Source organism: Brevundimonas aurifodinae (genome assembly GCF_040195595.1).
Classification (GTDB): Bacteria; Pseudomonadota; Alphaproteobacteria; order Caulobacterales; family Caulobacteraceae; genus Brevundimonas; species Brevundimonas aurifodinae.
In genome coordinates, this window is record NZ_JBEGDD010000002.1 from 56395 (window position 1) to 170171 (window position 113777).

Sequence of the window (113777 nt, forward strand, 5' to 3'; positions counted from 1 at the left end):
GGTCGTTGAAGACTGTGGCCTGGGCGGGCGTCAGCACCGATCGCATCTCGAACACATGGGCGATCGTTTCCTTCTGCAGAGCGCCCATGGCGACGTGGAAATGATCGACCGCGGCCTGGACCTGGGGTCCATCGCCATCGCTCTGCTCGATCGCTCTCGCAAGTTCTCGGTTGGCGGCGCGCACCTCGGCTTCAAGGCCCGGCCGGACGGCGGCGAACCTGTCTTCGATGACCTCGATCCGGGCGTGCTGGTCGGCCGTGAGCTCCAGTTCGTCGTGCACGATGTCGTGCAGGGACGGAGGCTCTCTGCGGCTCATGACCCAACTGGCCCCGATCCAGGTGCCCGCTGCGCTCGCGACCGCGGCCAAAACTGCGGTCAGTACGATCGCGCGCCAGCCGTTCCTCACGAGCGAACATCCATCCTCAGGAGCGGAGACAGCCCCGCTTCGACTGTGAAGATCGACAGCTCTCCGGACGGCCTGGGCGCCGTCAAGACGCCGACCCCGCCCACCGTCAGACCCATCACCAACGCCACGGCGATGGCTCCGGTTCGCACCTGGCCCATCACGCGCTCGGTCCGCAGCGCATCGACGCGCGCCCAGACGTTGGACTCCAGGGCATCCATCGCCGGATCGACGGGCAGGACGGCCAGGCGTCCAAGGAGATCGTCGAGATCACGCGTCATCATCACTCTCCACAAAGCCCACATATCCACTACGCAGCGCGCCGCCCGTTCCCTCAGGCGACGGGGCCGTGACTGCGGCGCGTACCTAACACTATAGGCCTCCTGGGCAGGACCAGGGGCAAACCGAGGGGGAATAGATGACGTTTCGAATGATATTCGCGGGCGTGGCTGCGGCCGCCGTCCTCGCCTCGGCCGTCCAGGCCCAGAGTATCGAAGCGCAGCAGGTTGGCGCAGTCGTTGCGGCCTACCGGGACGCGATCGAGCGCATGGACGTGTCTGAAACCCCCGCCCTGTTCTGGCCCGACTCGGCGATCTTCGAGAACGGCGGGGTGGAGGGGACCTTTGCCTATTATCTGGAGCATCACCTCGGCCCCGAGTTCGACGATCTGGCCGGGTTCGACTTTCGAGACCATGAGACGAAGATCGAGATCGATGGCGACACCGCCTTCGTCAGCGAGACCTATACCTATCACATCACTTTCAAGGATGAGGCGCGTGAGGCGATCGAGCGCCGCGGCGTTGCGACCAGCGTGCTGCGCGAGCGAGGCGAAGAATGGCGGTTCGTCCTCTATCATTCTTCCGCCCGGCCCCTGCGCCGACCATCGTGATTCCGCCCACCCCGGGCACGCAGGCTTACTGCAGGAGGTCTTCGATGCAGCCAGAAACCTTGTCGCGCCGCGTTCTTCTTGGTGCCGCTCTCGGCACCGCCGCCACAACCGCCTGCGCCCAGGTCCCGCGACCGGCTCCCGAACTGGTCGTCTACAAGACCCCCACCTGCGGCTGCTGCACCGCCTGGGTCGATCGCATGCGCGCCGCCGGCTTCAGCGCACGGATCATCGAACAACCCGACCTGGCACCGATCCGCAAGGCACAAGGCGTTATGGACACGTTGGCCGCCTGTCACACCGCCCTGATCAACGGATATGCACTAGAAGGCCATGTCCCCGCTGAGGATGTCCGACGGCTTCTCGTGGATCGCCCTGTGGCGATCGGACTGGCCGTGCCCGCCATGCCGCTGGGGTCACCCGGCATGGAGATGCCGGACGGTCGAAGACAGCCGTTCGAAACCTTGCTGATGCTGCGGGGCGGTGCCACGCGCGTGTTCGCGCGGCACGGTTGATGGCGCGAGACCAGCCCTCGGGCTCGTCACGTTCCGATCCTACAGTCCCATGTCCATCGCCGAGACCGGTGCAAGGGTACCCATCACCGCCACGACGGCCAACAGGGCGAGGGCGACGAGGGTCTCGATCGCCAGACTGCACTTGAGCCGGGAGACGGCGACGCGCAGGTCGTCCGGATCATCCAGGGCGCTGGCCATGCCCGGTGTCAGATGAAAGCGGTTCGACGCCGCGAGCGCCAGCATCATGCCGAAGAGGCCCAGCTTGGCGATCAGCAGCCATCCATAGAGCGTCGTCACCAGCCCGCCGATCTGGTCGACTCCGACCATGAACCAGCTGTTCACAAGGCCGCTGAGGATGAGGACTGCTGCGGCGAGCGTGCCGACGCCGGAAAATCCGTGCAAGGCCTGATGCAGAACCCGGTCGGACACGGGATCGCCCGGACGGTGGCGCGAGGCCATCGTCAGAAGCGCGGCGAGGGCTCCGAGCCAGAGCGCGGCGGACCAGCTGTGCAGGATCGCGCCCACGAGATGAGGATAATGGCCAGGGCCCTCTGTCGCCGCGCCGTGGCCCGTCCAGGCGAAGCTCGCGCTCACGACCAGACCGGCGACGACGAGAACCATCCATTGACGTCGGGACGGCTGAGACAGCAGCACGAGTGCGAGCGCCGCCAGGGCGATCCCGGCACGCAGAAGAAAGGCGGGGCCTAGTGTCGTGCCCGTGATCATGAAGCCGAGGGACGCTGGCTTCAGGCCTTCGATGATCGAGCCTGCCATGACAGAGGTCTGGGCGACAAGGCCAGCGGCCGACGCCACCGCCACGACGGCGCAGGTCGCGACCAGCAGAGGCCTCGGCCAAGTCTGAGCCAGGGCGTCTGTGGCGCGCAGTCCGTACAGCAGGAACAGGGGCGTTCCCAGCAGGATGACGGCGGCACCGTACTGGGCGAGCCGCAGCCCGATGACCAGGAGATCGAGCACGTGAACTTAGCGGACGGTGAAGACGAAATTCCCTGTCATGCGATGGCCATCGGTCGAGGCTACGCGCCAGTTCACCGTATAGGCACCAGGCGTGAGGGCACGGGCGGTGCGGCCAGAGATCGTCTTGCCGTCTTCCGATACTGTAGAGGTCACGGCGACCTGGGTACCGGCCGCATTGATGACGTCCAGACTCGAAAAGGCCGGGGCGACCCGGTCGCTGAAGGTCACGGTGATCGCTCGGGTTGAGGCGACCGTGGCGCTGCCCGCCGGGGTAGAGGCGATGACACGGGCGTGCGCGTTGGCCTGGCCCGCGACTAGAAGCAGGGCTCCGGCCGCACCGATCAGGGACAGCAGTTTGCGAGAAGACATGATGGAACCTCCGAATAACCACAAGGGCTCATAGGGTTATACGGGCATCGCCGCCCGATCCCTCATCCCAGACCAAAATCGATGCTGTCAGTCTGTGAAACGCCGGTGCCATTTCGCGAAATGTCGCTTAGGCGGAAAGCGGGCAGGGAACATCCGTTTCTGACTTAGAATGTCGCAAAACTCTGATGCAACGGCCCAAAAATCGCCGTCACGTGCAAGTTGAAAAGGCTCACCCTGCATCCTGTCCGGGGTGTGGGCGATTTGGCGAAAGCCGGTCACTGACGGACGCGTGTTGTGAGCTTGGGTTTGAAGCTTGCGGCCGGCAGTCTGGGCGTTCTCGCCGGGCTACAGGCCGCGACGCAATACATCGCCTGGACCTTTCAATGGGCCAGCGTCCTTGGGGCTGGCTGGCGGTTGGGCCCCGATTGGGTCTTGTATCAGCCCTGGTCGATCCTCGAGTGGCGTGCGCGGTTCGGTGCTGAAGAACCCCAGGCGTTCGCGGCGAGCACCGCACTCATGCTCCTGGGCGCATCGGCGGGCCTGGGCCTTGGTGTTCTGTTCGATGGCGACGCGCGAAATTCTCGTGTGCGGGGATGGGGTGGGGTAGCAGAGGCCAGACGTGCGTCGCTTCTGATCTCCACCGGTGCGATGATTGGACTTCTGCGCGGACGGATGCTGGCGACGGTCGATCTCAGACCGACGCTGGTGACCGGAGGCACTCGATCTGGAAAGGGTAGGGGCCATGTCGTCCCCACCCTGCTGTCATGGACGGGCAGCGTTCTTGCCCATGACCCCAAAGGTGAGTTGTTCGCGCTGTCGGCGGGTTGGCGAGCGACCTTCTCTCATGCGCTGTCCATCAATCCCCGCAATCCAGCATCCGCCCGCTGGAACCCGCTCACCGAAATCTCCCCCGGCCCGGGCGAACTGGCCCGGGTCCAGCGTCTGGTCGCCATTCTGTCCGACCCCGGCGGCGCCCGCGACGACGAAGCCATCTGGGACAAGGCCGCCTCGGAAATCCTCGAGGCCTTGATCCTTCATGTCCTCTACACAGCCGAGGACGCCGACAAGACGCTATTGAAAGTCCGCGAACTCCTCGCCGACCTCGACGCTGTCGCCGACGTGATGGTCAAGACGCTGCACCGTCCCGGCCCCAACGGCGAGCCCGAGACCCACTCCTTCATCAAGACGGCGGTCAAGGGCTACGCCGCGATGCACGACCGCTTCCGCACCTCGGTGCAGGGGACGGTGCGGTCCTACCTCAAATGGCTGGCCGGCCAGGACGTCGAGCGCTGCCTGTCCGCCTCGGACTTCCGCATGGGCGACCTGATGTGCGCCGAAGCGCCTGTGTCGCTCTACGTCCAGGTCGCACCGGCCGATGCCGCCGCGCTCCGTCCCCTGGTTCGGCTTCTCTTCTACGCTGCCGCCCAATCCCTCACGGCCCACGAGACGACGGACGCCACCGGCCGACCCAAACGCCACAAGCTCCTGATGCTGATGGATGAGTTCCCGCTGCTGGGACGTCTCGCCTTCTTCGAGAAGTCGCTGCGGTTGATGAGCGGCTACGGCATCAAGACTATGTTCGTCGCTCAATCGCTCAACGACATCGTCGAGACCTACGGACCGCACAATACCATCCTCGACAACTGTTATGTCTACACCGCCTTCGCCGCGCTGGACCCGCTGACCCAGGACAAGGTCTCCAAGCTCACCGGCACGGTGACCGAGACGCGAACCAGCCGGAGCGGTCCAGCCGGCCTGGGTGCCGGTCGCAGTTCAGTTTCGCGTTCCGAGGTCGAGCGCCCGCTGCTGGAGCCGGGCGAAATCCGCGCCCTGCCGGACGACGACCAGCTCGTCTTCGTCGCCGGCTTCAAGCCGCTGCGCACCAGGAAGCTCAAATACGACCGCCGCGAGCCGTTCCGCTCGCGCGCCAAGCTCCCGCCACCGGATCAGGCCGCCCGAATCGACACCCCCGGTCGCGCGCCCCATCCGTGGGCGGGCCGCCGCGCGCTCGGAGAAGACCCCGAGGCGACCCTGCCGCTGTTCAAGGAGGTTGCCGCAGCGATCGACGACAAGAAGGCGGCCGCCAAGGTCGCGGAAATTTACGAACGGATCGCGGGGGAGATGGCCGCTCAGCAGGCGGCGCTGGATCAGTTGCAAGGCCAGAGTCAGGCGCGAAGTCAGTTGTAGGAGTATCCCATGCCCAAGACGGTCGCTGCCCGCACACGGGTGCAGGTCTATCTCACCGACGCCCGGGTCGTCGCCGGCCTCAACCGGGAAGCCAAGGCGTCCAGGGCCACCCTCAGTCAGGCGGCGGGCAGGGCGATCGCACGAGGGCTGGCCAAGGCGCCCCAGGCCGATCCCGAGGACCGTCTGCTGCAGATGGAGCGATCGCTCCGGGATCATATGCGGTCGAACTCGCGCGACATGCAGATCGTTCAGGAAGTCCTGATCGAGGTGGCCAAGGCGATGTTCCTGCGCCTTCCTGATGCCGTCGCCGATCAGGATCCCACCGTCCAGGCGACGGTGGACCGGCGCATCGACCGGCTGCTGGACGCGGCGGCGTCCCGCATCGTCCAGGGCCGCGATCCCCGGCCGGAGTCGGAATCGAGGCTCGATGCGGAGCCCCGATCCTTCGGGGCGGCCAACTGAGGTGCGCGCTCATCCCATCGTTGCCGAGCGCAAGCTCGAGGCCCTGCGGCACGCACTCGGCGATACCGTGCTGGCGGCCATGGTCGAGCCGACCGTGGTCGAGATTCTGGCCAATCCCGACGGACGCATCGTGCTCGACGTGCTGGGGTTCGGTCGACGGGATACGGGCGAGCGGCTGTCGGCCGAGGCCCGCGACCGGACGATCAAGCTGATCGCCGACTATGTCGGCGAACCCGTGACGCGCGACGATCCGCGGCTATCGGGCGTCCTACCCGAAACCGGCGAGCGGTTTCAGGGGGTTCTGCCGCCGGTGTCGTCGGCCCCGGCCTTTTCGATCCGCAAACGCCCGGCGGTGATCTGGCGTCTGGATGACTATGTCCGCGACGGCGTGATGAGCGAGGCGCAGGCGGAGGCGCTCCGGTCCGCTGCCATGGAGCGCCGCAACATCCTGATCTCCGGCGGCACCGGGTCGGGCAAGACCACCCTGGCCAATGCCGTCTTGGCGGAGCCGGCCTTCGCCGACGACCGTGTCTTCCTGGTCGAGGATACGCCGGAACTGCAATGCTCGGCCTGGGACGTGGTCTCGGTGCTCACGCGCCGATATCCCAAGGTCATCGGCGTGGTCGATCTGGTCCGCGATGCGCTGCGGATGCGGCCCGATCGGATCGTGGTCGGCGAGATGCGCGAAGGGGCGGCGGCCCTGGAGACGCTCAAGAGTTGGAACACAGGCCATCCGGGCGGCCTCTCGACCCTGCACGCCAACTCCGCCGAAGAGGCCCTGCGCCGATTGGAGGATCTGATCGCCGAGGTCTCCAGCACCGTCCCTAGACGTGCGATCGGCCAGGCTGTGGACCGGATCGTGCACATCCGGCGCACACACGAAGGTCGTCGGGTGGAAACCGTACTCTCGGTCGATGGCGTTGAAGATGACGAATATCGCTTACGCACCTTGGCGTGATCCTCTGAACAAACGGAGATCGAACAGAGGCGCTGTCTGGTAAATCTCCGTCGCCGCTGAATAGGACGCAAGTCACGGCAAGTCGCAGACTGACTTACGGCAAGTCACCTATGAGGGTCAGATTGAGTTTGTGATGTGAGTTCACCTAAGTCACCTCTAACTCGGATTTGAGTCGTGTAAAAATACTTTTCATCACTGTTGACAACATGTGGATGAGTTTGTTTGTCTTGATTCGCGGCGCCGGCTGACGCGCCAACAAACAGGAAGCAACCGATGCGTAGAATACTTCTACGCGGCCTTTCGGCCGCGACGGCGACCTGCGGCCTGCTGATGGCGGGCCAGGTCCTGGCGGGCGGGTCGGGGATGCCCTGGGAAGGGCCGCTCCAGCAGGTGGTGGAGTCCATCACCGGTCCCGTGGTCCAGGCCGCGGCCGTGGTGGCCGTGGTCCTGTTCGGAGCCGGCATCGCCATGAGCGAGAACGGCTCGTCGATGCGGCGGGGCCTGGGGATCATGTTCGGCCTGTCGATCGCCTTCGCCGCCTCGACCTTCTTCCTCGATTTCTTTGGCTTCGCCGGCGGCGTGGAGATCGGGTGATGGCCCCGTCGCTCGACCGGCGACCGGACGGCTATGAGCTGCCGGTCGCCCAGGCCCTTGCCGAACCGGTGCTGATGGCCGGGATGCCGCGCGACTACGCCATCCTCATGGGCACCATCGCCCTGATGCTGGGCTTGGCGCTCCGCATCTGGTGGCTGGGTCTGCTGTGGTGGGCCATCGCCCATGCGATCGGCCTGTATGCCGCCCGCACCGACCGGCGCTTCTTCGATGTCCTGAGGCGTCACCTGGCGCTGCCCGGCCATCTGGACGGGTGAGGCGGTCGTGCGGTTCCTCGATGAGCATCGCCGTCGACCGGCGGCCCTGGCGGACCATCTGCCCTGGGCGGCGCTGGTCGCCCCCGGCGTGGTGTTGAACAAGGACGGCTCCTTCACCTCGGGCTTCCGCTTCCGGGGGCCGGACCTGGAATCCTCGACCGAGGACGAGCTGATGGCGGTGAGGGCCCGGCTCAACAATGCCTTGAAGCGGCTCGGCACCGGCTGGTGCCTGCATGTTGAGGCCAGCCGGCGACCGGCCGCCACCTATCCCGGCGGCGAGATCCCGGTCGAGGCGGCCTGGCTGGTTGATGCCGAGCGCCGCGCCCTGTTCGAGGGCGCGGACCCCGCCTTCGAGACCGATTTCCGCGCCGCCCTGACCTGGCTGCCGCCGATGGACGACGCCCGGCGCATGGAGCGCTGGCTGTTCGATGGCCTGGACAAGGGCGGGCGGGATTGGCGCACGGCGCTCGACACCTTCCGCCGCGAAGCCGGCGGGGTGCTGGACCTCCTGACCGACGCATTGCCGGAAGTGGAGGCGTTAGACGATCAGGCCCTCCTGACCTGGCTGCACGACTGCGTCTCGCCCAAGGCTTTCGCCGTCCGGCCGCCCGAGACGCCGATGTTCCTCGACGCCTGGCTGACGGACGCCGGCCTCACCGGCGGCGTGGCTCCGAAGCTCGGGGACCGCTGGCTCAAGGTGGTGTCGGTGCGGGGCCTGCCGTCGACGACCCGGCCCGGTCTGCTGGACGCCCTGGGATCTCTGCCCTTCGCCTATCGCTGGAGCGCGCGGTGGATCGGCCTCGACAAGGCCGAGGCCGAGCGGGAGATCGTCAAGCTGAGGAAGCGCTGGTTCGCCAAGCGCAAAGGCGTCGGCACCCTGCTGCGTGAAGCCATCACCAAGGAGGAGGTGCCGCTTCTCGACACCGATGCCGCCTCCAAGACCGAGGAATGCGACGGAGCGCTGGAAGCCCTGGGGGCCGAGGCCTGCGCCTTCGGCTACCTAACCCTGACCGTCACGGTGATGGACGCGAACGAAGCGGTCGCCGCCGAAAAGGCTCGTGCCATCGAGGCCGCCCTGAACGCCCAAGGATTGGTCGCCCGGATCGAGGATCTGAACGCCGTCGAGGCCTGGCTCGGTTCTCTGCCGGGCGAACCCTATGCCGATGTGCGGAGACCCTTGGTCTCGACCCTGAACCTGGCCGATCTGCTGCCGGTCTCGGCGGTCTGGGCGGGGCCGGCGATGGACGCCAACCTGGACGGCCCGCCGCTGGCCGTGGCGCGGACGACAGGCTCCACGCCGTTCCGCCTGGTCCTCCATGTCGGCGATGTCGGTCATGCGATGGTCGTGGGCCCCACCGGCTCCGGCAAGTCGGCGCTTCTGTCGTTCCTGGCGCTTCAGTGGTTTCGCTATCCCGGCGCGCGGGTGGTGTTTTTCGACAAGGGCCGATCGGCCCGGGCCGCGACGCTCGCGGCCGGGGGTCGCTGGCGGGCGCTGGAGGCGGGCACGCCCTTCGCCCTGCAACCCCTCGCGCGGGTCGATCAGGAGCCGGAGCGGGCCTGGGCGGCCGAATGGCTGGCCGAGACCTGCAAACTGGCCGGCCTCGATCCGAGCCCGCGCCTGCGTGAAGAGATCTGGATCGCCCTGGCTGCGCTGGCGGACGCGCCGGTGTCGCAGCGGACGCTGACGGTGTTCTGTGCCCTCGTGCAGGACCGGGCCGTGGCCTCCGCGCTGGAGCCCCTGACCCTGAAGGGTCCGCATGGCGCCCTGCTGGATGGGGCGTTCGAGGCTCTGGAGCCGACCCGGTTCGATACCTTCGAACTCGAAAGCCTGATGGCGACGCCTTCGGCCGTGGCGCCGGTGCTGTCGGCTCTGTTCCATCATCTGGAGCGAGACTTCGATGGCCGCCCGACGATGCTGATCCTGGACGAGGCCTGGCTGTTCCTCGGCGAGACGGCCTTCGCCGCCAAGATCCGCGAATGGCTGAAGACGCTGAGGAAGAAGCGGGTCGCCGTGGTGTTCGCCACCCAGTCGCTGGACGACATCGCCGCCTCGCCGATCGCGTCCAGCCTGATCGAGAGCTGCCCGACCCAGGTGTTCCTGCCCAATCCCTGGGCCCTGGAGCCGTCCTTGGCGGACCTCTATCGCGGCTTCGGCCTCAACCGGCGCCAGCTGGAGCTGATCGCCTTCGCCACCCCCAAGCGCGCCTACTACTGGCGTCAGCCCCGGGGGCGTCGGCTGTTCGACCTCAAGCTGTCGGGGGTCGGTTTGGCGCTGTGCGGCGCGTCCTCGCCCGAGGACCAGACCCTCATCGACGACGTGCTGGAGCGGCTCGGCGACACCCACGCCGATCCGTCGGCCTTCGCCCGCGAATTCCTCAAAGCCAAGGGAGTGACCCATGTGGACGCCATCTTCGATTCAATGGGCTTGGACGCTTTCGACCTGCCCATCGCGGCGGAGTAGGGGGCTCCTGCTCGCTGGGCTCGCCGTCGCCCTGGCGGCCTGTTCCGAGCCAGAGCCGGCCAAGGCCAATCCGCCGCCTACTCCGCCGCCGGCCCCACCTCAGGCCGTGGTGTTCGACCCGCGCAATCACATCGAGAACGCGCTCCAGGCCTCGCGCCAGCTCGACAGCCTTGCCAACGAGGCGCGGATGCTGGCCAACCAGGCCCGCGAGCTGGCCGCCTCGCCCTACAGCCATCTGGGCGAGACCACCTCGACCCTGCGCGACATCGGCGAGCTGGCCCGGAACGTCCGGGGCGTCGCGTCGACGGTGACCCAGCTCGAAGACCAGTTCACCGACCTCTATCCGACCGCCGTCGAGGGCCTCGACCCGGCCAACGCTTTGCAACAAAGCGAGCGGCGGACGACGGCGGCCCGCGAGACGGCGCAGGACCTGGCCCGCACCGCCGCCGAACTGGAGCGGCTGAGCCAGGGACGTGACCGGCGTCTTCAGGGCGCCTTGTCGGCGAGCGAACGGGCCGAGGGCCAGACCGCCGCCATCCAGTCCTCGACCCAGATTCTCGCCGTCCTGGCCGAAGACCTGAGCTCGATGCGCACCATCATGCTCGCCCAGTCGCGGCTGATGGCCGAGGAGACCGCCCGTACGGCGGCCGAGCGCGCCGCCGGGGCGGAGGCCCGTCGGCAGTTCTGGGGCCGCGACAGCGCGACGCCGGCGGCGCCGAGCTTCAACCCGCTGCCGAACGCGCGGAACTGAGGGCGCGACGATCATGGCGGTCAGCCCGGAGACAACCAATGAGCTGATGGTGGTGTTCTCCAACACCGTCTCGGCCGGGTTCAACGCCCTGCAAGGCGCAGTCAACGGCGTGTTCGGGCTGATGATCGTCCTCGTCGTGGCCTTGACCGCGATCCAGTGGCTGCTGTCACCCAATCGCGAGATTCTGGCGTCCGGCTTCGGCAAGATCCTGCTGATCGGGTTCTTCGCCTACGTCATCAACGACTGGCACGCCCTCTCCGAAACGCTCTACGCTGGCTTCATCGAACTGGGGCTCACGGCCGGCGGCGGTTCGCTGTCCCAAGGCGAGTTCCTCAATCCCGGCGCTATTCTCCAGCAGGGCTGGGAGATCGTGAAGGCGCTGGGCGAGACGCCAGCGCCAGTAAACAACCCGCTCGACGTCGCGGGCAATCTGACCGACGCCCTGATCCTGGGCCTGGCCATGATCGGCATCATGCTGGCGTTCGGCGTCCTGGCGCTGCAGATCATCGTCACCCTGCTGGAGTTCAAGATCGTCACCTTGGGCGGCTTCGTGCTCCTGCCGTTCGGGATCTGGTCCAAGTCCGCCTTCCTGGCCGAACGGCCGCTCGGCTATGTCGTCTCCTCGGGCCTGAAGGTCCTGGCCCTGGCGATCGTGGTCTCGGGCGCCCGGACCGTGTTCGACCAGCTCCAGCCGTCGGCCAACCCCGATCTGTACGAGGCCCTGACCATCCTGGTGGCCTCGATGCTGCTGGCCATGCTCGCCATCTTCATCCCCAACCTGGCCTCGGCCCTGGTCACCGGCGGCCCGGCGCTCGGCGCCGGCTCCGCCGTCACCGGCGCTCTGGCCGTCGGCGGAGCGGGGCTTCTTGCTGGAGCCGGCATCGCCGGCGCAGGCGCGGCCGCCGGTGGCGCCGCGTCCCGGGTCACGGGATCGGCGCGCGCCGCCGCCGGCGCGGGGGCAGGGCGACCGCCGACCCCGCCCTCAACCCCGCCGCGCCCGTCCAACGACAATCCCTCGCCGACCGGGCCGCGTTCGCCCACGTCAGGTTCCGCATCCAATCCCTGGGCCGCGACGCGATCCGCCTCAGGCCCCTCCGGCGTCGCCGAGCCGGCGACCGCCTGGACTGGCGCGCCCCAAAAGGACAGCGCGCCATCCCCCACCGAGGGCGATCCCGGCCAGGCGGCTCCCACCCGCCCCGCCGCGCAGATCAACTCGGAAGCCGAGGCCGCACGCCGCGCCTTCCACAAAGCGGCGGGCGCCACCGCAACCTCAGGTCAAACGGCGGCGGCCCCTGGCCGCGCGGCGGCGATGCAGGCGTTTTTTGTGGCCAACCATGGGCGAGGACTATTGCCCGCCGGCGAGACCAGCGGGGCGGTGTCGCCCAGCCTTAGATCGGAGGAGTCCTGATCATGCATCCCTTCTTCAAACCCAAGCGCGCCCTGGCCTCCGCGCCGGAAAGCACGCCCTATCAGCGGGCCGGCCAGGTCTGGGACGACCGCATGGGGTTGTCGCTCGCTCATGCGCGCAACTGGCGGCGGATCGCCCTGGCCAATCTGGTGCTGGCGGGCTTTCTCGGCGCCGGCTGGTGGGTCCAGGCCGACCGGGCCGTGGTCAAACCCTTCGTGGTCGAGGTCTCGGATCTCGGCCAGACCCAGCGCATCACCGCCATAGGCGGTCGCTACGAGCCGACCGAGGCCCAGACCGCGAGGGCGCTGGCGGACTGGATCCGCGACGTGCGGTCCAAGTCGATCGATCCCATCGTCATCCGACAGAACTGGCTGCGCGCCTATGACCTGGTCACACCGAAGGCTGCGTCCTTCCTGAACAGCTGGGCCCAGGCGCATGACCCGTTCGCCGAGGTCGGGCGAGAGGCGGTCAATGTCGAGGTGCTCAACGTCGTGCGCCGCACCGAGCGGACCTATGACCTGCAATGGCGCGAGACCCGGTTCATCAACGGCCAGGCGGCCGGGACCGAACGCTGGCGCGCCCTGATCACCACCACCCTTCAGCCGCCCCGCACCGAGGCGGAGCTGATGAAAAACCCCCTGGGACTGAAAATCGAGGACGTGTCATGGACCCCCGACGCCTCTTGAGCCTGGCCGCCTGCGGCCTCCTCCTCTCCGCCTGCGCCGGCGTGGCGCCGTTGCCGGACGTTCCGCGGATTGCGGTGGCGACCCTCCCCACGCCTGAGGTCCGGGACTGGCATCGCAGTCCCACCGAGCGGCCCTACCTTGATGTGATCGCGGGCGCTGACGTCGGCGTCGATGTCGTGGCCGAGGGCGATGCCGTCGAGGATGAGGCGGTGACGGCCGACGCTGTCGTTCCGCGTGAGGCAGCGCCAACCGATCAGCTGCCTGAACCGGCCCCTCGGCCGCAACCCGTCGTCGGCCCGACCGCCATCGCGGCAGCCAACGCCGAAGCCCGCGCCGCCTCGAGTTCGGACAGTTTCGTCGGCGGCGTGCAGGTGTTCTCTTACGACCCGGGCCGGGTCTATGAGATCTGGACCGCGCCGCTGCGGGTCACGACCCTGACCCTGGCCCCCGGCGAGACTGTCACGTCGAAGGCGGCGGGCGACACGGTGCGCTGGCAGATCGGCGAGGCCAGTTCCGGCTCGGGCCCCAACCAGCGCGCCCATGTGCTGCTGAAGCCTCTCGAACGGGGCCTGGAGACCAACCTCGTCCTGACCACCTCGCAGCGAGTGTATTTCCTGCAGCTGAAGAGCGGCTCGCCGGACGGGTTCAACGCCGCTGTTGCCTGGGACATCGGCGCGGTGATCCCGCCGGGCGGGGCAGGGGCCTTTGGCGGCGTCGAGGAGCGGGTCGCCGATTCCGTGGCCGTCCCGACAGGACCCTTGGATGCCCGCTACCGGATCGATCCGCGCGGGCGCGCTCCGCGCTGGACGCCGACCGCCGTGTTCAACGACGGCACGCGGACCTTCATCACCTTCTCGGCCGATCTGCAGGTCGATGAGGCACCCGCCCTGTTCGTCATCGCCCCCGACGGCGACGCGCAGATGGTCAACTATCGCCAGCAGGGCGGTCTGTTCGTGGTCGATCGGGTGTTCGACCGGGCCGAGCTGCGGCTCGGTGACCGTCGGCCGCAGATCGTCCGGCTCCAACGCCTCGGCAGCGCCGATCGCATCGGTCGCACCGACCGCGTCGCGGGAGGCCGCTCATGACCGATCCGATCCATCCCGATGCGCCCCTGCCAAAGGCGCCGCCGCCCGGCCTGTCGACGCGGGCCCCGCGACCGACGGCCGTGCGCCTGCGCAAATCCGTGGTGCAGGTCGTGGTGATCGGCGCCGCCGCGCTTCTCTCCGGCTCCCTGGCCTGGGCCTTCGTGGTCCAGCCCGAGCTTCGGGCCAATGCGCGGGAGCGCGTGGAGGAAGGCCGTCTCGACGAGGCCCGCGGCACGGTCCGTCCCGCCGACGTGGTGACGGGTCAACCGTCCAGCTACGACCGCCTGACCCCGGGCGACCAACTGCCCGAGCCCCGCACGCGGTCGGATGAGCCCGAGTCGGCCGTCGCCGCTACCCGCGCGACGGACCGGGTGCGCTCGCCGGACTACGGTTACGCTGCCGCCGCCGCGCCTTCCGCGCCTCGCGGCCGCAGTGTGGCCCAGGAGGCGGCGGGATCAGGCCTGTTCTTCGGCGGCGGGTCCGGCGCACAGGCATCGGGCGGGGCCACGCCTGCCGGTGGCGCGTCGTCGGCCGGTCCGGGTCGGGACTACGGGGCCGTCTACAACGGCCACACCCTGATGAATCCTCTGTCGCCCTTCGAACTGAAGGCCGGCGACATCGTGCCAGCGGCGCTCCTGACCGGGATCGACACATCGCGCTCCGGACCGGTCGTGGCCACCGTGACCCAAAATGTGTTCGACTCCGTCAGCGGCCGGCACCTGCTCCTACCACAAGGCACTCGGCTGATCGGTCGCCACGATGGCGAGAGCAGCTACGGCGATCGTCGGGCCTTTCTGACCTGGGAGCGGCTGATCCTTCCGAACGGCAAGAGCCTGATCCTGACCGAGGAGCCCGGGGTCGACGCCCAAGGCGCCGTCGGCGTCCAGGGTCGGGTCGATCGGAGGCTCTACCCCCTCGCGGTCGCCACCCTGTTCGCCGGGGCCATCACCACCCTCGGCCAGATCGCCCGCGACGACGATGACGACAGCGGCGGCCTTCTCGGCGATGTGGGCGACGCCACGGCGATCGAGGGCGCGCGGGTCGGCGGCAGTCTGATCGATCGCGAGCTCCAGGTGCGGCCGTCCATCCGTTTGCGCGCCGGCGCCCCGGTGCGGGTGCTGATCACCCGCGACCTCATCCTGGAGCCCTATCGGCCATGATGCTCTTCTTGCAGTACCGACAATGGGCCGCCTGGACGCTCATCCCGGTCGCCGGATTGGCCGTGATGGCGGCGTCCGCCAACCGCTCTCCCGACCTTGCGCTGATCAATGAGAGCCCGAGCCTGCCTGAGGGGCTCTACGTCCGGCAGGCCGACGCCCGGATCGCGCCCGGCAGCGTGGTCGCCATCGCCCAGCCGTCCAGCATCCGGCCGTATCTGGCCAGGCTCGGGATGCCGGCCGAGGTCAAGCTGATCAAACGAGTCGCGGCCGTCGGCGGAGACCGCGTCTGCGCAGAAGAAGGTGCGGTGCGGACGCCATCTCACGTCTCGCCCGTCCTGGCGCGCGACCGGCGCGGCATCGCGCTGCCCGTCTGGCGCGGCTGCCGGACGCTCGCCCCCGATGAACTGTTCCTGCTCGGCGACACACCGGGAAGTTTCGACAGCCGCTACTTCGGCCCGGTTCTTCGGAGCCAGGTGGACGGTGTCTACAAGGAGACCCTGACATGGTGAGACGAACCCTCATCACCCTCGCGGCCCTGCTCAGTGCCAGCACGGCCTCGGCCCAGACGGCCGACTGGCGCGCGGCGGGCGGCGATCTGTTTGCGGCCGTCGACACGGGCGAACCCGTCGCCGAGCTGTCGGCGGAGGAACCGCTGGACACGCCGCGTCTGGCTCCGCTCAGCCAGCCGTTCATGGCCGCGATCGCCACGGCGGCGGAGCGGCACGGTCTGGATCCCAAGCTCCTGCATGCCCTGGTCGTGGTCGAAAGCGCCTATCGCAACGAGGCCTGTTCCCCGGTCGGAGCCTGCGGCCTCGCCCAGTTGATGCCCGGCACCGCCGCCGAGCTCGGTGTTCGCGACCGCTTCGATCCGGCCGAGAATCTGTTCGGCGGCGCGGCCTATCTGGCAAGGCAGATGCTTCGGTTTGGCGATCTTCGTTTGGCCTTGGCCGCGTATAACGCCGGACCCGGTCGTGTCGCCCGCCTGGGCCGCATTCCGGATATCCGCGAGACCCAGGAGTATGTCGTCAGCGTGGTGGATTGCTATCTCGCCCTGACCGCCGGCCGTGGGGTGCGCAGTTCACGAGAATGCCGGGCGGGAGGCGCACGATGACCCCCGATCAGCATGATGCGGGAAGTGCCGTCGAGCGGGATGACGACCTGCTCACCCGCAATCAAGCCTCCGAGTTCCTCCAGCGGTTCGGCATCCGCATGAAGCCGACGACCCTGGCGCGGGCCTGGTCGGTCGGCAACGGACCCCCCTGCCGCCACATACGCGGCAAGCCCCTCTACCCACGCGGCGTGCTGCGCGACTGGGCCGAGGCCCAGGATTCGGGCCTGCGCCGTGCGTCGTGGGAGAGGCCGGCAGACGAAAGGCGTGCGCCATGACGCGTCTTACTTCTTCATCTCGCCCCCGGCGAGAGTCGTCTGGGCGTCCGACGCCGGAGGACTTGATGGCGGATCCGTCCATGAGTTTTTCGCTGAAGCCCGTGCTCCTTTCGTGGGCTGGGCGGGATCCGGTCGATGCGGCTCGGGATACTGAGGTATTGGCGGCCGCTTTTGAGCGGCGCGCGGACGACCTTCTTGCCGAGGGCATCGCCGATCAGCACGCGGGAGTCGGATCGTGACGACCTCTGTGGACAGCGAGCGGACACCACCGCCTGGCGATCGCTTCCTTGGATGGAAGACCGTCAAGAGCTTGACCGGCTTCAGTCGAACGACGGCCTGGCGACGGCAGAAGGCGGGAGACTTCCCGACACCGAGACAGATTTCGCCGGGTCGCGTGGGCTGGTTGGAGAGCGAGGTCAACGCCTGGCAGGCGTCCAGAGCGCCGCGTTCGGAATCCGAGCTTCCCGCCTTTCGAGTCTCCGAGCGTGAGGAGGAGGCGAAGGCGCTCGCTGCCTCAACGCCACAGAGGCGAGGGTCGCCGAACGCGGCCTCGCGGCCCAAGCCCGCCGATCCGATCCCGCGGGCGAAGCCTAAGCGGCGGGCGGTCGATGAGGCTCAGCGAGCCTTTGAGTTCTGAGGCCTTCCGCTGAGCCCGTCGGCATGCCCACCAAAATCAAACGGTGTTCATCTTGTCTCCATCCAACCGTCGTCGGGGGCCCAGCGCCGGACAAAGGGCTCATTTCTGGCGCGAGCCAATACCGGCGGCAGGACGAAGGTCGCGATCAGCGCCTGGGTCTCGGGTAGGGATTTGGACGCCATCGCAATGTCGGTCCGATCGAGAAAGGCCGTCCATTCTCTCTGCTTTCGTTCGGCGAAGGCGGGCGTGAACGCCAATGGATCGCTTGTAGGGAGTGCCGTATCGCGACGATCGAAGGTGCGGGCGAGCGCTTCCGCCAAAGTCTCGCCGTCGAACTCAAAGGTGTTGGCGATCGCCCACAGATCGAAGAAGTCCTTCAACCGCGTGTTGGCCATCCCCAGTTCGACCATGGCCTGGAACTTCTCGGCGACGACGGTCTCCCGCGGATAGGCCAGCAGCTTGGCCCTCGGCTGATCCAGGAGCGATGGATATTCGATCTGCACGGCCGCCGGCGTGATGGCGTCTCCGTAGCCGATGTCGATGTGGACCTTGAGCTTCGCGCCGTTGATCTCCGCGCTGACGTCCACCGACACGCCGCTGTATTCCGCATCGGGCCGCGCGATTTCGGCGACGACAGTGTCGGGCAGGAAGAGAACACCGTCATCTTCGACGGGGATCGCCACAACCTCGCGAAAGATGTCTCGCACGACATCAGGGGTGCTGTCGCCGAGACCCAGGAGATCGAGGTCGCCGCTCGGTCGGTGCGGCGTCGGCGCCCATTGGGCGAACAGCATCGCGCCTTTCAGGATGAAGCGGTAGTGGTGGTTGGAGACGCTCAATCGATAGAGAAGACGTTCGATCGCGTAGCGCAGGAAGACGAGTTGCACGTCCTCGCGGCGCAGCCGTGCCCTTGCGGTCAGCCGATCGCGGACCGAGGCGGCGACATTACGGACCGGTCGGCGGGTCAACTGAGTGCTTCAAGATAAGGGCGGATCACGGTTTGGACCCGGTCGATCTCGGCATATCTCCAGAGCGCGTCGCGCTGGCGACGGCGAGCGCTGTCCTTCATGAAATCCCGAAGCGCCTCCAGGGCGACGTCGAGCCCGACCCTCCGCCGGTATTTGAAACAGTCGACCACGGTCTTGGCGGGGGATGTGATGGGCACGGTGACGCCGTCGATGTCGTGTGTCTCCACGCCCTCCGTCAGCGAGGGGCCGCTGGCTCGAACGATCTTCAGCCGCATGGGCGGATTTACAGGAGTCCACGCCCGCGTGCCGATGAGAAGCCAGACGGCATGAGGGGCCTGGGTGGTCAGTCCGTGAAATCGAAGGGCCGACAGAAGCGCGATCACCCCGTTCGGTACCACGCGCGCCGCTTCGGCCAGGCTGGAGGTCGTGGGCAGAGAAACGTCGTTAGGTCTGTAAAGGCCACGGCCGACCTGGCTCAGTCGACCATCCTCGACCAGTCGCTTGAGATAGACGCGGGGGACGCCAGCGGTGACGAAATCGCGGGTGCGCGCGACGCCTTGGGCCTGGGCGACGGCGAGGGCGCGTTCGATATGGGTCATGGTCGCCATCGCGATGTTACATTTCCTATATCTATACGCCCAAAGTGCAAGGATATGTTACTTGCCACAGTCTGAGGCGAGCGTCCACGCTCCCGGCGGGCTGACCTGAATTGAGGCGGGGTGGAGAGGCCGCGAGAACAGGATCCATCACGAAAGCCACAGCCTCCCTTGTCGAAAGATGTTAAAAACGGCGGGCTGCCCCAACGCGGCATGATCCCTTCGACGACGCCCGTATGTGGGGTCGACGAACAATCTTACCACAACATCTTGACGTGGCATTCGACACAGGGCACGAATCGCATCAGAGTGAAGACGCGTCAACGTTCCCTTTGCGTCGCCTGCGACTCGCCTTAACGAGTCCCTGAGCATTGGGCGTTGGCTGTTCCGATGCCCTCAGAATTCAAACGACGACGCGGCCGTCACGCGCGACGGTCTGGTCGGCATCAGACGACGGGGCTGTCCAGTGATCTGAGCGTGAACAAGGTGGGGAGAGGCCGGCCAACTTCGACTTGGCCGTCACTCAGGAGGCCGATCTCTCCCCGATACCGACTCATCCGAGCCAGCGGCGCGATCTTATGCATCGCCGTCGCGCCCACACAACCGTGGCCGCGACACAGCCCTCTCGGATTCTTCCTCCCCGAACCGAAGGACTGAACCATGAATTCAGGAATCGCCTACCGCTGCCCTCTGCCCGACGTCCAGTTCGAGACCGCGTGGGCTGCCATCAAGATCGATCAGGGCGTCAAGGATCGCCTTCTCGCCCAATCGATGCTGGCCTTGACCGTCCGGCGGTCCGTCCCGTTCGACGCCGCGCCGCTCCATGGTTTGATCGTGTTGGCCGGTATTCCCGGAACCGGCAAGACGACGCTGGCCCGGGGCCTCGCCACCAAGGTGGCGTCTATGCTTACGGGCCAGAAGGTGACCTTCCTGCAGATCGACCCGCACGGTCTGGCGAGCGCCTCGCTCGGCAAGAGCCAGCAGCAGGTCACCACCCTGTTCACCCAAACCATTCCGGAAGCCGGCATGGGCGGCGTCGCCGTCGTACTGCTGGATGAAGTGGAGACCTTGGCGGCCGATCGGCGCCGGATGAGCCTGGAAGCCAATCCCGTCGATGTGCACCGGGCGACCGACGCCGTGCTCGCCGGACTCGATCTGCTGACGCGGACCCACAAGAATATCCTGCTGATCGCCACGACCAACTATCCGCAGGCGGTCGACGCCGCCTTCCTGTCCCGCGCGGACCTGATCGAAACCATCCCGCCGCCGAACGCCGAGGCCCGGGCCGAGATCATCCGCGACACCTTGGACGCCCTGGCACGCCAATGGCCCAAGGTCGCCGGCCTCGGGCGCGACATGGCCCTGTTCGTGACCGCGTCCAACGGCATGGATGGGCGGCGCCTGCGCAAGGCGGTCGTCGGCGCCCTCGCCGGGTCGCTGGCGACGGCGCGCGATCCCAACCTCGTCACGAGCCAGCAACTGCTGGCCGCGATCAAGGCCGCCACCCAGGCGGGCAAGGAGATCGGCCGTGAAGCTGCGTAGGGATATCGCGGCCGTCCCGGCCCGGTCGGGGGCCGAAACCTGGGCGGCGGTCATCGATCTGATCACCCAGTCGGATTCCATCGACACGGCTCAGCTGACGGCGGCGACCACGGTGATGGCGAGCCTGCTCGCCGAGGAGCATTACGCCGATCATCCTCTGACGCTGAAGGGCGATGGCCACCGCCTGGTGCTCTATTTCACTTACGGTGCCGATGCGGTCAGTCTGGGACTCGACGTCGCGGCGCTCGACTGGAACCCGACGGCGAAAGACTGGACGCTGTATGTGCCCTGCGATCCTGTCGATATCGACTGGGTGACGGAGACCTTGGCGAAGCGGGCGCCGCGTCTGGTCGTTCACGACTTCAACGACACCCCTGGCGCGCTGGCGGAACAGGCGTCCAACGCGCAACCCGCCGCGGCATCGGCGCTCACGATCGACTGGGGAGCCGCGCACTGATGGCCGTCTCAACCTTCACCTATACCCGCACCCACACCGCAGCCTTCGTTGCGGATCACATGCGCAATCAGCTGACCCGGATCGTCCAGGCGGCCGGTCTGTCGCCCGAGAAACTCGTCGACGACTGGGCCATCGTGGGCAATGCCGCGCGAACCTGGCTTGAAAGCGGCTGGCTGACCACGGTGACGATCGAGTTCCACAAGCCTGGGTCACGCGATCTTCAGCTCCGCTGGGACTTTCCCATCACCTATGCCGGCAGCGGCGTCGACGATGACATGTGGGTCGATCGCCAGCATCTCCAGCGGACCATCGACAAGGTCGGACGTCCGCCCAGCGGGTGCACCTACACGATCATCCTGACGACGCGCCCCGGCCGACCCGACGTGCTTGGGATGTCGAGCTGCACCAAGCGTTCGACCGCCGGACTCGTCAGCCGCGCGACCGGCACCGCCATCGCCACGCACGATATCACTGCGGGCCTCAACTATTGGAGACCGTCATGAGCAAGGTCAGCGACGCTTTCGCCACCTTCAAATCCCGCCTGGAGCTGACGAAGACGGAACAGGACGACGCCAGTCGGCGGCAGAAAGACGTTCGGGCCACGGTCCAGGCGTCTTTCGACGTCGATCATGATTTCTTGGCAGGATCCTACGGCCGGCACACCAAGACCAAGCCGCTCAAGGACATCGACATCTTCGTCGTTCTGGGCACGAAGGAGTCGGAGCGCCGAAAGGCGCACCCGAAAGCCGTGCTCGACGACCTGGAGGCCTGTCTGGTCGACGCCTATGGCCGCGATCAGGTCGTCCGTGATCGACGGTGCGTGACCGTCTGGTTCGAGAAGCGCAACCAGACCCAGCATGAAGACGGCAAGGTCGTCAGCCTGGACGTGGTGCCCGCTTTCGCCTCCGGCTCGGACTACGAGATTCCGGATGAACAGCTCGGAACCTGGATCAAGACCAATCCGGCGACGCACAACGATCTGACCACGGCCAAGAACCGGGATCTCTCGGGCAACTGGGTCCCGCTGGTGAAGATGCTCAAGAGCTGGAACCGAGCGAACGGTCGGCCCATCGAGCCCTCGTTCCTGGTTGAGGTGATGGCGTTGGATCTCATCGACGGGCCGTTCAACACCTTCCCGGATGAGGCGCGACGCTTCTTCGCGGCGGCGGCTGCGAGCGTTCACGAGGACTGGGCCGATCCTGCCCATCTGGGGCCGCCGGTGTCTGATGAGATGACGTCCGCGCTTTGCTCGGCCGCCCGTCTCAAGCTGGAGGCCGCGGAGATGGCCGCGACGCGGGCCTACCGCGCCGAGGCCCAGGGCCGAGAAGGGGAGGCGGTCAGGATCTGGCGAGAGGTCTTCGGCGAGTTCTTCCCCGCGTCCTGACAGAGCGCATCTAGGATTTGGGGTCGCGGACATGTTCCGCGGCCCCGGCCTTCATCTGACGTTCCAGGCCCGGGCGGGCGAGTTGGTACAGCCCCGGGATGATCATGGGGCTGGCCGCGCGTCTGGCGTACAGGGCGTTCTGGACGTCGCGAGCGGCCTGCTGGGCCTCGGGCTCACTCAGTTCTCCACGCTTGATGGCCGACAGATAGGCCTCAGCCTCGCCCTTGGTCTGCTCTTGCGCCTCGGCCGTGTCCTTCTGCCTGAAATGCTCGCGGATGGCCCAGACCATGACGGGGGCAGCTGGCGTCAGGACGATGGCGATCTCGCGAAACGGCAGGTTGAGCCACCAGCACGCCAACAACAGAGCGATCGGCAATGCCCAGGCCAGGAGGAGAGCAAGAGACCCATTCAATCGCCGGAGCCGGCCATCGTACCAAAGGTTGGTCCGTTGGCAGATCAGGCGGCCGAGCGAGAGTGAGGCTTGGCCGACCTCGTTCGGATACCAGTCGATCAGCCCCTTGTTCTGGCGGCGTCGTTCCCATGACGTCGCGGCTTCCTCGACGGCCTCGTCGTCCAAGGGCTTTCCCGCCGCCAGGGTGTTCCAGGGCAGCTGGAGCACGCTGCAGTCGAACGCCTCGGCCGCCTTGGCACCGTTGCGGACGAACCGACGCTGCGCCCGGTCGAGCAGCGCCGCATCCACGACGGTCATGACCAGGCTCAACAGAGCGATGGTCGCGCGTTGGTCCTCGTGAACCAGGCCCCAGATGGCCCCTGAGACTGGCAGCAGCACCGTCAGCAGAAGCTGCGCGATGAAAACCAGCTTGGCCCGATGAAACATCTCCTGTCGCGCCCGCAACAGCCGAAGATTGGCCTCCTGGTTCTGCCGGAGCGGAATATCGTTCATGCCTCGCTTATCGACCAAAGCGGCCCGGTTTCAATAGGTCATGGCCTACCACCGACAGGCTGGGGCCCGACGGTCATGACCGACAGAGCCATCGGTTTCGGCGGTCATGGGTCGGCCAAAGAGTGCCTTCCGGCGATAGGGAGCAAGGGCGAAAACCATATCAGGGCCTTCAGGCCGCCTGCCGCTTGGCACTGACACGCACTGGGTCATTGAAGGCGAAGAGGGAAAGCGGGGCCGTGTCCCGCTTTGCCTGGGTCAATCGCTCCAGCTTCTCGGCCCAGAGGTTGAGCGCTTCCGAGGCTTCGCGGTCGTAGGCATAACGCTTGTAACGCTTGGTGATGCTTTTTGAATCACCCTCTGCATGGTTCAGAATCCGCGAGATTGTCTGGCTATCGACCTCCTCCATGTCGAGGTGGGTCGCGCAGGTCGCCCGCAGATCGTGGATATGCCAGTCCGCCAGCCGATGTCGTGCGGCATCGAAATCCTCGCCCGCTTCCTCGGCGATCAGTCGCCCGATCGCCTCGTCCAGCGCTCGCTTGAACTTCGAACAACCCGAGGGGGCCTGGTCCCTATGGCCCGCCGTGGCGAAGACGTGGTCCGTCACCTCGCCTTGCTCATTCTTCAGTTCGGGAACGCCAGCGATGATGGCTTGAGCCAAGGGCGAAAGGGGAACGGCATGATCGCGCCGACGCTTCGTTCGGCCTGCAGGCAGCAACCAGGCTTTGACCGAGCTTGCCTTTCCCTCGCGATCCTTGAACCGAAACTCGCCGAGTTCTGAACGCCGCAGTCCGCCGACCTCGCCCCGGCGTTGGCCTGTGACCAGGCAGAGCTGGAAGAGCCGTCCGGCCGGCTCGGGGATGGTGTCGGCCGCCTTCCAGAACAGCCGGATCTCGTCATCCTCGAGATAGCGCATCCGTTCGGCTTCGGCGCCGGGTTTCTTCACCCCGAGCGCGGGATTATCGTCGATGATGTCCTGATCCTCGGCCCAGGCAAAAACACGCTTGATGAAGGACAGAAGCCGGTTGGCTGAGGTTTCCGACGCCTTGGCCTTGGTTCTGGCCAGCGTCTTGATCTCGGCTCGCGTGATTTCGGCAATCGGCCGCTTATGCCAGCTCTTCAATTCCTTCTCGAGCTTGCGCTTGAGTTCGGACTGGGACGCGAGCCTGCCGCCGCCACCGGGGAGTTTGTCGGCAAGGTATTCGTCCGCGACGGACCTGAAGGTGACGGACTGCGCCCGCTCGGCCTCCAGTTCCGCTTTGCGGGCCGCCGCCGCTTCAGCGCGCCTGGCCTGTTCCCGGCGCTCGCTCGCTTGTTCTGGCAGGATGCCTCTTCGCGCATCATCGATCGCGGCTCTGGCCTGAAGTCGCGCGTCCTTGAGGTCCAGTTGATCGACGTCGCCCAACCGAACGACCAACTGACCGGGACGGTCTTTGACCCTCAGTTTCACCGCATAAGTGCGCTTGGTCTTCCCGATCAGGATGTCCAGGCCGGGCGTAAGACTGTCGCGGATACGACGAACGCCTGGCGGCACCTTCATATGAATGGTGCCGCGAGGGCCTGCGGTCAGAAGGATCTTGGTGACCGACGCGGACGGGTCAAGGCTGGTCATACACAAACTCGCTGGTACTGAAAGCCGCCGATTTGGTCACAGATTTGGTCACAAAAATCGGAGGGTCATGACGAAACCGGCTGGATCAGTATGTAGCAGTTTCACGCGTATTTTCAATGGCTTTCCAGCCGGTTTTGTTGTTTCACCGCGTTTCAGAAAAGCCCAAAAATGGTCACTGGGGGTCAAGGGCATGGTCCAGGTCGGGCAGGGCGAAGTGCCTCTGGCCGTCCAGACCAAGGCCATCATGCCGTTCCGGGACTTCCAGGTCGTCTACGCCAAGGTCGGCAATACCTATGAGGTGCGGATGCTCGACCTGGGTCGCCGCACCGACGAATGGACCGAGGTGCTGGGCGGGCTCGAACCCGGCACCGAATACGTCGTCGACGGCGCCTTCCTCATTCGCGCGGACATCGACAAGTCCGGCGCGAGCCATGACCACTAGGGGGCGCGCACACCATGCTTGAACGCATCATCGCGCTGTCGATCCGCTTCCGCTGGGGGGTTATGGCGTTGGTCCTGCTGGCCTGCGCGGTCGGTGTCTGGAGTTTCCAGCGCCTGCCGATCGACGCCACGCCGGACATCACCAACGTCCAGATTCAGATCAACACCGAAGCCCCTGGCTATTCGCCGCTCGAGGCCGAACAACGCATCACCTTCCCGGTCGAGACGGCCGTGGCTGGGGTGCCGGGTCTGCAGTATACACGCTCCGTTTCCCGCTATGGGCTGAGCCAGGTCACCGTCATCTTCGAGGACGGGACCGACATCTATTTCGCGCGCCAGCTGGTCAATGAGCGCCTGCAAGGTGCGTTGGGCCAGCTGCCGCCTGGGATTTCCCCGGAGATGGGCCCGATCGCCACGGGTCTCGGCGAAATCTTCATGTACACGATCGAGGCCGAGCCCGGTGCCCGACGCCCGGACGGCCAGCCCTATACGACCGAAGACTTGCGCACGCTCCAGGACTGGGTGATCCGACCCCAGCTGCGCAACACCAAGGGCGTTACCGAAGTCAACACCATCGGGGGCTATGAGCGACAGTATCACGTCACCCCGAACCCCGACCGACTCGCCGCCTATGGCGTGACCATGGCCGAGGTGGTCGACGCCCTTGGCAACAACAACGCCAATGTCGGCGCCGGCTATGTCGAACGCTATGGCGAACAGTATCTGATCCGCGTGCCGGGCCAGGCCTCGACCACCGAGGACCTGGGCAATGTCGTCATCGCCACGCGCGGCGGCGTGCCGATCCGCATCGCTGATGTCGCCGATGTCGGCATGGGCGAGGAATTGCGGACCGGCGCGGCGACCGAGGACGGCAAGGAGACCGTTCTGGCCACCGTGCTGATGCTGGCCGGCGAGAACAGCCGCGTCGTCGCCCAGGCGGCAGCCGTGAGCCTGGAGGAAGCCGCGCGCGCCCTGCCCAACGGCGTGACCGCCTCGCCGGTCTATGACCGGACGGACCTGGTGGAACGCGCCATCCATACGGTCGAGAAGAACCTGCTGGAAGGGGCGCTGCTGGTCATTGTCGTGCTGTTCCTGCTGCTGGGCAATATCCGCGCGGCCTTGATCACGGCGGCGGTCATTCCGGTCACCATGCTGATGACCATCACAGGCATGGTGCGGACCGGTACCTCGGGCAATCTGATGAGTCTCGGCGCGCTCGACTTCGGCCTGATCGTCGACGGAGCCGTCATCATCGTCGAGAACTGTCTGCGTCGTTTCGGCGAGGCCCAGCACCGTCTGGGGCGTGTCCTGACGAGGGAAGAACGCTTCGAACTGGCGGCCACGGCCTCCAGCGAGGTGATCCGGCCGTCGCTGTTCGGGGTGATGATCATCACCCTGGTCTATGTGCCGATTTTTGCCCTGACCGGGGTTGAGGGAAAGACCTTCCACCCGATGGCGATCACCGTCGTCATCGCCCTGACGGCAGCGCTGGTCCTGTCCTTGACCTTCGTGCCGGCGGCGGTGGCCATGTTCGTCACCGGCAAGGTCGAGGAAAAGGACAGTTTCCTGATGCGCTGGGCGCGTGTCGGCTATCAGCCCGCGCTGGATTTCGCGCTGAAGACAAGGGTCCTGATGATCGGCATGGGGGTCTTCCTCGTCGCGCTCGCGGGCTTCGGGGCGTCGCGGATGGGGTCGGAGTTCATCCCGAACCTGGACGAGGGCGACATCGCCATGCACGCCCTGCGCATCCCTGGCACCAGCCTCACCCAGGCCATCCAGATGCAGACCGCCGTGGAAGCCCGCATCGCTGAGTTCCCCGAGGTCGAGCGGGTCGTGGCCAAGATCGGCACCGCCGAGGTGGCCACCGATCCGGTGCCACCTTCGGTGGCCGACACCTTCATCATGCTGAAGGATCGCAAGGACTGGCCTGATCCCCGCAAATCCCGCGGCCAGTTGGTCGAGGAGATGGAAGCGGCGGTGAACGAGGTTCCCGGCAGCAAATACGAGTTCACCCAGCCCATCCAGATGCGGTTCAACGAACTGCTCTCAGGCGTGCGCGCCGACGTCGCCATCAAGATCTTCGGCGACGACCTGGATGAACTGCTGAGACTCGGCGCCGAGATCGAGACCATCGTGGCCAGCGTCGAAGGCTCGGCCGATCCCCAGACCGAACAGGTCACGGGTCTTCCGGTGCTGCAGATCACGCCGGACAGGACGGCCATGGCGCGGCTGGGTTTGAGCGTGAACGACGTCCAGTCGGTGATCTCGACCTCGATGGGCGGCACGACGGCGGGCCAGATCTTCGAGGGCGACCGGCGGTTCGATGTCGTCGTCCGTCTGCCCGAGGACATCCGTTCCAACACCGACGCGATTGGTCGCCTGCAGGTGCCGCTGCCGGCGAACGAAGGCCAGCCGCGTCAGTTCGTGCCCCTGGCCGAGGTCGCCACCATCGCCCTCACGGTCGGTCCCAACCAGATCAGCCGCGAGGACGGCAAGCGGCGGATCGTGGTCACCTCCAACGTCCGCGACCGCGACCTGGGCTCCTTCATCGGCGAGGTCCAGGACCGGATCGAAACCGAAGTCGAGATACCAGCAGGATACTGGGTAACCTATGGCGGCACGTTCGAACAGCTGATCTCGGCGGCGAAGCGGCTGCAGGTCGTCGTGCCGGCCGTGCTGCTGCTGATCTTCGGCCTGCTGTACGCCTTGTTCCGCTCCTGGAAGGACTCGGCCATCGTGTTCTCCGGCGTGCCCCTGGCGCTGACCGGGGGGGTGGCGGCCCTGATGATGCGGGATCTCCCACTGTCGATCTCGGCCGGCGTCGGCTTCATCGCCCTGTCCGGCGTCGCGGTGCTGAACGGCGTCGTGATGGTGACCTTCATCCGCAGCCTGATCGAGGAGGGCAAGCCCGTCGCCGAAGCCATCCGCGAGGGGGCCCTGACCCGGCTTCGACCCGTGCTGATGACCGCTCTGGTCGCCAGTCTGGGATTCGTGCCGATGGCGCTCAATGTCGGCGCCGGGGCCGAGGTCCAGCGCCCGCTGGCCACGGTCGTGATCGGCGGGATCCTCTCCTCGACGATACTGACCCTCTTGGTCCTGCCCGCGCTCTACAGCCTCGTGCATGGCCGTGATCGGTCCAGCGACCAACCGCGTCCGGCCTGGCTGGATCATCTTCCGTTCCGACCCAAGCGGGGGGCCCGATGACCCGGTCCCCCTCATCCCGTCCTGCAGACCCAACCCCTGAAAAGGTTCCCATGACAGTGGCTTACCGCCCCGACCCCTGGTCGTGGCTCAAATCTCCCGCAACGGCGCTGCTCGCCGTTCTGTTGTTCTTCCTGATTGACGGCGTCACAGCCCAGGCGCTGGCCCATGGCGTCGCGGACGGCGACAAGGGCTATATCCAGGAGACATCCGGCATCGTGTTCTGGCCGTTCGTCTATCTGGGGGCCAAGCATATGGTCACCGGCTACGACCACCTGCTGTTCCTTTTCGGGGTGATTTTCTTCCTCTACCGGATGAAGGACATCTCGATCTATGTGACGATGTTCGCCATTGGCCATTCAACCACGCTCCTGCTGGGCGTGTTGATGGATGTCAGCGTGTCCAGCTATCTGGTCGATGCCATCATCGGACTGTCTGTGGTCTACAAGGCCTTGGACAATCTCGGGGCCTTCCAGCGGTGGTTCGGCGTCCAGCCGAACACCAAGGTCGCGACTCTGGTATTCGGCCTATTTCACGGTTTTGGCCTGGCGACCAAGCTGCAGGACTTCAACATGGCCCCCGACGGCCTGTTCGTGAATCTGGTGGCCTTCAACATCGGCGTCGAGATGGGCCAGCTTCTGGCGCTCGGGGCCATCCTGATCGCCATGGGGTTCTGGCGGAAGACCGGCAGCTTCTGGAAGCACGCCTATGTCGCCAACGTCGTCCTGATGACCCTCGGTTTCGTTCTGACGGGCTATCAGCTCGTCGGCTATTTCGTCCTCTGATCGGAGACTGACCCATGTACAACGCCAACAAGCCCATCGCCTCCGAACTGCCCTCGACGGGCAAGCTCCTGAAGTCCACCGGCGTCGCCGCCGCGATCGCCGCCGGCCTCTTGGTCACGATCGTCATGCCCGCCGAATACGGGGTCGATCCGACCCGCGTGGGGTCGGTGTTCGGCCTGACCGAGATGGGCCGGATCAAGGTTCAGCTCGCCGCCGAGGCCGAGGCCGAGAAGGCGGCGGAAGCGGGTGCGGCAACCTCGGCTGCCGGCCCGGCGCCCGCGCTGGAGTCGACCCCGATCACCCTACCGACGAGCGCCACCGCCCCGGCTGTGGCCGCCACCGGCGCGGCTCCTGCGGTTCCCGCGGCCCAGGCCGGGACGCGTTCGGACCGGACCGTCCTGACCCTGGCGCCCGATCAGGGGGCTGAGATCAAGCTGGTGATGCAGGAGGGGGCCACGGTCCGCTACAGCTGGTCCAGCAGCGGCGGCCGGGTCAACTACGACACCCATGCCGATCGGCCGGGAACCTCCTACCACGGCTATGACAAGGGCTCAGAGCAGCGGGTCGAGGACACTTTGACGGCGGCATTCACCGGTAGTCATGGATGGTTCTGGCGCAACCGCACGGGCCAGCCCGTGACCATCACTCTCGTCACCGAGGGCGCCTACAGCGAAGTCAAACGGGTTGTCTGATCGTTCTTCGATCCCATCGTCGCGGTCGGTCGAACCGATGGCGGCGATGGGGTTTCGTCACGGAGGCTCGGCCTCGGAAGGATGATCGATGTTCTCGCCGCTTCGCCATGCCGCCTACCGGAACCTGTTCACCGCCCAGGTCGCGGCGCTGCTCGGCACCGGCATGGCCACGGTCGCGCTGGGGCTGCTCGCGTTCGATCTGGCCGGAGCGAACGCGGGCCAGGTGCTGGGGGCGGCGCTCGCGATCAAGATGGTCGCCTATATCGGCGTGGCCCCCTTCGCCAGCGCGCTTGCGGCACGGCTGCCACGCAAGGCTCTTCTAGTCTCTCTCGATGGGGTCCGGGCGGGGGTCGCCGTCGCCCTGCCGTTCGTGAGCGAGCCCTGGCAGGTCTATGGCCTGATGACCGTGCTCTATATCGCGTCGGCGGCCTTCACGCCGGCGTTCCAGGCCATGATTCCCGACCTGCTGCCGGATGAGGCCGACTATACCAAGGCCCTGTCCCTGTCGCGGCTCGCCGCCGATCTGGAGAGCGTGGCCAGCCCTGTGCTGGCGGCGGTGCTGCTGGCCTTCATCAGCTACAACAATCTGTTCGTCGGCACGGCTCTGGGCTTTGTCGTCTCGGCCCTGTTCGTGGTCGGGGCCAGCCTGCCGATGTTGACCAAGATCCAGCCCAAACCCTTCATCCAGCGCCTGACGGGTGGCCTGCGCCTGTTCGCCCTCACTCCCCGGCTGCGTGGACTGCTGGCCATCAGCCTGGCCACGGCCGCGGGCGGCGCCATGGTCTTCGTCAACACCGTGGTGCTGGTCCAGTCCCAGTTCGGCTTGTCGGAACAGGCCAGCGCCTGGGCGTTGGCGGCGTTCGGCGGCGGATCGATGACAGCGGCGGTATTCCTTCCGCGGCTGCTGGGTCGCATGACGGACCGGAGGGCCATGGTCCTGGGAGCGGGTGTGATGACCGCCGTCCTGCTCGCGGGGGCTTGGGTCGCGGTCAGTTATCCGGTCCTGATCGGGCTGTGGGTGATCATGGGGTTCGGCTATTCCCTGACCATCACCCCTGCGGGTCGCGCCCTGCGGCGATCGTCGACGGCACAGGACCGACCGGCTCTGTTCGCTGCCCAATTCGCCCTCTCGCACGCCTGCTGGCTGATCGCTTATCCGGTGGCGGGGCTGGTCAGTGCCGAGGCGGATCCAGGAGCGGCCTTCCTGGTCCTGGCGGCGCTTTGCGCGACGGGTGCGGTCCTCGGTCTGCTGATCTGGCCGGCTCGGGATCCCGAGATCCTGGCCCATGATCATCCCGAGCTGGAACCCGACGATCCGCATCTGGCCGACAAGACGGCGAGTGTCCCCGCCGCCGCCCATGCGCATCCCTTCGTGATCGACGAGCGTCATGATCGCTGGCCCACTTCCGGGAAATGATCCCCAACGCCAGGGGCTATTCATTCTGGCCGGGCTGGTCCCCCTGGCCAACCAGCAGAGGGATGAAATTGCGATCGTTCGTCGAGCGCCTGTTGAACCGATCATGCGCGATGAGGGATCTGTTGCACGGCCCCGTCGGCCGATCTGCGGCGACGTCCGCGCGGTTTCTGTGACTGCTGGGGTGCTTTGCCTAGCCCGCTACATCAGAACATCAGCCAGCGCGTGGGATCAGACTGTCAACTGAGACGATCCCGCACCCGGAACGGACGGCCCCGGGCAATCAGCTCGCAAAAACGCGCTGCTGGGCTAGAAGGTCTCGGGAAGGCGCAGCCTGATGCCGCGTTCGTCGGCCTCAGCCGGATCCAAGAAGGCGTTGCAGCCTTCCAGCACCCTCTGCGTCGCGCCGAGATCGACCCAGGGGACGGCAGCCACCCATTTCTGCGCGAAATCCAGGCTTCGGATCAGGGTGTTCGGATTGTCGCTGTTCGAGAGCACCTTCAGTCCCGCCAGGTAGTTGCTGCGGAAGATGGTCGGGATGATGACCCGTTCTTCGCCGGCGGCGACGAGTTCGGCGTTCATCATGATACGGCCGATACGGCCGTTGCCGTCGGTGAAGGGGTGAACTTCCGACACGAGGAACATCATGTAGACCGCCTTGGCGAAGGGCGTTTCCAGGCTGTTATAGAGCTCGAGCCCGCGCGTCAGCGTGCCTTCGACGTGGGCCGGGTCGACGAAGGTCGTCTGGCCGGCCCGGTTGGCCTCCTGCTTGAACGCTCCCGGGTTCTTGTCGGGCCGGGCGGCCATGAGAGCGGCATGTCGGCGTTTCAGGAGGTCGAAGAACTCCGGGGCGTCCCGAGGTGTCTTCGCCATTTCAACGGGATCAGAAACCAGCCTCCAGGTGCCGAGGACGTCATGCGCGTCCGAAGGACGATCACGGGGGATGACGTTCCGAAACACGATGTCGGCCGCCTCGCTGACCTCGAACTCCGTGCCTTCGATGAAGTTGGAGAAATAGGCTTCGAAGAAGGCCAGGCTCGAACGGCCTTGCGGGGTGCGTTCGGCGGTGGGGCGGATGACGGGCGCCGTGGAGCGCAGTTCCCGATGCAGGCGTTCGAAGCGGGCCAGCCGTTCGGGATCGAAGGGGAAGCCAGACCGCCGCGCCCGGGCCTGGTCGGTGACGAGGGGCTCGTCGCGCGTGCCGAGGAGGGCTCCAATCACTCTCTCCAGGGATTCGCATTCCTCCTCTCGTCCGATCATGGGCGCGATCCGGCGGGCTTCGTCCCTTAGCCTGTTGGCTGCTTCATCGCCGCCTCGGCGAATGAGGGTGTCGAGATGGGTCTCGATCTCGCCTCGCGTCAGGGTGCGTGTGACATCGCCGTAGCGCCGACGGGACGGGGCCATGTTGTCGAGGTAGGCACGGGCGGTCGAGGAGAGGAATAGATTGCCCACGAACGGCAGGTCCGTAGGCTGGGAGGGCGCGCCTCGGCGCGTTCGGATCGTTACGCCGGGCAATGCGATATCGCGCTTGCGATCGGACACCACGAAGACCGAACCGTCAGTCGCCGGCTTGTTTTCGATCGCGGTTCGGTCGGCGATCAGCGCGCCTGGGATATAGGCTCCAATGAGGGTCCAGAGATGGCGACCGACGATTTGCTCGGGCGGATCCACCAGATTGCGGGTATAGAGCTTGGATCCGATCTGTCGGAGCTCATTTTGGCTGACCGCGCGTGACACAGCCGTCGCCGTTTCGCTCGTCGAGACGAAGACTTCCGGAAAGGCTTGCACCGGGGATTTGGGCATTAAACGGCTCCTTCTTCTCTGTTTATCAAGAAAGTGGGACTTAGGCGCATAATTTTGAAAGTTTTTGGGGTTTAAGGATGGCTTGCCGCGAGAAGCGCGCCTCGATGGGTGGCGCGCTTCTCAGGCGATCGACGGGCTGCGCACATTGACGCGTTTGTAAGATCGGCCCGCACGTCATCCTTGTGGTGAAGGATTCCGATCTGCTGTGGAGGCGCGGTCACATACGACATCCTCACAGGTGCCAAGGACTGAAGACCGCGACTCTACGAGGCGGACCCCTCCCAGCCATGAAGGCGGTGCCAGTTGACGGCATGGTTGAAACGGAGGGGTGACCATCACTCTGGGTTCATCAAGACGATGGCGTCCATAGCCCCGGAAGACGCGCACATCCGTCAAGACGGCATCGCGGCAGCGATCACACGCGGGATCAGAGGAATGCCCTCTGTCTTATGAATGGAATCCCGGTCGAAACCCACGTCGCTGAAGCGATCCGCCACCGTGGACTCACAGCTCTGAACGACGGAGACGACCCGAACCGGGGCGGTTAAGGATGAATAGAGTATGAACGCCGTGGGTTCATCTCGTTCAGGCCGTAAAGCGCCAACTGATCGTCGACGTCGGCGCTTTGCCCAGATGATTGAACCAAGGACACATCGATAATGAAGATTTTCAGATCATTTGCCATCGGCGGTCTGGCGATGGCGATGCTGGCCGCGACACCCGTCGCCGCTCAGAGTTCCTACTATGGACGTGACCACCACGACAACGGTCGCAACGTTGTCATTGGGGCCGCGGTCGGAGCGCTCGCCGGCGCGGCTATCGCGTCCAGTTCAAACCGTAATCGGTCCTATGGCTCCCAAGCCGGCTACTACGGGAATCAGAGCGGCTACTATGGCAACAATGGTTATTACGGAAACAGCGGGTATTACGACCGGTCGAGAGGGTATGTCTACGGCAACGGCGGCGGTTACTACGACCGGGGCGATTACCGTCAAGACCGGCGGGCGCATCGACAGCACGACCGTCAGCACCGCCGCGAGGACCGTCGGCACGAGCGCCAGCACGATCGCCGGTGGTAGATAACCCCTCTTAGGAGGGTGCCACGCTTTCTCTTTCATGCCGTGTTCGACCGCAGGCGCGCCTGCGGTCGAACGTCGTCTGTGCGGACCGCGAGGCCGACGGGATAGGTTCGCCGGCCTTGGCCCACGAGTTCCTTTTGACATCACCGTCGCCGGGGTGGACGTCCGCCGTGCCGAAGCTTCTTCTGGGTCGATACCTTCTTCGGGGTCGATGACCGGGAGATTGGTTTAGGCCTTCCGGTCTCGGCGCGGCGCTTGAGGGCCTGAAGCGTGCCGAGCATCGGTTGCGGCAGCAGATTCGGAAAATGTTTCGGAAAGATACGCGGGACCAGCCCGCTCACTTCGGCGGTGAACAGGACGTGCGTCCCGGCGCCACGAGGGGTGAGCGCGTAGGACATGGCCAGGAAAACGAAACCCGGAAGGCCGAGCCGCCACGACAGACGTTCGGGCGAACGGCGGATCAGCAGGCGTCCGTTCAGGGTCCAGGGCAGTTCCTTGCCGTTGGGCCGCACGGCCGTCAGTCCGTAGGTGATCAGGTCCGGGGTCTTTGGATCCAGAACGATCCGGGTCGATCGGTTCCACTCCGGGTAGGAGGGGATGTCGGCGAGGATCCCCCAAACGCGTTCGGGGGCCGCCTCGACGACGATTTCGTGGGTGATGCGCTTCACGGGCAGGCTCTCTGTCGGGGGCGTCGGCCTTCCAGGAGGCCTGATCACGTTTACACTCCATGCCGCGCTAAGCGAAAACGTTTGCGCAGGCTGCGTTGCGGCCCGTCGCAATAAATTGCCGGAAGGCGGCTGCATCGGCCGGCCCCATCAGACCCGCAAGCGCTGGGGACGAACATGTTTAGAGTCCGCAGGTCGGCCTCCTTTCCAATGCTTGGCGGAACATCGCCCGGAACACCCCGTTGATCCGGGACGCAATCACGAAAGGAACAAAACCATGCATATCGCGTCGATGATCGGCAGCCATCCCCACGTCCAGGGCGAGACCAACGAGGCGCTTATCCGAGCGATCGAGGAGGCCTACGCCTGCGCCGCGACCTGTCGCATCTGCGCGGACGCCTGTCTGGGCGAAAGCATGGTGTCCGACATGGTCCAGTGCATCCGGCTCGACCTGGATTGCGCCGACATATGCGCGGCGACCGGCGCCGTCGGTGCCCGCCGCACCGGCAGCAACGAAGCCGTGATCAAATGGATGTTGAAGGTCTGCGCCGAAGCTTGCGCCGCCTGCGCCACCGAGTGCGAGAAGCACGCGGGCATGCACGAACACTGCCGGATCTGCGCCGAAGCCTGTCGCCGATGCGAGGACGCCTGTCGCAAGGCGGCCGATACGATCACGCCCTCCAGGGCGTGATGGGCGTGAGCCGAGACTAGGGCTGACAACGACCGGCGTCACCAGATAGGGTCAAGGTTCACACAACGATCTGGAGCCGCCATGTCCCGAGCCCTCTTCGCCGCCGCCGCGACCGCCCTGCTGATGTCGGCGACCCCTGTGTTCGCACTGCAAACAGTCGAGGCAGCCCAAGTCTTGGAGGTCGCGCCCGAAGCCGCGGAGGCCGCGAGCGTCGTGGACGCCTTTCACGCAGCGCTGGAGGCGGGCGACACCGCCTCGGCCCTGACTTTCATGGCCGAGGACGTGATGATCTTCGAGGAAGGTGGAGCCGAACGCTCCCGAGACGAATACGCGTCGCACCATCTGCAGGCCGACGCGTCCTATGCGGCGGCCTCTGAGTCCACGATGACGCGTCGCGCGGGATGGGTCGATGGCGACGTGGCCTGGATCACGAGCGAAGGGAGCACGACCGGCCAGGCGGGCAATAGCGCCACCACGCGACTGACGGTCGAGACCATGGTTCTGAAGCGCGGGCAGGAAGGCTGGCGTATCCAGCACATCCATTGGTCCTCGCGCGCCGCGCCGGCCGCGTAACAGGGGGGGCTTGGCTCAAGACCAAGCCCACGCCTGAGGGTCAAGGATCGCTCGACGGCTGACGCGGGGCGTCGCCCGGGCGAGACCTGCGCGATCATGGACGCGTCTCAGCCCCGCAGTCGGTCGAACGTCTGGAGGCGAACGTCGGGCTGGGCTCGGGCGACTGCGGCTTGATGGCCGCTCGCCTCGTCGCCGGGATCACGACGATGACCCGCTGCGCCGACCGGTCCGCTTTGCTCCGGACCTTCACCGGATCAGCGTCGCCTGCGAGGCTGGAAACAGAACCTCGTGCCGTTCGCAGACCGTGGCCCAGAGACCGGAGGCCGCCGGCAGTACGATCCCGAACTCGGTCTCCAGCGCCCGGGTGAACGCTTCTGCCGATTGTAGAAACGTCACTTCAGGCGTTTCCGAGCGAAGGCTGCAAAGCACGCGCCCCAGGAGAACGCTCACGCCATGGGCCGTGTGCCGTTGGCAGACGAGATTTTGCACATAGGGAGAGTTGGCCGCCATCTGCAAACGCGCCGAGTCGTTCGCGATGATCTGCGGGTCGGCGGGCGCGACCGAGAAGGTGAAACTTCGAACGCTGCTCGAGGGATGGTTGATGAAGCGCCAGACACCCTGGCCCAGCGCCTCAAGCCCAAATTGCCTCTCGCCCTGCCGGTGGATGCCCTCCCGGATGGGAATCGGGCCGAGGAGGCCGTCACCGAACCCCACATCCAGCAGGTAAGGTTGTCCGATATCCACCACGAGCGCGAGGTGAGAGAGCTGTACGGACGCGGCGCCCTGTTCAATCGACGCATGAACCAGGGTCACATCGAAGCCCAACGCCGTGAGCGCCGCGCCGAACAGGCCGTTCATCTCGTAACACCAGCCGCCCCGGCGGTCCGTGACCAGCTTGCGAAAGGCGAGGTCGGGGTCGGTCGGGACGAACCGCCCCAGCTGGATATCGAGGTTTTCGTAGGGGATCGTCCGCAGATGACGCTGATGCAGGATCCTCAATGTCGGAAGATCGATGCGGGGATCTTCGGTGAATCCGATCCGATCCAGGTAGGCGCAAACATCCATGTCGGATCCCGTGGCCTCCCTATGATCCTGGGTCGTCACTCGGCGATCGCGACGACTTTCTTGTCGCGGCGCTCGAAGGCCGAGCGGATCCATGACCGACCAGGCTTCTCCACCAGGAGATGCAGGGCAACCGAGGTAAGGGCGGTGACGATGAACAGACCGGCCAGTTCGACAGGCGACATGATGAACCCGCTGTCGATCCCCCTGAGCTCGGCCGCCAAGCCCTTGTAAGCGACGACGATGGGCATATGGACCAGATACAGGGCGAACGAGACCTCGCCCGCGAAGACGAGCGGGGGCGACGCCAGAACGCCCTCGCATTCGGTCTTGGCCAGCATGGACCAGCAGAACACCACGGGCGCGGTCAAGGCCACGACGAGACGGTCATCCAGCGAGAACTGCATGCCCACAAGCAGCAGGGCGGTCGTTCCCACGGCGGCCGCGATCGCGACCGGGCGACGCCACGACAAGCCACGACCCAGGCCGTAGAGCGCCATGCCGATCAGGAAGGCCGGCGCGATCCGGAGAATCCCCATGTCGTCCTCGGCGCGCGGCAGGACCTTCCCGAAAAAGACACCGTAGGCGGCGTCGATGGCGATATAGCCGACCACGCCCAGGGCGAGCAGGATCCAGGGGCGAGCGCGCAGCTTGAGGGCGAGGAAGGCGTAGGCGGGGAACAGCAGATAAGCGAACCACTCGGCGGAAAGGGACCAGGACGGCCCGCTCCAGTTGTAGCCGGTCTCGCTGGGGAACCACGCCTGGACGAGAAACAGGGTCTTGAAAAGTCCGTCCAGCGTATAGGTCGCGGCGTTGAACTGTACTCCGACCGCCGTCGCGCCAGCCACCATTAACACCGCCCCGGCCAAGACGGCGAGATGCAGCGGATAGAGGCGCGCCAGTCGCGCGACGATGAAACGCCGGTAGCTGAAGGTCCCCGCCGCGAAAGACGGTCCATAGACGTGGGCGAGGATGAACCCTGACAGCATGAAGAAGGCATCGACCGCCAGTCTGCTGCGCTCGATGATGGGGCTGTAACCGAGCGCCGGATCCCACTGGAGCTGGTAATGAAACAGCACCACCCCGAGCGCCAGGAAGGCACGAAGGCTTGTGAGGGCCCTCAGATCAGAGGGATAGCCCTCGCTCACCGGCGAAATCGACGTCATGCGCAACCCCAATCGAGGACGTTTCGAAACGTCCAGCCCAATTGGGGTTACGCATGGCTGGGGATTATCCCTCGCCGGCGGGCTCCGTGCCTGCCGGGGAGGCCAGCCAGGCGTCGATCACCGCGATCTCGCGCTCCTGCTCGGTGATGATCTGCTGAGCCAGTTCCTTCGCCTGAGCGTCCTCGCCTTGCGCCAACTGGACCTGCGCCATGGCGATCGCCGTCTGATGGTGGCCGCGCATCTGCTTCATGAAATCGATGTCGGCATTGCCCTCATAGGCGGGCATCTTCTCCATCTGGCCCATCATCGCGGCCTTGTAACCGCGCGTCGCTTCGCTGTCGCCGGCGGCAGGGGCCATCATGCCCATCTTGTCCATCTCACCCATCTTGCCGTCCGCCATCATGGCGTCGCCTGCGGGCATGGCGCTCGCGGTCTCGTCGGCGGCGGGTTCTGCCTGTGGCGAGCAGGCGGCCGCCAGGACGCAGGCGGCGGCGATGAGGGTCAGGCGTTTCATGACTGTGATCCTTGTGCGTTATGCTGCGAACAGCGATCCAGCTTGTCGTTGGTTCCGGCTCCAGAACCGGTCGGACGAATTCGAAGATCATGTCCACGTCGTCATCCAACAGGCATTTCATCATGGGCGACGGCTGGGCCGCCTATTCGGGTCCCTACGCCGACCACGAGAGCCACGCCCATGTCGCGATCCAGCTGATCGTAGCGCGAACCGGCATCGTCAGCGTGATCCTGGACGATCAGGTCACGCTGGCGGGCAGGGTGCTGATCCTCGGCCCGCGTGTGCGCCATCGGATGGTGGACGACGGCGGTGCGGCCCTGCTGCTTTACCTCGAGACGCACACGGCGCTGGCCTCGCGTCTCCTGACGCTGATCGCACCGGCGGACGCAGCGGTCGCCCCGCAGCGGGTCACGGAGCTCTTGAGGCTCCAAGCGCCGCCGGCGTGCGTGATCGCCGGTTTGGCGGCCGGGCTCGGGGTCGCTGAGAGGAGGCTGGATCCAAGACTGGAACACGCGCTTTTGTCGGCGTCCAGGGATCCGGCGCCCGGGGCGATCGGTCGGGCGGCGAGGACGGTCGGCCTGTCGCCCGCGCGTCTCAGGGTTCTGGCCCAGGCGCAGATGCAGGCCCCGCTGTCTCAGTGGCTGCTGTGGCGAAAGCTGCAAAGGGCCGGGCGCGAGATGGCGGCGGGCGCGGGGCTGGCGGAGGCGGCAGTGGCCGGCGGCTTCGCGGATCAGGCGCATCTGAACCGCATCACGAAACGCATGTTCGGCGTGACGCCCTTGCAGGCGTCAAGCGCCATGCGGTCTGAGAGCAATCGGTTCGTTCAATAGGCCGCGACCAAACCGCATCATTGTGGGGTCCCATAGGAGCCCACCCGATGCCTCAGATCCGGTCCGTCATCCGTCTCGCCTATGCGCCCCTGTTTTTCTTGAGCCTTCTATGGGCCGCCGTGACCTTGGCCGACCAGGGCGCGCCGCTGTGGGCCCTGCCGATCTTGCTCGGCTTGGCTCTGGCCGTGTCCTTCATGGCCGAGCGTCTCGTGCCCTACGAGAGGGCCTGGAACTGCTCTCACGGCGACAACGGGCGCGATCTGATGCACGCGGTGGTCAATGAGGCGTCGATCGCCCTGTCGGTGGTGGCCCTGCCGCTTGTGTCCGGCCTGGTCCCGAACTTTGGCTTCTGGCCGTCCGACTGGCCGCTGGTGGGACAGCTGGCGCTCGCCATCCTGGTGGCGGACCTGGGCATCACCGTGGCGCACTATGCCAGCCACCGCATCCCGGCCCTGTGGCGGTTGCACACCGTGCATCATTCCGTCGAGCGGATGTACGGGTTCAACGGCCTGCTGAAGCATCCTCTTCACCAGACGATCGAACTGGCCGCCGGTGTCGCGCCTCTCGTATTGATGGGCATGCCTCAGGACGTCGCCTGGTTGGTGGCCTTCGCCGTGGCGATCCAGCTGATCCTCCAGCATTCCAACGTCGATATGAAGATCGGGCCTCTGGTCTACATCTGGGCGGTGGCCCCGGCCCACCGGCATCATCATCTGGCGTCCCAGACCGACGGCGACGTTAATTTCGGGCTGTTCACCAGCCTGTGGGATCATCTGCTCGGCACGTTCCGGTCTGGCCCCGACACGCCGAGACCGGGCGAGATCGGCGTGTCCGGCCGCCCCGACTATCCCCGGGGCTATCTGCATCAGCTCATCGAGCCGTTTCGCCGGCAGGTCTGACCGAGCGGCCTCTCGCGTTACCGAGACGCGCGGCCGAGAAGCACGATCAGTTCGCTCGCCTTGGCCCTGCGGTCCGCCAGATCGTCGCCGGTCATCGCGCCCATGACGCAGTGGTCGAGGTGATCCTTGAGCACCTCGCTCTCCACCCGCGCCAGGGCGGCGCGCACCGCCTGAATCTGAGCCAGGACATCGACGCAATAGCGGTCATCCTCGACCATCCGGACGATGCCGCGCACCTGTCCTTCGATGCGGTTTAGGCGATTGAGGACCTTGGGCTTGTTTTCAATCTGCATGGATCGACTCCGGTTGGCACCGGTTATACCCCAGGCAGGTACCTTGCGCTATACCCCGCATGGGTATAAGTCGCGGGCTTGCCGACAGGGAGACCCCGCCATGTCCAGTCCACACGCCCCAAACGCCGAAGCCGACCCCAAGCCTGACGGCTGTGCGCACGGTCCCACGGATAAAGCCGGCGCGAAGGCGATCGATCCGGTCTGCGGCATGGCCGTCGATCCGGCGACGGCGGCGCACAGGGCCAGCCACGCAGACACGGACTATGTCTTCTGCTCCGGCGGGTGCCGGACGAAATTCGTCGCAGATCCGGACAGATATCTGGGCGACAGGCCCGAACCCGCGCCCGTGATCCCCGGCGCCATCTACACCTGCCCGATGCACCCGGAGGTGCGCCAGGAAGGGCCGGGGTCCTGTCCCATCTGCGGCATGGCCCTGGAGCCCGAAACCGTGACGGCGGAGGCCCCGGTCAACCACGAACTGATCGATTTCACCCGTCGCTTCTGGGTCGGCCTCGGGCTGACCCTGCCGGTGTTCGCCCTGGAGATGGGCGGCCACCTGACCGGCCTGGCGATACGGATTCCCGGGCAGACCTCCAACTGGATCCAGTTCGCCCTGGCCACGCCCGTGGTGCTGTGGGCGGGCGCGCCCTTCTTCCAGCGCGGCTGGACGTCCTTGCGGACCCGCAGGCTCAACATGTTCACCCTCATATCCATCGGGGTCGGCGCGGCCTGGATCTACAGCGTGATCGCCGTCCTGGCACCACACCTTTTCCCGGCGGCGGTGCGCCGGATAGACGGCAGCGCGCCGGTCTATTTTGAGGCGGCGGCGGTCATCACCGTTCTCGTGCTGGTCGGCCAGATCCTGGAATTGCGCGCGCGCGAACAGACCTCCGGCGCCATCCGGGCCTTGCTGGATCTGTCGCCCAAGACCGCGCGGCGGGTGAAGGACGACGGAACGGATGAGGACGTCACGCTCGACCGCGTCGTGGTCGGGGACCGCCTGCGCGTCCGGCCCGGCGAACAGGTGCCGGTGGACGGCGAGATCCTCGACGGACGCGTGTCGATCGACGAATCCATGGTGACCGGCGAATCCATGCCCGTGACCAAGGAGCCGGGGGCGAACGTGGTCGGCGGATCGCTGAACCGGACCGGCTCGTTCGTGATGCGGGCCGACAAGGTCGGGGCCGACACCCTCTTGTCGCGCATCGTCCAGATGGTCGCCCAGGCCCAGCGCAGCCGCGCGCCGATCCAGCGCCTGGCTGATACAGTTTCGGGCTGGTTTGTGCCGGCGGTGATCGCGATCGCCCTGGTCGCGGCGCTGGTCTGGGGTCTGGTCGGGCCGGAGCCGCGCCTCTCGTATGCCCTGGTCGCCGCGGTGTCGGTGCTGATCATCGCCTGTCCCTGCGCGCTCGGTCTTGCGACGCCGATCTCGATCATGGTGGGAGTCGGACGCGGGGCCCGCGCGGGTGTGCTGATACGCAACGCCGAGGCTCTGGAGCGGTTCGAGAAGGTCGACACCCTGGTGCTCGACAAGACCGGGACCCTTACCGAGGGGCGACCGTCGGTCACCGCCCTTCGGCCGGCGTCGGGGTTCGACGAGGTCGAGCTGTTGCGCCTCTCCGCCAGCCTGGAGCGAGGCAGCGAACATCCGCTGGCGGACGCCATCGTGTCGGCGGCCGTGGAGCGGGGTCTGACGCTGTCCGAGGCGACCGGGTTCGACAGTCCGGTCGGGCGCGGCGTCTCGGGCGTGGTCGATGGCAAGCGGGTCGCGTTGGGTAACACGCGTTTCCTGACTGAGCTCGGCGTGGATGTCTCGGCGCTTGAAGCGGAGGCCGACGGGCTCAGGGGCGACGGTGCCACTGCCATCTTCGCGGCGGTGGACGGCGAGGCCGCCGGCGTGCTCGGCATCGCCGATCCGATCAAGGCGACCACGGCCGACGCCATTACGGCGCTGAAGGCCGCCGGTCTGCGGCTGGTCATGATGACCGGCGACAACCGGACCACCGCCGAAGCCGTCGCCCGTCGGCTGGGCATCGACGAGGTCCAGGCCGAGGTCCTGCCCCAGGACAAGGCCTCCGTGGTCAAACGGCTTCGCGCCGAGGGCCGGGTCGTCGCCATGGCGGGGGACGGGGTCAATGACGCGCCCGCCCTGGCCGCCGCCGACGTCGGCGTGGCCATGGGCGCGGGCTCGGATGTGGCGATCGAGAGCGCGGGCGTCACCCTGCTGGGCGGCGATCTGCAAGGGATCGTTCGCGCGCGTCACCTGTCGAAGGCGGTGATGAGCAACATCCGCCAGAATCTGGTGTTCGCCTTCGGCTATAACGCGCTGGGCATCCCCGTCGCGGCGGGACTGTTCTATCCGGTGTTCGGCTGGTTGCTGTCGCCGGCACTGGCGGCGCTGGCGATGGCCCTGTCGTCGGTCAGCGTGATCGCCAATGCGTTGCGGCTTCGGGCCGTCAGACTCTGAGGCGGTCGGCGTGACTGACGGGAAGGGAGGCGTCCCGGAGCTAATACGCAGTCCGGGCGTCCGTCCCTCGCGTGAACACGCAGGAAACGGGTTTATTTCATTGGGCGGAACCGCAGTCGAAAGCCTTGGATTATGTCGAACGACGGAACGATCCAGCGGGTCATGACACGCACCGGGCGGATTCGTCGGAGCTCAGGCCGCAGAAAACGGGAGAGGGAAAATGACACCCACGCATGACATGCACAGCATGAAGGGCATGAAGGGCAGCTACCGCTCTTTGGCGATCGAACTGACGCTGGACTTCATCATCATGTATCTGGTGATGTACACGATGATCGCGACGCTCGATCATTTCTATCTGAATCTCAACAATGTCTATATGACGCTGATGATGGTGTCGCCGATGGCGTTGCTGATGCTGATCTTCATGCGCTCGATGTACCCGTCCAGACGAACCAATCTACTGATCGGCGGCGCTGCGGTGCTGGTGTTCGCGCTGAGCTTCTATGGCATGCGGACCCAGGCTGCGGTGGGCGACACAGAGTTTTTGAAATCCATGATCCCGCACCATTCGGGTGCGATCCTGATGTGCCGCGAAGCGTCGCTGTCAGACCCGGAAATCGTCAGCTTGTGCGACGAGATCGTGGCCGCTCAGGAACGAGAGATCGCTCAGATGAAGGCTATTCTCGCGCGGCTATGAGCCTTGCGGAGACCTGAACCCGCTCGGACCCCGACTGCGGCACCCTGTCACGAGGGGCCGGGGTGGGGGATGCGTAAACCTTAGAGACGGGTCGCGCAGGCGATCCGCCAACGAACAACCAGGAGAACCGAATGACGCTCGATCGTCGAGCCCTTTTGCGCGGAGCGGCCGCTGGTGGCGGCGCGCTGGCTTTGTCGGGCCTGCTGCCAGCATGGGCTCAGACCGGCAGCCCGGGCCTGAGGTCGGATTTGCCGACCCTGACCGGACCGAACATTGATCTGACGATCGGCCACTCGCCCTTCACCGTCAATGGACGGACGGCGACCGCCACGACCATCAACGGCGTACTACCCGCGCCGGTGCTCAGGCTTCGGGAGGGTCAGAATGCCCGCCTGTCCGTGACCAACACGCTGGACGAAGACACCTCGATCCACTGGCACGGCCTGCTGCTGCCGTTCCAGATGGACGGCGTGCCAGGCGTCAGCTTTCCGGGGATCAAGCCGCGGGAGACTTTCGTCTATGAGTTTCCGATCATTCAGTCGGGGACCTTCTGGTACCACAGCCATTCCGGTTTGCAGGAAGCGCTGGGGCACTATGGCCCGATCGTCATCGATCCGGCCGGGGCGGATCCGGTCGGTTATGACCGGGAGCATGTGCTCGTCCTGTCGGACTGGAGCTTCATGAATCCCCACGACATCCTGCTGAAGCTCAAGCAGAGCCCCGGCTACTTCAACCGGCAGAGAACGACGCTCGCAGGCTTCCTGAACGGCAACGACCGCATGAGCCTCGAGGAACGGCGCATGTGGGGCGAGATGCGCATGGACCCGCGCGATATCCTGGACGTCAACGGCTCGACCTACACCTATCTGATCAACGGACACGGTCCGCAGGAGAACTGGACCGGCCTGTTCCGTCCGGGCGAGCGCGTGCGTCTGCGCGTCATCAACGCTTCGGCCATGTCGATTTTCAATGTCCGCATTCCGGGCCTGGCCATGACCGTGGTCAATGCCGACGGCGAGAACGTGCGGCCGGTCGAGACCGACGAGTTCCAGATTTCGGTCGCAGAGACTTATGACGTCATCGTCCGGCCGACCGAAGACCGGGCCTATACCATCGTGTCCGAGGCCATTGATCGGTCCGGCATGGGCCGGGCGACCCTGGCACCCCGTCTGGGCATGACCGCCGAGGTTCCGGCCCTGCGCGAGGTTCCCAACCTGACCATGAAGGACATGGGCATGGGCGGGATGGACCACGGCGGCATGGGGGGGCAGTCCATGGGCGGCATGAACCACGGCGCGATTGGCGGGCAGCCCATGGCCGGGATGGATCACAGCACGATGCCTGGAATGGCGTCTGGCATGGCGGGCATGGCGGGTATGGCCCAGGGGTCGCAGCCGGGCGGGGGGATGTCCGGAATGGACATGAGCGGCATGAACATGCGCGATCCGGAAAACGCGCCGCCGGACATGGAGGTGGGCGTCGGCGTGGACTCTATCGCGATGGCTCCCACCAATCGCCTGGGAGAGCGCCCGACGGGCCTGGAGAACGTTCCCCATCGGGTTCTTGTCTATACCGACCTCGTGTCGCTTCAGCCCAATAAGGATCAGCGTCCGCCGTCCCGCAACATGGAGATCCACCTGACCGGCAATATGGAACGGTTCATGTGGAGTTTCGACGGCAAGAAGTTCAGCGACGGCGTCGAGCCGTTCCGGTTCGAGCTCAACGAGCGCGTGCGAGTGACCCTGGTCAACGACAGCATGATGGCTCACCCGATCCATCTGCATGGCCACTTCTTCGAGCTCGTCACGGGTGGCCCGGCGGGCCACCAACCGCTCAAACACACGGTCAATGTCCTGCCGGGCGCCAAGGTGAGCTTTGATCTCACGGCGGACAATCCAGGCGACTGGGCGTTCCATTGCCACATGCTGATGCACATGCACGCGGGGATGTTCAACGTCGTCACCGTGCGCCCCATGGATGGAGTCGCTTCGTGATCCGGACCGCTGTTGCCCTTGTTCCACTGATGCTGGCGTCCGCGACGCCCGCCCTGGCCCAGTCCCACGCCGGCCATGCCTCCACGGCTCAGCCCACCCAGGCCGCGCCCCTCCCGCCGGGGTGTGTGCGCCGGGGTGCGCCGACCGCCGACGCCGCCCGCGTCGGCACGGCCGGCGCGCCGGTCTGTCCGACGGGGGCCGTGCCAGAGCGGGTGGCGTCGCCCGATCCTCATGCCGGTCACGACATGTCGACCATGGGGCAGTCCCAGCCCGCGCCGGCGATGCCGGCCGGTCACGACATGTCGACCATGGGGCAGACCCAGCCCGCACCGGCGATGCCGGCCGGTCACGACATGTCGACCATGCGGCAGATCCAGCCAGCGCCAACGCCGGCGACGCCCGCCGGTCACGACATGTCGACGATGGGGCAGGCCCAGCCGACACCAACGGATCCGCATGCCGGCCATGACATGTCGACCATGGGGCAAACCCAGCCCGCGCCGGCGACGCCCGCCGGTCACGACATGTCGACGATGGGGCAGACCCAGCCGACACCAACCGATCCGCATGCCGGCCATGACATGTCGACCATGGGGCAGGCCCAGCCGGCACCGGCTATGCCAGCCGGTCACGACATGTCGACCATGGGGCAGATGCCGCCGGGCCACGACATGTCGGGTATGGCGATGCCGCCGGACGTTCCCACGAGCGCCAACAATCCAGGGCGTCCTCCCGAAACACCCCCGCCGCCCGGCGCGACGAGCGGGCCGGCTCATGCCGCCGATCGGTTGTTTGATCCGGCGGAGATGGCGGCGTCGCGCGAGCAGCTTCGCGTCGAGAACGGCGCCATACGGGCCAGTTCCGTCATCATCGATCAGCTGGAAGCGAGCTTCTCGGACGGCGAGGAGGCATATGGCTTCGACGTTCAGGGCTGGACGGGCGGAGACATCAATCGCTTCTGGTGGAAATCGGAAGGTGAGGGTGAGTTCGATGGCGGGCTGGAGGAGGCCGAGCTTCAGGCCCTCTACAGCCGCGCCATCAGACCCTTCTTCGATTTTCAGGCCGGCGTGCGCCAGACGTATCGCCCCGACGGAGGCGACCGGACCGATCTGGTTGTCGGTATCCAGGGGCTGGCACCCTATTGGTTCGAAGTCGACGCCGCCGCCTTCCTGTCCACGAAGGGCGAGCTGACGGCTCGGGCCGAGGCGGAGTACGACCAGAGGATCACGCAGAAATGGATTCTGCAGCCCCGCGCCGAGGTGTTGCTTTCGGCGGAGGACATACCCGAGTTGTCGGTCGGATCGGGTCTGTCGTCACTTCAGGTGGGTGCGCGACTGCGCTACGAGATCCGCAAGGAGTTCGCACCCTATGTGGGCGTCGAGTGGACCAAGAGCTTCGGCAATACGGCGGACTTCCTGGAAGCCGAGGGGCGGAGTTCGGAAGATACCCGGCTGGTCGTGGGTATCCGGGCCTGGTTCTAGGCAGAACCGCCGCGGAAAGCTCTGGGTTGGCGCGTGTCTTTCCTCAGGGCCGCGGGACAGGGAATCGGCGGGCGGACTGTGGCGCGTCCTGCCCGACCATCCCTCCGGCCGAGCGCGTGCAACAGGCGTGAGGGACTGGCGTGTGGCGGTTCAGACTAGAATCAAAGCGGTCGTCTTTGATCTCGATGACACGCTGATCTCGGCGTATCGTCGACCGGATCTGGTGTGGCGAGACGTCTGCCAGGCCTTCCGCCACGAATTAGGCGAGCTTGCGCCGGACAGGGTGGCGAGGGCGCTGACGGATGCGGGTCAGGCCTTTTGGGGGGATCCGGTCCGTCACGCGCTCGGTCGTGCCGACCCGCTGCGGGCCCGTCGCACGATCGCCGCGGCGGCGTTCTCAGCCCTGCGGCGAGACGGCGTCCGTGTCCCGGCCCCCGACGTCGCCGAGCGACTGGCCGACGCCTTCAGCGTGCGGCGCGATGACCAGATGCACCGCGAAGCCGGAGCCCTGGCTCTGCTCACGGACTTGCAGAAGGCCGGCTATCGGCTGGCGCTTTTGACCAACGGCGATCGTCTCCTGCAGCGTGCCAAGATCGAGCGGTTCGGTCTGGCCCCGCGGTTCCATCATGTCCAGATCGAAGGCGAGGCTGGCATAGGCAAACCCGAACCTGGAGCCTTCACCCGGGTATTCGCCGCTTTGGGCGTCGGAGCGGCCGAGGTCTGTGTCGTCGGCGACAGTGTCGAATGGGACATTCGCCCGGCGAAGGCTCTGGGCTGTTACACCATCCGGTATGATCCGGAGCCCGGCGGAGACATCACCCCCACGGGCGGCGAGGCCGATTGGGTTGTTCAGGCCCTGGCAACCGTGTCCGTCCATCTGTCGGTCCAGGCCCAGGCGCGGTTCGCCTTCCAAAGTCATGCGAGCGTATCCTCTCGCGAGAAACGACCGACATCGAGCATCATCGTCGAGGACTAGTCGCCATCGTCGCAATCGGGGCGTATCCGCGCCGCCGCCGAACCCGGCTCCCAGAGACGCGCATGTCTGTACCGCCGTACAGGCCGGTCCAGAGCTGCCTGGACCGGCCTTGTGTCAGCATGCAGTGTGCCTGCGTGCCCTACTCTTTGGGCGGCATGGTCATGCCGCCCATCTGGGACATGTCGTGATCGGCCATCGGATCGGCGGGCGGGGGTGCCGGGGCAGGCGTGGGCGCAGGCGCCGCCGGGGCCGGTCGGGGTGTCGAGGCTTTCGGGGCTGCTGCGGCCGCGGGCTCTGCACCCTGAGGCTCGGCGACGGGCTCGGGCGTGTCGGCAGGCGGAGGGGTCATCGGCATCGTCATGGCGTCGTCCGGCACCGCCTGGGCATCGACCGGTTCAGGTTCAGCGGCGGGTTGGCAGGCCCCCAGGGTAATGGCGGCAGCGGCAGCAAGGATCAGATATCTCACGTCAGAAGCTCCTGTCAGGAAGGTCGGCGATAGGGATCGACTCGGCACGCCTTCGATTGGATTACGCAGTCGTGCGAGACAGCCCTCGTTTCAGGCACCGATTCGACAGGGCCATGAATTCGCCCCGGGTGCTGCGCACGCGTCGTCGACGATCCCCGCGGGGCCGGGACCGGGAGGTGCCCCTTGCTCCCAGAGCGATCCCGGACGAGCAAAGGCAGACTGCGAACATGACCACGCAGCCCGGTCTCCGGTCGTCAGGGAAGACAGGCCCAGAGACGTTAGGGGGACAACATCCAAAGGCCTGGCTTGCCCAGGAACGAGCGGATCCGCGTCGACTTGAATTTCTGTGCTGGGCCCAGGCGACCCGTCCAACATTCAAAGATCGTTCAAGCGTGGCTCAGCAGCATGTGATGCGCGAAGGCCCTGGCGGCCTGACCGGCCGGGCGGGGGCATTGCTCCCGCGAGCGGCGGAGCCTGGTCCGCTCGGGACTGGCCGTCTTTGGGGTGAGAAGCGCGACCCCCCTGGTTCGCCGTCAGCCGTAATGCAGAGGTGGAGATCCGGGCGACTGGGCCCAGGGGCTCAGGCCGCGCCAGCCGACTCAGGCCCGGACCCCCTCGGCCTCTCATCGACGTGGTTGCCTCGGGCAGACACCGCCACAAAAGTCCCAGCACCAGCGCGGTGAGGCTCCAGGACAGCAGGATGTCCGACAGAAAATGTCCGCCGAACGCCAGCCGGGTCATCGACAGGGCCACAGCGTAGGTGACGACCGGCCAGAGCGCCCATCGTCGCACCGAAGGCGGCAACAAGGCCGCCACCGCCACCATCCAGGCTGCCGACGACGCCTCGCCCGAGACGAAGGAACAATTGCCTGTGCACTGGTCGCTCATCCGCCAGACCGGGACATGGACCGCCTTTCCGCCCCACATCTCCAGATGCACGGGTCGGGGGCGTCCCCAAAGGCTCTTGAGCACGCCGTTCACCAAAAGCCCCGGCCCGGCGGCCAAGCCGCTGATCAGGAACGTCGCCCGTCGCGCCTGACGCGACCCGATCAGACGCCCGGTGGCGGCCCGATGCGCCAGCACGCCCAGGGCACCGATCACCATTGTCCCCATCACCCAGGTCGAACTGGCCCGCAGCGCCTTCAGCATAGGATCCCGAGACAGGGCGAAACCGTCTCCGGTCCGGTAAAACAGGCCCGTCACCGCCAGATCGATCCCGGGGAACGTCCAGAACACCAAGCTCAGGAGGAAGGTCGCGGCCAGGGATAGGAGCAGCGGATCGCTCAATCCTGTCTGGAATCGTCGGGCCGCTCCACGGGCCCCGCAGCAGCGTCGGCGACAAGCGAACATCGGACGTGACACGCTCCTGCACGGAGAGTCGGCTCTGGGAAGGGGCTGAACAGCTGTTCATCTCGATTTACGCGGTCGCCCCGATCAGCCCTCGTCCAGATGCAGGTTTTCGCGTCGTGCCATGACCTTGCCCGACCACCGCAGCAGCAGCCGAGCCCCGGCCTCGCCTTCAGGGCGTTGCTGGTTGTCAGCCCAGACGCCCGACAGCGGGAGCGAGCATCCGCTTCCGCGCGGCAGGCCTTCTATCGGCCAACCGACCAGGTGCGCAGCCCCGCTTCGACACACAGGTGGGCCGTGCGCCACACGTGAGCGCGATCTCGCCTGACGATCGGATCGTCCGGGTCGCCTCGGGGTTCGTCGATCCAAGATGCCGATCCCTCGTTTGGATGACGCGCTCTGCTGGAAGGCGAGGGGATCGCCGCTCCCCTGCGTAGTTAGCTGAAGAGACCGGATGGGAGAGCGGTATGGTGATGCGTCGATTTTTGTCCGGGCTGGCTCTCGTGCTGGCGCTGGCCTTCACCGGACCGGCGTTCGCTCACGAGGACCACGAAAAGGAGGCGGCTGCCCGCGCTGCCGCCACTGCGCCGGCGGGAGCCGTTCCGGAAGGCGGCATGATGGCCATGCCGGGCATGGGCCAGGATATGGACCACGGGGCCATGGCCGCGAGCGAGGGGCCCCGGCCCATGCCCCAGCGACTGTATCGCTGGCTCGGCGCCATGCATCCGGCGGCGGTGCATTTTCCCATCGCGCTGTTTCTCGTCGCGGCTCTGCTCGAGATCGCGGCGCTGGCGCTCCGCCGGCCCGTCCTGACCCAAGGCACACGCGTCATCATCGCCCTGGCGGCGATCTCCTCGATCTTCGCGGTGGCGCTGGGGTGGTTCGCCATGGGGCTTCCCGGCAAGGATGATGCCATCCACGCCTCCCACCGCTGGCTCGGCACCTCGATCGCCGTCCTGGGCCTGCTGAGCTGGTGGGCGAAGGAACACTGGGTTCGCCGACCGGGGCGTGGGCGCGAGCTGATCTACATCGGCCTATTGACGGCCACCGCAGGTGCCGTGATTGTCAACGGCCTGTTGGGCGGGATGCTGACCCACGGCGTAAGGCATCTGATGTTCTGATACGGCCTCAGCGTCCCGCGCTGGCCGCCTCCAGGGGCGGCAGAAAGCTTTTTACATCCTCGATGAACAGGAGATTGATTCCATGTCGTTTCGCTCGGCACTTGCCGGATCGGCGCTCGTCGCCGTTCTCGTGAGCTCGGCTCAGGCCCAGGTCCAGGCACCGGCCCATTCTCACGGCCCGGCGTCCACTCACGCTGCCGGCGAGTCGCAGCCCGGCGACGAGGCACAGGTCCGGGCCGTGGTCAGCGCGTACAAGGATGCGATCGAACGGATGGATGTCTCGCAGACACCCGCCCTGTTCTGGGCCGACTCCGCCGTCTTCGAGAACGGGGGCGTGGAGGGCTCCTTCGCCTATTATCTGGAACACCATCTCGGACCCGAGTTCACGGATCTGGCCGGTTTCGATTTCCGCGACCATGAGACGAAGGTGGAGATCGACGGCGATACCGCCTTCGTCAGCGAGACCTATACCTACCACATCACCTTCAAGGACGGCACGCGCGAGGCCATCGAACGGCGCGGCGTGGCCACCAGTGTGCTTCGCAAGCGCGGCGGTGAGTGGCGGTTTGACATCTATCACTCCTCGGCACGACCGTTGCGTCGCGTCGGCTGACCCCGATCGCGACCGTCCGGCGACAACCTTCACTGAGGCCCCATGGGATCTATGCTGAATTCTTTCTCACGTCGTAGATTTTTGGCTGCGGGAACCGGGGCATTCGCCCTGGCGGCCTGCGCCCCGGTCGCGCACGCCTCGACAGAACTCGCGGTCTACAAGACCCCGACCTGCGGGTGCTGTACGGCCTGGGTGGATCACATGCGCGCCGCAGGCTTCGAGGCGCGGGTCACGGAGCTTGCCGACCTCAGCGCGACCCGCCGCACTGAGGGCGTTCCTGACGCCTTGGCGTCCTGCCACACGGCCCTGATCGGCGGATACGTCCTTGAGGGTCATGTGCCGGCTGAGGATGTGCGCAGGCTTCTGGCCGAGCGACCAGACGCTTTGGGGCTCGCGGTGCCGGCGATGCCGCTGGGATCTCCGGGCATGGAAATGCCCGACGGTCGAAAGGATCCTTATGAGACCCTGCTGATCCTGAAAGGCGGTGGCACGCGCGTCTTCGCGCGTCACGGCTAGACGAGACGCGACCGTGAAGGTTCTCAAGCTTTCGACCCAGCTGCACAAATGGATCGCACTTGTCGTGGGTCTCCAGGTGCTGTTCTGGGTCGGCGGCGGTTTGGTGATGACGGCCATACCGATCGAGACGGTGCGCGGCGAACATCGGGCGGTGGAATTTCAGCCCGGTCCGCTGGCCCTCGCCGCTCTTCCAGGCCCCGAAGAGATCGCTCGCCGCGCGGGCGTGATGCCTGTCCGGGCCGAATTGCGCACCACACCCCGCGGCCCGGTCTGGACCTTGACCCCGGCGGCGGGCGAACCGGTCACCGTGTCCGCCGCCACGGGTCGGCCGTTCGGGCCGATGTCCGCCGGCGAGGCGTCGGAGTTCGCCCGGCGGGCCTACAGGGGCGAGGCGGACATCACGGAGGCTGTGCTTCTGACGACCGCCCCCGAAGAGACCGGCCGCACCGGTCCGTTGTGGCGGGTGGATTTCGCGGACCGGGAGAAAACGTCCCTGTACCTGTCGCCGGACACCGGCGAAGTCGTGACGCGGCGCTCGGGCGTGTGGCGGATTTTCGACTTCTTCTGGCGCCTGCACGTCATGGACTGGAACGACGGCGAGGACTTCAACCATCCCCTGATCATCATCACCACGGCCCTGACCCTGAGCATCGTCGTTTCAGGGTTCATTCTCCTATGGATACGGATATCGCGGGATGTGAAGATCGCGCGCGCGACCCGCAGAACCCGTTGATCGCGGCGGCGATCCGACCCTCGCTCCCGGCCCGGCGATCCGTCATGACGGCGCATCTGAGCGGATCGCGAACGACTGCTGTGCCAACACACCCGGAGGCTTTGGCGAGCGCCGCGCGGATTCTCACCCGCACAGGGGAGGTGTCAGATCAGCCGGTGTGAGATTTCCGCGAGCGCCCGGATATCGGTCCCGAAGCGGGCGATGGCCGCCCTGTGTTTCTCCAGTTCACTATACGGAAGATAACGCACATCGAGGTCTGCGATCCGGCTGAAGGCCGGTCGCTGCAACTGGGCGCGGACGTCACCCTCCCGACTGTCCGGCGCGACGAGAAACAGACCCGCGGACGTGTGGAGTTCACCGGACAGGGCGAGGTCGAGCATGCGCACGATCCCGGAATAGATGGTCGTGGAATGCTCGACTTCGAACGCCGCCGCCACACGATCCGAGCCGGCCTCGAGCCACAGCACATCAATCAGGCGGAACGAGTCCGCACCCGCGCTTGCCGCCAAGGAAGGCGGGAGATCGTTCAGACAGCCCTCGCCGAGACGACCACCCTCGAAACAGCGACCGCGATCATTGGCGGCGATCCATACGCGATAGCCGAGCGCTCGCCCCAGATCGCGCACCCAGGCCTGGATTTCGGTATGGGATCGGTCGGTTTCGCGCTGCTGCAGCGCTGTCCTCTCGAATTTCACGGCTTCGGCCCGGGCTTCGGCAAGCCGTTCCTGCCAGCCACGGTCGGAGAGAGCTTCACTGTCCAGCGGTGGCGCGGGGTATCGTCCGGACCCGATGTCGAACAGAAAGCCCGCGAGGGCACCCAGGTCGTTGGACAGCAGATCGCGATAGCGCGCGTTCAAGGCCAGGATGCCCTCGCGCATCGCCAGATAGTGCTCCCAGCTGCCCAGCTTCACCTTCGATCGGGTGATCGCGTTGTATCCGTTGACGATGGCCGTGTTGAACGGAGGGGCATGTGTCGGATGCAGAAAGTAGATCAGATTCGCGACGGCGGGCCCCAGACCCTTGATCTTGAGCTGGTCGATCGCGCGGATTGCGGACAAGATCTCGGCTGCCGTCGAACAACAGCTGCAGTGGTGCAGCAGGCGGCCGAAGGCACGCTGGTTGACGGGGTTCTCATAGATGTCGGGGATGCGGAGCTTGGGCTTCCACAGAAAGGCATGGTCTGCCCCCCTGAAGATCTGGCGTTGTTCGGCGACGGAATGAACGATCGTCTCGAGCGATGAGCCGCGGTAGGCGACGCCGAACCGGTCCGCTTCGATCTCTTCGACAACCTGACCGATGCCTCGCCGGATGGAGCGGAAATTCTTGAGCCGCTCATCCCACAGGAACCAGGTCTGATAGGTGGCCGAGGGGTCTTCGCGCCACTGGACGATAAGGTCTCGAAGTCGATCTGGCACGCCTAACCCTCAAGAATCTGGACCGTACCACAACTAGGCCGGTTGGAGCCGAAGCGCCACCGGATCGAGGCGGAGGAGCGCCGGTGGATCTCGGCCCGCCGCATGGACCTCTTGGCTGATCGACGTTGGCCTTGGGCGGCAAGATCACCGACAGGCACGTTGGTTCGCATTCCTGATCCCGACGAGGGCGGGGATGAGCCGTGACCGTGATGCAGCAATTGCGCAGCTCGGTGGTCGATCCCTCACGGAGTTGAACGACGCTGGGGTAAATTTGATCACGGCGGAACCGTGGCGGCGGGTCTGGATTATGCTGGCTCGACGTCCCGCGTGGGCACGTCGGGAGAGCGGTGAGACCCGTTCCCCGCCGGCGTCTCGCTGGCCCCACTCATCGTCCGGCCGACCAACGATCTGCCGGCGAGCCCACGAAGCGGAGACTACCGATGTCTGACTCGATTGCGACACGCACTTTGCTGCTGGCGGTGGGCTGTTCGGCCATCGTCTTGTCGGCCTGTTCTCCGGCCGCTGAGCCGCAGGCTGCGCCCGAAGGCGATGCGTCGATGGCGGCGGCGGAGCAGCCCATGCCGATGGCGCAGACGCCTTTTTCGCCGGCCGAGATGAAGATGCATGAGGCCATGATGGCGGCGACCGGGGCGAGCGCGGATGAAACCTGGGCCCGGAAAATGATCCCCCACCACCAGGGTGCGCTCGATATGTCCGAGATCGTGCTGCGCGACACGCAGGACGCTGAGATCAGGCGTATGGCCCAGAAGACTATCGAGATGCAGACCCAGGATATCGCCGAGCTGCGGCGCTGGCTGGAGACCCAGGCCGGGGCCACATCCGACTCACCGTCTCCGACCGGTCAGGACATGCCGTTCGCGGCGGCCGAGTCTAAAATGAAAGACGCCATGATGGGCGCGACCGGGGGGAACACGGATCAGACCTGGGCTCGCAAGATGATCGCGCACCATCAGGGTGCCCTGGACATGGCTCGGGTGGTGCTCGAGCGGAGCCCGGGCGCCGAGATTGAGCAAATGGCGCAAAAAACGATCGAGATGCAGACAGCCGACATCGGCGAGTTGCAAACCTGGCTTCAATCCAATGGGGCCAATGCCGGCTGATCACGGATAGGGAGCAGACTGTGCGGCCGCTCAAATCAACCTCGGGCCCTATGCATCTCCGTCACCGGCCGGCTTGGTCCGTCATCTCGAACAGGTCTGATGCAAAAGCGCCGTGCGGCTGGGCCGCACGGCGCTCTTTCCACATCAGGCGTCTGGACCTCCCAGGGGGATCAGGAGGGCAGAGCCTTCAGTGCACCATGAAGCGAACGGTCCCGTTCATCTCATGGCCGTCGGACCCCGTCGCGGTCCAGGCGGCGGAATAGCTGCCGGGGGCGAGGGTGGGCAGGGGCGTGCTGACAGTCGTCTGAGGCGCTGTGCCCGCCGCGATCTGGACATCGACGGTTTCCGTCGCCGGCCCGGTCAGCTTCAGCGCCTTCAGGGTCATGGCGTGGGGGAAGGTGGCGGTGAAGGTCTTGGGCGCGGCGCTCAGCATCGCATTGTCGGCGGGAGTGGTGATGACGCCGGAAGCGGCGGCAGCCGGCATGGCGGCGTGCTCTTGTGCGGACATGCCGGCGTGCGGATTGCTCTGGGCCTGGGCCGCCGACGAAAGGGCGACTGCCGAGACGAGAGCCAGGCTGGCGATAATCAAACGGTTCATAACGGTCTCCTGAGACGCACCGGGAGGGGGAGCGGGTCCGGTGCCTATAATGATATACGCGCTCCGGCCCGATATTCCTCGTCGGCATGGCGAGCGATCCGGTTTCGCAAAGCTCAAGCCCACGGTCGCCTTCGTCGCGTGCGGGGTTGAAACGCGGTCGGGCGCGGACAGCGCGAGGTCACGCCTCCTTCAGCGCGTCGAACAATCTGCGGCGAGCCCGAGCGATACGCGTCTCCACCGCCTTGACCGAAATTCCGAGGATTTTGGCCGCGTCGGACTGGCTCCGGCCCTCGATTGCCGTGAGGAGAAGGGGAGCCTTGAGATGCGGTGCCAACAGATTGATCTCTTCATTCAGCCTGGCCAGCTTGCCGGCCATCTCGATCTGCTCGTCGGCAGGCTCGGTCCCATCCGGTACCGAGAGGGCCTCCGGGCTGGCAAGGTCAGTCGCGCCGTGAACGAGCCGGCGTACGAAGCGGCGACGGGACCAGTCCCGGCATTTGTTCAGAGCGATCGTCCGCAGCCAGGCTTCGAATGGGCGACTGGGATCATAGCGCCGCAGGCTCAGCCAGGCCGCGGCATAGCTTTCCTGCAGAAGGTCGTGTGCGTCCTGCTCGTCGCCCACATAACGGCGGATGAAGCGGAAGAGAGCGGACTTTGTCTGCCGCATCAGGTCGCTGAACGCCGCCCGGTCCCCGGCGGCGGCGCGAGCCGGCAGGTCCCCAAGAGTGTCCATGCCGAGCCTTAGGACTCTGTCGGCGAAAGGGCTTCGACGATCCGGTCGTTGAAAACGGCGGCCTGCTCCGGTGTCAGGACCGATCGCATCTCGAACACATGCGCGATGGTCTCTTTCTGCAAGGCACCCATGGCGGCGTGGAAATGATCAACGGCGGCCTGGACCTGAGGGCCGTCGCCCTCGCCCTGCTCGATGGCCTGCGCCAGTTCCAGGTTGGCGGCACGGACCTCGCCCTCAAGCCCAGGGCGGATGGCGGCGAACCGCGCCTCGATCACGTCGATTTCGGCGTGTTGCGCCGCGGTCAGATCCAGCTCGTCGTGAACAATGTCGTGCAGGGAAGGGGGCTCACGGCGGTCCAGGACCCAGCTGGCCCCAATCCAGGTTCCCGCCGCGCTGGCGATGGCCGCCAGCACCGCCGTTAGCGCGATCGTGCGCCAGCCTTTCATCATGAGGCAGCATCCAGTCTCAACAGGGGAGACAGTCCGGCTTCGACAGTGAAGATCGACATCTCCGTCGGAACCCTGGGTGAAGCGACGGCACCCACGCCGCCCGCGGTGAGCCCTGCGACGAGGGCGACGGCCACCGCCCCGCCCCGTAGCTGCGCCATCAGTCTCTCCGTGCGCAAGGCGTCGACGCGTGTCCACACCTGCGACTCCAGTGCGTCCAGTGGCCGGTCGACCGGCGTTGCGGCCAGCCGCGCGAGCAACTCATCCAGATCACGTGTCATTCTGAACTCTCCTCATGCCCCCATACCTCTACTACGCGCCAGCCGGCCCGCTCCCTCGTGCACAGCCTCAGCCGAGCGGCGCCTGAATAGCACAAGAGCCGGCAGGGGACAGGGCTGCGGCGTCACATCACGTCGGCAGCAGACAGCGTGTCGCAGGCGCACCGGGTCGCTCGCCCGGAAGGACTACATCGCCATGTCCATCGCCGAAACGGGAGCGAGCGTGCCCATGACGGCCACGACGGCGAGCAACGCCAGAGCGACGAAGGTTTCGACCCTGAGGCTGCGCTTCAGTCGGCCGATGGCCAGGCGCATATCATCCGGATCGTCGAGCGCATCGAGCAGATCAGGGGTCAATTGGAAGCGGTTCGAGGCCGCCAGAGCCAGCATCAGGCCAAACAGCAGCAACTTGAACAGCAGGAGCCATCCATAAGGCGTGGTCACAAGCCCGTCGATCCGGTCGATCCCGACCATGAACCAGCTGTTGACCAGGCCGCTCAGGATCAGGACCGCGACAGCGGCCGAGCCCACGCCTGCGAACCCGTGCAGCGCGCGGTGCAGGACTTGATCGGACCGGAAATCACCGGGACGGTGCCCTGCGGTCATGATCCACAGCGCCACCAGCGCGCCGAGCCACAGGGCCGCCGCCCAACTGTGCAGAATGGTGGACAGCAGGTGGGGATAACGACCCGCGCCTTCCGTTGCCGCGCCATGGCCGGTCCAGGCGAAGCTCGCGCTCACCAACAGGCCGGCCAGGACGAGCAGCCCCCACTGAAACCGCGAGGGTCGACCCAGAAGCACGACGGTCAAGGCCGTCAGGCCCAGACCCACCCTCAACAGAAAGGCGGGGCCCAGGCTGGTGCCGGTGATCATGAAGCCCAGAGAAGCCGGCTTGAGACCTTCCGCGATCGATCCCGCCATGACGGAGGTCTGAGCCACAAGGGCCAGGGCCGACGCCACCGCGACGACGGCACAGGCCCCAATGAGCAGCCCTCTCGCCCAGCTCTGGGCGACGGCATCAGGTCCGCGCAGTCCGTAGAGCAGGAAAAGCGGCGTCCCAAGCAGGATGACGGCACCGCCGTACTGCGCGAGGCGCAGACCGATCACCAGAAGGTCGAGCACGGGTCTTAGCGCACGGTGAAGGCAAAGTTTCCGGTCATGCGGTGACCATCCGCCGAAGCCGCACGCCAGTTCACCGTATAGGTTCCGGCGGACAGAGCGCGCGCTGTGCGGCCCGAGATCGTCTTGCCGTCGTCAGAGACGCTGGAGGTCACGGGGATTTTGGTGCCTGCGGCGCTGACGAGATCGAGGCCAGAGAAGGCCGGGGCGACACGTTCACTGAAGGTCACGGTAATCGCGCGCGTGGAGGCGACCGTGGCGCTGGCGGCCGGCGTGGAGGCGACGACACGCGCGTGGGCGTCGGCCTGGGTCGCGACCAGCAGCAGGGCTCCGGCCGCGCCGACCAGAGAAAGGAATTTGCGATTGGGCATCAAACAACTCCGTAAGTGACAGGTATCTTAGGGATATACGCTCGTTTGCGCCTGAACCCTCGCGCCCGAGGAAAAATTACACAATCCGACCCAGGCCGCCCAGGCCAGCGTCCGTCGAAAAGCGGCTGCGCAGGTGTCAATCTTGACTCGCCCCTATTCAAAGCGCGTATGGTCTCTCGCCATGTGGACCGCCATCCGCACACTTCTGCTCGCGCTCGCCCTGGCCGGTTTTATCGGCCAGGCGACCGCGCATGCCACTCCCATCCAGGTCTTTCAGGCGGCCGGGGTGATGGACGGCATGGAAGACTGCGCGGAGATGGCCGGGATGGCGGGGGTTCAGACCGACCGGCCCGGTAACCCTTGCGAAAACATGACGCCCGAATGCATCGCCAAGATGGGCTGTGCCGCCGTGGCGCCTCCGATCCTTTCGCGTCCGGCGATTCCGTGCGCCGTCTTCCGGCATCCGATCGTCTATTTGCGCCTTGACGTGTTTCGCGAAGGCGTCGGGCCCCCGCCGCTGGTCTTTCCCCCCAAACATCGGGCCTGATACGCAGCGGTCGCGCTGACGCACGCCTGGCCTCCGGGCGCGGGCGTGTCGCGCAGACTTGCGCAGATCAGCCCCAGCGTCGTGCCGCGCGTGGCAGGCGCTCTGATGTTTCACAGGAAAAATCCATGTCCAGCCCCGTCAAATCGGTGGTGAGCGCCACTGCGCTCGCCTTCGCCCTTCTTGCCTTTCCAGGCACCGCGTCTGCCCGTTCAAGCGATCCGGATTGCGTCAGGCGGGTCGCGCCCCCGTCCCCCAATCCTCACGATGTGTTTCGTCGCATCGTGTGTGTGCCCCGCGAACACACGGCCGGATCGTTCAAGGCGTGTCGCGATCATGGCCGCACCGTGCGCGGTCTTCCGAGGACACCCGAAGCCCCCTCCGACACCGTATCACCGCCTAGACAGGGGGCAGAAGGATGAGAACGATCGGAACGGTCGCGGCGCTCGCCGTGACACTGGGCGTCTGGACCGGATCGGTCCGGGCCGAGCCCCTGACCTTCGAAGGCGCCCTCGCCCGGGCCACATTCAACGCTCCGGCCCTGCAGGCCTCGGCGCTTGGGGTCGAGGCGGCCCGGAGCGAGGCGGTCGCCGCCGGTCAACTGCCGGACCCCCGCCTGAGCTTCGGGCTCGACGGGTTTCCCGTCACCGGTCCGGTGGCCGGTCAGTTCGGCGAGGATGATTTCACAATCCTCAGGCTCGGCATCGAACAGGATCTTCCCAGTCGGGCGCGGCGCCGGGCCGAACGGGCCGTCGCCGACGCCCGCATCGGGGAGGCGGGAGCCGAGGATGCCATCGTCCTCAGGGACGTCCGCATCGCCACGGGCCTGGCCTGGATCGATCTGTACTACGCCGATCGTCGGTTGGCGGCGCTGGACGAAGTCCTGACGTCTCTGGAGCCCCTGTGGCTGGCCGCGCCGTCCGGGGTGGCGTCAGGGGTCGATCGACCGGCCAATGCGCTCGGACCCGTCCAGCTCAGGGCGGCGCTTCAGGATCGACGGGCTCGGCTGGTCGCCGATGCCGAAACGGCGCGGGCGGAACTGGCGCGTTGGACCGGCGACGCCGCAGCCGTCGTCGAGGGCGCGCCACCGTCGTCGGGGCTGGACCCTGCGGGATTGCGGGCCGGGCTGGATCGGGTGCCGGCGTTGCGCGCCTACGCCGCCGCCGGTCGGCGGGCCGAAGCGGAGGTCGATCTGGCCCGTGCGGGGCGACGTCCCGACTGGTCGTTCAACGCCAGCTACGGCCGACGAGATCCGCGGTTCGGCGATCTGGTGTCGATCGGAGCGAGCGTGAGCCTGCCCCTGTTCCAGGGTCAAAGGCAGGCCCCGGTGATCGCGGCCCGCGCCGCCGACGCCCTGCGCGTCCGGCTCGAGCGGGAGGACGCGGCCCGGACGCTGGAGGCCGGCCTTCGCGCCGACCTGGCCGAACACGCCAGGGATCACGACCTCTGGCGCCGCGCGCGCGACGTGGTCCTGCCCAATGTGCTGCAGCGATCCGATCTGGAGACGGCCGCCTATGCCGCCGACCGGGTCGGACTGACCGAAGTGATCGAAGCCTTCACCGCCGTGGCCAATGCCCGGCTCGACACCCTGGATCGCGAGGCCGCGGTGATGCGTCATGTGGTCAACATCACCCTGACCTATGGGAGCGACGACCAATGAGCGCGTTTCGCAACAATCGCCTCGGCATCGCCGTGGGCGCCCTGTTTCTGGTCGGAACCGGCGTTGGTGGCGGTCTCGTCATCGCCCAGCGCATGGACGGTGCCGCCGACGTGACCACCGACGGGGGAGGGGAGCGCGAGATCCTCTATTGGTACGACCCCATGATCCCCAACGAACGCTACCCGGGGCCAGGGAAGTCGTCCATGAACATGGACACCATCCCCAGATATGCCGATGAGGGAGGAGACAGCGCCACCCCCGGCGTTAGGATCGACCCGGCCCTGACCCAGAATCTCGGGGTCCGGTATGCCACGGCCCGCCGCGGCGACCTGGAGGGCGACCTCAGCGCCACGGCGATCCTCGACTACAATGAGCGCGACATCGCCGTGGTCCAGTCGCGCGCGGACGGCTTCGTGCAGCGGGTCTACAACCGCGCGCCGGGCGACGTGATCGTCGCCGGCGCGCCTCTGGTCGATCTGCTGATCCCGTCGTGGGGCGGAGCCCAGACCGAGTATCTGGCCGTGCGACGCACCGGGAATTCGCCGCTTATCCAGGCAGCACGGCAACGATTGATTCTGCTGGGCATGTCCGAGACCCTGATCACCTCGGTCGAACGCAGTGGGCGACCCCGCAACACGATCACCATCACCAGTCCGACAGGCGGCGTGATCAAGACGCTGGGCGTGCGCGCCGGGATGAGTGTCACCCAGGGCATGACCCTGGCCGAAATCAACGGCCTGGCCACCGTCTGGGTCAACGCCGCCATCCCCGAGGCGCTGGCGAGCCAGCTGAGGGCCGGGCAGTCCGTCGGAGTGGCCCTGGCCGCGTTCCCGGGCGAGCGGTTCACGGGTCGGCTGACCGCGCTGTTGCCGGAACTCGTAGGCGACAGTCGCACGGTCACCGGGCGGATCGAGATGACCAATCGCGGGGGGCGTCTGCGCCCCGGCATGTTCGGCCGGATCACCTTCGGCGGCGGTTCGACGTCGGCACTGCTCGTGCCGACCGAGGCGGTGATCCGAACCGGAGAGCGCGACATCGTCATGCTCGCCCTGCCGGAGGGCCGCTATCGACCGGCCGAGGTCCGCATCGGACGGGAAGCCGGCGGGCAGACCGAAATCCTGGCCGGTCTCGGGGAAGGCGAACGGATCGTCGCGTCGGGGCAGTTCCTGATCGATTCCGAAGCCAGCCTGACAGGCGTCACGGCGCGGCCGATCGGCGAGACGTCCGGGCCCGTGCGCGCCCCGGCGTCGCCGACGGCCGGCCGGCCGGCCGCCGCCGCCCCACCGGGCGCATCCATGGTCGCGCCCGCCCCGCGCGGGAGGTCCGGGCAATGATCGCCGCGATCATACGCGCCTCGGTCAAGGGGCGCTTCCTCGTCCTCATGGCCGCGCTCGCCCTGCTCGCCGCCGGCCTGTTTGCGGTTCGCAGCACGCCGGTCGACGCCCTGCCGGACCTGTCTGACGTGCAGGTCATCATCCGCACCAGCTATCCGGGCCAGGCCCCCCAGATCGTCGAGAACCAAGTCACCTATCCTCTGGCGACGACCATGCTGTCGGTGCCGGGCGCGCGAACGGTTCGGGGCTACTCCTTCTTCGGCGACAGCTTCGTCTATGTGCTGTTCGAGGATGGAACGGATCTCTACTGGGCGCGGTCCCGGGTCCTCGAATATCTCAGTCAGGTGCAGGCGCGGCTTCCCGCGACCGCCCAACCGGCGCTCGGCCCGGACGCCACCGGCGTGGGTTGGGTCTATGAATACGCCCTGGTGGACCGAACACGCCGCAACGACCTGGCGCAGCTGCGAAGCCTGCAGGACTGGTTCCTCCGCTATGAGCTGAAGACCGTGCCGGGGGTCGCCGAGGTCGCCAGCCTCGGCGGCATGGTGCGGCAATACCAGGTCGTGCTCGACCCCGTCAGGCTCGCGTCCTACGGCGTCACCCATCAGGCGGTGGTGGAAGCTCTTCAGCGCGCCAACGGCGAGACGGGCGGCTCGGTGCTCCAGCTCGCCGAGGCCGAATACATGGTCCGCGCCAACGGCTATTTGACGGAGCTCGACGACTTCCGGGCCGTGCCGCTCCGCACGGCGACGGGAGGCGTGCCGATCAGCCTCGGCGACGTCGCGACCATCCAGATCGGCCCGGAAATGCGACGTGGCATCGCGGAGCTTAATGGCGAAGGCGAGGTGGCCGGTGGCGTCGTCATCCTGCGATCCGGTGCGAACGCCCGCGCCACGATCGCGGCCGTCGCTGCCAAACTTGAGACCCTCAAGGCCGGATTGCCTCCGGGGGTCGAAGTGGTGACCACCTACGATCGGTCGCAGCTCATCGACAGGGCGATCGATAATCTGAGCGGCAAGCTGATCGAGGAGTTCATTGTCGTCGCCCTGGTCTGCGGCCTGTTCCTCTGGCACGCGCGGTCGGCCCTGGTCGCCATCCTGACCCTGCCGCTGGGCGTGCTGGCGGCCTTCCTGATCATGAATCTTCAGGGCGTGAACGCCAACATCATGTCGCTGGGCGGCATCGCCATCGCCATCGGGGCCATGGTCGATGCGGCGGTGGTGATGATCGAGAACGCGCACAAGCATATCGAGCGTTGGGAACACGACCACCCGGACCACAAGCTCGTCGGCGAGGATCGCTGGAAGGTCATCACCGAGGCGGCCGTGGAGGTCGGACCCGCCCTGTTCCTCAGCCTGCTGATCATCACCCTGTCGTTCATTCCGGTGTTCAGCCTCCAGGCTCAGGAGGGTCGGTTGTTCGCGCCGCTGGCCTTCACCAAGAGCTATGCCATGGCGGCCGCGGCGATCCTGTCGATCACCCTCGTGCCGGTTCTGATGGGCTATCTGATCCGTGGACGCATTCCCGCCGAGCAGAGCAACCCGATCAACCGCTGGCTGACCCACATCTATCGGGGCCCGCTGGACTGGGTGCTGCGTCACCCAAGGAAAACGCTCGTGGCCGCCCTGCTGGTCTTCGCCACCACGGCCTGGCCTCTCAGCCAGCTGGGAGGCGAATTCATGCCGGCGATGGACGAGGGCGACCTGCTCTACATGCCTTCAGCCCAGCCGGGCCTCTCCCCGGCCAAGGCGGCGGAACTGCTGCAGCAGACGGACCGAATGATCCGCACCGTGCCCGAAGTGGCGACGGTGTTCGGCAAGGCGGGCCGGGCAGAGACCGCCACGGATCCGGCTCCGCTGGAGATGTTCGAGACCACCATCCAGTTCAAGCCTCGCGATGAGTGGCGGCCCGGCATGACCCCGGAAAAGCTGATCGAAGAGCTCGACCGCGCGGTCCAGGTTCCCGGACTGTCCAACGTCTGGGTCCCTCCCATCCGCAATCGCATCGACATGCTGGCGACAGGGATCAAGAGCCCCGTCGGCGTCAAGGTGTCCGGCGCCGACCTGGGCGCGATGGACCGTATCGCGGCCCAGGTGGCCGAGGTCGCCAAGACCGTGCCGGGCGTGACCTCCGCCCTGGCAGAACGCCTGACCGGCGGGCGCTATCTGGACATCGACATCGATCGGCAGGCGGCGGGCCGATACGGCCTGAACATCGACGATGTCCAGTCGATCGTTTCCGGCGCGATCGGCGGTGAGACCATCGGTCAGACGGTGGAGGGCCTCGCCCGCTATCCGATCAGCGTCCGCTATCCCAGGGAGCTGCGCGACAGCCTGGAGCAGCTCCGCGCCCTGCCGATCCTGACGCCGTCGGGTCAGCAGATCACCCTGGGCACGGTCGCCGACCTCCAGATCACCGACGGCCCTCCGATGCTGAAGTCCGAGAACGGCAGGCTGACCACCTGGGTCTATGTCGATGTGCGGGGACGCGATCTGGCGTCCGTCGTCGCCGATCTGCGTCAGGCGGTCGCCAGCGAGGTGGAGCTCACGCCGGGCGTCAGCATCGCCTATTCGGGCCAGTTCGAATATCTCGAACGGGCGGCCGAGCGACTCAAGATCGTGGTTCCGGCCACGCTCGTGATCATCTTCATCCTGCTCTATCTGACCTTCGGTCGCTTCGACGAAGCCCTGCTCATCATGGGCACCCTGCCGTTCGCCCTCACCGGCGGGTTCTGGCTGCTCTATCTGATGGGCTTCGACCAGTCGGTCGCGACCGGCGTGGGCTTCATCGCCCTGGCCGGACTGTCGGCGGAGTTCGGCGTGGTGATGCTGATCTACCTCAAACATGCGCTCCGCGATCGAGGGCCTGATCCGGCCCGGGAGCAAGTCGAGGAGGCCGTTCGCGAGGGCGCTCTTCTGCGGGTCCGGCCCAAGGCCATGACGGTGGCCGTGATCCTTGGCGGCCTCTTCCCGATCCTGATCGGCCACGGGGCGGGCTCGGAAATCATGACCCGGATCGCCGCGCCGGTGATCGGCGGCATGATCACCGCGCCCCTCCTGTCGATGCTTGTCATCCCAGCCGGCTATCTCCTCCTGAGACGCCGGAAATCACGTTCGACCCCAACCCCCACCCAAGGAGCTAACCTATGAAAAACCTGTTCGTGAAGGCGCGCACGCTCGCCCTCGGCCTGAGCCTGTCAGCCGGGGCGGTCATCGCCCTGGCGGCCTGCAGTCAGCAGCCGGCGACGGAGACGGAAACCCCAGCCGCCACCAGTTCCGCCGCCCCCGCGCCTGCGGAGATGGACGCCATGTCGATGTCGCCGACCGGAGAGAAGTCCGCGACCGCGCGGGGCGTGATATCGGCCATCGACGCGGAGAGCGGCAAGATCACGATCGAGCACGAGCCGATCGCCAGCCTGGAATGGCCCGCGATGACCATGGGCTTCGCGGCGTCACCCGCCCTGATTGACCAAGCGAAAGTCGGTAACCAGATCGAATTCGATCTGGTCGTTACAGGCAGCGCGGGCGAAGTGAAGGCGATCCGGCCGCAGTAACCGCCGCCCGATCCAGTCTGGCGTCGCATGCCGCGCGGCGTCCGGTTCACGACGCGGCGGAGGGCCGTTGGCTTCTCCGCCGCGTCGAGACTTTTGTTGACTCAGAAAGGCCCTCGCTCACCCGTCCACCCGGCGCGGGGGCGTCCCGTGGACACGCTAAACTGCCGCCTGAGGCGACAGAGCGTTGGAACTCGCCTTGAAGTACCCGAGTTCGATGATGGAGGAGATGAGTGACGTGAGTAACATGAACGGAATGCTCCCGAAGTCGGGCGAGATATCCATGTCCTGCCTGCTGAGGCCCGTCGATCTGCCTCCTCAACGTCTGGTGCCCGCGCTGGGGCTTTTTGGGCATTCCCGCCGATGAACGCCCCGCCCGACGAGCGCGAGACGGTCATCATCACCGGCTCCAGCGGCTTCATCGGCTCGGCCCTCGTCAGGCATCTGTCGACAAGATATCAGGTGATCGGTTTTGATCGCGATCTGCCGCCCCATCCGCCCGCCGAAGCGGAATGCGTCTGCATCGATCTGACGGACGACGCCAGCGTTGAAGCGGCGTTCCGGCGGGTCCGCGTCGCTTATGGCTCACGGATCGCGTCGGTCGTCCATCTGGCGGGCTATTTCGACCTGACGGGCGAGCCCAACAGCAAATATGAAGAGGTCACGGTCAAGGGGACCGAGCGGCTGCTGCGCGCCTTGCAGGCCTTCGAGACCGAACAGTTCGTCTTCGTCAGCACGATGCTGATCCATGCGTCCACGACGCCGGGCGTTCCGATCAACGAGCAGTCACCGCTCGACGCGTCGCTGCCCTACCGAGACAGCAAGATCCGAACCGAACAGTTGATCCGCGAGCAGCGCGGCGCGATCCCGGCCGTCTACCTGCGTCCGGCCGGCATCTATGACGATGGCGGTCATTCCGCCTTCCTGGCCCAGCAGATCGCGAGGATCAACGAGAGGCGTCTGAGTTCTCACGTCTATCCGGGAAGCCTGGCCACCGGCCAACCCTCGCTTCATCTCGACGATCTGCTCGACGCCGTCGAGCGCGTCATAGACCGGCGCGCCGCGCTCCCGCCCGATCTGCCTGTGCTGCTCGGCGAGCTCGACGCGATGAGCTACGACGATCTGCAGCGCGCCCTGGGACGCCTCATTCATGACGAAGCCTGGGAAACCCATTCCATACCCAAGGCCGCGGCGAAGGCGGGGGCCTGGGCCCAGAACACGGTTCTGGACGAAGACACCTTCATCCGGCCCTGGATGGTCGATATCTCCGACGACCATTACACGCTCGATCTGACGCGGGCGCGTCAGCTGCTGGACTGGTCGCCTCGCCGCTCGCTTCGCGAAAGCCTTCCCGCTATCGTTCGAGGCCTTAAGCGCGACCCTTATGCCTGGTATCGCGCCAATGGCTTGAACGCGGCCCGCGTCGCGGACGACAAGGCCGAGAAAGCGGCCGCCAGGCCGCACGACATGGCGCCGGCCGAACATCAGCAGATGATCCACGACCATGCCAAGGGCATGCGCGGCATGCATTTCGACAGGCTCTGGGTTCACTGGCTGACCATGGGACTGGGACTGTGGCTCGCCACAGTCCCGTTCGTGTTCGGAACCTTCAGCCAAACGGAGTTCTCGACCGCGATCCTCAACGTCACGGAGGAACGTGGCCTTTGGGATCCAGCGCTGCGGAATGCCTTGACGGGCTGGAACGACCTGATCTGCGGCGTGCTGATCATGATGTTCGCGGCCTTGTCCATGTCGCCCAGAAACGGCTGGGCCCAATGGGCTAACGGCGCCCTCGGGGTCTGGCTTCTCGGAGCTTCGCTCCTCTTCTGGGCTCCGAGCGCCGCGGTCTACGCCAACGACATGCTGGTCGGAGCGCTGGTGGTCGCCCTGACCATGCTCATCCCCATGATGCCGGGCATGAGCACGGAGGGGATGATGGACGACACCGACACTCCGCCGGGCTGGAGCTACTGCCCCTCGACGTACCTTCAGCGCATGCCGATCATCGTCATGGGCGCGATCGGCCTGGTGCTTTCGCGGGTGCTCACCGCCTACCAGCTCGGACATATCGACGGAGCGTGGGAACCGTTCTTCGATGTTCCCGGCGTGCTGAACGGCGCCGAATACATCATCACCTCGGACATGTCGAAAGCCTGGCCGGTGGCCGATGGGGGCGTGGGCACCATGATCTACATGATCGAGATCCTGATGGGAGCCATGGGCGGGCGAGCGCGGTGGCGCACCATGCCATGGATGGTTCTGCTGTTCGGCGTCATCGTGGTGCCATTGGGCGTCGTGAGCATCTATTTCATCATCATGCAGCCGATCGCCATCGGCACCTACTGCACCCTCTGTTTGGCCGCGGGCCTGGCCATGCTGATCATGATCCCCTATTCGCTCGACGAACTGGTCGCGATGGGACAGTTCCTCGTGCTCAACAAACGGCGAGGCAGACCCGTCTGGTCGGCCTTTTTCCGGGGTGATGCCTTGCCTGGGGGCACCATCGACAGACATCCCGGTTTTGGCGACCCGCTGCCGGCGGCTTTTGTCTCGTCGATTCGGGGCGTCAACCTGCCCTGGACGCTCGTGGCGAGCGCGCTGATCGGGGTCTGGCTGATGTTTTCCCGGGCGTCGCTCGGATCGGTTCCACCCATCGCCGACAGCGACCATCTCGTCGGCGCCCTGGTCGTGACGGTCGCCATCATCGCCATGGCCGAGGTCGCGCGACCGTTGAGGTTCCTGAACGTTCTTTTCGGGCTCTGGCTGATCGCCGCGCCATGGCTGCTGCAGGGATCGAATGTCACCGGCGATGTCGCAGGCATGGTCGCCGGCTTGGCGCTGGTCGCTTTGAGCCTGCCGCGCGGGCGTCGCAGCCAGGAGCACTACGGAAGTTGGGATCGGCTCATTGTTTGAGGGGTCGTCTCATCGCCGCGTTTGAAAACAAGGGCGGATCGTGAACGAGGAGAGTCGTGTACCGACCTGCCCGGGCCGCGGTGCGACACCTGCCAGCATGTGGGCAGTTGCACGGACGACGTCGGAGCTTCGTCGGGATCGGGCCTCTGCAACAAGCTCGTCGATTTTCAACGGATCCGGGACCAGATGACGATGCGTAGAACCGACCCGGCGAGGCGTGCAGTCGGTCTTCCCGCCATTCTCCGCCAGGCGATCGACCTGCCGGAACTGAACTTTGCGGTATTCGCCTTTCTGCTGAACTTCCCATGGGAGTTCTTGCAGACACCCTTGTACGTCGGCATGGCCGAAGCGCCCCATTGGGTCGCGACCAAGGTCTGCGCCTTCGCCACGCTCGGCGATGCCGTCATCATGGTCGTCGCCTATTGGCTGGCTGCGGTTGCGGCACGCTCGCGCTATTGGTTCTTGAAGCCGCGTCAGTGGCCAACGACAGTCTTCATATTGGCGGGTATTGCCATAACGATCGTGCTCGAACTTTTGGCCACAGGTCCGCTCGACCGCTGGCAGTATGCCGCCGCTATGCCGGTCGTGCCGTTTCTGAGCGTGGGATTGACGCCTCTTCTGCAATGGTTGGTGCTTCCCCCCATCTGCCTGTGGTTCGTGCGCCGCCAGATCCCCGGCCAGAAGTCCGGCATCTCGAAGGCTGTCACTGATTAGCGACCGCGACTGGGCAGATCATGCAGCGTGGACGAAGACTTGATCTTCACTTCCGTGCGCACTTCGGAAACGAACAGAGCCTCCAGGATCGGACAGTCCGGCGTGGAGCCGTCGGCGCAGCGAGCGACCATCTCGACGAGCACTTTTTCCATCTTACGCAAGGCAGCCAGCTTGGCGCGGACATCGCTCAGATGCGCGGCGGCGACCACGCGCGCCTCCGCGCACGGTCGATCGCGTTTCTCGGCCAAGTCGAGAAGATTCCTGATTTCATTCAACGTGAAGCCGAGGTCTCGGGCCCGTCGCACGAAATTCAGTCGAAGAAGATGACCGTTCCCGTAGAGGCGGTGTCCACCCTCGCTGCGGGCCGGCGAGGGCATCAAGCCGATCTTCTCATAGTAGCGCACGGTCTCGATATTGACCCTGGTCCGCCTCGACAGTTCGCCGATCGGGAGGCGAGGAGCCGTATCTCGCAGGGCTATTTTATCCATCACGGATTTTACCTCTTGTATCTGTAGTCCCTACAGACCCTATCTTGTGTCCATCGACCAGTGAAGGCGTGAGGCATGTCTGTGATAGACGACCGTGAAGATCTCGGCGGTGCCCCGGCGGCGACCGACAAACCGGCGGGACGCGCCTGGCTCGCCATCGGCGGGCTCGCCGCCGCGATCGGAGCGACGTCCTGCTGCGTGCTGCCCCTGGCGCTATTTGCGCTGGGGATCAGCGGGGCGTGGATCGGCAATGTCACGGCCCTGGCCCCGTATCATCTCTATTTCGTGGCCGCCGCCGTGGTGTTCCTGGGCCTGGGCTTCTTCCGGGTCTACCGACGGCCACAGGCCGCATGCGCCGAGGACCTGAACTGCGCCCGGCCCGCCTCGACCCGCCTCGTCAAGATCGCGCTCTGGACGGCGACCCTGCTCGTCGCTCTCGCCCTCGCATTTCCCTATGTCGCGCCGCTGTTGATCGGCGCCTGATTTTTTCCTGGAGACAATGACCATGACCCTTTCGATCCGCGCCGCCCTCGCATTCGCGGCGGCTCTCTTCGCCGCCGACGCCGCCCAGGCCGCCGAACGCACCGTGAGGCTCGATGTCTCCAATGTGACCTGCGTGACCTGCGTGCCGATCGTCCGTCGAACGATCTCGCGTCTGCCCGGCGTCGAGGCCGTGGCCGTCACAGTGACCCCAGGCGGCAAGGGGCAGGCCGTGGCGACCGTGACCTATGATGACGCGAGGGTGACGCCGGCCGCTATTGCGCTCGCGTCCACCGAGGCCGGCTATCCTGCCCGCGTTCAATCGCGCCGGTAGAGTTCGCCGCTCTCGGTCCTGATTTTCCTGTCAGGTCGTCGAACGCCTCTCGCGCGTCAGGCATCGCGACGGGAGATGGGCGGATGACGATCAGACCTCGCAGCCGCCAGACGGAACGCATGGGGTGTTCGGTAGCCCGCCGCCTCGGGAGCGGCAGAGCCGATTCAAAAGGATCCGGACAGTATGAGTGATTGTTGCGCGCCCTCCCGGGGCATCGCCGAGACCTACGATCTCATCGTGGTCGGAGCGGGCTCGGCAGGCTTCTCGGCCGCCATCACAGCCGCGGAGCAGGGCGCGAGAGTCGCGCTCGTCGGAGCCGGGACCATCGGCGGAACTTGCGTCAATGTCGGCTGCGTGCCTTCCAAGGCGTTGATCCGGGCCGTCGAACCCCTGCATCACGCGCGGGCCGCGAGCCGTTTCGACGGCGTTCAGGCCTCGGCCATGATCACGGACTGGTCCAAGACGGTTCGCCAGAAGGACCGACTGGTCGATGAGCTTCGCCAGGCCAAATACGAAGATGTCCTCCGGGGCTATGACACCATCACCTACCACGAAGGCGAGGCCCGGCTCGTCGAGGACGGGGTGGAGGTCGGGGGCGTGCGACTGACCGCGGACAAGGTGATCATCGCGACCGGGTCGCGGCCGGGTCGGCCGGAAATCCCCGGCATCGAGTCCGTGCCGTATCTGACCAGCACGACGGCGCTTGAACTGGAGACGCTTCCTCTATCGTTGTTGGTGATCGGGGGCGGCTATATCGGAGCCGAACTGGCCCAGATGTTCAGCCGGGCCGGCGTCCATGTCACGATCGTCTGCCGGTCTCGGCTCTTGCCCGAGGGCGAACCTGAAATCAGCGAGGCGCTGCAACGCTATCTCGCGGAAGAGGGGGTCGCGATCGTCGCCGGTGCCGTCTACGAGGCCATAACCCAATCGATCGAGGGGGCGTCGCTCAGCCTCACGCAAGCCGGCGAGCGGAGCGTGATCACCGCGGAGCGCGTGCTGCTCACGACGGGCCGGGTCGCCAACTCCGATGGGATGGGGCTCGCCGAGATGGGGCTCCAGATCTCCCCAGCGGGAGGCATCATCGTGGATGATCGGATGCGCACGACGCGCGCGGGCGTCTATGCCGCGGGCGACGTCACCGGGACGGATCAGCTCGTCTATATGGCCGCCTATGGGGCGCGACTGGCCGCCAGGAACGCCCTCGACGGCGACACTCATGTCTACGACAATCGCGCAATGCCGGCGGTCGTCTTCACCGATCCTCAGGTGGCGACCGTCGGGCTGACGGAAGCCGAGGCCCGCGCGGCCGGTCACGACGTCCAGACCTCGATGGTCACTCTGGATCACGTGCCTCGCGCCTTGGCCGCCCGAGACACGCGCGGGCTCATCAAGCTGGTGGCAGATCGGGCCACGCGCAGGCTTCTGGGCGCGCATATCCTGGCCCCGGAAGGGGCCGACAGCATCCAGACCGCGGCTCTGGCCATCAAATGCGGCATGACGGTCGAGGCGCTGGGCGATACGATCTTTCCCTATCTGACGACCGTGGAGGGACTGAAACTAGCGGCGCTCACGTTCAACAAGGATGTGGCCAAGCTCTCCTGTTGCGCGGGATAGGCGAGGCGGATGAGCTCGTCTGGACCCCCTCTCGGTTGTTGTGCGGCCGATCCGATGATTTTCGTCCTTCTGGGTTTCGCGCTTTTGGCGGCGGCGCTCCTGGCCTGGGCGGGGCTGAGTTTGTTCAAACGGGGGCTGGCGCTTGCCAGTCGACGACGACCTTCCCACCGCGATTCTTCAAACAGGTTGAACGCTCTTGCTCGTGGCGTGGAACCTGAAGGGGCTACAGCTTCGTTGATTGTCCAGACGGGTTGGGGCGGGACCGCGCGCCGGCCAGTCGATCTGGATAATGGAGGCGACCGGCATGCGAGCATCGACCCGAACGCTGGCGTTGGATGTCGCCATCGGCGTCCTGGCCGGACTGGCCGCGACTAAGGTGACGGAATGGGCGCAGACGGCGCTTTATCGCGCGACACCCACACAGGTTCAGGCGCAAGAGGAAAGGGTCAGGCCCGGGCCTCCAGCGGAAATGGCCGCCGAGGATCTGGCCGGCCGGTTCGGCGTGTCACTGGATGATGAAGCGCGCGGGCGGGCAGGCAATGTCATCCACTACGCCCTTGGCGCGGTCTGGGGCCCCCTCTATGGCCTCCTTCGCCACCATGGTCGCATGACGGCTCCGGGAGCGGGGCTTCTGAGCGGCGCGGCGATGTCCCTGCTGGTCGATGAAACCCTGACGCCCGCTCTGGGCTACAGCGCCCCGAACCGAGACTATCCCGCGCTCACCCATGTGCGCGGGTTCATCGGACACCTCGTTTTCGGGGCTGCGAACGCCGTGGTGGCAGAGGCGCTCTATCGGCTGATCGACCGATGCGTTGACCTCAACGTCCCGATGTTTCACCGGAACCGGTCGGCAGACGCGCTCGCGGCCCGGGATGGGTTTCAACCGAGCGCGTTCCGGTCCGGGAGCCGGTGATGGGCAAGAACTACGATCTCATCGTGATCGGTTCGGGAACGGCGGCCATGGTCGGCGCGATGCGCGTCCGAGCCGCGGGACGAACCGTCGCCGTCGTGGACTTTCGCCCCTATGGGGGCACCTGCGCGCTGCGCGGTTGCGATCCCAAGAAGATGATGATCAGCGGCGCGAGCGCCGTCGATCACGCGGTGCGCATGTGCGGCAAGGGCGTCGCGGGCGACGTCCGCATCGCCTGGTCCGATCTGATGGCTTTCAAGCGCGGCTTCACCGATCCGGTCCCAGACAAGCATGAGGCTCGCTATGAGGAAAAGGGCATCGATACCTATCACGGTCGGGCGCGTCTCACGGGCCCGAACAGCCTGGAGATCGATGAGGAAAGACTGACGTTTGAGAACTTGCTGATCGCCGCCGGGGCCGAACCGGTGACGCTCGGCATACGGGGCGAGCAGCACCTGGTCACCAATGAAGGCTTCCTCGAGCTGGATCGGCTGCCGAGGCGCGTGATTCTGGTGGGCGGCGGCTATATCGCGGCGGAGTTTTCCCATCTCGCCGCGCGAGCCGGGGCCGAGGTGACCATCCTCCAGCGCGGCGATCGGCTCTTGCCGCAGTTCGATGCCGATGTGGTGGGCTGGCTGATGGACAGTTTCAGGCGGCTCGGCGTGGACGTTCGCCTTGAGACCACCGTCGAACGTATCGAGGCGGAGGGCGACGGGTTCAAGGTTCACGCCCGCGCCCCTGGCGAAACCTTTTCGATCGACGCCGACCTTGTGATCCACGCCGCCGGCCGAAGGCCCGCTCTTGCGGATCTGGGCCTAGACGCCGCCGGCATCGAACACGATGACGGCCGTCTCGCGCTCAACGGATATCTTCAGAGCGTTTCCAATCCCGCGGTCTACGCCGCGGGCGACGCGGCCGAGGTGGGTCCACCCCTCACGCCGGTATCCAGTCATGACGCCAAGGTCGTCGCGGCCAATATCCTGAACGGAAACGCCGAGCGGCCGAACTATCTCGGCGTGCCCAGTGTCGCCTTCACCCTCCCGCCGATCGCGAGGGTCGGGATGACCGAACGGCAAGCCAAGGACGAGGGACTTCATTATCGCGTGCAGAGCCGTAAGGCCTCGGACTGGTTCACCTCACGCGCCGCCGCCGAGCCCGTTTATGGGTTCAAGGTTCTGGTCGAGGACGGGACGGAGCGCGTTCTGGGAGCCCATCTCGTCGGTCCGAATGTCGACGAAGTCATCAATCTATTCGCGCTCGCCATCCGCCATGGCCTCACCGCCGATGATCTGAAGGCGACGATGTTCGCCTATCCAACGGGAGCGTCCGACATCGGGTCCATGCTGGGATGACCGCGCGGGACGACCGACGCCTGACTAGGCGTCGTGTCCGCTAGCGCCCGGACTCAATGGTTCTGGCTAGCGCCCGCCTTCCCTGCCGCCGTGGCTCAGAGCGGATCGCCCCACCGTCGTCCGTCGAAAAGACTGGCCGCTATGGCCCGGTCGTGAACGATCAGCCGTCGATTTCGTCCGTGCACGGCGACGCAGTCGTGTGTCCGACTGCACGGCAGACGGCCGAGTCGCGCGCGCCGCTGCCCCAGTCTGGCTTCCGAGCTCAAGCGCATCGAAACGTTGCGCGCGATTGGCTGGCTGTGAAGATCGCGGATGGGGCGGGGATGATAAACGGCTGTCGATCCAATCGTCGAGACGCTATCCTACTTTACCTGACCTTCGGCCGGTTCGACGAGGCGGTGCTGATCATGGGCACCCTGCCGTTCGCCCTGACCGGCGGCGTCTGGCAGCTCTCTCTGATGGTCTTCAACCAGTCGGTCGCGACCGGCGTCGGCTTCATCGCCGTGGCGGGCCTGTCGGCGGAGTTCGGCGTGGTGATGCTGATCTATCTGGACCACGCGCTCCGGGATCGGGGACCCGACCCCGACCGTGGGCAGGTCGAGGAAGCCGTTCGTGAAGGCGCGCTTCTGCGGGTCCGTCCCAAGGCGATTACGGTGGCGGTGATCCTGGGGGGCCGTTCCCGATCCTGATCGGTCACGGTGCGGGATCGGAAGTCATGACCCGGATCGCCGCCCCGGTCATCGGCGGCATGATCACGGCGCCATTGTTGTCGATGTTCGTTATCCCTGCGGGTTATCTTCTTCTCAGACGCCGGAGAACCCTCTCTACCTCACACGTTCAAGGAGCCACATCGTGAAGACCATGTTTTGGGTATCAACCGTATTGGCGATCGGCCTCGCCGGTTGCGGGCAGCCGTCAACGTCAGGGCAAGATGATGCGACGTCCGCCGCGTCGGAGACCACCGCCTCGAACGGCGGCGAGAGGTCGCAAGACGAGGCTGCGAAAACCGCGAATGGAGCGGGAGTGATCACGGCTGTAGATCCGATCGCCGGGACACTGACACTCGACCATGAGCCCATCCCTGCCGTCGGGTGGCCGGCGATGACGATGAGCTTCCGGGCATCTCCCGCGGTTATTGGAGAGGCGACCGTCGGCGACCGGGTTCAGTTCGATCTTACAGTGCGCGGAACGACGGGCGAAGTGACCGCGATCTACCCCCATTGATCCTTGATTCATGGCTGAGCGTCCTGTGTCCGCCAGGCCACCATGGCATCGACGGGCTCCTGTCGGAGGATCTCACCGATAGGGAAGCAGCAGCTCTGATGGCGGCTTATCTACCCTGTCGGATAGGCTGACCCGAATGTGTCTCATCTCCTGACGACCGGGGAGGGCGCCAAGTCCGGGTACGCAGGGGGGCCATCAGGTCAACAGTTGACGCTCGATCCTTGACCCTCTGAGTGTAGAATCGAATACGGCGGAGAACGGTCAGTCGCTGACGTTTGCGGTGGTGATTCCTCCTGGACCCCGCCCGACTGCAATCGTGCGGACGAGCTTGCGGGTCCGGGTGTCGAGGACGGACACCGTGTCGGCGAAGCTATTGGCGATATAGACTTGGTCGCCATCGTCGCTGACCACGACGCCGTGAGCGCCCGCACCCGTGACGACACGGGCGACGACGGTTTGAGTGGCGGTGTCGATGACTGAAACCGTGTTGTCCGGGCTCGCCTCGGTCCCCTGGTTCGCGACATACACCTCGCGGCCATCAGGCGTGGCGAAGGCCTGGATCGGACCGGATCCGACCGCGAGGGTGGCGATCACGCGCCGGCTCGCGGTGTCGATCACGGCTGTGCCGTCCTCGTCACGCAAGGTCACATAGCTCAATCGGCCATCCGGGGTGAAGGCGACCTGGACTGGCCCCCGGCCTACCGGAATGCGCCCGATTTCCGCCAGATCATCGACGCTCAGGATCGAGACCGTCCCATCGTCGGTGTTGGCGACATAGATGGTTCGACGGTCCGGGCTCATGCGCAGCCCATGCGGCGACCGGCCGACAGCGATGGTTCGGCTCACCGCGCCTGATTTGATGTCGATGACCATGAGCGTGTCATCTCCACTATTGGTGACGAATGCGCGCTCGCTCCGGGAATCGACTATGACATGCGCCGGCATCCTGCCGACGGGGATGGTCGTTCTCGGGCCTTTCGAAACGGCGCTCGCTTCGAAGATCAAAAGTCGCCCGGGACCATTCATTGCGGCATGGCCGTCCTCACCCTCATTTGCGGTGGAACCGACCGCGAAAAGCGATCGACCGTCGCTTGAGACCTGAACGTTGTGAGGGGAAACGGGAATGCTCGTCGTCTCGACCTGGCCTGTCTCGGGGTTGATGACCGAAATGGATCGGCCCTGTTCGTCGGCGGTGAAAACGATATGGCGCGTATTCTGAGCCTCGGTTCCACACCCGACCAACCATAGGGCTGCGGTCGCGCTTGCCGCCGTTAAGGCGACCCTCTTCACGTATGTTCTCAGAAACATGTGCTGTGCCGGTTTGATGAAAGGGCCGATAGCGGCCTGAGGGCTCAATGAAGCCTTCCGGCGAGACCTCGCATTGATCCATGTCAGCGCTCAGCGGTGATCGACGTCATCCCTCATCGCCTTGATCCGACCGCCTGATGTCGGTGACAAGTCCTTGGTCTACGCAGAGACCGTGCGGTCCGCGGCACATCCTCAAGATGCTGCGTGGTTTGGCTGCCGCCGCGAAGCGAGCGGGGGGGGGGCGTGGAGATCGATCAGCGTCTCCTGCAGATCTGCGAAGTAGGCTGGGAGATCCGGACAGCTAGGCGGAACCTTGATCCGGTAGGACCGCACCATTTCATCGAAGTTCGAGACCGTGCGCCAACGCGGATCGTCGAGCAGCTGCCACGCCGTCGCCTGGAGATTCCACGCCATCTGGCTATTAGGGCCCGCGCGAGCATCAAGGCCGCAACTTGGCTGGCTTCGTCAGCCTTGCCGAGACCGAGCCGAGCCTTGCACACAGCAGACAGAACGGCCAGATCGGAGGAGACGCTCGCGGCCGCGTCGGCGTGAACACATGCCTCCTCCGGCTCGTCCCGCATCGTGGGGCGGCCACCCGCAGAGCCGCTTCCGTTGGTGCCACGTACGCCTGTTGGCGATCACCCTTGGCCTTGAGCGCGGCGGCGTGGGCTGAGAGCACCGAAGCAGGGGCGCTGTTTTCGCTCGAAAAGGGGGCTGTGACGGCAAGCGCATCGTCCAAACGACCCAGCGCCAACAGGGCTCGGGCCCGGTGAGCAGCCTCCACCGTCACCGCGGCCATCCCGACCACGACTGATCCAGCCATGGGGGGCCGCACCGGCCCCGGGGGCGATTCCGCGAGAGTCTTCCGGGTTGCCGCCCGACGGTACTTGGATACGCCTGGAGGGAAACGGTGACGTTTCGCTCCAGGGACGCATCTGGAATACGCTCAGCGTCGCGCGCGCAACTCGAGCCAAGTCTGTGGCACCGGAGCGTCGTCGCTAGCTCGCGCTCCCCCATCTAGACGCGCAATGTCACCGGGCGCTGCCGTCGCGACCCGCTGCTGCCTCGAACGTCAACGACGCATTGTTGGTGATGAAGCGCCCGCCGGTCTCTGTCGGCCGATCGAGGGTCGCGGCGACAAGCATGACGGGCCCGGTCACCCCCTCCGGGAGGCGCAGGCGGCCTTCCTGATCGGTCAGAACCTCGCGCACCTCCGCCTGTCCGAACCTCATGGTGACGGGGTGCGCTGTCAGCGGGCGGCCGTTTCTGACGAGTTGGAACCTCACGGGAGAGCTATCCCCGGCGTCGAACTCGGGGAGCAACTCGACCTCGAGCCCCGTGGGACCCGTCGCGGTAGGGGTGCAGATCTGGAAGCAGACGAGCGTCTTGGCCAGCCGGCGAGACCGCACCTGCAGCGTTGCGCCCTCGGGCAGAAGTCCACGAACCGCCGACACCTCTTCGGCCTTGAAGGGATGCTCATCCAGATAGGTGTCGACCTGATCGGGCCGCCAATTCGACTCGCCCCAGATCGTTTCTACCGCGACGACAGCCATCCCGGTGCTTTCGCTGGAGACCGCAAGACGCAGGGATTGCGCGGTCTGATCTTCGACCGTGACGGCCGCCGGGCGGCCGTCGACCATCGCCCGAACCTCGGCCAAGCGGCTGCGTGGCGACCCAACGTTCAGCGTGGGAAAGTCTGACGAGGACGTCGCATGGACGATGAGCGGTCGCCCGCTCGGTCCGACGAAGCTGGCCGGGATCAGAAAGAAATCGTGGGCGGCGGCCGCGCCTGCGAACAGCCCCAGTCCCGTCGCCATCAGCAGCGCTATACGTCTTTTCATGTTGCTCGACCCTTCACTTGATCAGATGTTCCGCCGGCGTACGCCAAGCGGTGTTGTGGATTCCGTTCGCGACCTTCGAGCCTGCAAGAGGACCGCAGCGTCGCTTCAGTATGTACCCCTCCGGACATGGTCAGAAGCGAGCGGTCAGGCCGACGTAGTACCGACGACCGATAAGGTCATAGGTCGACGGATCAGTGTTGGCAGCGATCGCCGGTGAATAGACCGGCGGCTGTTCATCCGTGAGATTGTTCACGCCCGCCCTGAGCGACACCATCTCGTTCACCGTGAAAGCCGCATTCAGGTCGACGTAGTGGATGGCGTCGATGACTTGACTGCGGTTGTTGAAATTCTCGACCGAGCCCTGGTAGCGCCACCGGACGCCGACGTTCCAGGGATCCTGGATCCAGTTCAAGGTCGTCAGGAACTTCCACTCGGGCAGCGTCAGGCCGAAGCTGTTCGAGACCGTGCCCTTCCGATCTGTGAACGGGCCATCAGGGATGTCCTGACGCTGCCATTCCTGAAGCTTCGTGCCCGTGATGTTAAGTGCCAAAGCACCCCAGTCGGGCGCGCCAATGTCGCCGAGATCGACGCTCCAATCGACCTGGAAGTCGATTCCCTGGGTTTGCAGCGTCCCGAGATTGGCGTTGGTTTCGAGGGTGTTTGTGATCTGCCCCGAGTTCGGGTCGCGGCTGAACAATCGGCAGAAGATGTTGTCCGGGTCATAGGTCGGGTTCGAGGTGCCGTTCTGATTGTAACAACGACGCAGTTGCTCGGTCGTCGAGACGGTGCCGACGACCTGTTCGATCGCGATGTCATAGTAGTCGATCGAAGCAGAGAGTCGGCTTAACCACGGGCTCGCGAACTGCGACTGCCAGGCGACGCCCACGGTGAAGGATTCAGCGGTTTCCTCCTCGAGCAGAGGGTTGCCGCCGGTGACTCCGGAGACCTGCGAGTTGGAGAATGTGAACGAATCGATGACCTGCCCGGGGACGTTCTGCGCCAGGCACAGAGCCCGCACGGCGTTGGCGTCAGGCGCGCCCGGGGCCCGGTACGCCCCGCGGATATCGCAGGGGTCGCCCGAGAACTGGCGCGCGCCGGTCGAGGAGACCGGCACGCCGATCGATGGGAAGCTCAAATTCTGCGCTGCGAACAGTTCCCCGATCGAGGGAGCGCGGACCGCTCGCTGAACGCCGCCGCGAAACCGCAGTCCGTCCACCACCTCCCAGCTGAGATCCGCCTTGTAGGAACTCACGCGCCCGATGGTCTCGTATTTCGAGGCGCGGTAGCCGAGATTGGTCTCGAGCTTTCGCACGAAAGGCAAATCGCTCAGGAGCGGAATCAGGATCTCGCCATAGAGTTCTGAAACCTGATCCGAGCCGGCGAGCGGCTGGCCGGAGTTTCCGGCCAGCTCGGGCCCGACGACTCCATTCAGAGTGAAGGTGCTCAGCAGCAGATTGTCTGGAACAAAGTTGTAGTTCTGCTCGCGGTAGGCGGCCCCGACGGCAGCCCGGACCTCGCCGGCGGGCAGCGTGAAGACGCCGCCCTGCAGGTTGAGCTCGGCAACCCTCTGATCGTTCGTAGTCGTGTTCTTGGCTATCCGACTGACGTTGGCGATGCACGCGTTGCTCAGCGGGTTCGATCCGAACGGGTTGAAGCCGCCCGCGCAGATCGACGCGCCGCCGTCCGGGGCGTCCAGAAGACGCTGCAGCGCGGACCGGGAGAGGTAGCCGGTGTAGACGGTGCCATTCTCCACCCGCCCGTAGGATAGATAGGCGTCGTAGGTCCAGTCGCGGACGCCGGCCAGATCACCGCGCAGTCCTGTGGTGATCTGATAGACGTTGTAGTTCTCGGTTTGGCGTCGCGGGCCGAGCTCGTTGAAGCGCTTGTCGAGGCGGAAGTTTCCGGCCGGGTTCGGGCGGGAGTTCAGAACTCCGCGCAACTCGGCGGGGATGAACGGGTTCGTTGATGGGATGCGGAACCCGGTGGTGGGACCGGTGGCAGGGTTGGAGGCAAGCTGATTGCCACTCTCATACTGCGAGAACAAGAAGTCGGCATAAAGCTCGGCCGCTGCGGTGATTTCATAGTCCGCGGCAGCGTACACATTGTAACGCGTCTGCGGAATAATCATGTAGTTTCGGTCACCAGTCGTATAGGTGAAGTCGGTTTGCTGGAGCGGACCGGGCGTTCGGAACCCTTCATAGTCGATGCCGCCCGGGCTGATGTAGTCGCGTGCACCCCGATAGGTAAACAGTGTTCCGTTGTTGTTGAAGCCGAATGTGTCGCCACGCGCAGCTCCGGTAACGGCGGCGTTGACCGCCGCCGCCGTTGGAAGGTTGTTGGCGTCGAACACCGTCGAGCCCAGCGGCGACGTCCCTGCGAAACCCGAGATCAACGCAAATGAGCGGTCGGCGTTGAGGACCGAGGCGCGGTTCGAATAGGTCGCCGACACCACGGCGCTCCCACGACCCTGGGCGATGTCACCGCCGATCGTCAGGCTGACCGCCTCCGCGTCCGCGTCGCCGCGTTCCGAGGCACCGTACTGCAGGTCGAGCTGGACGCCTTCGAAGTTCTGGTTCAGCAGGAAGTTGAGGACCCCACCGACGGCGTCCGATCCATAGGTGGACGAGGCGCCGCCGGTGATCGTCTCGATGCTGGAGATCAGCGGCGTCGGCAGAAGGTTCAGGTCGACGACGGAAGAGGCGTTCGACGGCACGACACGGCGGCCGTTCAGGAGCACCAGCGTCCGCGTCGCGCCCAGCCCGCGCAGTTGGACGTTCGCTTGACCCGCCAGGTTCGGGCTATTCGACGCCGCGTTGCCCAGGGCGGTGAACTGCGGCAGGTCGTTGATGAGGCTCTCGATGTTGACCGATCCCGTCGCCCGGAAGTCTTCCTGGGTGACGGTCACGATCGGGCTGTTGGCGCTATAGTCCTGGCGCGCGATGCGGGAGCCGGTGACGACGATCGAGTCCACTTCGACGGCATCCTCTGGGTCCTCTGGGGATTGGGTTGCCGTGGGTCCTTGGTCCTGCGCCGCGGCAGGCAATGCCGTCAATGCCGTGGCGGCGATCGCCAGGCCCGACAGGACTGAAGACGTGATGAGTCGGCTGCGAAAAGAGACGTCGGCCAAAGGTTTTTTCTCGTTAGTTTTCCGGCCGAATTGTGGTTCCCTATCGAGGTATACGCGGCGCAGGAGGTCTTCCCCTAGCTCCTCCCCCATCTTTTTTCACGTTTCTGCCGATCCGCCAGACGCGATCCCTCTGCGATGCGGAGCGAGTTGTAGATCTGTCCGGATCCGGCTGCGGCTGAGGATGTATTGCGAGAGGTTTATCTTCTGATCTTGAATCGAGCCGGCATGTTCGATCCGGCCCGCGGCACGCTATCGCCTGGCTCGCCATGATCGCCCGCAGCCGCTCGGTCGACTGGATACGAGCGACACCCGGACGCCTGAGCGACATGACGATCGACGCGGCGGATGGCTTGGATGACGCGCCTCCCGCTCTGGACCGCATGATCGCTTCTTCGAACCGGAAAACGCTCCTTCACTGTCTCGCCGGTCTGGAACATCGCCAGCGTAAAGCGATCACGGCCGCGTTCTTCGGCGGATTGAGTTACGTCGAGATTGATCGACAACTGGGGGTGCGGCACGGCACGGTAAGAGCTGGGTCCGGCGTTGCGTGACGAGGATCAAGTCGCGATTGGGAGATGATCCTGTTCGTCCTTTGGCCTTTCAGCCTGACAGGAGCGTTTGACCGGTGCGGCGAGCTGGTTGGCCGACCGCTCTGTTCGAACGTCCTGATATTGCGCTGCCGCCCGCGACGGTCGTGAGATGCCGGGTCGAGCCGACGGGAACAACGTGTTGATGATCTTCAAACGTCGAGCCCAGGACGATAAGGCCCCCCGCGTCACACCTCTCAGCCGATCACATCGCCACGGACCGGATCAACATGTCGGAGTTGGCCTGAGGGGCCCTGCACCAAGACTTCCACCAGCACCCCCTCCTCAAGCAGACCGACCGCTCGAAGAAGGGCGGCTTCAATGGTGTCCACGCTATCGTAGAAGTGACCCCGGTCTTGTCGGTTGTTGAACAAATGGCATTTGCCGCCGCCGCATCGGACGACGGCGGTTTGAGTCACGAGACGATCGGCCTGCATGACACGCTCCTGATCGCCCGCCATGACGTTAGACAGCCTTTGACCGAGCGGCAATCTGGACGGTCGAGACGTACCGGGGGGGGCGGCTTCGGTTAAGCTTGCCGCCGCTAGGCGACCCTCTTCACGTATGTTCTCAGAAACATGCGCCGGTTTGATGGAAAGGGCCGATAGCGACTTAAGGGCTCAAAGAAACCTTCCGGCGAGACCTCGCATCGATCCATGTCAGCGCTCGGCGGATCGACGTCATAACTAATCGCCTTGATCCGACCGCCTGATGTCGGTGACAAGTCCTTGGTCTACGCGGAGACCGTGCGGTTCTCCGTAGACCGCCACGGTCATCGGCAGCCCGGAGTCCAGGCGGACGTCGAGTTTCAGATTGGCCTGGTCGATCCTGACCGCGAGACGCCGGCCGCGCCACTGGAGGCTGAAACTCAGGCTGTTCCAGCTTGCTGGCAGGTGCGGCGTCAGAGTGATGCCGTCGCTCCGCAGCGCCAGTCCGGCGAATCCGAAGATCGTCATCATCCACAGGCCGCCTTGAGCCGCGATGTGAATGCCGCCGCCGATCGCCACCTTGGTGTCGGCGAGATCGATCGCCGCGGTCCTGCGAAAATAATCGAGGGCCATCCCGGTGGCGCCGAGGCGGGCGGCGACTAGCCCGTGCATGGCGGTGCTCAGTGAACTGCCGTGACCACAACGGGGCTCGTAATAGCGGAAGTTCGCAGTGCCCGTCTCACCGGCGAACTCATCCGGCAGCAGCGCCAGAAGAGCCACGACATCGGCCTGTTTGATGACCTGGGACCGCTGGGTGCGTTCGCGTCCGAGAACCACGTCCATTGGGACAGTGCGGCCCGCATAGGCCGACAGATCCACATCCTCCAGATCAAAATAGCCCGCGAACTGTTCGAACAGGCCCGTGGCTGGAACCCTACCCGTCGCCATCGTCTCCGCGACGTCGGACCACGATTTCAGCTCGGCATCGTGGAGATCCAATCGGATCGAGAGGTCGGCCCATCGTTCGGGCCACCGTTCGCCCAACAAGGCGGCGACGTCGAGCGCGCGCCTGATGTTCCAACGCGCCATGACGTTGGTGAAGGCGTTGTCGTCGATCGTCTCGTGATACTCGTCGGGGCCGATGACGCCCCGTATATGGCGCAGGCCGTCCGCCTCGGGCTGGGCCCGGCTGGCCCAGAAGCGTGCGGTTTCGAGAAGGATTTCGGCACCGGCCTCGACCAGGAAATCATCGTCGCCCGTCGCCTGCCAGTATTGCCAGACGGCGTAGGCGACGTCGGCGCTGATATGTTGCTCCTGCGTGCCGGTGAGGATGTCGGTGATCTGTCGGTCCGGCCCGACGGCTTGCTCAGGCGTCGTCTCGATGCCGGAATCCGCGGACTCCCAGGCGTAGAACGCGCCGCGCCATCCTCTGTCGGCCGCCTTCGCTCTTGCGCCGCCAAGAGTATGGAAGCGGTACATCAGCAGCGACCGGGCCGCTTCCGGCCACGTCATGATGTAGAATGGCAGCAGGAAAATCTCGGTGTCCCAAAACACGTGCCCGCGATAATCGGCTCCGGTCAGGGCCCGGGCGCCGATCGAGACTCGCGGGTCGTCCGGGTTGGCGGCGCCGGTCAGGTGGTAGATGGCGAACCGAAGCGCTTTCTGCGCCGCGGCGTCGCCTTCGACCTCGACGCCGCTGAACGACCAGCGGTTCGCCCAGGCCGCCTCATGTCGGGCCAAGAGACTCCGCCATCCCGACTGGCTGACGGCCTTGAGGTCATCCCGGACCTCTGCGCCGGGGTCCTGGTCTGGCGCGTCGCTTCTCGCCACCGCCAAGATGCGCTCAAGGTAGACGATCTGTCCGGGGCGACTCCGCCAGGTCCACGACCATTTGAACGGGGCGAGCACGACCGGTGCCGCCTCCTGGCCGTCGATCCGCAAGCTCAACCCGACGGCCAGGCCCAGGCGCTTGCCCGAATGACGCGTTCGCCATACGCCGAGCTCGTTCTCAAGGCGCTCCGCGACGAGGTCGCGATCGACGCCCTCGAAGGCAGCTTCGAGTGTCATCTCCGTCTCGCCTCGCTCGACCTCCAGATCAAGCAACTGCAGGCCGAGCGACCTGTGGTCCTGGGACACGAGGCTCAACAGGCGCAGGCGAACGCTCACGTCGGATCCATCGACCAGGCGGCATTCCGAAAGCAGAAGGCCTCGTCTCATATCGAGCGTGAGAGGGTGCGACGGACCAGGGCCGAAATGCTGGACAAGCTGTCCTTCAGGCAGGCCGATACGGACCTGCAATCCGTTCGGGACGCAAACCAGCTCTGGCACCGCTCGGTCGGCATCGGGGGTATCGAACAGTCCGGCGACATAGGTGTTCGGCGATGCGACGCTCTGCGGCGATCGGTTGATCACTTGGGAGGCCCGCACGCCGAGGAATCCGTTGCTGATCGCGAACCGGGTTGCGCGATCGTTCTCGCGGAGCGGATCACATCCATCGTCGTGGAGCACCCACGCGGCGTCCGCGGTCGGCTCCAGCGCCTGTTTCAGGGTCTTGGAATCCGTCATTGTGTCCGTCCAACAAGCTGGCCAACCGCGAGTTCGGCGATCACGACGTCATCCAGGCTCGTGACCACGAGGTCCGCGCCCACCGCGCGCAGCTGATCGACGTCGTCAAGACGAGCCACGCCAAGGGCTGCCATGCCGCCTGCGCGAGCGGCTGCGATGCCCGCCGGCGCGTCCTCGGCCACGAAACACTGGCCAGGGGGCACGCCCAACTCGGCGGCCGCGACGAGGAAGAGCTCCGGATCCGGCTTGCCACGCTTCAGGTCGCGGCCAGAGACATTGACGCGGAAAATGTCGAGCAGCCTCTGGCCGGTGCTGAGCGTTATGGATCGCATCATCTGGGTGGCGTTCCTGGAGGAGGAAGCGGCCGCCATGGGCCAGCCGAGGGCAGCGACCGCCTCGACGAAACGCAGGGCATCCGGGAAGGCCGCGACCGCGCCGGTCCGGATCAGATCTTCCAGCCGCGCCTGCTTCTGTTCTGCATAAACTGCGGCGCGGCGCTCGGCGTCGGGCACGCCAAGGGCCTCGAGCGCTGATCGGGCGCCGTCGAGCCGCAGCTTGCCAGCGACATGGGCTTGATACATCGCCGTCGTGAAGCTGTCCGGCTCGGCGTAACCCGCCAGCGCCTCGCGCCAGGCGCGTTCGTGCGGAGACGCGAGCAGCACGCCGTCGACGTCGAAGATCGCGGCGCTCAGCATTCGCGGCAGCCGATCAAGGTCTGCGCGTCTTCGGGCATCCACAGTCCCAGTCCGTTGTCATCAAGCATGGGTCTAGAGTGACATGCGCGGGCGCGCCGAACTTTGATCCGGATCAATGCCGGCTCTGAGCATGGCGTGTCCTATCGGTCGACAGGAGGCCACTCATGATGATCAGACCAATACGGGTCGCGGTGAATGGGTATGGCGTCATCGGCAAGCGCGTCGCCGATGCGGTCAAGGCTCAGAACGACATGGCGCTCATTGGCGTGGCCGACGTCGCGACGGACTGGCGCACCCGGGTGCTCGAGACGAAGGGCGTACCGCTGTTCGCTGCCACGCCCCAGGCGCTGGATGCGTTTCGCGCGGCAGGACGCCAGACGGCCGGCGGCCTGGATGACCTGCTGGGCGAGGTCGATGTCATCGTCGACTGCACGCCCAAGCGCGTGGCGGCAGGCAATGTCGAGCATTACCGCGACCGAGGACTGAAGTTCATCCTTCAGGGAGGAGAGAAGCACGCCGTCACAGGGCACTCCTTCGTCGCGGAAGCCAATTTCGAGACGGCGATCGGGCGCCAGGCGACCCGTGTCGTCTCCTGCAATACGACCGCGACGGTGCGGACCCTGAGCGCGCTGAAGCGCGCCGGGTTGCTCCAACGGGCTCGGGGAACCCTGCTGCGCCGCGCGACCGACCCGTGGGAGAGCCACCAGGGCGGCATCATGAACACCCTGGTTCCCGAGCCCGAGATTCCCAGCCACCAGGGACCGGACGCCCGGACCGTCGATCCCGACCTGGATGTCGTGACCATGGCGGTCAAGGCGCCGGAGACGATCGCCCATCTGCACTATTGGACGATCCAGATGACCCGACCGGCGGATAAGGAGGAGGTGCTAGACGCCTTCCGATCCTCGTCACGCATTCTGCTGATGAAGAACGAGCACGGTCTGGATGCCCTGAACGCCGTCAAGGAATTGATGGCGGACCAGAGCCGTCCCCGCAGCGATCTCTACGAGGTGGCGCTTTGGTCGGACATGCTCACGGTGCAGGGCGACGAACTCTTCTATGCCTACATGGTCGACAATCAGGCGATCGTCGTGCCGGAAACGATCGACGCCATAAGGGCGCTCGATGGCCGCGAGACATCGGGTCGACGCTCAATCACCGCCACGGATTTGGCCATGGGCATCGAAGGCCGTCTGTTCGTCGAGGCAGGAACCCCGACGCCGTCACCCATCGGAAACCAGACATGACCACCCGGACGCTCGACGTCGGCAACCTGTTCTCCGTCCTTGGGGCGTCCGGACTAGAGCGACAGCTGCGTCGCATCGACGGCGTCGGCAGCGTTTCGGTGAACCCGGTGTCCGGCTCCACGACGGTCGCCTATGACGCGGCCAGGACCAGCTTGCCCAAGATCAGAGCGGCGATCGAGGCCTGCGGCTTCCACTGCGCCGGGGAGGCCCTGCCCAAGCACGTCTGCGAAGATCACGATGCGCGGGCAGAAGGCTCCCCTGAGGTTGTCGCGCCCGCGGCCGTCGAGGCGCATGGGGGACATGCCGGCAGCGAAACCGGCGACTTGAAGCCCGACACAACGAGTGGCAAGCGTCCCCCCCACGGCAAGGCGCAGAAAGACGCCATGGCTCATGAAATGGGCCATGGGTCCGGCAAGGACATGCAGTCGATGGTGCGCGACATGCGCAACCGCTTCTGGATCGCCTTGGGCTTCAGCCTGCCGATCTTCGCCTTCTCGCCGATGGGCATGGACTTCATCCGGATTCCGCCCCCGTTCGGCCTGAGGCTGGACCTCGTCCTGTTCATTCTGGCCAGCGGCGCCATCCTCTATCCGGTCTGGCCCTTCGTCGTCGCCGCTTGGCGGTCATTGCGGAACGGGGTCGCCAATATGGCGGTGCTCGTCGTCCTGAGCGTGGGCACCGGCTATTTCTTCAGCGTGGGTTCGACCTTCATCTACGGCGGCCAGCAGTTTTACGAAGCCTCATCCATCCTGCTGGTCTTCATCCTGCTCGGTCACTGGCTTGAGATGCGGGCGAGGGCAGGGGCGTCCGAAGCTATCCGTGCCCTGATGGATCTGACGCCGCCCAAGGCGACCGTCTTGCGCGACGGCAAGGAAGTCGAGGTGGCGACGGCCGAGGTGGTGTCCGGCGATACGGTCGTGATCCGGCCCGGCAACAAGATCCCGGTCGATGGAACGGTGCTCGAAGGCTCATCCCTGGTCGACGAATCGATGCTGACCGGCGAGTCGATGCCGGTGGAAAAGAAGGTGGGCGACACCGTGATCGGCGCGACGATCAATAAGAGCGGCACGTTCCAGTACAGCGCCACCAAGGTCGGCGCGGACACCGCGCTGGCCCAGATCGTGAAGCTGGTTCAGGAAGCCCAGAACTCCAAGGCACCGTCCCAACTGCTGGCGGATCGCGCGGCGCAATGGCTGGTCTGGGCCGCGATCGTCGTCGGCCTGCTGACCTTCGTGGTCTGGTTCTGGGTGATCGGCCAGCCCCTGCTGTTTGCCGTCAGCCTGACGATCACCGTGTTCGTCATCGCCTGCCCGGATGCGTTGGGCCTGGCGACGCCGATGGCGATCATGGTCGGGACGGGGCTCGGCGCCATGAACGGCATCCTGTTCAAGAACGCGTCCGCGCTGGAGGACGCCACCAAGCTGGACGTCATCATCTTCGACAAGACCGGTACGCTGACGATGGGCCAGCCTGAGGTGGTCGATCTGGTGACGGCCGACGACGCCTCGGAGGATCAGTTGTTGGCGGCGGCCGCAGGCGTCGAAGCGGGATCGGATCACCCCCTGGCCCAGGCCATTCTGCGCCGAGCGGCGTCCGTCGAAACGGCGAAGGCGACCGGCTTCCTCAATATCGAAGGCAAGGGCGCCCAGGCCGAGATCGGCGGCAAGACGGTGTTGCTCGGCAACAAGAGGCTGATGACCGAGAACAAGATCGACCTTGGGGAACTCGGCGCGAAGTCCGAGGCGCTTCAGGGCGCTGGCCGCACCGTCGTCCACCTCGCGAGGGGCGGCAGGCTGGTGGGCCTGATCGCCATCGCCGACGCGGTGAGGCCCACCGCGATCGAGGCGGTCAAGGCCCTGCGCGCGCGAGGGGTCGAGGTCATCATGCTGACCGGGGACAACCAGGGCACGGCCGAGCGGATTGCCAAGGGCCTTGGCATCGACCGGGTGTTCGCCGACGTCCTGCCCGGCGACAAGGCGAGCAAGGTCAAGGAACTCCAGGCCCAGGGCAAGAAGGTCGGCATGGTCGGCGACGGCGTCAATGACGCGCCCGCCCTGACCCAGGCCGATGTCGGCTTCGCGATCGGCGCCGGCACGGACGTGGCCATGGAAAGCGCCGACATCGTGCTGATGAAGAGCGATCCATTCGACGTCGTCGGCGCCATCGAACTGTCCCGGGCGACACTCCGAAAGATGCACCAGAACCTGTGGTGGGCCGTCGGGTATAACGTCATCGCCTTCCCGCTGGCCGCCGGCGTGCTCTATCCCTTTCTGCTTGGACCGAGCATCGCCGCCATAGCCATGTCAGGGAGCTCTGCGCTTGTCGCGATCAACGCCCTGATGTTGAAGCGAACCCGGCTCACGGGCATCCGCCGGCCCGGCGAGGCGGTCGTCGCGGCGCCAACGATGACCGCGACGGCGGCGGTGTGAAGAGCAAGGCCAGATCGGCCCTGCCGCCGGTTGCGATGGCTGTCCTGATGGCGTCGGTGTTCACGGTGTCGATGGGCTTCGGCGTCGTCCTCCCATTGCTGCCGTTCCTGATTGAACGGCTCCTGGGCGGGGGGGCTGAGGCAGGCCAGATCTCGCGGGCGACAGGATTGCTGACCGGCCTCTACATGCTGTCGCTGTTTCTATTCGCGCCCCTGTGGGGACGCTTGTCCGACAAGCATGGCCGCCGGGTCGTCCTGCTCATCGGCCTGATCGGTTTCGGCGCCACAATGCTGGTCTTCGCCTTCGTCGAGAGCCTTGTCGCGGTCTATGCGGAAAGGATCCTGAGCGGCCTGTTCGCCGCAGCGGTGACGCCTGTGGCCTTGGCCGCCGTGGGGGATTTGGCGGCGACAGACGAGGCACGGGCGCGCCGATTGACCTTCGTCAGCCTGGCGGGGATCTCGGGATTTCTGCTAGGGCCTATGTTGGGCGTGTTCATCGCGCGCGCTGCCGCAGATATTTTTTCGATCACCGATCCAATGGGATCGTTGGCGTTTCCGCTCGGCGCGACGGCCGTTCTCGCATTTGCCGTGGCCGGCGCAGCCGTCTTCGCGATACCGCCAACCCGGCACCGGGAACGGGTTGGCGCGCCCGACCAGACAGCCTCGTCGACAAGCCGCTGGCTCATCCCCAATCTCCTGATCCTGGGGTTCATCGTCGCGGCCGGTGTCGGTGTGTTCGAGGTCGGCCTGGCGCTTCGCGGAAAACAGGAACTGGGCATGACCCCGACCCAGATCGCCCTGATGTTCACGGAGTGCAGCCTGGTCATGCTCGTGGTTCAGGCCATTGTGTTCTCGCCCTGGGTCAAGCCTTCGGCGACCCGCTGGCTGATCGCACCGGCCCTGGTCGTCTTGGCGACGGGATTGTTCCTGCTCCCGCGCGCGACCGATTTCACCCTGATGCTCGCGGTGATCGGCGCGGTGGCGGCGAGCGCCGGCATCCTGGCGCCGATCCTGACCTACTGGACGTCCAGCATGGCGGGCCAAGCGCAAGGCGCTCAACTCGGCAGGCAAACGGCTGCCGCAAGCCTGGGGGCGGCCATCGGCTCGGCGGGGGGAGGGTTGTTGTACGATGTCGCCTGGCTGCCCGATGCGTCATTTCTCATCATGACCGTATTGACGGGGGTTGGCGTCGTGCTCAGCTTCGCGTTGCCTCGCATGCTGGTCCGAGGCCGCACCGCCTGACAGTCCGGGCGCGTTTCGTCCGGCGAACTGAACCAACCGAGCCGCTGTTCGTTGAAAGGACAGTCGCCGCGGTCCGGACGTCACGTCAGGTTGGCAGGTGGCTCGATCCAAAGGATCAACCTCCATGTTCAACTTCATAGAACGGCCCGTCAGGCGGACCGCCCTTGTCCTGTCGACCTTTTCTCTGCTCGGCGCCGCCGGGTGCGCCGCCAGCGCCTCAGACGCCGGAATGGCGATGCAGGATCGCCCGATGGCGGGAATGAGCATGCCGCAGTCGGCGTCGAATAGCGGCATGATGGGCCGGGATCACGCGATGCCGCCGGGGATGAACATGCCTCGGACAGCCTTCTCCGAGGCCGAGATGGGCATGCACCGCTCCATGATGATGGCGACCGACGTGAACACCCAGCGCACCTGGGCCCGCAAGATGATCGCGCACCATCGTGGAGCGATCGCGATGTCGCAGGTCTTGCTGGAAAGCGATGCGACAGACACCGAAGCCCGTCGCATGGCGCAGGCCGTGATCGACGCGCAGACGCGAGAAGTCGCGGAACTCGAATCCTGGCTCGAGCGCCATCCGGCCTGATCGTGGAGGGCGGGATGGCGGCAGCCGCTGTCGCCGCCCGACGTCTTTCGCAGCGTGGAGGTCTTCTGTTGGATATCGAGCAGAGGGCTCATACCCTCCATTCCCGGTCCGGCCAGGATCCTGACTGTCGCAAGAGTGCGCTAGCACGGCTGGCCTCAAGCGACGATCGTCAGTTACTGGAAAGAGGAACTGAACCTTTATCTAAGCAACGACTTTCAGTCGCCAAATATTTATATGGCCAGTCCCGTGGTGATCTAAGCGACCAACTCCTCCGCGCGCACTTGGAGGATCATCGTATGCCGCGCGAAGTCTGCGAGGCTGCATGCGGGATGCCACATACGTCCGGACGTCGAGGTCTTGGAAAATGTCACCACCGGCGCGATGCCGAACGTGATACTGGTAGCGAGCGGATGGCGATGGGCGGCCGCGCGCCTCACCATATCAAGGCCTACGGTCCGGATCGCCGCAACACCTTTCTCTTCTCGAGCTTCCGGGCGGCAGGCACTCGCGGTCGGTCGATAGTCGAAGGCGCCGGGGAAGTGAAGGTCCACGGCGGTGGGTTCCCCCCAACGCGGCGGTGCCAAGCCTGCAGATGCCCTCGGCCCACGCCGACTACGAGGAAACCCCGCGCTGGTTATTCGGCTTCAAGCGACCGCCGCGAAAGACTTCATCGTCCACGGCGAGCCCCATGCGGCGGACGCCATGCGGATTCGCATTCAGGACCGCGACGGATGGGACTAATTCATCGCAGATGATGGAGCGGCACGAATTGTGAGCGAAGTGGTCAAAACCGCGCCCCACGCGCCGCCGCCTCTTAAAGCGCGCCGTTTCGGCCTGTACGCCCAGCACGAGTCGATCGTGCTGATGCATCGGGATTGCCATGCCTGCCGTTCGGAGGGCCTGTCGCCTCGGTCTCAGGTCCTACTCACCTCCGGAACGCGAGAGGTCTACGCCACTCTCTACCAGATGGACGGCGATATTCTCGCGCTGGACGAGGCGGCGCTCTCGGAGGAGGCTTGGCGGCTGCTGGGGGTCGAAGCCGGTGATCTCCTCACGGTGCGACATGCGCCGACGATCGAATCCATGTCCAGCGTGCGCCGCCGCATCTACGGAACCAGGCTGGATGACACGGCAATAGACGGTATCGTCCGGGACGTGGTTGCGGGGCGGTACACCCCGATCCATCTCGCCGCCTTTCTCACCGCGACCTCGGTCCTCCCGCTTGATGACGCCGAGACCGTGGCCCTCACACGCGCGATGGCCGGGGTGGGGGAGCAACTCGACTGGCCGTCTGATGTCGTGATGGACAAGCACTGCATCGGCGGACTTCCCGGCAACCGTACGACGCCGATCGTGGTGGCCATCCTCGCCGCTTGCGGCTTGGTCATGCCCAAGACCTCCTCGCGGGCCATCACTTCACCGGCCGGCACGGCCGACACGATGGAAACCCTGGCGCCGGTCGATCTCGATCTGCCCGCCATGCGCCGCGTAGTGGACGCGGAGGGCGGCTGCATCGTCTGGGGCGGGGCGGTGAGGCTCAGCCCGGTCGACGACATCTTCATCCGGGTAGAGCGGGTTCTGGACGTGGACACAGAAGGCCAGCTGATCGCCTCGGTCCTGTCCAAGAAGATCGCGGCGGGTTCGACCCATGTGGTGCTGGACATTCCCGTCGGCGCCACCGCCAAGGTGCGGACGAGAGAGGCGGCCGCGAAGCTGTCGCAGCGACTCATCGAGATCGCGGCCCGGTTCGACCTCAAGGCGCTCTGCATGCAGACCGACGGGACGCAGCCGGTCGGCGTCGGCATCGGGCCGGCGCTGGAAGCGCTGGATGTTCTGGCTGTGCTGCAGAACCGACCCGAAGCGCCGCCGGACCTGCGCCAACGCGCCTGCCTGCTGGCAGGCACCGCGCTCGAACTCGCCGGCGCGGCGAAGGCCGGCCTGGGAGCCGAAGCGGCCGAAGCCGTTATCGCCGATGGTCGCGCCTGGGCAAGATTTCAGCGGATTTGCGAGGCGCAAGGGGGCATGCGTACGCCGCCCGTCGCGGCCCAGCGGGCGCCCATCCATGCCACCCGATCCGGCCGCGTGATCCTCATCGACAACCGCCAGCTCGCGACGCTGGCCAAGCTGGCTGGAGCGCCTGATCGGAAGGCCGCCGGCATCCAGATGCAGGTGCGACTGGGCGCGGAAGTCGCAGCGGGCCAGCCATTGCTGACGGTGCACGCCGAGACGGCGGGCGAACTGGCCTATGCGCTCGACTATGCGGCGTCGCATGGCGATATGATCGAGATCGACGCCTGACCTCCACCGTGCCGCGAGGGCGTGGGTTGGCCCGTAAGGAGAAAGGTTGGCTGCGTCAGGTTGTGACCAGCACGCCTGCGTGCGCCAATCGGGGATCACCGCCGGGATGCCGCCTGTTTTCACCCGCAACTCCGGTTCGTTCACGGTCAACTTCGGTGCGGCCGAAAGTGCGCGGGGAGACCTTGCACCGGTGCCGCGGGGCCGGATCGAGTCCGTCGGCCCGGGCCGATGGATAGTGAGCCTGGACAGGGGCACGTGGTGATCGCCCCTTGGCGCCATCCTGGTCCCGAGATCGGGCGCGCCCCGGCGACGGGCGCGCCAAGTAAAAAGACCGCCGGAAAGGTTCGGTCTGGAGCTTCCTGGCTCGCCGGAGGCGGCAACGCGGTGCCCGATCTCGTGCGGCGGGTGGAGGCGCGACGGGTCGGGCCGATGTCTGGGGTCGGACATCGCCTGGGGCGCGGCGGCCGCGACTTCAACCAGGCGGTCGCCCCCTTTGAGCCGATCCTCGCGAGCCTTGCGGCCTTGCCCCGCTCGCGCCCCTGCGACCACAGCAGGGTCTTCCGGGAGTTCGGGCGCTCCAGACAAGTCGTCCTGCTCTCCCTGGCGGGGCTCGACAATCTGATCTCCACCGCGGGCATCGGCGAGAATGCGCCTCAGACCCGGGCCAGGATCTGCGCATGGCTCGCCTGGTATGGGGTCGAACTCGACCCGGCCGCCGAATCGTCGCGGGATCGGAGGCTTAGGCCCGGTCGGCACTCCCGTCACCGTCTGAATAATCCGGGCGGACGAAGATCGGGTGATCGCGAGCCACGTAGCCTGGCTGCTTAGCCTTGACCGGGGACTCGGCGCAGTTCACGCCGGTTCGCCATCTTGAGGAGGTACGTTCATTGATGTCCGACCTGTCAAACTCGGCCGGTTCCACACGCGCAGAACAGCTGAATGGCGGCTGCTTCTGCATCGGGGTGGATCAGACGGCCCTCGCGGTCGCGCTTGATCGTGAGACGGGGATCTCCGGGTTTGCCGCGGACCTGGCGCAAACCCACCCTTGGCTGTTCGCGCGGTCCCCCGTCTTCCTGCCCACGGAGACGCTCGACCGGATGATGGCCGTGGTCGCGGCGGCGGAAACGGCTGTAATGCTGCCCGCCTATCGCGATGCCGCCGCCGCATGGACTCCCCCGTTCGCACGTCGGGACGCCGGTCCTCGTGGCGTCTTCATGGGGTACGACTTCCACGTCACACCTTCCGGCCCCAAGCTCATCGAGATCAACACCAACGCCGGAGGTGCCTTCCTGAACGCGGTTCTCGCCCGCTCGCAGCAGACCTGCTGCGCCGGCGTCGTCCCCGGTGTCGAACCGCCGGGACCCGCAGCGTTCCAGCAGCACGTCGGCGAGATGTTTCGCGACGAGTGGCGTCTGCAAAACGGGGAGGGGACGCCCGGAACGGTGGCCATCCTCGATGATGATCCGCAGGCGCAGCCGCTCTACCCGGAGTTCCGGCTCGCCCAGGCCCAGCTTCGGGCGGCCGGCCTTGAAACCCTCATCGGAGACCCTCGCGATCTGATGCTTGAAGACGGCGCGCTGACGCTCGGTGGCGTCCGGGTGGACATCGTCTACAATCGCCTCGTCGATTTCCTGCTGGAGCAACCGGCCCACGCGGTCCTCAGACAGGCCTATGAGCAAGGCCTGGTGGTGGTCACGCCCAACCCGCATGTCTATAGCCGCCTCGCTGACAAGCAGAACCTCACCCTGCTGTCCGATCCCGAAAGTCTGAGCCGCTGGGGATTGACCGCGGAGCAGGCCGCGGTTCTTGCGGCGGCCGTTCCCCTAACCGTCCTCGTACGGCCGGAAAACACCGCCGAGCTTTGGGCGGACCGGCGCAACTGGTTCTTCAAGCCGGTACGGGGTCACGCCAGCAAGGCGACCTACCGCGGCGCGAAACTCACCCGGAGAGTTTGGAAAGAGATAAAGTCTACCGCCTATGTCGCGCAGGCCTACGCCGCTCCGGGGGAACGACGCATCCCCCCCGCTGCCGAGCCGGTCAGTCTGAAGGTCGATGTGCGCCTCTACACCTACGGTAGGAGGCTGCTGCTCGCGGCCGCCCGGCTCTACCAGGGACAGACCACCAATATGCGCACACCGGGCGGTGGCTTCGCGCCGGTCCTCCTACTGCCGGCGGTCGTGGCGAACGTCGATCCGTGCGCCGGCGCCGTCACACCGTCACCCGGCACGGCTTGTCACGACCGTTCATAGGCGAAGACGGCCCTGACCGGGTCATCGCGCCGACCGGGGCGCGCCACGTGGAAGGTCAGCAGATAGCGCCCGGGCTGCTGCAGCGAGACATAACCGCCGTAGGTGGCGGAACCGTCCAGAGGCATGGGTTCCAGTCGCCCGGCTCCGGGGCCGGGGTTGCGTGGCCCCCTGAGGCTCAGAGACACCTCGGCGTCATCAATGCGCCGGTTCGTGGCGGCGTCGAACACAGCGAGAGTGACGTGATCGGTCCCCGGCGGCGGCCCGTCGTGCATCCGGGATTCGGGGTGGGACTGTGGGTGACCAGCCACGGTCGCGCTGTCGATGACGCCGTATTCGAGTCGCAAACCCTCGACGGTCTGCGACTGACCCTCGACAGGGGCAGCCTGGCATGAGCTCAGCGCCATTGCGAAGGCGGTGCCCAAGAGGAGCGGGCGCGCTCTATGGCGCAGGAGGTGGACGAACGACATGTTCCGGTCTTTCTGCGATGACCTGAGCGCGGTTGTGGCACACGAAAGACGCAAGCCCTCGAGCCGATCTTACAGCGCCTCGGTTCCCAGCGACCGGATGACCGCTTCGAACGGCGCCGCGGGCGTAAGACTGGCCGGATCGCGGCGTCTGTTGGGCGAAGCTCTTCAAGCGTGCTCGTGTAGGGCGTCGGCGTCTGCCGGCGCTGGAAGGATGGGCGTGCGGGTGCGCGAAGGGCGAGCGGACCGATTGTAAGGGCGGCCAGGCCGGTGCGTCGGAGTTGGTGTCCCTTCCAGATTTGCGCCGCAAGGGGGCAGGCTTTCCGGCAGCTGCGTTAGGCAATGGTCGGCATTCCTCCTTCCAGGAGTTCACATGCGATTGATCCTGCCCCTTCCCGGAAATGAAGCGTTCGCCGCGCAACTCGCCAAGTCAGGCGGGTTTGAGCTGGGGAAGCTCGAAACCCGCCACTTTCCGGACGGTGAGAGCTATGTCCGGCTACTATCTGACGTGGCCGGTCGCTCTGTCGATCTGGTATGTAGTCTGGCCCGTCCGGATCCGGGCTTCTTGAGATTGATCTTTGCGGCCGACGCAGCCCGCGACCTTGGCGCAACGGAAGTGACCCTGGTCGCGCCCTACCTCGCCTACATGCGCCAGGACCGGCGCTTCGCGCCCGGTGAGGCCGTAACCTCGCGACCGTTCGCCCGGCTCATCTCAAGCAGCTTTGACCGCCTCGTCACGGTCGATCCGCATCTGCACCGCTATCCATCTCTGGCAGAGCTGTACGCCATTCCTGCCCGCACGCTACACGCGGCGCCCCTGCTGGCCGAGTGGATCGCCGCCGAAATCCCCCACCCGCTGATCGTCGGGCCCGATGAGGAAAGCGGTCAGTGGGTCGAGGCGGTCGCCGCAAGAGTGGGCGCGCCCTCCGTTCTGCTCAGAAAAATCCGGCGCGGTGATCGCAAGGTCGAAATCGAGGTGCCGGACCTCGCGAAGTGGCGAGACCGCCGCCCGGTCCTGATCGACGACATTGCATCCTCGGGACGGACGCTGATCGAGGCCGCTCGGCAACTGAGACACCAAGGTTTGCCGCGGCCCGTCTGCGTCGTCGTGCACGGTCTCTTTGCGGGAGACGCCTTTGCAGACCTTACCCAGATCTCTGAGCGGATAGTGTCAACCGATAGCGTCCTTCATACCAGCAACGCGATCAAACTCGCCCCGATTTTAGCAACGGCGTTACAGGCTTTCCAAGCTGGAAGGCCCGGTTCGTCGCCGGCCGCAGGTGACCGATCTGGCGAACCAGGGCAGGGCAATTGACGACCGACAGAAGCGGCGATGACGCGGATCGTAGGCGGCCCGTGCGAAATGCACTCGCGGCTGGCCATTGAAATGCGGAACGGTTTCACCCGGCACGCGGGTGACCTGAACAGGACTACGAGATTGTCTCGCCAGCCGCCGGGGCTAAGGGACGGTCGATTGACTCCGAGACGCCACCAAAGGCTCCCAGACCACTCCCATCGACATTGCCGCCCGACCGGTTATGGCGCGGACGTGCGGGCAAGGTTGAACTCCAAGGGCGGGGACTTTTTCACCCTGAGCGCCGCGCGGAATACCGCCGCCCAGCCGCCTGCGATGAACGCCACGGTGACGCCGACCAGGAGAACGTCAGGTGACGGAGGTGCGAACCGAAAGATCGCGGCTAGACCCGGAATATACAGCGCGGCACTCAGCACCGCGGATGCGGTGAGGCCGATAAGCCAGAAGACCCTGCGATGCGGATCGAACAACGAGACGCCTGCAGACGCCGAGTTCGTCAGGGCAAGGATCATGTTGGCGAGAGCCAGCGCCACAAAAGCCGCTGCTCTTGCCTCCGTGTCTGACGCTCGCTCGAGCGCCCAGAGATAAAAGCCGAGATCTCCCCCAAGAATGACGAAGCCTTGGAGGACGCCGAACGCAATCTGGCTCCGCCCGAATAGCGCAGCTCCCGTTGGTCTGGGAGGCTTCTTCATCGCGTCTGTCTCACTGGGCTCCGCCTCGAACACGAGTGAACAAACCGGATCAATGACGAGCTCGATGAACACGACGTGAATGGGAAACAGGAGCGGCGGCGCGCCGATCAGGATTGGCAACAACGCCATTCCGGCGAGCGGCACATGGACCGCCACGACGAAGGTGAGGGCTTTGCGCAGGTTGGAAAAGATCCGTCGCCCGAGTCGGATCCCGCCTACGATGGAGCCAAAGCTGTCGTCGAGCAGGACGATGTCGGCCGCCTCACGCGCGACATCGGTTCCGCGATCGCCCATGGCGATCCCAATGTGGGCAGCCTCCAGAGCAGGCGCGTCGTTTACGCCGTCCCCCGTCATGGCCACGATCTCTCCGTTGGCTTTTAACGCTTCGACCAAGGCAAGCTTTTGTTCGGGGCGCACACGTGCGAACACCCGAATACGCGAGACCCGATCCCGAAGAGCCATCTGATCAAGCCTGGCCATCTCTTCGCCTGTCAGGACTCCGGCCTCGACATCAATCCCGGCCTGTCGCGCGATTTCGAGCGCGGTGGCCGGGTAGTCGCCCGTGATCATCGCCACAGCGATGCCGGCGCGCCGGGCTTCCTGAAGGGCCTCGGGCACTTCAGCGCGAACCGGATCGAGGAAGCCTATCAACCCGCTGAACTCGAACGTCGCTTCCTTTGGTTCAGCAAACCCGGCTTTGGCGCCGCGTACCGACGCGACGGCTAGGACACGCAAGCCTTCGGCAGCCATCAACTCGAGACTGTGGCGAACCATCTCAATGTCCGACCGTGTCATGGCGCACAGGTCGAAAACGGCTTCCGGCGCTCCTTTGGCCGCCGCGAAGCGTGCGCCATCGGTCATCGTCCACTGCTGGACCACCGCCATGCGGCCGGCCTCCAGAGGCCAGGTGCGGAACAGTACGGGCAGGGCGTCGGCCCGGGGCTGGGTCGACAGGCGTCGGATGGCCCGATCCATCGGGTCGGTCGGATGCACGGCGCTTGCCAGGGCCGCGTTGTCCAGCAAGAGGGTGGCCGATGTCGCCAAGTCCGCAACTCGCGGATTGTAGGCTTTGCCACCAGTCCAGAGACTTGCGACCGTCATGAGATTTTCGGTGAGCGTACCCGTCTTGTCGACGCATAGGATGGTCGCTCCACCCAATGTCTCGATCACCGCGCCCCGCCGAACGAGGACCTTGTGCTGCGCCAACCGCCAAGCCCCAAGCGCCATGAAGACGGAGAGAACTACAGGGAATTCTTCGGGGATCAGTGAGATGGCGACGGTGATTCCTGCCAGTGCCGCCTCGACCCAATCGCCGCGCAGAAGCCCGTAGGCGAGGACCACGGCGACGCAGATGAGTATAGCGATACTCCCAAACCAGCCCACAAGACGCCCGGCCGATTTCTGCAAGGGCGTTGGACCCGACTGGATGCCCACCAGCGAAGCGCCGATCTTGCCCAAGTCGGTCCTCGCGCCGGTTTTGGAAATCTGGACGACGCCTTGTCCGGCCACCACAAGAGTTCCTGCGAACAGGCGCGCGTCGTCGGCGGCGTCGGCCGCGGTTACTGACGGCCACGCCTTCGACAGCGTCTTGCTGACCGGAGCCGATTCCCCAGTGAGGGCAGATTCATCGACTCGCAACACCTCGCCATCGACCAGAACCCCATCCGCCGGGAGGCGCTGCCCCTCACCGACCAGAATAATGTCCCCCGGCACCAGTTCGGTGATCGAGACGACGCGTTCCGTGCCGCCGCGCACGACCCGCGCCGTGGGTTGGGAAAGGTCCCGCAAGGCCTGCAGTGCCCGCTCGCTACGGGCCTCCTGAACCAACACCAAGCCCACCGTTGCGAATGCAGCGACGGATAGGAAAAGGCCTTCCGTGAGATCTCCGATAACAAGATAGAGCGCGGACGCCGCGACGAGCAGCAGGAACATCGGCTCCCGCAGGGTGCCGGTGACCAGAAGCCACAGGCTTCGGCGGCGGACGGGGGCGAGGGCGTTCGGACCGAACTCGTCCAGGCGGTCCCGCGCTTGCGCCTCATCCAGACCGGGCCAGGGAGCTGCCAAGGTTGCAATCCTTTCATGCCGCCAGGCATTTTCCGCACTCTGACTCTGAGGCTCTGGAGGTTGGCAGGCCTTGATCCAGGTCAACCAGGAGCTTGTCTTTCTCGGACCGGGCGCCGCCGGTTTGGGAAGTCAGTGCCGAGAAACCGCATCGCCACCGTGGTTCCACATGGACAGGATCATGGGTCGCGGGCTGTGGATGATCGACGCTCGGGCCCAAGCTCCGCATCTGTGATTTGACGACGGCGCGAGTTGACCTGCCAAGGCCCGGCTGATGCTGGCAAACCCAACAGCGGGTGTGGCTAAACCGGATGCAGGCGCGAACCGTCCTGTCGGGAAAGTCGGTGTCGTAACCCGGCATCTCGACGATCGGGCACCGCCTTTGAAAGGCATATCGCCGCCTCCACCAACTGGGCGGCATCAAGGTTGTAGGCCGCCGCTTCGAAGGCGAAGGCTCACCTAACGTCGTCCCGTCCCACAATCATTTCTTGCTCTGACCGGCAATGGTTTCGATCAAGCCGCGCCCCGCCTAGTTGCCCTTGCGGATTCTGGCTCATCCCTTCGAGGTCCATTGGGCTCAGGATCAACCCAAAAGAAAATCCTCTGCGCGATCACAATGGGTCAGGCTTGATTGTCGAGTGTTGGCCAATAGTCGCAGCGACCCGAATGAAACAGCGGTCAGTGCGCTGCCGCTGAACTGGGTGGGCTGGTCGTGCCGCTCAGCCTTTTCAATCTTGAATTGGATCGAGCCTTGTAAGGACCGTGGGGCGCTCACGTCATAGAATTACTCGGCGTGCTCCTGACCGGCCACGGCTGACGTAGTTGCGCCCACCCAGGTACATAATAGGAGAGACCCATGAGTTGGCTGGCGGAGAATTGGCCTTGGATACTGTTCGGGGTGGCATTTGTGGGTCTGCATCTCGTTGGCCACGGGGGCCACGGGGGCCATGGAGGCCGCGGTGACCGTGGGCCAGTTCAATCCAAGGACAAGGCCGATGGCGCTGATCCACGGGATGACGGCTCAAAACCACCTCATGGTCACTGAGCTTCAAAGATCGATTTCAGCCCGATGAGTTTGCAGAGATGCCAGGATCCCCCATGGTAAACACAAAAATTGTCAGCTGGACCCTCGGAATATGGGCGTCCGTAACATTCATTCTTTGCGTGATTTATGGATTGATCGCGCCCGAAAATTTACACGCGCGGGCCCTCTTGGAACAGATTCTGCCCGCCTTCAAATGGTTGACTTGGCCGGGATTCCTGTTGGGGTTGGCGGAAAGCTTTCTTTACGGCGCCTACGCTGGGTTGGTTTTCTGCCCCGTCTACAACGCGCTGGATCGGCGCTGGGGTCACAGCCAGAGCCAAGAGGCTATTCGGTAAGCACGGCCGTTGAGGCGACCACCGTTTTGGCGGAGTTACGCACCCCGCCCGTTAGAAGACGTTCTCGGTCGTCTCAAGCGCTCACTTCCCTGGAGCATCCAAGGTCACGTCGGCAGGCAGGGCGCGACGGGTCGCTGATGGACGGCGTTGCAGGCCGCTGCTGAATTTCCTGGAAGGCACACGCAAACGCGTTGCCGAAGCCGTCGAATTCAAGCGGGGAGTCGAGCTCTTGTACAGGATGCTCGACGTCTCGGCCGTTCCGGTAGTGATCGACTCCGGGCTGTACTGAGCACGGACCAAGCCGGCAAGCTTCCGGGCGCCATTGTCGTGTCGTTCCTTCCGCCAATCTTGCCTGGACTTCATTCTGCCGAGTTTTTCCGGATAGGCCAGGCCTTGATGGAGAATGAAAGGCTCGCACTGGTGCGAGAGCATGTCACATCGTCGGGCACGGCGGGTCGGACCGTTGGAGACCAATCGCATGGCGGGAGATCGGCGCGCCGCCGCGCTGTTGACGGACCTGGCTGATGGTCCTTGGTCGCGCGTGATGGTGAGGGTCCCTCGGATCTGGGGCCGTCGCTGGCAAGGCTCATGCGCCACCTCGACGGATACAGGACTTCGCTTCGGCGAGTGAATCACGTCGGCTTGGCGGTTGTCGGCCGCGGGCGAGGACGACCCTGGAAGGAGCCAATGACCCGATCCGTCAGTGGGGAGCCCCGCACTGGATGGGATGTGCGACCCCGTTAACGATGCGATAGGTCCGTGGAGCTCGCCTCGGTCAGTGAGTGTCCTCGCTGCCGTGTAAGCTTCTTTAGGCCGCGCGTCATTTTGAAGTCTACCAACGCCTGTCGCCAATCTGCGCAGCTGCGCCCAACAAGGAAGACAGAATGACCGAGCCCCACCCGGCCACCCCCGTGACCCGACTTCGCGCCCTTCGGGTCGCCAGCGCCGGCGCATTCGGTACCCTCTGGCTGTTCGTGTTGGGCTGGATCTGGGCCGCGTTCAGCTTGCCGGGCGCCGAAGCCTTCCTTGGCTTGTTCACCACCGAGCCAGCCAGCTCGGCAAGAGCTTTACTGTACGGCGGCCTGTGCGCTTTCGTGGTCGGAGGTCTGTTCGGCGCGATCATAGCGCACTGCTACAATCTGGCAGGCCGGTTCATTCGCGATTGAGCAAACGAGAGTGCGAACCCGGCCACCGCAAGCGACTTGCTCCACCCTTTCGCGTCGGCGGGGTCGTCAGGAAAGGACACGCGTTGACGATTCGAGCTCAGAAACCTCCCGCAGAGGTTGCGGTGTAATGGCGACATTGCGCAGGTCGTCGGAGGTTCGCCCTGAGCCGGAGAGCCTTCTGACCGGTATGAGTGCGGTCAGAAGGCTCTCGGCCGGTTATTCAGCTGCTTCGACGTGGTCGGCCTCACGGTGATGGGCGGCACGGCCGGCTTGGTCCGCACAGGTGTGTTCGTGGATGTTCAGTTCGCTCGGCGAGGCCGCTTGCAGCACAGCTTTCGCCTCGTCGATCTGGGCCGGTGAGCCGTGCGCCATAACAATAAATTTGTCAGCCCTCACGGCTTCCTCGTAACGCACGACGGAGTCCTTTGGAATCCCGATACTGACCAAGGCGCCGGTCAAGGCGCTGACGCCACCCACCAGCAAGGCGCCCTCGATCGCCCCGACGACCATGGCTGCGAGGTGTCCGAGAACGACAACCGGCCCGATCAGGGGAAGCGTCATGAAGAGGCCAGCCGCAAACATGCCCCAGAGGCCGCCCCAAAGAGCGCCGCTCTTGCCCCAAAGCTTCATCCGGTCGCCGATATTGTAGAATCCGAGCACCCTCTCGTCGGTATGATACCCCTTACCGACGATGGTGAGTTGTGTCAGCGGGAAGGCCGTTTGACCCAGTGTTCTGACTGCGTTTTCAGCCTGGGCGTGACTGCTGAATACAGCGACAGCGACATTCTCTTCAGTCATATGTTTAGTCCTCTTGGAAAGTGCCCGCGGGCGGAGCTCGCGTCAGCGAGGAAGGTGACGCTCATACGGCGCGGCGATTACATGACCAGGGGCTTGTCCCGGTTTGGGCTGGGCGGGGACGGGTGATCTGGGGTCCGTCTGACAGACGCCGACTGGAAAGTAGATGGCCGCGCGCTTTCAAGCGCATATCGATGAAGAGATTAATCAGCCGCGGGACCCGACCATATGTGTTTTTCAGCGACAGCCAGTTTTACTGCCGGGGCGGGGTTGCTCATCATCGGAGCCGTGACAGCCCGGCGCGCTCGACGGCGTGCTGAGCTTCCGTTCGCGCTGATCCCGGCGCTGTTCGGCCTTCAACAACTGATCGAGGGCGTCATCTGGCTGACCCTTCTTGACAAGGCTCCTCTGATCAATGCCGGGCTGACATTCGCCTATTCCCTGTTTTCGCACGTGCTGTGGCCGGTCTATGTTCCGCTGGCGATTTTGCTGCTTGAGCCGACAGGGTGGCGCCGCAGGGTCCTGATCGCCATCGCGCTGGCCGGCGCTGCGGTGGGCCTATACCTGTTGTATTTTCTCGTCCGGCTGCCGATCGTATCCGAGATTCAGGGTCGCCACCTCGCCTATCTGTCCCCGCATTTCTACCAGGTCGTGGTGATGCTGCTCTATGTCATGAGTACGTGCGTCAGCATGCTTTTTTCAAGCCACATCACAGTCAGACAGTTTGGAGCAGCTGCTTTCCTCGCCTTCATTGTAACCTACAGTTTGTACACTAGCTGGTTGATATCTGTATGGTGCTTCTTCGCGGCGGCGCTCAGCGTGGTCGTTTTGCTCCACTTCCGGTCGACAGGGCGAAGCTCGTCTGATCTGTCGCGGATTCCTCCGTCGGGCTGATGTTCGCCTGAGCTCCCTTAATGGCGCTGCCGGGACGATTTCACCGTTGCGCGTCCAGAGACAGGTCCGGGCGCGCGAGCCTGTTCGCGGGCTGGGCGAGAGACGAACGTCCTCGACATTGCCCTTCGTGAGTATGGGGCGCCTCGTGGAGCCGGCTTGCGCGTCCATGAACCCTCGGAGGACGGCTTGGCCTCTGTAATGTCTGCCCGGACGGCGCGTCCTGAAACAGGTCTTTGGGCCGAATGCGACCTACGGGGTGGATGTAATGCTTTTCCCGAAAACTTCGATGCGTGTCGCGGTCTTCGACGTGACCGTTGCAGGCGGTGGTGGCGTGGACGGGAGTTCGCACTCGCCCGAGAGCGAGAGATCAGCGCGGATTGAGGTGGAGACCCAAGCTCGGCGCCGCACCGGCCTCATCGCCGCCCGACAGACCAACGTCAAACGTTCTGCGACCCGCGGGAGCGACAGGTTGATCGGTGTCAAAGGCCCTTGCGCCCGCGCGCACCTGTCAAATCCGACGCCTCAAACATCACCGACCCACCCCAGCCTAGAGAGCCGCCCGTGACAGAGTCCATCAGCAACACGCCACGCTCCAGGCCCAGGGCTTATCTCGTCGGGGGAGGAATAGCGGCTTTGGCGAGCGCGGCCTACCTGATCCGGGACGGCGGCTTTGCCGGTCAGGACATACAGATTCTCGAGGAAACGACTCGACCCGGCGGGAGCCTCGACGGCACCGGCGACGGAGACGAGGGCTATGTCATCCGTGGTGGCCGGATGTTCACCTACGAGGCCTATACGTGCACCTTCGACCTCTTGTCCTTCATCCCCTCGCTCGGCAACCCCGGCAACAGTGTGAAGGATGAGATCATTCGGTTTAACAACGAGCACGTCTCTCACTCTCGGGCCCGCCTGGTCGCTCAAGGACAGAGGCTCGACGCGTCGGATCTGAAGCTCAGCAATCGCGATCGACTGGATTTGATCGAAATCATGACCCGCACGGAGTCTTCCCTCGGGATCCAGCGCATTGAGGAGGTGTTTGAGCCCACGTTTTTCACCAGCAATTTTTGGTTCATGTGGTCCACCACCTTTGCCTTTCAGCCTTGGCATAGCGCTGTTGAAATGAAGCGTTACCTGCAACGCTTCATCCAGGAATTGCCACGGATCCACACCTTGGCCGGTGTGCGGCGCACGCCGTTCAATCAATACGACTCGATCGTGCGGCCGTTGGTCCAATGGCTTGAAGCGCAGGGCGTTCAAATGGTCACGGGCGCCCGCGTGGTCGACCTGGACTTCCGCTATGGACCACGCGGAAAGGCCGCCGAGACCATTCACTATGTCGAGGAAGGCGCGCGCCGCCAGCTACCCATTCGCGACGAAGACTTGGTCTTCATCACCAACGGGTCGATGACGGCCGCGTCGAGTTTCGGATCGATGACGTCGCCGGCCCGCCTCGAAGGGGTCGACCGCGGCCCGTCATGGACACTCTGGGAGACTTTGGCCGCGAAGAATGCTGATTTCGGTCACCCCGAGGTGTTCACCCGCAACATCGATGAGTCAAAATGGCTTTCGTTCACGGTGACCCTTGATAACCCGGTCTTCTTCGATTTGATGGAAGCCTTCACCGGCAACACGGCCGGCACCGGGGGCCTTGTGACACTTGTCGACTCGAGTTGGCTGATGTCCATTGTCTTGGCTCACCAGCCTCACTTCCTCGACCAACCAGAGGGTATCCAGGTCTTCTGGGGTTACGGCCTGTTCGTCGATCAAGAGGGTGATTTCGTAAAAAAGAAGATGTCCGACTGCACGGGCGAGGAATTGCTGATCGAACTGCTGGGTCATCTGGGATTCATGGCACAGAAGACTGAAGTGCTCGCCGCCGCGAACTGCATCCCCTGCATGATGCCATACATCACCAGTCAATTTATGCCGAGAGCGAAGGGCGACAGACCCGAGATCCGCCCCGTCGGCACGGTCAACCTAGCCTTCATCGGTCAGTATTGCGAGATGCCGGACGATGTCGTCTTCACCGTCGAATATTCTGTCCGGTCGGCGCAGATCTCTGTCTATTCGCTGCTTGGGCTCGAGAAAGCGGTTTCGCCCCTCTACAAGGGCCAGACCGATCCGCTTGTAGTGTTTGCCGCGGCCAAAGCGCTGGTCCGTTGAATGACTGGCCTAGCATGGCGGCGCACGGCACTGATCCCTGAGCTCCTTGTCTGCAAGCGCTTTCTAAACGGCCCACCTCTCGAAAGCGGAACGGCCTGGATTGACGTCGGCGAAGGCTTCTTGTGTCGTGATGGGCTCCCCCATTTCGCTTGGATCCCTTGATCAGACGCGGGCAGGGGATCGATCCTTGCAGGGTGACCCGAACCTCAGGACGGCGGTGCGCATCGCTCCGCGGGGAGCGATGCGGGTCCTACGGACTCGCATGCGGCTGCCGAAGTCTCGGACACCCGATTGCCTGGGTGCCGGCAAAGCTGAACCACCAGTTCAGCGACCTATAAGCCCCGAGCTTGTTCCTGATGGATCAACACAGGCGAGCCCAATCTCGCAGAAAACGATCGTAACAAGCCTCCCGCCCGGCGGGCCTCTCCGGCATCATTGCGTTCCATCGGTATGTTGGGCTTGCAGCGCGCGAATGCGGGCAACCGCGCCCAAGCCTCGGAAGCGTCATTTTTGATCTGGCGCAATGTCGTGCGGAGCCTGTGCGCCTATCCGGGTTGTAACCGAAACGAGAGAACCGGTGGATGACCCTGCCGCGCTACCGTGAGCCCAACGTGTCGACTTCGGCGACTCCGCGGATCAAGCTCGTCCCGCCATTGACCCGGCCGGCGGAAGTCCTGCGCCTTGTAAATCTTCGGCTTCGAGATGGCCGAGCCGGGCATCTGCGTTTCCTGAGGCAGCGACTCAGGTCGAAGGAGGACGCCGAAGACGTTCTGCAGGAGTTCGCGTTAAAGGCCACTCAGGGTGCGCGATATCTGGCCAACCCCGGGAAGATTGACGCATGGCTCGGCGTCGCGTTGCGCAATGCTCTGTTCGACCGGTACCGCCGCAATGCGAGCCGCGCGCGTTTGAATGAGTCTATTCGCTCGCAGCGTCCATTTTCGGCCGACAATAACGCAGGGGATGGGCTGGATCCGGCGTTGAGTTGTCTTTTCAGAGCCCTCGGCGACCTCAAGCCTGAGGCTGCTTTACTCCTGCGGCGCGCTGAACTGCAGGACACACCGTTGAAGGTGATTGGTGAGGAGATGCATTTGACCGCCAACAACGTCGGCGTTCGGGTTCACCGCGCCCGTGCGGCCCTGCGTCATCAGATGCAGGCACAATGCACCGTCTGCCCCAATCCGTGCGCCCTTGGGGGACGGCTGCAATTGGCTGACGATATAACTTGATTTCGCAAGCGGCCTTCCTCTGGCGAAACTGCGCGTGCACCGCGACAGCCGACCGCCGATGCAGCCGTCGGTCTGTACATTGTGCGCAAACTGCTGTCAGAGGGGTTTGCTGGCCAGGCCTCATCGTGTCACGGTCCGCCTTCTGTCTTTGAGCGACATCCAGAAACTGGTCGGCGGCACCAGCGTCCCTTTCCGCGAGGGCCGCGTCGACGCTCCCCTGTACGCCATGACCAAGCAAAGATCTGGCTACATAAGACAAGCAACCTGATTGGCGGGATCAACGGCTAGCGCCGGTCGTGTGTTCGGCGATGGCCGACCTTTGATGCTGACCGGCATGCGTTTGATGGACATACCGGACGTCTCGCGTAGTCCGCCTCGGTGGGCTTGTTACGCCGCCGAGCTGAAGACGTCTGCTGCTCGGGATATTTGACTAGCCCGAGCCAGGCGCCCCACACCAGCTTTCCCCTTAGCATTGCCCTCGGTGTCTATCGACCCGGTGGGATCTGCAAGCCCGGAGCGGACGTTGATCCAGCCCGGAGTTCACTTACGGATTTGCGCGGTGCTCTCTTGCTGGGCTTCGGTAGACAACCGATGCGCCGACTCAGAAAGCGTGTGCGCTTGGTTCGAGTGCTGGTGACACGCTGCATGCTCGCCACTTTTGTAGCTCTCGGAAGCGGACCGGTGACACTTCGCTGTTGCCTCGTGGCTTTCGGCCGCTTTCATGTGACTGTCTGTCGGCATTGATCTTGTCCTCTGGGCTTAATGCCCGGATATCAAGACGCCATCCCCATTGGACATTACAGTCCCAGCACATCACCAGATCGAACACCGTACAGCCCGATTCACCGCTGCCACCTCGTCGGAGGAGGGCCTGGGTCCGCGTTCCTGAGTCCCGGAGTGTGGCCCCGGCCGTGGCTCCGCTGTTATTGGATTGGAGAAGATGGATCGGCGGGGGTGCCTGCTGTCCAGACCAGTCCTTCGAGAAGCTGTTGAATGCCGAAAGTAGGGCAAGGCAAAAAGGGCCGCATACCGCCTGGTTGACCGGCAATCCGCGCGTCAGGGTGACCGCTCCGACAGGGAAGCACGGCGGCGGCCGTGTAGCCGACCGCGGCTGAAAGGCAGATGGCTCGGATCCTTTCGCCGGTCGGTCCGGCGCGAGTGACTGCGGCTCGTTGACCGGGAAAAGCAACCCTCGATGGCCGGGTCAGGATTTGATCCCGATCAATGCGCCGCCCGCGTCGGAGCCTCACGCTGGCCTCCTTCATTGCTTGACGGAGAGACCTGAATGAACCGCCGCCGCCTCCTGGAAGGTACGCTGCTGGGCGCTTCCGCGCTCGTCTTGGCCACGCCCCGACCCCTATGGGCCAAGGGCCTGACGGCGCGTTCGGCGGCGGCTCCCACCCGCCTTCAAATCTCGCGCCGGACGCTTGATATCAACGGTCGGGCTGCCACTGTCTTCGGACTGCAGCAGCCGGACGGAAAGCGGGGTCTGACGCTGCGGGAAGGGGAGGCATTCAATGTGGTCCTGGGCAATGACACGGATGAATCGACAATCGTTCACTGGCACGGACTGACGCCGCCCTTCGCGAGCGACGGCGTCGCGGACGCATCCCTTCCGCTCATGGCCCCCCGGTCCGAACGCAGTTTCGACTTTCCGGTTGGCGCGGCGGGGACCCACTGGATGCACGCGCACACGCTGCAGGAGCAATCCCTTCTGGCCGCGCCGCTGATCGTTCGAAGTCTTGCGGACGAGCGGCGGGACGAACAGGAGGTCGTCATTCTCCTGCACGATTTCTCCTTTTCCTCGCCCGAAGAAATTTTGGAGCGTCTGAAGTCGCGCGGCACACCGCACGCCATGGTCGCCGAAGCAACGGCTGACAGACGGTCTTCCCCACCGATCAACCAACCCGGGGTGGCGCCGATGGTCGCCGCGCCAACGAGCCAGGGGATGGCGATCGATATCAATGACATAGAGTACGACGCCTATCTCGCCAACGATCGGACTCTCGGCGATCCTGAAATCATAGCCGTGGAGCGGGGCGGCCGGGTGCGGCTCCGGATCATCAACGGGGCGACGGCGACCGCCTTCACCGTGGATCTTGGCGAGATCGACGGCGAATTGATCGCAGTCGATGGACATCAAGTTCAGCCGATCGCTGGCCGACGTTTCCCGGTCGCCATGGGGCAAAGAATCGACGTTCGGCTTGACCTTCCGCGCGATGCACGTCCGTTTCCGATCATGGCGCTCCGTGAGGGGGCCAGACAGAGGACCGGTGTGATTCTCCAGCCTCCGGGTGCGACCGTTGCCAGATTGCCCGAACTGTCTGTCCACAACGCTCCGGTACTGGACCTCGCGCTCGAGGGCCGTCTCTCGGCGCTCGTGCCGTTGAGAACCCATCCAGCCCACAAGACCTTCGATATGGATCTAACCGGGTCTATGGGGGGCTATCGCTGGGATCTGGAGACCGCGACGCCGATCAGCGTTCGCAGGGGCGAACGGATCGAGATCACCATGCTCAACACGACCATGATGGCTCATCCGATGCACCTTCACGGTCATCATTTCCAGGTGGTGGCGATCGACAGTCAACGGTTCTCCGGTGCCATGCGGGATACGGTCAACATTCCACCGCAGCGCTCGGTGACCATTTCGTTCGATACCACGAACGCCGGGGAATGGGCCTTCCATTGCCATCATCTGTATCACATGGCGGCGGGAATGATGACGCAGTTGTCCTATGAGACATAGCGTGGGTTGACCGGAGACCGATCGTCAATCGTCGGCTCTCCCAGCTTGCGATCCGCTTTGGTGGAAAGATGAGAGGTCAAACGCAGACGGCAAAGCTGCCGACGAACTGATCCGATTGTCGGGAACCCTATCGAGGCGATACCCGAGGCGACAAGGTGGATTGGCATGATGTCAGCGAGGTCGCCGCGAGCTCGCAAAGCTCAGGGAGGCCATCGCGTGGACAACGCGTTCCCACTAGGGGCAGGCCGCCCACGGCGTCATCGTCGCGCCGGGCCTCGGGGGGGCGGGCTTTTCGCGGGATAGGGCAGTCAGTGTCTCTAATTCAACCGGCATCCCGTGCGACAGCGGAAAGCACGGCTCGATCCGGCACACTGACTTGTCTGCCAACCGAACGAGGTCCCTCATGGCAAGATCCCCCTGCGATGAATGAATCAGATCGACGTTTCGCTGTCGATCCTGCCAATGGGTTCGGAGTCTAGGTTGTCGCATAGTCCGCGAGGGTCGCGGCGATAGCCGCTTTCAGGGTCGCGCCCGAGGCCGCGAGCGCGGCGGCCTCCTCCGGCTCGAGCTTGGGCGTGAGGATCCGCTCCACCCCGCCGCCGCCCAGGACGCAGGGCAGGCTCAGACAGACGTCGGTGATGTCATACTGGCCGGTGAGCAGGGTCGAGACCGGAAGGACGGTGCGTTCGTCTCGCAGGATCGACTCGCAGATCCGGACGATGGCCGTGGCCACCCCGAACGAGGTGTAGCCCTTGCCCATGACGATCTCATATCCGGCCTCGCGGACGTCGCGTTCGACATCGATGCGGTCGATCTCCGGGCCGCCCTTGCAGAACTGCTCGAGCGTGAGGCCGCCGATCCGGACCGTGGAAAAGGCCGCGACCTCGCTGTCGCCGTGCTCGCCAAGCACCAGGCCCTCGATCGCACCCGGTGCGATCTTGAAGTACTCAGCAAGCGTCTGTTTCAGGCGGCTCGTGTCCAGCAGCGTCCCGGTGCCGATGACCCGCGCCGCAGAGAAACCCGAACGACGCAGCGCGACCAGGGTCATCAGATCCACCGGGTTGGCGGCGACCAGCAGGATCCCGGCGAACCCGGCCTCGACCAGTCGGGCGACGCACGTCGAGACGATATCCGCGCTGCGGCCCGCGAGGGTGAGGCGGCTCTCGGCGCCGTGGCTCGCCGCGCCGGCGGTGAGGACGGCGATCCTGGCGGATGCGGCGTCGGCGTAGGTTCCGGCCCAGATCTTGCCCGGACGGGCGAGGGCGTTGGCGTCCGACAGGTCGGCCGCCTCGGCTTCTGCTACAGCGGGATCGCTGTCGATCAGCACGATCTCGCGGACGAGCGCCCGCAGCATCAGCGCATAGGCCGCCGTGGCCCCGACGTGCCCCGCCCCGATGATCGCGACGCGGTCGCGGTCGGTCGTCGGCGCGTCTTTTCGATCGTGCCTCGTCTCCGCCTGGCCAGAGTGGGTCATGAGACTTCTCAGGCCCCCATACGGATTTCAGCGGCGTGGGGCGGGTAGGGCGAGGCGGCGGACCGCTCGACCGGCGTCCCGCCGAGGCTGCTGGCGAAGCCGTGGTTGACGTCGCGGTGGTGGGCCTCGTCGGCCCGCACCACCAGCACCACGTCACGCAGCGTCGCGTCCGCGGGCAGCTTCCAGTAGTGGATGGCGATCGCCGGCGCGGGGACGTTCGGCGATCGGCCCTCGTCGATCTCCTTCAGATACAGGGTGTAGCTGATGACGGCCTCCTCCTCGAAATAGCCCACGAGCCGGTGCGCGGTGCGCGACGACACGAGGTAGAGCAGAAAGAAGATGATGTAGAATATGCCCTGGGCCAGCTGGATCACCAACCGCTCGAAATAGGTCGGCTTGGCCACCTCGATGAAGGTCAT

General features: G+C 65.5%; 106 protein-coding genes and 2 pseudogenes (2 of these 108 only partly in view). 72 read left to right on the plus strand and 36 right to left on the minus strand.

All coding sequences use genetic code 11. The features are described from left to right. Together ABN401_RS02740 and ABN401_RS02745 are read right to left on the minus strand one after the other, a co-directional pair. Nucleotides 1–406 carry the 5' portion of a Spy/CpxP family protein refolding chaperone gene (locus tag ABN401_RS02740; RefSeq protein ID WP_349683306.1) on the minus strand. The gene continues 35 nt to the left of window position 1, outside the view, so 406 of the gene's 441 nt are visible here — the first part of the coding sequence; the start codon lies at nucleotides 404–406; its stop codon lies off the left edge, out of view. After that, entirely contained in the window at nucleotides 403–684 is a 282-nt protein-coding gene (locus ABN401_RS02745) for a hypothetical protein (protein ID WP_349683307.1), read from the minus strand. The genes ABN401_RS02740 and ABN401_RS02745 overlap by 4 nt, the downstream gene beginning before the upstream one ends. A 137-nt stretch (nucleotides 685–821) precedes the next feature. Here ABN401_RS02745 and ABN401_RS02750 point away from each other — a divergent pair, with 137 nt between their 5' ends. Beyond that, complete coding sequence (locus ABN401_RS02750; RefSeq protein ID WP_349683308.1) at nucleotides 822–1292, plus strand: YybH family protein; 471 nt, start codon at nucleotides 822–824, stop codon at nucleotides 1290–1292. Between the two features lie 44 nt (nucleotides 1293–1336). Then, nucleotides 1337–1804: a DUF411 domain-containing protein gene (locus ABN401_RS02755; protein ID WP_349683309.1), complete on the plus strand. Its 468-nt coding sequence runs from the start codon at nucleotides 1337–1339 to the stop codon at nucleotides 1802–1804. Nucleotides 1805–1843: 39 nt separating this feature from the next. Here the strand turns inward: ABN401_RS02755 and copD (ABN401_RS02760) are convergent, their stop codons facing one another. After that, nucleotides 1844–2779 carry a copper homeostasis membrane protein CopD gene (copD, locus tag ABN401_RS02760; RefSeq protein ID WP_349683310.1) on the minus strand — a complete coding sequence of 312 codons (936 nt, stop codon included), beginning with the start codon at nucleotides 2777–2779 and terminating at the stop codon, nucleotides 1844–1846. A 6-nt stretch (nucleotides 2780–2785) separates the two neighbouring features. Beyond that, a complete protein-coding gene (gene copC / locus ABN401_RS02765) occupies nucleotides 2786–3148 on the minus strand; it encodes a copper homeostasis periplasmic binding protein CopC (RefSeq protein ID WP_349683311.1) in 363 nt (120 codons plus the stop codon). Between the two features lie 306 nt (nucleotides 3149–3454). Here copC (ABN401_RS02765) and ABN401_RS02770 point away from each other — a divergent pair, with 306 nt between their 5' ends. From ABN401_RS02770 to ABN401_RS02845, 16 genes are all read left to right on the plus strand, one after another. After that, nucleotides 3455–5335: a type IV secretory system conjugative DNA transfer family protein gene (locus ABN401_RS02770; RefSeq protein ID WP_349683312.1), complete on the plus strand. Its 1881-nt coding sequence runs from the start codon at nucleotides 3455–3457 to the stop codon at nucleotides 5333–5335. Between the two features lie 9 nt (nucleotides 5336–5344). Next, on the plus strand, nucleotides 5345–5797 hold the full coding sequence (locus ABN401_RS02775) for a hypothetical protein (protein WP_349683313.1): 453 nt from the start codon (nucleotides 5345–5347) through the stop codon (nucleotides 5795–5797). A 1-nt stretch (nucleotide 5798) separates the two neighbouring features. Further along, nucleotides 5799–6755, plus strand: a complete 957-nt coding sequence (gene trbB, locus ABN401_RS02780) for a P-type conjugative transfer ATPase TrbB (protein WP_349683314.1) — start codon at nucleotides 5799–5801, stop codon at nucleotides 6753–6755. Between the two features lie 273 nt (nucleotides 6756–7028). Further along, entirely contained in the window at nucleotides 7029–7349 is a 321-nt protein-coding gene (locus ABN401_RS02785; RefSeq protein ID WP_349683315.1) for a TrbC/VirB2 family type IV secretion system protein, read from the plus strand. Next, entirely contained in the window at nucleotides 7349–7624 is a 276-nt protein-coding gene (locus ABN401_RS02790; protein ID WP_349683316.1) for a VirB3 family type IV secretion system protein, read from the plus strand. The genes ABN401_RS02785 and ABN401_RS02790 overlap by 1 nt, the downstream gene beginning before the upstream one ends. Before the next feature lie 7 nt (nucleotides 7625–7631). Continuing rightward, a complete protein-coding gene (gene trbE / locus ABN401_RS02795) occupies nucleotides 7632–10085 on the plus strand; it encodes a conjugal transfer protein TrbE (RefSeq protein WP_349683317.1) in 2454 nt (817 codons plus the stop codon). 106 nt (nucleotides 10086–10191) lie between these two features. Further along, nucleotides 10192–10836, plus strand: a complete 645-nt coding sequence (locus ABN401_RS02800; protein ID WP_349683318.1) for a conjugal transfer protein TrbJ — start codon at nucleotides 10192–10194, stop codon at nucleotides 10834–10836. A 13-nt stretch (nucleotides 10837–10849) separates the two neighbouring features. Continuing rightward, entirely contained in the window at nucleotides 10850–12244 is a 1395-nt protein-coding gene (gene trbL / locus ABN401_RS02805) for a P-type conjugative transfer protein TrbL (RefSeq protein ID WP_349683319.1), read from the plus strand. A 2-nt stretch (nucleotides 12245–12246) separates the two neighbouring features. Next, on the plus strand, nucleotides 12247–12930 hold the full coding sequence (trbF, locus tag ABN401_RS02810) for a conjugal transfer protein TrbF (protein ID WP_349683320.1): 684 nt from the start codon (nucleotides 12247–12249) through the stop codon (nucleotides 12928–12930). Then, nucleotides 12909–14015, plus strand: coding sequence for a P-type conjugative transfer protein TrbG (gene trbG / locus ABN401_RS02815; RefSeq protein ID WP_349683321.1), 1107 nt, complete (start codon nucleotides 12909–12911; stop codon nucleotides 14013–14015). Before trbF ends, trbG begins: the two co-directional genes overlap by 22 nt. Then, a complete protein-coding gene (locus ABN401_RS02820) occupies nucleotides 14012–15175 on the plus strand; it encodes a TraB/TrbI/VirB10 family type IV secretion system protein (protein WP_349683322.1) in 1164 nt (387 codons plus the stop codon). Before trbG ends, ABN401_RS02820 begins: the two co-directional genes overlap by 4 nt. Beyond that, a complete protein-coding gene (locus ABN401_RS02825) occupies nucleotides 15172–15684 on the plus strand; it encodes a S26 family signal peptidase (RefSeq protein ID WP_349683323.1) in 513 nt (170 codons plus the stop codon). Before ABN401_RS02820 ends, ABN401_RS02825 begins: the two co-directional genes overlap by 4 nt. Continuing rightward, entirely contained in the window at nucleotides 15678–16286 is a 609-nt protein-coding gene (locus ABN401_RS02830; RefSeq protein ID WP_349683324.1) for a lytic transglycosylase domain-containing protein, read from the plus strand. Before ABN401_RS02825 ends, ABN401_RS02830 begins: the two co-directional genes overlap by 7 nt. Then, entirely contained in the window at nucleotides 16283–16561 is a 279-nt protein-coding gene (locus tag ABN401_RS02835) for a hypothetical protein (protein WP_349683325.1), read from the plus strand. Before ABN401_RS02830 ends, ABN401_RS02835 begins: the two co-directional genes overlap by 4 nt. 80 nt (nucleotides 16562–16641) lie before the next feature. Continuing rightward, nucleotides 16642–16800, plus strand: a complete 159-nt coding sequence (locus ABN401_RS02840; RefSeq protein ID WP_349683326.1) for a hypothetical protein — start codon at nucleotides 16642–16644, stop codon at nucleotides 16798–16800. A gap of 8 nt (nucleotides 16801–16808) precedes the next feature. Further along, entirely contained in the window at nucleotides 16809–17198 is a 390-nt protein-coding gene (locus ABN401_RS02845) for a helix-turn-helix transcriptional regulator (protein WP_349683567.1), read from the plus strand. Nucleotides 17199–17245: 47 nt separating this feature from the next. Here ABN401_RS02845 and ABN401_RS02850 read toward each other — a convergent pair whose 3' ends face one another. Together ABN401_RS02850 and ABN401_RS02855 are read right to left on the minus strand one after the other, a co-directional pair. Continuing rightward, a complete protein-coding gene (locus ABN401_RS02850) occupies nucleotides 17246–18166 on the minus strand; it encodes a nucleotidyl transferase AbiEii/AbiGii toxin family protein (RefSeq protein WP_349683327.1) in 921 nt (306 codons plus the stop codon). Continuing rightward, nucleotides 18163–18765: a type IV toxin-antitoxin system AbiEi family antitoxin domain-containing protein gene (locus ABN401_RS02855; RefSeq protein ID WP_349683328.1), complete on the minus strand. Its 603-nt coding sequence runs from the start codon at nucleotides 18763–18765 to the stop codon at nucleotides 18163–18165. Before ABN401_RS02855 ends, ABN401_RS02850 begins: the two co-directional genes overlap by 4 nt. A 657-nt stretch (nucleotides 18766–19422) precedes the next feature. Here ABN401_RS02855 and ABN401_RS02860 point away from each other — a divergent pair. The 4 genes from ABN401_RS02860 to ABN401_RS02875 are packed head-to-tail and all read left to right on the plus strand — an operon-like array spanning nucleotide 19423 to nucleotide 22145. Next, complete coding sequence (locus ABN401_RS02860) at nucleotides 19423–20304, plus strand: AAA family ATPase (RefSeq protein WP_349683329.1); 882 nt, start codon at nucleotides 19423–19425, stop codon at nucleotides 20302–20304. Next, nucleotides 20291–20761, plus strand: coding sequence for a hypothetical protein (locus tag ABN401_RS02865; protein WP_349683330.1), 471 nt, complete (start codon nucleotides 20291–20293; stop codon nucleotides 20759–20761). Before ABN401_RS02860 ends, ABN401_RS02865 begins: the two co-directional genes overlap by 14 nt. Continuing rightward, complete coding sequence (locus ABN401_RS02870) at nucleotides 20761–21264, plus strand: hypothetical protein (protein WP_349683331.1); 504 nt, start codon at nucleotides 20761–20763, stop codon at nucleotides 21262–21264. The genes ABN401_RS02865 and ABN401_RS02870 overlap by 1 nt, the downstream gene beginning before the upstream one ends. Then, nucleotides 21261–22145 (plus strand): CBASS oligonucleotide cyclase, encoded by an 885-nt coding sequence (locus ABN401_RS02875; protein ID WP_349683332.1) that lies wholly within the window; start codon nucleotides 21261–21263, stop codon nucleotides 22143–22145. The genes ABN401_RS02870 and ABN401_RS02875 overlap by 4 nt, the downstream gene beginning before the upstream one ends. 10 nt (nucleotides 22146–22155) lie before the next feature. On the opposite strand, the gene ABN401_RS02880 is transcribed toward ABN401_RS02875, so the two are convergent. Together ABN401_RS02880 and ABN401_RS02885 are read right to left on the minus strand one after the other, a co-directional pair. Continuing rightward, nucleotides 22156–23049, minus strand: coding sequence for an S-4TM family putative pore-forming effector (locus ABN401_RS02880; protein ID WP_349683333.1), 894 nt, complete (start codon nucleotides 23047–23049; stop codon nucleotides 22156–22158). A 169-nt stretch (nucleotides 23050–23218) separates the two neighbouring features. Beyond that, complete coding sequence (locus ABN401_RS02885) at nucleotides 23219–24658, minus strand: tyrosine-type recombinase/integrase (RefSeq protein ID WP_349683334.1); 1440 nt, start codon at nucleotides 24656–24658, stop codon at nucleotides 23219–23221. A 175-nt stretch (nucleotides 24659–24833) separates the two neighbouring features. Here ABN401_RS02885 and ABN401_RS02890 point away from each other — a divergent pair. From ABN401_RS02890 to ABN401_RS02910, 5 genes and pseudogenes are all read left to right on the plus strand, one after another. Further along, nucleotides 24834–25100: pseudogene (locus ABN401_RS02890) on the plus strand (efflux RND transporter periplasmic adaptor subunit); the annotation flags it as partial. A gap of 14 nt (nucleotides 25101–25114) precedes the next feature. Next, a complete protein-coding gene (locus ABN401_RS02895; RefSeq protein WP_349683335.1) occupies nucleotides 25115–28303 on the plus strand; it encodes an efflux RND transporter permease subunit in 3189 nt (1062 codons plus the stop codon). 50 nt (nucleotides 28304–28353) lie between these two features. Then, nucleotides 28354–29085, plus strand: coding sequence for a HupE/UreJ family protein (locus ABN401_RS02900; protein ID WP_349683336.1), 732 nt, complete (start codon nucleotides 28354–28356; stop codon nucleotides 29083–29085). A gap of 14 nt (nucleotides 29086–29099) precedes the next feature. After that, entirely contained in the window at nucleotides 29100–29777 is a 678-nt protein-coding gene (locus ABN401_RS02905) for a transmembrane anchor protein (protein WP_349683337.1), read from the plus strand. 88 nt (nucleotides 29778–29865) lie between these two features. Then, a complete protein-coding gene (locus ABN401_RS02910; protein ID WP_349683338.1) occupies nucleotides 29866–31194 on the plus strand; it encodes an MFS transporter in 1329 nt (442 codons plus the stop codon). Between the two features lie 306 nt (nucleotides 31195–31500). Here ABN401_RS02910 and ABN401_RS02915 read toward each other — a convergent pair whose 3' ends face one another. Further along, nucleotides 31501–32994, minus strand: coding sequence for a Fic family protein (locus tag ABN401_RS02915; protein WP_349683339.1), 1494 nt, complete (start codon nucleotides 32992–32994; stop codon nucleotides 31501–31503). A 659-nt stretch (nucleotides 32995–33653) separates the two neighbouring features. Here ABN401_RS02915 and ABN401_RS02920 point away from each other — a divergent pair. Next, on the plus strand, nucleotides 33654–34073 hold the full coding sequence (locus ABN401_RS02920) for a hypothetical protein (RefSeq protein ID WP_349683340.1): 420 nt from the start codon (nucleotides 33654–33656) through the stop codon (nucleotides 34071–34073). A gap of 143 nt (nucleotides 34074–34216) precedes the next feature. On the opposite strand, the gene ABN401_RS02925 is transcribed toward ABN401_RS02920, so the two are convergent. After that, nucleotides 34217–34876, minus strand: a complete 660-nt coding sequence (locus ABN401_RS02925) for an SRPBCC family protein (protein ID WP_349683341.1) — start codon at nucleotides 34874–34876, stop codon at nucleotides 34217–34219. Nucleotides 34877–35015: 139 nt separating this feature from the next. On the opposite strand from ABN401_RS02925, the gene ABN401_RS02930 reads away from it, so the two are divergent. Together ABN401_RS02930 and ABN401_RS02935 are read left to right on the plus strand one after the other, a co-directional pair. After that, nucleotides 35016–35429 (plus strand): four-helix bundle copper-binding protein, encoded by a 414-nt coding sequence (locus ABN401_RS02930; protein ID WP_349683342.1) that lies wholly within the window; start codon nucleotides 35016–35018, stop codon nucleotides 35427–35429. Nucleotides 35430–35510: 81 nt separating this feature from the next. Beyond that, on the plus strand, nucleotides 35511–36002 hold the full coding sequence (locus ABN401_RS02935; protein WP_349683343.1) for a nuclear transport factor 2 family protein: 492 nt from the start codon (nucleotides 35511–35513) through the stop codon (nucleotides 36000–36002). Nucleotides 36003–36248: 246 nt separating this feature from the next. Here the strand turns inward: ABN401_RS02935 and ABN401_RS02940 are convergent, their stop codons facing one another. The 3 genes from ABN401_RS02940 to ABN401_RS02950 all read right to left on the minus strand — a co-directional run bounded on the left by ABN401_RS02940 (nucleotide 36249) and on the right by ABN401_RS02950 (nucleotide 38744). After that, on the minus strand, nucleotides 36249–37067 hold the full coding sequence (locus tag ABN401_RS02940) for an arylamine N-acetyltransferase family protein (protein WP_349683344.1): 819 nt from the start codon (nucleotides 37065–37067) through the stop codon (nucleotides 36249–36251). A gap of 35 nt (nucleotides 37068–37102) precedes the next feature. Then, complete coding sequence (locus tag ABN401_RS02945; protein ID WP_349683345.1) at nucleotides 37103–38230, minus strand: acyltransferase family protein; 1128 nt, start codon at nucleotides 38228–38230, stop codon at nucleotides 37103–37105. Between the two features lie 64 nt (nucleotides 38231–38294). After that, entirely contained in the window at nucleotides 38295–38744 is a 450-nt protein-coding gene (locus ABN401_RS02950) for a DUF305 domain-containing protein (protein WP_349683346.1), read from the minus strand. An 89-nt stretch (nucleotides 38745–38833) separates the two neighbouring features. On the opposite strand from ABN401_RS02950, the gene ABN401_RS02955 reads away from it, so the two are divergent. Together ABN401_RS02955 and ABN401_RS02960 are read left to right on the plus strand one after the other, a co-directional pair. Next, the gene (locus ABN401_RS02955) at nucleotides 38834–39574 is read left to right on the plus strand and encodes a helix-turn-helix domain-containing protein (RefSeq protein WP_349683347.1); all 741 of its coding nucleotides are present in this window, start codon (nucleotides 38834–38836) and stop codon (nucleotides 39572–39574) included. Between the two features lie 47 nt (nucleotides 39575–39621). Continuing rightward, complete coding sequence (locus ABN401_RS02960) at nucleotides 39622–40473, plus strand: sterol desaturase family protein (protein ID WP_349683348.1); 852 nt, start codon at nucleotides 39622–39624, stop codon at nucleotides 40471–40473. A gap of 17 nt (nucleotides 40474–40490) precedes the next feature. Here ABN401_RS02960 and ABN401_RS02965 read toward each other — a convergent pair whose 3' ends face one another. Then, the gene (locus tag ABN401_RS02965; RefSeq protein ID WP_349683349.1) at nucleotides 40491–40766 is read right to left on the minus strand and encodes a metal-sensitive transcriptional regulator; all 276 of its coding nucleotides are present in this window, start codon (nucleotides 40764–40766) and stop codon (nucleotides 40491–40493) included. A gap of 100 nt (nucleotides 40767–40866) precedes the next feature. Here ABN401_RS02965 and ABN401_RS02970 point away from each other — a divergent pair, with 100 nt between their 5' ends. The 5 genes from ABN401_RS02970 (at nucleotide 40867) to ABN401_RS02990 (ending at nucleotide 48384) form a co-directional block, all read left to right on the plus strand. Continuing rightward, entirely contained in the window at nucleotides 40867–43233 is a 2367-nt protein-coding gene (locus ABN401_RS02970) for a heavy metal translocating P-type ATPase (RefSeq protein ID WP_349683350.1), read from the plus strand. Nucleotides 43234–43453: 220 nt separating this feature from the next. Then, entirely contained in the window at nucleotides 43454–43933 is a 480-nt protein-coding gene (locus tag ABN401_RS02975) for a DUF305 domain-containing protein (protein WP_349683351.1), read from the plus strand. Between the two features lie 131 nt (nucleotides 43934–44064). Continuing rightward, nucleotides 44065–45927, plus strand: a complete 1863-nt coding sequence (locus tag ABN401_RS02980) for a copper resistance system multicopper oxidase (protein ID WP_349683352.1) — start codon at nucleotides 44065–44067, stop codon at nucleotides 45925–45927. Then, the gene (locus ABN401_RS02985) at nucleotides 45924–47408 is read left to right on the plus strand and encodes a copper resistance protein B (RefSeq protein WP_349683353.1); all 1485 of its coding nucleotides are present in this window, start codon (nucleotides 45924–45926) and stop codon (nucleotides 47406–47408) included. Before ABN401_RS02980 ends, ABN401_RS02985 begins: the two co-directional genes overlap by 4 nt. Continuing rightward, a complete protein-coding gene (locus ABN401_RS02990) occupies nucleotides 47296–48384 on the plus strand; it encodes an HAD family hydrolase (RefSeq protein WP_349683354.1) in 1089 nt (362 codons plus the stop codon). The genes ABN401_RS02985 and ABN401_RS02990 overlap by 113 nt, the downstream gene beginning before the upstream one ends. Nucleotides 48385–48523: 139 nt before the next feature. On the opposite strand, the gene ABN401_RS02995 is transcribed toward ABN401_RS02990, so the two are convergent. Beyond that, nucleotides 48524–48850 carry a hypothetical protein gene (locus tag ABN401_RS02995; RefSeq protein ID WP_289648231.1) on the minus strand — a complete coding sequence of 109 codons (327 nt, stop codon included), beginning with the start codon at nucleotides 48848–48850 and terminating at the stop codon, nucleotides 48524–48526. Nucleotides 48851–49225: 375 nt separating this feature from the next. Further along, entirely contained in the window at nucleotides 49226–50137 is a 912-nt protein-coding gene (locus tag ABN401_RS03000; RefSeq protein WP_349683355.1) for a phosphatase PAP2 family protein, read from the minus strand. Nucleotides 50138–50670: 533 nt separating this feature from the next. Between ABN401_RS03000 and ABN401_RS03005 the strand changes: the two genes are divergently transcribed. The 4 genes from ABN401_RS03005 to ABN401_RS03020 all read left to right on the plus strand — a co-directional run bounded on the left by ABN401_RS03005 (nucleotide 50671) and on the right by ABN401_RS03020 (nucleotide 53180). Continuing rightward, on the plus strand, nucleotides 50671–51318 hold the full coding sequence (locus ABN401_RS03005; protein ID WP_349683356.1) for a DUF2231 domain-containing protein: 648 nt from the start codon (nucleotides 50671–50673) through the stop codon (nucleotides 51316–51318). 82 nt (nucleotides 51319–51400) lie between these two features. Continuing rightward, on the plus strand, nucleotides 51401–51931 hold the full coding sequence (locus tag ABN401_RS03010; RefSeq protein WP_349683357.1) for a YybH family protein: 531 nt from the start codon (nucleotides 51401–51403) through the stop codon (nucleotides 51929–51931). A gap of 81 nt (nucleotides 51932–52012) precedes the next feature. Continuing rightward, nucleotides 52013–52447, plus strand: coding sequence for a DUF411 domain-containing protein (locus ABN401_RS03015; protein WP_349683358.1), 435 nt, complete (start codon nucleotides 52013–52015; stop codon nucleotides 52445–52447). Between the two features lie 13 nt (nucleotides 52448–52460). Next, the gene (locus ABN401_RS03020) at nucleotides 52461–53180 is read left to right on the plus strand and encodes a PepSY domain-containing protein (protein WP_349683359.1); all 720 of its coding nucleotides are present in this window, start codon (nucleotides 52461–52463) and stop codon (nucleotides 53178–53180) included. 143 nt (nucleotides 53181–53323) lie between these two features. Here ABN401_RS03020 and ABN401_RS03025 read toward each other — a convergent pair whose 3' ends face one another. Continuing rightward, nucleotides 53324–54595, minus strand: a complete 1272-nt coding sequence (locus ABN401_RS03025; RefSeq protein ID WP_349683360.1) for a type II restriction enzyme NmeDI-related protein — start codon at nucleotides 54593–54595, stop codon at nucleotides 53324–53326. 440 nt (nucleotides 54596–55035) lie between these two features. On the opposite strand from ABN401_RS03025, the gene ABN401_RS03030 reads away from it, so the two are divergent. Further along, a complete protein-coding gene (locus tag ABN401_RS03030) occupies nucleotides 55036–55716 on the plus strand; it encodes a DUF305 domain-containing protein (protein WP_349683361.1) in 681 nt (226 codons plus the stop codon). A 187-nt stretch (nucleotides 55717–55903) separates the two neighbouring features. Here ABN401_RS03030 and ABN401_RS03035 read toward each other — a convergent pair whose 3' ends face one another. The 6 genes from ABN401_RS03035 to copC (ABN401_RS03060) all read right to left on the minus strand — a co-directional run bounded on the left by ABN401_RS03035 (nucleotide 55904) and on the right by copC (ABN401_RS03060) (nucleotide 59261). Further along, the gene (locus ABN401_RS03035; protein WP_349683362.1) at nucleotides 55904–56314 is read right to left on the minus strand and encodes a copper resistance CopC family protein; all 411 of its coding nucleotides are present in this window, start codon (nucleotides 56312–56314) and stop codon (nucleotides 55904–55906) included. A gap of 178 nt (nucleotides 56315–56492) precedes the next feature. Then, on the minus strand, nucleotides 56493–57047 hold the full coding sequence (locus ABN401_RS03040) for an RNA polymerase sigma factor (RefSeq protein ID WP_349683363.1): 555 nt from the start codon (nucleotides 57045–57047) through the stop codon (nucleotides 56493–56495). An 8-nt stretch (nucleotides 57048–57055) separates the two neighbouring features. Further along, nucleotides 57056–57496 (minus strand): Spy/CpxP family protein refolding chaperone, encoded by a 441-nt coding sequence (locus tag ABN401_RS03045; protein WP_289648439.1) that lies wholly within the window; start codon nucleotides 57494–57496, stop codon nucleotides 57056–57058. Beyond that, on the minus strand, nucleotides 57493–57774 hold the full coding sequence (locus tag ABN401_RS03050) for a hypothetical protein (protein ID WP_349683364.1): 282 nt from the start codon (nucleotides 57772–57774) through the stop codon (nucleotides 57493–57495). The genes ABN401_RS03045 and ABN401_RS03050 overlap by 4 nt, the downstream gene beginning before the upstream one ends. Before the next feature lie 183 nt (nucleotides 57775–57957). Further along, nucleotides 57958–58893 carry a copper homeostasis membrane protein CopD gene (gene copD / locus ABN401_RS03055; protein ID WP_349683365.1) on the minus strand — a complete coding sequence of 312 codons (936 nt, stop codon included), beginning with the start codon at nucleotides 58891–58893 and terminating at the stop codon, nucleotides 57958–57960. 5 nt (nucleotides 58894–58898) lie between these two features. Then, entirely contained in the window at nucleotides 58899–59261 is a 363-nt protein-coding gene (gene copC, locus ABN401_RS03060; RefSeq protein ID WP_289648442.1) for a copper homeostasis periplasmic binding protein CopC, read from the minus strand. Between the two features lie 181 nt (nucleotides 59262–59442). Here copC (ABN401_RS03060) and ABN401_RS03065 point away from each other — a divergent pair, with 181 nt between their 5' ends. The 7 genes from ABN401_RS03065 (at nucleotide 59443) to ABN401_RS03095 (ending at nucleotide 69976) form a co-directional block, all read left to right on the plus strand. Continuing rightward, nucleotides 59443–59808, plus strand: a complete 366-nt coding sequence (locus tag ABN401_RS03065; protein ID WP_349683366.1) for a hypothetical protein — start codon at nucleotides 59443–59445, stop codon at nucleotides 59806–59808. Nucleotides 59809–60223: 415 nt separating this feature from the next. Next, nucleotides 60224–61465, plus strand: a complete 1242-nt coding sequence (locus tag ABN401_RS03070) for a TolC family protein (RefSeq protein ID WP_349683367.1) — start codon at nucleotides 60224–60226, stop codon at nucleotides 61463–61465. Continuing rightward, nucleotides 61462–62799, plus strand: a complete 1338-nt coding sequence (locus ABN401_RS03075) for an efflux RND transporter periplasmic adaptor subunit (protein ID WP_349683368.1) — start codon at nucleotides 61462–61464, stop codon at nucleotides 62797–62799. Before ABN401_RS03070 ends, ABN401_RS03075 begins: the two co-directional genes overlap by 4 nt. Beyond that, nucleotides 62796–65948: an efflux RND transporter permease subunit gene (locus ABN401_RS03080; RefSeq protein ID WP_349683369.1), complete on the plus strand. Its 3153-nt coding sequence runs from the start codon at nucleotides 62796–62798 to the stop codon at nucleotides 65946–65948. Before ABN401_RS03075 ends, ABN401_RS03080 begins: the two co-directional genes overlap by 4 nt. After that, nucleotides 65945–66352, plus strand: coding sequence for a copper-binding protein (locus ABN401_RS03085; protein ID WP_349683370.1), 408 nt, complete (start codon nucleotides 65945–65947; stop codon nucleotides 66350–66352). Before ABN401_RS03080 ends, ABN401_RS03085 begins: the two co-directional genes overlap by 4 nt. A gap of 360 nt (nucleotides 66353–66712) precedes the next feature. Continuing rightward, entirely contained in the window at nucleotides 66713–69262 is a 2550-nt protein-coding gene (locus ABN401_RS03090; RefSeq protein ID WP_349683371.1) for an NAD-dependent epimerase/dehydratase family protein, read from the plus strand. A gap of 192 nt (nucleotides 69263–69454) precedes the next feature. Next, on the plus strand, nucleotides 69455–69976 hold the full coding sequence (locus ABN401_RS03095) for a hypothetical protein (protein ID WP_349683372.1): 522 nt from the start codon (nucleotides 69455–69457) through the stop codon (nucleotides 69974–69976). Here ABN401_RS03095 and ABN401_RS03100 read toward each other — a convergent pair. After that, on the minus strand, nucleotides 69973–70464 hold the full coding sequence (locus tag ABN401_RS03100) for a MerR family transcriptional regulator (RefSeq protein ID WP_349683373.1): 492 nt from the start codon (nucleotides 70462–70464) through the stop codon (nucleotides 69973–69975). The genes ABN401_RS03095 and ABN401_RS03100 overlap by 4 nt on opposite strands. Before the next feature lie 75 nt (nucleotides 70465–70539). On the opposite strand from ABN401_RS03100, the gene ABN401_RS03105 reads away from it, so the two are divergent. The 7 genes and pseudogenes from ABN401_RS03105 (at nucleotide 70540) to ABN401_RS03135 (ending at nucleotide 76378) form a co-directional block, all read left to right on the plus strand. Beyond that, complete coding sequence (locus ABN401_RS03105) at nucleotides 70540–70947, plus strand: mercuric transporter MerT family protein (RefSeq protein WP_349683374.1); 408 nt, start codon at nucleotides 70540–70542, stop codon at nucleotides 70945–70947. 22 nt (nucleotides 70948–70969) lie between these two features. After that, nucleotides 70970–71278 carry a heavy-metal-associated domain-containing protein gene (locus ABN401_RS03110; protein WP_349683375.1) on the plus strand — a complete coding sequence of 103 codons (309 nt, stop codon included), beginning with the start codon at nucleotides 70970–70972 and terminating at the stop codon, nucleotides 71276–71278. A 183-nt stretch (nucleotides 71279–71461) separates the two neighbouring features. Continuing rightward, a complete protein-coding gene (merA, locus tag ABN401_RS03115; RefSeq protein WP_349683376.1) occupies nucleotides 71462–72892 on the plus strand; it encodes a mercury(II) reductase in 1431 nt (476 codons plus the stop codon). 304 nt (nucleotides 72893–73196) lie between these two features. Continuing rightward, nucleotides 73197–73805 carry a DUF1440 domain-containing protein gene (locus ABN401_RS03120; protein WP_349683377.1) on the plus strand — a complete coding sequence of 203 codons (609 nt, stop codon included), beginning with the start codon at nucleotides 73197–73199 and terminating at the stop codon, nucleotides 73803–73805. After that, nucleotides 73805–75154, plus strand: coding sequence for a dihydrolipoyl dehydrogenase family protein (locus ABN401_RS03125; protein WP_349683378.1), 1350 nt, complete (start codon nucleotides 73805–73807; stop codon nucleotides 75152–75154). The genes ABN401_RS03120 and ABN401_RS03125 overlap by 1 nt, the downstream gene beginning before the upstream one ends. A gap of 359 nt (nucleotides 75155–75513) precedes the next feature. Further along, a pseudogene (locus tag ABN401_RS03130) lies at nucleotides 75514–76010 on the plus strand (efflux RND transporter permease subunit); the annotation flags it as partial. Nucleotides 76011–76015: 5 nt separating this feature from the next. After that, the gene (locus tag ABN401_RS03135) at nucleotides 76016–76378 is read left to right on the plus strand and encodes a copper-binding protein (protein WP_349683568.1); all 363 of its coding nucleotides are present in this window, start codon (nucleotides 76016–76018) and stop codon (nucleotides 76376–76378) included. A 261-nt stretch (nucleotides 76379–76639) separates the two neighbouring features. Here the strand turns inward: ABN401_RS03135 and ABN401_RS03140 are convergent, their stop codons facing one another. The 3 genes from ABN401_RS03140 to ABN401_RS03150 form a co-directional block, all read right to left on the minus strand. Next, complete coding sequence (locus ABN401_RS03140) at nucleotides 76640–77668, minus strand: YVTN family beta-propeller repeat protein (protein WP_349683379.1); 1029 nt, start codon at nucleotides 77666–77668, stop codon at nucleotides 76640–76642. A 1049-nt stretch (nucleotides 77669–78717) separates the two neighbouring features. After that, nucleotides 78718–79527, minus strand: coding sequence for a DUF4198 domain-containing protein (locus ABN401_RS03145; protein ID WP_349683380.1), 810 nt, complete (start codon nucleotides 79525–79527; stop codon nucleotides 78718–78720). 130 nt (nucleotides 79528–79657) lie between these two features. Continuing rightward, complete coding sequence (locus tag ABN401_RS03150) at nucleotides 79658–82654, minus strand: TonB-dependent receptor domain-containing protein (protein WP_349683381.1); 2997 nt, start codon at nucleotides 82652–82654, stop codon at nucleotides 79658–79660. A gap of 266 nt (nucleotides 82655–82920) precedes the next feature. Between ABN401_RS03150 and ABN401_RS03155 the strand changes: the two genes are divergently transcribed. Further along, the gene (locus tag ABN401_RS03155; protein ID WP_349683382.1) at nucleotides 82921–83205 is read left to right on the plus strand and encodes an RNA polymerase sigma factor; all 285 of its coding nucleotides are present in this window, start codon (nucleotides 82921–82923) and stop codon (nucleotides 83203–83205) included. Between the two features lie 233 nt (nucleotides 83206–83438). Here ABN401_RS03155 and ABN401_RS03160 read toward each other — a convergent pair whose 3' ends face one another. The 3 genes from ABN401_RS03160 to ABN401_RS03170 form a co-directional block, all read right to left on the minus strand. Then, entirely contained in the window at nucleotides 83439–83678 is a 240-nt protein-coding gene (locus ABN401_RS03160) for a hypothetical protein (protein WP_349683383.1), read from the minus strand. Nucleotides 83679–83927: 249 nt separating this feature from the next. Then, nucleotides 83928–86234 (minus strand): glycoside hydrolase family 65 protein, encoded by a 2307-nt coding sequence (locus ABN401_RS03165; protein ID WP_349683384.1) that lies wholly within the window; start codon nucleotides 86232–86234, stop codon nucleotides 83928–83930. Further along, nucleotides 86231–86929, minus strand: a complete 699-nt coding sequence (locus ABN401_RS03170; RefSeq protein WP_349683385.1) for an HAD family hydrolase — start codon at nucleotides 86927–86929, stop codon at nucleotides 86231–86233. Before ABN401_RS03170 ends, ABN401_RS03165 begins: the two co-directional genes overlap by 4 nt. A 164-nt stretch (nucleotides 86930–87093) precedes the next feature. Here ABN401_RS03170 and ABN401_RS03175 point away from each other — a divergent pair, with 164 nt between their 5' ends. The 4 genes from ABN401_RS03175 to ABN401_RS03190 all read left to right on the plus strand — a co-directional run bounded on the left by ABN401_RS03175 (nucleotide 87094) and on the right by ABN401_RS03190 (nucleotide 92432). Beyond that, a complete protein-coding gene (locus tag ABN401_RS03175; protein WP_349683386.1) occupies nucleotides 87094–88176 on the plus strand; it encodes a type II glyceraldehyde-3-phosphate dehydrogenase in 1083 nt (360 codons plus the stop codon). Further along, nucleotides 88173–90605: a heavy metal translocating P-type ATPase gene (locus ABN401_RS03180; RefSeq protein WP_349683387.1), complete on the plus strand. Its 2433-nt coding sequence runs from the start codon at nucleotides 88173–88175 to the stop codon at nucleotides 90603–90605. Before ABN401_RS03175 ends, ABN401_RS03180 begins: the two co-directional genes overlap by 4 nt. Then, nucleotides 90602–91846, plus strand: coding sequence for an MFS transporter (locus ABN401_RS03185; protein WP_349683388.1), 1245 nt, complete (start codon nucleotides 90602–90604; stop codon nucleotides 91844–91846). Before ABN401_RS03180 ends, ABN401_RS03185 begins: the two co-directional genes overlap by 4 nt. A gap of 229 nt (nucleotides 91847–92075) precedes the next feature. Then, nucleotides 92076–92432, plus strand: a complete 357-nt coding sequence (locus ABN401_RS03190) for a DUF305 domain-containing protein (RefSeq protein ID WP_349683389.1) — start codon at nucleotides 92076–92078, stop codon at nucleotides 92430–92432. Nucleotides 92433–92686: 254 nt separating this feature from the next. Here ABN401_RS03190 and ABN401_RS03195 read toward each other — a convergent pair whose 3' ends face one another. After that, nucleotides 92687–92983, minus strand: coding sequence for a hypothetical protein (locus ABN401_RS03195; protein ID WP_349683390.1), 297 nt, complete (start codon nucleotides 92981–92983; stop codon nucleotides 92687–92689). Between the two features lie 220 nt (nucleotides 92984–93203). On the opposite strand from ABN401_RS03195, the gene ABN401_RS03200 reads away from it, so the two are divergent. The 3 genes from ABN401_RS03200 to ABN401_RS03205 all read left to right on the plus strand — a co-directional run bounded on the left by ABN401_RS03200 (nucleotide 93204) and on the right by ABN401_RS03205 (nucleotide 96979). Next, nucleotides 93204–94730 carry a thymidine phosphorylase family protein gene (locus ABN401_RS03200; RefSeq protein WP_349683391.1) on the plus strand — a complete coding sequence of 509 codons (1527 nt, stop codon included), beginning with the start codon at nucleotides 93204–93206 and terminating at the stop codon, nucleotides 94728–94730. Nucleotides 94731–95159: 429 nt separating this feature from the next. Continuing rightward, nucleotides 95160–95558 carry a hypothetical protein gene (locus tag ABN401_RS16295; protein ID WP_432763516.1) on the plus strand — a complete coding sequence of 133 codons (399 nt, stop codon included), beginning with the start codon at nucleotides 95160–95162 and terminating at the stop codon, nucleotides 95556–95558. Between the two features lie 62 nt (nucleotides 95559–95620). Then, a complete protein-coding gene (locus tag ABN401_RS03205) occupies nucleotides 95621–96979 on the plus strand; it encodes a hypothetical protein (RefSeq protein WP_349683392.1) in 1359 nt (452 codons plus the stop codon). Here the strand turns inward: ABN401_RS03205 and ABN401_RS03210 are convergent. Further along, entirely contained in the window at nucleotides 96964–97446 is a 483-nt protein-coding gene (locus ABN401_RS03210; RefSeq protein ID WP_349683393.1) for a hypothetical protein, read from the minus strand. The genes ABN401_RS03205 and ABN401_RS03210 overlap by 16 nt on opposite strands. 370 nt (nucleotides 97447–97816) lie before the next feature. Here ABN401_RS03210 and ABN401_RS03215 point away from each other — a divergent pair, with 370 nt between their 5' ends. After that, nucleotides 97817–98758, plus strand: a complete 942-nt coding sequence (locus ABN401_RS03215; protein ID WP_349683394.1) for a ribose-phosphate pyrophosphokinase — start codon at nucleotides 97817–97819, stop codon at nucleotides 98756–98758. A 221-nt stretch (nucleotides 98759–98979) separates the two neighbouring features. Here the strand turns inward: ABN401_RS03215 and ABN401_RS03220 are convergent, their stop codons facing one another. Further along, nucleotides 98980–101514, minus strand: a complete 2535-nt coding sequence (locus tag ABN401_RS03220) for a cation-translocating P-type ATPase (protein WP_349683395.1) — start codon at nucleotides 101512–101514, stop codon at nucleotides 98980–98982. A gap of 853 nt (nucleotides 101515–102367) precedes the next feature. Between ABN401_RS03220 and ABN401_RS16300 the strand changes: the two genes are divergently transcribed. The 3 genes from ABN401_RS16300 to ABN401_RS03225 all read left to right on the plus strand — a co-directional run bounded on the left by ABN401_RS16300 (nucleotide 102368) and on the right by ABN401_RS03225 (nucleotide 104057). Next, complete coding sequence (locus ABN401_RS16300) at nucleotides 102368–102556, plus strand: DUF2933 domain-containing protein (RefSeq protein ID WP_432763513.1); 189 nt, start codon at nucleotides 102368–102370, stop codon at nucleotides 102554–102556. Nucleotides 102557–102609: 53 nt separating this feature from the next. Then, nucleotides 102610–102891 (plus strand): DUF5676 family membrane protein, encoded by a 282-nt coding sequence (locus ABN401_RS16305; RefSeq protein WP_432763514.1) that lies wholly within the window; start codon nucleotides 102610–102612, stop codon nucleotides 102889–102891. 884 nt (nucleotides 102892–103775) lie between these two features. Continuing rightward, nucleotides 103776–104057: a hypothetical protein gene (locus tag ABN401_RS03225; protein WP_349683396.1), complete on the plus strand. Its 282-nt coding sequence runs from the start codon at nucleotides 103776–103778 to the stop codon at nucleotides 104055–104057. A 216-nt stretch (nucleotides 104058–104273) separates the two neighbouring features. On the opposite strand, the gene ABN401_RS03230 is transcribed toward ABN401_RS03225, so the two are convergent. Then, nucleotides 104274–104855 (minus strand): general stress protein, encoded by a 582-nt coding sequence (locus tag ABN401_RS03230; RefSeq protein WP_349683397.1) that lies wholly within the window; start codon nucleotides 104853–104855, stop codon nucleotides 104274–104276. Nucleotides 104856–105080: 225 nt separating this feature from the next. Between ABN401_RS03230 and ABN401_RS03235 the strand changes: the two genes are divergently transcribed. The 4 genes from ABN401_RS03235 (at nucleotide 105081) to ABN401_RS03250 (ending at nucleotide 111884) form a co-directional block, all read left to right on the plus strand. Next, entirely contained in the window at nucleotides 105081–105746 is a 666-nt protein-coding gene (locus ABN401_RS03235; protein WP_349683398.1) for a DUF6629 family protein, read from the plus strand. Nucleotides 105747–106307: 561 nt separating this feature from the next. Further along, on the plus strand, nucleotides 106308–107909 hold the full coding sequence (locus ABN401_RS03240) for an oleate hydratase (protein ID WP_349683399.1): 1602 nt from the start codon (nucleotides 106308–106310) through the stop codon (nucleotides 107907–107909). 581 nt (nucleotides 107910–108490) lie between these two features. Continuing rightward, nucleotides 108491–109135 (plus strand): RNA polymerase sigma factor, encoded by a 645-nt coding sequence (locus tag ABN401_RS03245; RefSeq protein ID WP_349683400.1) that lies wholly within the window; start codon nucleotides 108491–108493, stop codon nucleotides 109133–109135. Nucleotides 109136–110420: 1285 nt separating this feature from the next. Beyond that, nucleotides 110421–111884, plus strand: coding sequence for a multicopper oxidase family protein (locus ABN401_RS03250; RefSeq protein ID WP_349683401.1), 1464 nt, complete (start codon nucleotides 110421–110423; stop codon nucleotides 111882–111884). Between the two features lie 475 nt (nucleotides 111885–112359). Here the strand turns inward: ABN401_RS03250 and ABN401_RS03255 are convergent, their stop codons facing one another. Continuing rightward, nucleotides 112360–113358: an L-lactate dehydrogenase gene (locus tag ABN401_RS03255; RefSeq protein WP_349683402.1), complete on the minus strand. Its 999-nt coding sequence runs from the start codon at nucleotides 113356–113358 to the stop codon at nucleotides 112360–112362. An 8-nt stretch (nucleotides 113359–113366) separates the two neighbouring features. Further along, a protein-coding gene (locus ABN401_RS03260; protein WP_349683403.1) for an alternative oxidase crosses the window boundary here: on the minus strand, nucleotides 113367–113777 show its 3' portion. Its footprint extends 315 nt past the window's final position; the window shows 411 of its 726 coding nt (coding positions 316–726); the start codon falls outside the window, past its right edge; it ends in the stop codon at nucleotides 113367–113369.

Excerpts from the sequence above, each read along its gene's own strand:
- ABN401_RS02745 (WP_349683307.1), bottom strand. The coding sequence starts at position 684 with ATGACGCGTGATCTCGACGATCTCCTTGGACGCCTGGCCGTCCTGCCC.
- ABN401_RS02750 (WP_349683308.1), top strand. The coding sequence starts at position 822 with ATGACGTTTCGAATGATATTCGCGGGCGTGGCTGCGGCCGCCGTCCTC.
- ABN401_RS02755 (WP_349683309.1), top strand. The coding sequence starts at position 1,337 with ATGCAGCCAGAAACCTTGTCGCGCCGCGTTCTTCTTGGTGCCGCTCTC.
- copC (WP_349683311.1), bottom strand. The coding sequence starts at position 3,148 with ATGTCTTCTCGCAAACTGCTGTCCCTGATCGGTGCGGCCGGAGCCCTG.
- ABN401_RS02775 (WP_349683313.1), top strand. The coding sequence starts at position 5,345 with ATGCCCAAGACGGTCGCTGCCCGCACACGGGTGCAGGTCTATCTCACC.
- ABN401_RS02785 (WP_349683315.1), top strand. The coding sequence starts at position 7,029 with ATGCGTAGAATACTTCTACGCGGCCTTTCGGCCGCGACGGCGACCTGC.
- ABN401_RS02790 (WP_349683316.1), top strand. The coding sequence starts at position 7,349 with ATGGCCCCGTCGCTCGACCGGCGACCGGACGGCTATGAGCTGCCGGTC.
- trbL (WP_349683319.1), top strand. The coding sequence starts at position 10,850 with ATGGCGGTCAGCCCGGAGACAACCAATGAGCTGATGGTGGTGTTCTCC.
- trbF (WP_349683320.1), top strand. The coding sequence starts at position 12,247 with ATGCATCCCTTCTTCAAACCCAAGCGCGCCCTGGCCTCCGCGCCGGAA.
- trbG (WP_349683321.1), top strand. The coding sequence starts at position 12,909 with ATGGACCCCCGACGCCTCTTGAGCCTGGCCGCCTGCGGCCTCCTCCTC.
- ABN401_RS02820 (WP_349683322.1), top strand. The coding sequence starts at position 14,012 with ATGACCGATCCGATCCATCCCGATGCGCCCCTGCCAAAGGCGCCGCCG.
- ABN401_RS02825 (WP_349683323.1), top strand. The coding sequence starts at position 15,172 with ATGATGCTCTTCTTGCAGTACCGACAATGGGCCGCCTGGACGCTCATC.
- ABN401_RS02830 (WP_349683324.1), top strand. The coding sequence starts at position 15,678 with ATGGTGAGACGAACCCTCATCACCCTCGCGGCCCTGCTCAGTGCCAGC.
- ABN401_RS02835 (WP_349683325.1), top strand. The coding sequence starts at position 16,283 with ATGACCCCCGATCAGCATGATGCGGGAAGTGCCGTCGAGCGGGATGAC.
- ABN401_RS02840 (WP_349683326.1), top strand. The coding sequence starts at position 16,642 with ATGAGTTTTTCGCTGAAGCCCGTGCTCCTTTCGTGGGCTGGGCGGGAT.
- ABN401_RS02855 (WP_349683328.1), bottom strand. The coding sequence starts at position 18,765 with ATGACCCATATCGAACGCGCCCTCGCCGTCGCCCAGGCCCAAGGCGTC.
- ABN401_RS02860 (WP_349683329.1), top strand. The coding sequence starts at position 19,423 with ATGAATTCAGGAATCGCCTACCGCTGCCCTCTGCCCGACGTCCAGTTC.
- ABN401_RS02870 (WP_349683331.1), top strand. The coding sequence starts at position 20,761 with ATGGCCGTCTCAACCTTCACCTATACCCGCACCCACACCGCAGCCTTC.
- ABN401_RS02875 (WP_349683332.1), top strand. The coding sequence starts at position 21,261 with ATGAGCAAGGTCAGCGACGCTTTCGCCACCTTCAAATCCCGCCTGGAG.
- ABN401_RS02880 (WP_349683333.1), bottom strand. The coding sequence starts at position 23,049 with ATGAACGATATTCCGCTCCGGCAGAACCAGGAGGCCAATCTTCGGCTG.
- ABN401_RS02885 (WP_349683334.1), bottom strand. The coding sequence starts at position 24,658 with ATGACCAGCCTTGACCCGTCCGCGTCGGTCACCAAGATCCTTCTGACC.
- ABN401_RS02895 (WP_349683335.1), top strand. The coding sequence starts at position 25,115 with ATGCTTGAACGCATCATCGCGCTGTCGATCCGCTTCCGCTGGGGGGTT.
- ABN401_RS02900 (WP_349683336.1), top strand. The coding sequence starts at position 28,354 with ATGACAGTGGCTTACCGCCCCGACCCCTGGTCGTGGCTCAAATCTCCC.
- ABN401_RS02905 (WP_349683337.1), top strand. The coding sequence starts at position 29,100 with ATGTACAACGCCAACAAGCCCATCGCCTCCGAACTGCCCTCGACGGGC.
- ABN401_RS02910 (WP_349683338.1), top strand. The coding sequence starts at position 29,866 with ATGTTCTCGCCGCTTCGCCATGCCGCCTACCGGAACCTGTTCACCGCC.
- ABN401_RS02915 (WP_349683339.1), bottom strand. The coding sequence starts at position 32,994 with ATGCCCAAATCCCCGGTGCAAGCCTTTCCGGAAGTCTTCGTCTCGACG.
- ABN401_RS02920 (WP_349683340.1), top strand. The coding sequence starts at position 33,654 with ATGAAGATTTTCAGATCATTTGCCATCGGCGGTCTGGCGATGGCGATG.
- ABN401_RS02925 (WP_349683341.1), bottom strand. The coding sequence starts at position 34,876 with ATGCAGCCGCCTTCCGGCAATTTATTGCGACGGGCCGCAACGCAGCCT.
- ABN401_RS02930 (WP_349683342.1), top strand. The coding sequence starts at position 35,016 with ATGCATATCGCGTCGATGATCGGCAGCCATCCCCACGTCCAGGGCGAG.
- ABN401_RS02935 (WP_349683343.1), top strand. The coding sequence starts at position 35,511 with ATGTCCCGAGCCCTCTTCGCCGCCGCCGCGACCGCCCTGCTGATGTCG.
- ABN401_RS02940 (WP_349683344.1), bottom strand. The coding sequence starts at position 37,067 with ATGGATGTTTGCGCCTACCTGGATCGGATCGGATTCACCGAAGATCCC.
- ABN401_RS02945 (WP_349683345.1), bottom strand. The coding sequence starts at position 38,230 with ATGACGTCGATTTCGCCGGTGAGCGAGGGCTATCCCTCTGATCTGAGG.
- ABN401_RS02950 (WP_349683346.1), bottom strand. The coding sequence starts at position 38,744 with ATGAAACGCCTGACCCTCATCGCCGCCGCCTGCGTCCTGGCGGCCGCC.
- ABN401_RS02955 (WP_349683347.1), top strand. The coding sequence starts at position 38,834 with ATGTCCACGTCGTCATCCAACAGGCATTTCATCATGGGCGACGGCTGG.
- ABN401_RS02960 (WP_349683348.1), top strand. The coding sequence starts at position 39,622 with ATGCCTCAGATCCGGTCCGTCATCCGTCTCGCCTATGCGCCCCTGTTT.
- ABN401_RS02965 (WP_349683349.1), bottom strand. The coding sequence starts at position 40,766 with ATGCAGATTGAAAACAAGCCCAAGGTCCTCAATCGCCTAAACCGCATC.
- ABN401_RS02970 (WP_349683350.1), top strand. The coding sequence starts at position 40,867 with ATGTCCAGTCCACACGCCCCAAACGCCGAAGCCGACCCCAAGCCTGAC.
- ABN401_RS02975 (WP_349683351.1), top strand. The coding sequence starts at position 43,454 with ATGACACCCACGCATGACATGCACAGCATGAAGGGCATGAAGGGCAGC.
- ABN401_RS02980 (WP_349683352.1), top strand. The coding sequence starts at position 44,065 with ATGACGCTCGATCGTCGAGCCCTTTTGCGCGGAGCGGCCGCTGGTGGC.
- ABN401_RS02990 (WP_349683354.1), top strand. The coding sequence starts at position 47,296 with ATGTGGGCGTCGAGTGGACCAAGAGCTTCGGCAATACGGCGGACTTCC.
- ABN401_RS03005 (WP_349683356.1), top strand. The coding sequence starts at position 50,671 with ATGCGTCGATTTTTGTCCGGGCTGGCTCTCGTGCTGGCGCTGGCCTTC.
- ABN401_RS03010 (WP_349683357.1), top strand. The coding sequence starts at position 51,401 with ATGTCGTTTCGCTCGGCACTTGCCGGATCGGCGCTCGTCGCCGTTCTC.
- ABN401_RS03030 (WP_349683361.1), top strand. The coding sequence starts at position 55,036 with ATGTCTGACTCGATTGCGACACGCACTTTGCTGCTGGCGGTGGGCTGT.
- ABN401_RS03035 (WP_349683362.1), bottom strand. The coding sequence starts at position 56,314 with ATGAACCGTTTGATTATCGCCAGCCTGGCTCTCGTCTCGGCAGTCGCC.
- ABN401_RS03040 (WP_349683363.1), bottom strand. The coding sequence starts at position 57,047 with ATGGACACTCTTGGGGACCTGCCGGCTCGCGCCGCCGCCGGGGACCGG.
- ABN401_RS03045 (WP_289648439.1), bottom strand. The coding sequence starts at position 57,496 with ATGATGAAAGGCTGGCGCACGATCGCGCTAACGGCGGTGCTGGCGGCC.
- ABN401_RS03050 (WP_349683364.1), bottom strand. The coding sequence starts at position 57,774 with ATGACACGTGATCTGGATGAGTTGCTCGCGCGGCTGGCCGCAACGCCG.
- copC (WP_289648442.1), bottom strand. The coding sequence starts at position 59,261 with ATGCCCAATCGCAAATTCCTTTCTCTGGTCGGCGCGGCCGGAGCCCTG.
- ABN401_RS03065 (WP_349683366.1), top strand. The coding sequence starts at position 59,443 with ATGTGGACCGCCATCCGCACACTTCTGCTCGCGCTCGCCCTGGCCGGT.
- ABN401_RS03070 (WP_349683367.1), top strand. The coding sequence starts at position 60,224 with ATGAGAACGATCGGAACGGTCGCGGCGCTCGCCGTGACACTGGGCGTC.
- ABN401_RS03075 (WP_349683368.1), top strand. The coding sequence starts at position 61,462 with ATGAGCGCGTTTCGCAACAATCGCCTCGGCATCGCCGTGGGCGCCCTG.
- ABN401_RS03080 (WP_349683369.1), top strand. The coding sequence starts at position 62,796 with ATGATCGCCGCGATCATACGCGCCTCGGTCAAGGGGCGCTTCCTCGTC.
- ABN401_RS03085 (WP_349683370.1), top strand. The coding sequence starts at position 65,945 with ATGAAAAACCTGTTCGTGAAGGCGCGCACGCTCGCCCTCGGCCTGAGC.
- ABN401_RS03090 (WP_349683371.1), top strand. The coding sequence starts at position 66,713 with ATGAACGCCCCGCCCGACGAGCGCGAGACGGTCATCATCACCGGCTCC.
- ABN401_RS03095 (WP_349683372.1), top strand. The coding sequence starts at position 69,455 with ATGCGTAGAACCGACCCGGCGAGGCGTGCAGTCGGTCTTCCCGCCATT.
- ABN401_RS03100 (WP_349683373.1), bottom strand. The coding sequence starts at position 70,464 with ATGGATAAAATAGCCCTGCGAGATACGGCTCCTCGCCTCCCGATCGGC.
- ABN401_RS03105 (WP_349683374.1), top strand. The coding sequence starts at position 70,540 with ATGTCTGTGATAGACGACCGTGAAGATCTCGGCGGTGCCCCGGCGGCG.
- ABN401_RS03110 (WP_349683375.1), top strand. The coding sequence starts at position 70,970 with ATGACCCTTTCGATCCGCGCCGCCCTCGCATTCGCGGCGGCTCTCTTC.
- merA (WP_349683376.1), top strand. The coding sequence starts at position 71,462 with ATGAGTGATTGTTGCGCGCCCTCCCGGGGCATCGCCGAGACCTACGAT.
- ABN401_RS03120 (WP_349683377.1), top strand. The coding sequence starts at position 73,197 with ATGCGAGCATCGACCCGAACGCTGGCGTTGGATGTCGCCATCGGCGTC.
- ABN401_RS03125 (WP_349683378.1), top strand. The coding sequence starts at position 73,805 with ATGGGCAAGAACTACGATCTCATCGTGATCGGTTCGGGAACGGCGGCC.
- ABN401_RS03135 (WP_349683568.1), top strand. The coding sequence starts at position 76,016 with ATGTTTTGGGTATCAACCGTATTGGCGATCGGCCTCGCCGGTTGCGGG.
- ABN401_RS03145 (WP_349683380.1), bottom strand. The coding sequence starts at position 79,527 with ATGAAAAGACGTATAGCGCTGCTGATGGCGACGGGACTGGGGCTGTTC.
- ABN401_RS03155 (WP_349683382.1), top strand. The coding sequence starts at position 82,921 with ATGATCGCCCGCAGCCGCTCGGTCGACTGGATACGAGCGACACCCGGA.
- ABN401_RS03160 (WP_349683383.1), bottom strand. The coding sequence starts at position 83,678 with ATGCAGGCCGATCGTCTCGTGACTCAAACCGCCGTCGTCCGATGCGGC.
- ABN401_RS03165 (WP_349683384.1), bottom strand. The coding sequence starts at position 86,234 with ATGACGGATTCCAAGACCCTGAAACAGGCGCTGGAGCCGACCGCGGAC.
- ABN401_RS03170 (WP_349683385.1), bottom strand. The coding sequence starts at position 86,929 with ATGCTGAGCGCCGCGATCTTCGACGTCGACGGCGTGCTGCTCGCGTCT.
- ABN401_RS03175 (WP_349683386.1), top strand. The coding sequence starts at position 87,094 with ATGATGATCAGACCAATACGGGTCGCGGTGAATGGGTATGGCGTCATC.
- ABN401_RS03180 (WP_349683387.1), top strand. The coding sequence starts at position 88,173 with ATGACCACCCGGACGCTCGACGTCGGCAACCTGTTCTCCGTCCTTGGG.
- ABN401_RS03190 (WP_349683389.1), top strand. The coding sequence starts at position 92,076 with ATGGCGATGCAGGATCGCCCGATGGCGGGAATGAGCATGCCGCAGTCG.
- ABN401_RS16295 (WP_432763516.1), top strand. The coding sequence starts at position 95,160 with ATGTCTGGGGTCGGACATCGCCTGGGGCGCGGCGGCCGCGACTTCAAC.
- ABN401_RS03205 (WP_349683392.1), top strand. The coding sequence starts at position 95,621 with ATGTCCGACCTGTCAAACTCGGCCGGTTCCACACGCGCAGAACAGCTG.
- ABN401_RS03210 (WP_349683393.1), bottom strand. The coding sequence starts at position 97,446 with ATGTCGTTCGTCCACCTCCTGCGCCATAGAGCGCGCCCGCTCCTCTTG.
- ABN401_RS03215 (WP_349683394.1), top strand. The coding sequence starts at position 97,817 with ATGCGATTGATCCTGCCCCTTCCCGGAAATGAAGCGTTCGCCGCGCAA.
- ABN401_RS16300 (WP_432763513.1), top strand. The coding sequence starts at position 102,368 with ATGAGTTGGCTGGCGGAGAATTGGCCTTGGATACTGTTCGGGGTGGCA.
- ABN401_RS16305 (WP_432763514.1), top strand. The coding sequence starts at position 102,610 with ATGGTAAACACAAAAATTGTCAGCTGGACCCTCGGAATATGGGCGTCC.
- ABN401_RS03225 (WP_349683396.1), top strand. The coding sequence starts at position 103,776 with ATGACCGAGCCCCACCCGGCCACCCCCGTGACCCGACTTCGCGCCCTT.
- ABN401_RS03230 (WP_349683397.1), bottom strand. The coding sequence starts at position 104,855 with ATGACTGAAGAGAATGTCGCTGTCGCTGTATTCAGCAGTCACGCCCAG.
- ABN401_RS03235 (WP_349683398.1), top strand. The coding sequence starts at position 105,081 with ATGTGTTTTTCAGCGACAGCCAGTTTTACTGCCGGGGCGGGGTTGCTC.
- ABN401_RS03245 (WP_349683400.1), top strand. The coding sequence starts at position 108,491 with ATGACCCTGCCGCGCTACCGTGAGCCCAACGTGTCGACTTCGGCGACT.
- ABN401_RS03250 (WP_349683401.1), top strand. The coding sequence starts at position 110,421 with ATGAACCGCCGCCGCCTCCTGGAAGGTACGCTGCTGGGCGCTTCCGCG.
- ABN401_RS03255 (WP_349683402.1), bottom strand. The coding sequence starts at position 113,358 with ATGACCCACTCTGGCCAGGCGGAGACGAGGCACGATCGAAAAGACGCG.